Below are 115,343 nucleotides of genomic sequence, written 5' to 3' on the forward strand. Positions count from 1 at the left end.
CCCGAATTGCGCAGGGCGGTGGCCAGCCCGTTCATGGTGAGCAGGATTCCCCGCTTCACCAATTCCGAATCGTCGCCCGCGCGCAGCCGCCGCAGCAGTTCCACCTGCATCTGGTTCAGCGGTTCCAGGTAGGGGAAGCGATTGTGGATGGATTCGGACAGCGACGGGTTGTCGGCGAGCAGGCGGTCGTTGCCGGTGATGGCGGCGTGCATGCGGATGGTGCGGGCGTGCTCGTCGCGGATCATGCCGAAGATGGTGTCGCGCAGTGCCTTGTCCTCGACCAGGTCGGCGTAGCGGGCGGCGATGTCGAGATCGCTCTTGGCCATCACCTGCGCCAGATTCGACAGCACGGTGCGCAGGAAAGGCCATCGCTGGTACAGCCGCGACAGGGTGGCGAGCCGATCGGCGTCGCCGCCGACCCACTCCTCGAGCGCCGACCCGGTGCCGTACCAGCCGGGCAGCATGACCCTGGCCTGACTCCACGACATCACCCACGGAATCGCCCGCAGATCCGACACCGAGTTGGTGGGTTTGCGAGAGGCGGGCCTGCTGCCGATATTGAGATCGCCGACCTCGGCGACCGGGGTGGACTGCCGGAAGTACTCGACGAATCCCGGTGTCTCGTGCACGAGTTCGGCATAGGCCCGGCGGGCGCGCGCGGCGAGTTCGTCCATGAGTTCGTATGCCGGTTCGGCGTCGGCGCCGAGGCCTTCCACGTCAAGCAGCGTCGACTCCAGCGTGCCCGCAATGAGCGACTCCAGATTGCGGTGGGCCGCACCGGATTCGGCGTACTTCGCCGCGATTACCTCCCCCTGTTCGGTGAGGCGCAGCGAACCACGCACCGCCCCCGCGGGCTGGGCCAGGATGGCATCGTAGCTGCGCCCGCCACCGCGACCCACGGTGCCGCCGCGACCGTGGAACAGCCGCAACCTGATCCCGGTCTTGCGCACCACCTCGACCAGGTCGAGTTCGGCACGGTACAGCGCCCAATTCGCGGCCAGATATCCGCCGTCCTTGTTGGAATCGGAGTAGCCGAGCATCACTTCCTGGCGCATATCCTTGGCCGCCACAAGATCCCGGTACACCGCGACCTCGAGCGCCGCGGCCAGCGTCGCCGCGCCCGCGCCGAGATCCTCGATGGTCTCGAACAGCGGCACGATGCCCACCGAGCAGGCGGGCGGACCGTCGGGTTCACCCGGATCGAGCAGACCGCCCTCCTTGAGCAGCAGCGCGGCCTCGAGCATGTCGCTGACCGAGGTGCACATGCTGATGACGTAGTTGGGCACCGCTTCCGGGCCGAGCGTGTCCACGACATCGCGTGCGGCCCTGATGATCCCGAGTTCCTTGGCGGCCAGTTCGCCGAGGCGCGCGTGCGGCCCGAGCAGCGGTCGCCTGGTGCGCAATTCGGCCGCGAGCAACTCGACCCGCTCGTGTTCGGCCAACGCCGCGTAGTTCGGGTGCACCCCCGCCCAGGCGAGCAGTTCGGTCACGACCTGTTCGTGCACTTCCGAGTTCTGGCGCATGTCCAGACCCTGCAAGTGGAAGCCGAAGGTCTCCACAGCGTGCCGCAAAGCCGCGAGCCGGTCGTCGGCGAGCAGATCGTCACCGCTGGCGCGCATGGAGGCATCGATGGCATCGAGGTCGTCGAGTAGTTCCTGGGGGGTGGAATACGGTGTCGCCGAATCGGTTTCCGTTGGGGTGAGAGTCACCGCCGATGGTTCCGCGGACGCGGGCGCCGCACCGTCGATCGCGGTGAGCGCACGGGTCGCCGTGGCCGTCAGCCGGATCCGAATCGTGTGCAGCGCACGGCGATACGGTTCATCGGCATACACGGTCGGATCGGTGTAGCCCGCCGCGGCCAATTCCGCCACGCGCGGGGACACCTCCACCAGCCGGGCCGACTGCGCCAGCGATTTCGCCAATTCCTCGAGGTCGCGCAGATAGCGGCCGAAGGCCACCGTCGCGGCCTGTCCGGCCGCGTGCCGCACCACCTCGGCGGTCACATATGGATTGCCGTCGCGGTCACCGCCGATCCAGGACCCCGGGCGCAGGATCGGACGCGGCAACAATTCGACACCCGGCCAGCGCGAGCGCAGCGCGGCGCGCACCTCGGCATTGATCGCCGGGATCAGGTCGAACAGCGTCAGGTCGTAGTAGCGCAGCCCGACCGCGATTTCGTCCTGAATCCGCAACCGCTGCAAGCGGATCAGTGCCGTGCGCCACAGCGCGAGCACCTGCCCGCGGATCTTCAGGTCGATGCCGGCGCGCTCGCGTTCGGAGTCGGCGTAGCGCTGCCGCAGCCGCATGAGATCGGTGATCTTCGCCTGCACGTCGAAGACGGTGCGCCGCCGGGTCTCGGTGGGGTGCGCGGTGATCACCGGGGACACCAGCGCGTCGGCGAGCAGATCGGCGACCGCGCCGCCGTCGAGCGCCGCGGCGTCCAGTTTGCGGTAGGTGGCGGCCAGGGAGGAATCCTGCGGTGGTTCGCCCGCCGCCTCGTGCGCGGCGCGGCGGCGATCGCGCTGGATGTCCTCGGCGAGATTGGCCAGCAGCACGAAATAGCTGAAGGCCCGGATCAGCGGCAGCGCCACCGCGATATCGACGCCCTCGAGCATCTGCGCGACCGCGCTGCGGCCCACCTCCTCGCGCCGCACCCGGAATGCCTCGATGCGCACCCGCTCGATGAGGTCGAAGACCTCGGGGCCCTCGTGGTCGCGAATGGTGTCGCCGAGCACGCCCCCGAGAAACCGGATGTCGTCGCGCAGCGGCCGGATGGCGTCCTGTTCGGTCTCGATCCGCGGTTCGGTCATCCTCCGACAGTACTGCCGAGTAGCCCCGAGCGGGCGCTTGGTCGCGCGGGGTCCACCGGCCGCGTTCGTGCCGCCGCCCTCGCACGGCACGCCATCGGTTCTCCGGGTCAGAGGACCTGGGAGAAGCGCAGGTGGTTGCCCCACGGATCGCGGAAACCGCAGTCGCGCACACCGTAGGGCTGGCTGATCGGCTCCTGGGTGACCTCGACACCGGCATCGCGCAACCGCGCGAAGGTGGCCTCGACATCCTCGGTGGTGAAGATCAGCGTGCTCTGCGCGCCGGAGGCGAGCCGGGCGCGCGCCGCCTCGGCCATTTCCGGCACCGGCACCATCTCCGGGTACTCCAGGATGAATTCCAGTCCCGGCTGCGCGGCGGGCCCCACCGTGACCCAGCGGCCGCCCGCGAACGGCATGTCCTGGCGCACCTCGAGTCCGATGACGTCGCGGTAGAACTCCAGCGCCTTCTCCTGGTCGGCGACCAGCAGGGCGACGTGGGTCAGCGTGTAATCCTTGCCATTGCTCATGAGTTCCCTCTCTTACGGTTCGTGGAGCCGACACCGATATGACGGCGGTCGCGCGCGGAATTCATCGGTCCGCGCCGCGAACGATATCGCCACAGCTCACAGCGCGCGTGCGGCACGAACCGGATCGCCCGTGGCGAACGCCGGCGGGCAGATCGCCGACGACCGCGCGTCGACGGCGAGCGGGATGCTCATCCACGCGGCCGGACCGATCGCACCGGCGTTCAGCCGCGCGAGCCGACCGGCGGCGGGGTGATGCGGTGCATCAGCACTTGCTCGAGCAGGGCGACCAGCACGTCCCGCACCGAATCACGCCGCCGCGCATCGCATTCCAGGACAGGAATCCAATCGTCGAGCTCCAGCGCCTCGCGGACCTCGTCCAGTTCGAAGAGTTCGCCGTTCTCGAAGCGGTTCACCACCACCACGAACGGCGTGCCGTGCTGTTCGAAATAGTCGAGCACCGGATAGCAGTCCTCGACGCGGCCGGTGTCGACCACGATCACCGCGCCGAGCGCGCCATCCACCAGATCGTCCCAGAGGAAGACGAAACGATCCTGGCCAGGTGTGCCGAACAGGTACAGGATCAGCGAACTGTCGAGGGTGATGCGGCCGAAATCGAGGGCGACCGTCGTGGTGGACTTGTCGACCTGACGGCCCGGATCGTCCACCCCGACCGCCATCTCCGTCATCGCCGCCTCGGTCACCAGCGGTTCGATCTCGGAGATCGCGCCGATGAACGTGGTCTTCCCGACGCCGAAGCCGCCGCTGACCACGATCTTCACCGACGACGGCGCGGGCTGCGCCGTGGTGAGCGGTCCGAATTCAAAGTGCCCGGACAAGATCCCTGATCCTCTCGATGGCCGCGATGGACAAGTCGGGGGCGTCGCGGACCCGCACATACCCCTGGGTGGCGAGATCGCCCACGACAACCCGCGCGACGCCGATCGGCACCCGCAATGCCGTCGCGATCTCGGCGATCGAATACGCCACCTGGCACAGCGCGACCACCGTACGCTCCTCGAATCGCAGCGGCGCCGACAACGCCGCCGGACTCGCCTGAACCAGGGTCTCGATGCGCAGACCGTCCACCAGCGGCGCGGTACGGCCCGCCGTCACCACGAAGGGACGCACGAAGCTCTCCGCGGTCTCACCATCGGGGTAGACCGCCCGATCCGGCCGCGGCGCGACCGGATCGAACCATCCCGTCGATCGGGCGGCCGGGATCATGCGCGGGTCGGGCAGGCGCGGCCGATCGGGATCTCTCATCTGCGCAACGTCTCTCGCAATTGGGTGATCAACGCGGGATCGAGCAGTGCACCCGCCCGCTCGGCCAGCACCGCCATCTCGTACCCGACCAGACCGACATCGCAGTTGCCGTCGGCGATGACGCCGAGACAGCTGCCGTCACCGAGCGCCGAGATCAGCAGGAAACCGCGCTTCATCTCGATCATGATCAGTTTGAGACCGTCGAAATCGTAACTGCGCGAAGCACTCTTGGCGAGACTGGCGAGCCCGGACACCATCGCGGCGAGCCGATCGGCACCGGCGCGGTCGAGACCGTCGGACATGGCGATGAGTAGCCCGTCGGAGGACACGGCGACCGAATCGCGGACTCCATCGGTATTGCGGACGAAATTCGCCAGCAGCCAGTTGAAGGTCTGCGGATCCGGTGTGGCACCGACCGAAGTGGTCACGGCATGTGTAGTCACGAACTCCCCTTGTCGTACTCAATCATCGAGCGCTTCCGCGCCGGATCACCGGCGCGCGTGTCGGATTCGTTTCCGACGACGTCTCGTCCCGTCGGCGGGACCTGCGCGGACGGCGCCGCCGCCCGAGAGCGGAGCAGCTCATCCGCGGAAAGCAGTTTGCGATGCGGACGGGTCTCGTCCCTCCCCGTCGCCGCTCGTGGCACACCGGATCGCGGGGGTTGGGGCCCGGCGGACCGCAGCGAAGCGGTCGACTGCGGCGAAGCGGTCGACTGCGGCGAAGCGGTCGACTGCGGCGAAGCGGTGGGTCGCCGGATGCCCGACAGCACAGCAGGATAAGGCGGTGCGGCGGGTCGCGGCGGGTCCTGCGGCGGCGATGCGGAGGCTCGCTCGAGCGCGGAGAGATCCGACGGCAAGCCAGGTCGCGGCGCGGCGGACGGTTGCGGGCCGGCGAACCGCGGCGACGCAATCGACGGCGGGGACAGCGAAGTGACCTGTGTGGAACCGGTCGACGGCGCGGACGGCAGTGGCGCGCCGCGCTGGACTCCGGTGCGGAAGGCGGACAGCATGCCGCGCACCTCCTCGGGCGTTCGTTCCGGGACGGGTGTGCGGGGAGGGCGCGGCGGCATCGGACGTGCGGCCGGACCGTCGGGCCGTTGGCGCTTATTGCGCTTCACCAGGCCGTTGCGGGTGCGCTGGACCGGCACCGGCCCGGATTCGACCGGGGCAGAATCGGATTCGGATACTTGCCACCAGTGTTGGTTCGACTCCGAGCCGGTGACCGAGTCCGCGGCCGTGGCGCCATCCGCGGTGTGCGGCGCTCCGGCCGCGGACACCGCGGTCGGGGCGGCCTTCTCGGCGGCGAGAACCTCTGCGGCATCAGCGGCGGAGCCGGTCGCCGAAGCAGAGGTGACACCGGGGCCGAATCCGGCGCCGGGCGCAGCCGCGCCGACGCCGGCACTCGCGGCGGGCGTGACCGTCGGCGCGGTCTTGTCGCGGCGGTCGCGTGAGGCGGGACTTCCCGTGTCGGCCACTCGACGGTGACCACGTTCGCGGCCGGCCGCGTGCGCGGGTCCCGGACCGTTCCAGCTCTCCAGGGCCGCGGCCGCGGTAAGTCCGGCATCGGCGGAATGTGCGGGGCGACGTTCCCGCGCGGCGGTTTCGGCGTTCGGAGGCGCGCCGCGGCTTTCCGCGGACGCGGCCGCGAGTTCGGTCGGATCAGCGACGCTCGCCGAGGCGAGCAAACCGCCGTCGGGTTCGGTGAACGCGAACAGCGAATTCTCCCGGACGCTCGGGTCATCGACGACATCGGCGGCGATCGGATCATCGGGCGCGGAGAGCGGTTCGACGTGTCCCCCGTCGAGGATTTCGGGGGGAAGCAGGAGGCGGGCGACTATGCCGCTGACGGGCGAGGTGTTGAGCTCGACATCGACCTTCAGGCGGCGGGCGAGGCGGCCGACGACGTAGTGGCCCAGGTAACGGGTGGAGGCGACGAGGAAGTCGCGTTCGCCGCGCAGGCGGGCATTGGCCTCGGCGAGGGCGGCGGCGGGCATGCCGACGCCGTGGTCGACCACGGCCAGCAGATAGCCCGACCCGCGTTTGCGGCCGTAGACCTCTACCTCCAGATCCGGTGGGGAGAAGGCCAATCCGTTCTCGATGAGCTCGGCGAGCATATGCGCCAGTTCGCTGACCACCGCGCCAACGACCGCGACCTCGTCGATGCGCCGCAGCACGACCCGCCGGTAGTCGTCGACCTCGGACAGACTGGCGCGAATCACGTCGGTGAGCGGGATCGGCGCGGTCCAGCGACGCGGACTGCCCTCGCCGACCAGTACCAGCAGACTCTCGGCATTGCGGCGCATACGGGTGGCGAGGTGATCGAGTTCGAACAGATTCGACAGTGCCTCGGGGTCGAGTTCCCCGCGCTCGAATTCGCTGATCAGACCGAGTTGGCGGCGCAGCAGATTCTGGTTGCGCCGCGCCAGATTCGACATGGACTCGGTACTGTTGCGCCGCATCACCGCCTGTTCGGAGGCGAGGTCGACCGCCGTCGTCTGCACCCGGTCCAATGCGCCCGCCACGGCCGCGATCTCCAGGCACGCCCCGGCGGGCGCGCGCACCGGGGCGGGTGGGTCGGGCGCGTCGTCGGAGGCTTCGTGCCAGGCGGCGATCACCTCCGGCAGACGCCGACTCGCCACCTCGTCGGCTTCGGCCGCGAGCGCGGCGAGCGGCCGGACGATGGCGCGCAGACTGGCGATGACAAGCCCGATCTGGGCCGCGATCGCCAGCAGCGCCGCACCGACGAACAGGCCGAGCCGCAGTGCGGCGTCGCGGCGCAGCCGTTCGGCTCGATCCGCGACCGCCGCACCGACCGACCGCTGCACCGCCCGCTGATCATCGATGACGGCGGTCATCTGCGACCACCACGCGATCGCGTCCACCGACGAGACCAGCGGTCCCGCCGTCGAGGCGATCGCGACATTCTCCGATGCGGCGGCGCGCAGGGCGTCCTCGCTCGCCAGCGCCGCGTCGAGCATGGCCTGCTGGGCGGGGGTGGCATCGCGCGCGAAGGCAGCCAATCCCGCGACCTTGGCAGCCCGAATGTCCAGGAACTGCACGTATTCCCCGGGGCCGAATCCCTCGGCGGAGAAGACGCCGTTGAGGAATCCGCGTTCCCGCGCGGTCTGCTCCTTGGCCTCGCCGAGCGCGTATAGGGTCTGCAATCCGTGCCTGACCTGCGAGTCGCCGGCCTGGTCCAGACCCAGCCGCAGAGTGTTGAGTGCGTTGATGCCGTCGGTGTAGTACTGGAAGGCGGCAGCGCGCGGTATCCGGCCCGCGTCGATCTGGGTTCGGGTCGCCGCCAGCGTGGCGAAATGGCCGAGGGCCGAACGGACCTGGTCCGTGCCGGGCGCCCGCTCGGCCAGCGCGGCGTCCAGCGCCTGGAACGCGCGGTCGGTATTGCCGCGCTGATCCACCACCGGTTCGCGCAGTCGTCCGTCGCCGCCGAGCCTGCCATTGGTGAGACCGCGTTCGCGCTGGACCTCGTGCAGCACGTCCTGGACCGCGAGTCCGAGCGCCACGGCGTCGGCGGTGTCGCCGCTGTGCCGGAATGCGTCGAGCTCGCGGGCGACGGTGACGCCGAGCAGCGCCGACACCAGCAGCAGCGACACCAGCAGGATTCGGGTCAGCTGCCCGCGAATAGTGCGTGGCCGTACCAGATCCAGTGCCGCCGCGCCTCGTCGGCCCTCGTTCGCGCGAGGCGCGACATCGGTTGTCCCACCGGGCTTCTCCGGTCCAGACCGTAAACGCACCACCTGCTCCTCCGAACGCGAGCCGTGACAGCTCCACGACGAGCGCACGGAAAGTCAGGAGCACGCTCCCACAGGGGGTTTCGGCCGTCAATGCAAGAAGCGGACAAATCGGACATACTATCGGTTTGTATACATGCTGGTAATCAACATGTTCCGGTGTGTCCATCCGCTCACACGGACACCGGCGCGACGGTGGGTCAGCCGGCGAGGATCGCCAGTACCGCGTCGGAGGTGTAGAAGGGTTCGAGCCGTTCCCGAATCAGGCCGGCCAGTACGCCATTGCGCTTGGCGCCCTCGATGATCGCCGGTCCGTAGCGCAGGATCTCGGCGGCGATATCGTCACCGGTGAGGCCGAGTTCGGGCAGCATGGCCGCCAGGGTGTAGTCGCCGTATTTCTGGAAGAAGACGTCGACGCATTCATCGAGCAGCAGCCCGAAGTATTCCTTTTCCCGTGTCGTGACCATGATTTCGTAGCAGAGCAGGACCAGTTCGTTGAGATCCTTCCGCGTCAGGTACTCGTGCAGTCCGCTGACCGGTTCTCCCGCGTGCAGATCCCAGAACTCCATCGCCGCCGAATGCACGGGGGCCTCGCGCAGCATTTCCCGAATGGCGTTGTTGGTGCGTTTGAGCGCGAACAGCGCGCCCTTGCCCGCGAGGTCACCGACGAAGGAGTTGTCGGCCACCTTCTTGGCCCGATTCGCCGCCGACTGCCCGATCGACATCAACGAGGACATGCCGGGAATCTTCTCCGCGCGTTCCCGGTTGGCGGCCATGAAATCGTTGATGAGTTTGTCCACGAACTTCGCGGCGACGGTGGCCACCAGCGGACTCTCGGTGAGCCGGTCGAGTATGCGTTCCTGGGCCTGGTGCATCCCGAAGATCTTCTCCAGCAGCGCCTCGACCGGTTCCCGGTCCACCACGTCGCCGAGGGTGTACTCGTCGTTCTCGGCGATGTTGTCGTAGATCGAGTCCGCGAACACCCCCGCCATATCGGCGAAGACCGGGCTGCCGCCGACCAGTTCGACCACGGTGCGCACCGTCCGCTTGGCCTGCTCGGCCTCGATGACCTCGCGCACGACGAGGGTGTCGGCGATCTCGACGACCGCGGCGACGTCGCGGCCGATCACCTCCGTGAACCGGTCACCGCTCACCTCGGCGAGCAGGAATTCCACCTGGGCATCGAGCAGTCGTTCGGCGATCTCGCGAGGCTCGCTCATCGGAATCCATCCCTCTCCTGCGGCGCGCCCCGATCGGTCTATCGATCGCGACGTTCGGCATCCTCGCCGCGCAACGACTCGCGTATGCGGTTCAGACGTTCGCGCGCCGCCTTCTCGCGCGCCTGAAATTGTTCCTCCACACCGCGGCCCGCCGGGGTCTGCCGGTCGAGTTCACCCATCCCCTGCGCGGTGCCGAAGCGCTGCTCGACCTTATCGCGAACAGAGTCGAAACTCGGCACACCGGAGTCGGAATAGCCGCCGGTCGACGACGTGCCCAACGGGCCGGTCGACGGAATCGGTACCGCAGGTACCGGAAAAACGCCTCCGACCTGCTGCCCCGATACGGCGTCACCGGAGGTCGGGCCCGAGCCCGCCGCGGCCGAAGTGGCGGGATTCACATTCTCGACCGTCTCGGCATGATGGACGCCCGACAGTTCGTCGAGCGCGGCGCGCAGTGCCCACAGCCCCGATCGACCCGCAACCACCGGACGCAGAACCGCGATGAGTTCGGCATCCGACAGCGCCGCCAAGCGCGCCGCGATATCGCTGTCATCAGTCATAGAGCCAGGCTACGCAGCAGCGGCGGCCCGCGAATCGATCACCGACCGAGCACATCGTCGGCGAACTCGCGCACGGTACGCACCCACCGGCCGCCGTCGAGCGCGATGAGATCGTTGTGTCCGGCCCCGGGGAAGATCTCCAGCCGTTTGGGTTCCGGTGCGGCCTCGTACAGCCGCCGCGCGTGCCGCAACGGCAGCAGTTCGTCCCGGTCGCCGTGCATGATCAGCAGCGGCGCGCGCAGGGAGCGGATGCGGCGCAGACTCGGATAGGCGTCGGGCACGAGCGGACTCGGCAGGAACGGATACACCGACCGGGCGGCGTCGCGGATACCGGTGAAGGTCGACATGAGCATCACACCGATCGGCGGGAACTCCGATGCGAGTTCGACCATCACGCCGCCGCCGAGGGACTTCCCCAGGTACAGCACCCGTGCTGGGTCGACACCCTCCTGCTCGAGCAATGTCCGCCGGGCCGCCCGCGCGTCGAGATAGGTGCCCGCCTCGCTCGGGCGACCGGTACTGCGGCCGTAACCGCGGTAGTCGAAGGCCAGTACGTCGAATCCCAGTTCGGTGAGCATGGCGAAGATCGGCACCCGGTCGCCGATCGTGCCGCCGTTGCCGTGCGCGAACAGGACGTGCCCGCGCGACCCGCGCGCGGGCATCCACCATCCGTGCAGCGTCTGCCCGTCCGAGGTGCGCATGGACAGATCGGCGAAGGCCAGATCGAGCGCCGCCGGGGTCAGCGGGATCTCACGATCCGGCTGGAAGGTCAGCGCATTGAGGATCGGGGCCGCCGGATGCGGTACGGCCGGTCTCATGCGCGGACTCAGTTCTCCACGACGTGCACGCCGCGCCAGAAGGCCACCCGGTCGCGGATGTTCTCCGCCTCCGCCTTCGGATCGGGATAGAACCACGCGGCGTCGACATTCGACCGGCCGTCCACGGTCACGGTGTAGTAGGAGGCAGTGCCCTTCCACGGACACACCGTATGGGTGTCACCGGCCGCGAAGTACTCGCGGACCAACGAATCCGCCGGGAAGTAGTGATTGCCCTCCACGATCACGGTGTCGTCGCTGTCGGCCAGCACGACACCGTTCCATATCGCTTGTACGCTCATCGGACCTCCCATGTAGTCGCCATCGGGTCGGTTGCCACGCTACCCGCGGCACCCGGCGACGTCCCGGTTCTCCTCAGCCGCGCAGCACCGCGCCGACCGCGTCAGCCGCCGCGGCGACCGCGGCGTCGCGCGCCGCGCTGGCCTCGTCCTCGGTCAAGGTGCGATCCGGGGCGCGGAAACGCAGCGCGTAGGTGAGCGATTTGCGTCCCTCCCCCGCTTGCGCGCCCTCGTAGACGTCGAACAGCGCGATGTCCTCGAGCAGCGCACCGCCGCCGCCGCGCAGCGCGGACTCCACCGAGGCCGCGGGCACCGACTTCGCCACGCTCACCGACACGTCCTGCAAGACCGCGGGGAACGGCGACACCACCGGGACCGGCCGCGACGACACCAGCGGCAGCGCGTCGAGATCGAGTTCGAACGCGCAGGTGCGCGGCGGCAGACCGGCCCGTTCGAGCATCGCCGGATGCAGTTCGCCCGCGTGCCCGACGACCACGCCGTCCACGACCAGTTCGGCGCACCGGCCCGGATGCCACGGCAGATAGGCGGCCGGACGCCGCTCGATCCGCACACCGGCCGCCTCGGCGACCACATCGGCCAGCGCGAACGCGTCGGCGGCCTCGGACGTGCGGCCCGGTCCCCACGGTCCGCGCGGCTCGCGGCGACCGGTGAGTACCGCGCCGACGTGCACCGGCTGTGCGGGCAGCGAATCGAGCAGCGCCGCTACCTCGTCGTCGGAGGGGCGGCGATCCACCGCGAGCGCCTCGATCGGCCGGGTGTTCGGGCCGGGGGCGACGATCTGTGCGATGCCGTAGACGGTGAGGTCACGCGCGCCGCGGGAGATATTGCGGGCGGCGACCTCGAGCAGACCGGGCAGCAGCGTGCCTGCCAGTTCGGCGCGCTCCACGTCCAGCGGGTTCAGTACGCGGGTGGTGTTGCGACGCGGATCGTCGGCATCCAACCCCCACACGTCGAAGACGCCCGCCACCAGAAACGGCGGCACCGGCACCTCGACACCGCCCGCGAAGGCCAGCGCGCGGCTGACGGCGCGGCGGCGGCGCTGGGACTCGGTGAGCCCCCGACCCGCGGGCGCGGTCGGCAGCACCGAGGGAATCTGCTCGAGTCCTTCCAGCCGCAGCACCTCCTCCACGAGATCGGCGGGCTGGGCGAGATCGGGTCGCCAACTCGGCGGGGTGACCACGAGTTGCCCGTGACCGGTCTCCTCGTTCACCGCCACCTCGACGGTGCAGCCGATCTGGGCGAGCCGCCGGGCGGAGGTGCCGGTGGGGTAGGTGACACCCGCGACGCGATCGGCCAGATCGATGTCGATGCGGATCGGCGCGGGCTCGGGCAGCGGCACCCGGACATCGGTCAGCCCGGATTCGACCGTGCCACCGGCGATCTCGGCGAGCAGCGTGGCCGCGCGGTCCAGCGCGGCGACATTGATCTCGGGATCGACGACGCGTTCGTAGCGCTTACCGGCCTCCGACACCAGCTTGTGCCTGCGCGCGGTGCGATAGACCAGCAACGGATTCCAGGTCGCGGCCTCGAGCAGCACGTCGGTGGTGTTCGCGTTGACCTCGGTGCTCGCGCCGCCCATGATGCCCGCCAGTGAGATGACGCCGGAATCGTCGGCGATGACCACGTCCTCGGCGTCGAGCACGCGCTCGGACTCGTCGAGGGTCCGCAGCGTCTCGCCCTTGTGCGCGGCGCGCACGACCAAGGCGCCGCTCACCGCGGAGGCGTCGAAGGCGTGCAGCGGCTGACCGAGTTCGAGCATCACATAGTTGGTGACGTCGACAGCGGGCGAGATCGGCCGCACCCCCGACAGCAGCAGACGGCGCTGCAACCACCACGGGCTCACGACCTTCGGGTCGAGTCCGGTGACCCGGCGCACCGCGAAACGAGTGCAGCGCGAATCGGGTTCGAGGGTGACCGGCCACGCCTGCTCGTCGGCGTCGGGCAGGGTGCGCACCGCGGGATCGGCGTAGTCCAGGTCGAATCCGCAGGCGAGTTCGCGCGCCAGACCGCGTACCGAGAAGCAGTAGCCGCGATCGGGGGTGATGTTCAACTCGATGACCGTGTCGTCGAGACCCAGCAATTCGTTGGCGTCCGTGCCGGGCTCCGCGGTGCCGGGCTCGAGCACCAGGATGCCGCCGTGATCCTTACCGATGCCGAGTTCGGCGACCGAGCAGATCATGCCGTTGGACACATGGCCGTAGGTCTTGCGCGAGGAGATCGCGAATCCGCCGGGCAGCACACCGCCCGGCAACACCACGACGACCAGATCGCCGACCGCGAAATTGCTCGCGCCGCAGACGATCTCCTGCAATTCGGCATTGCCGACGTCGACCTTGCAGAAGCGGATGGGCTTCTTGAACTCGGTCAACTCGGTGATCTCGGCGACCCGACCGACCACGAGCGGCTTGTCGATGTCGCCCGCCACTCGCTCGAGTTCGTCGACTTCCTCGACCTCGAGGCCGACGCGGACGAATCCGGCGTCCAGTTCCTCCGGTGTCACCGACCATGCCGGATTGGTGCGCCGGATGATCTCGGTCAGCCAGGACTGCGCTACTCGCACTTGACGTTTCGCTCTCTCGATCGAAGGTGGGTCAGGACCGGATACCGAAGGGCAGGGTGAATCGCACGTCGCCCTCGACGATGTCGCGCATGTCGGCGATGCCGTTGCGGAACTGCAAGGTCCGCTCGAGGCCCATACCGAACGCGAACCCGCTGTACACCTCGGGATCGATCCCGCTGGCGATCAGCACCTTCGGGTTCACCATGCCGCAGCCGCCCCATTCGACCCAGCCCGCGCCGCCCTTCTTGTCCGGGAACCACACGTCGACCTCGGCGGAGGGCTCGGTGAAGGGGAAGTAGTTGGGACGCATACGGGTACGCGTGTCGGGGCCGAACAGCGCGCGGGCGAAGGCGTCCAGCGTGCCGCGCAGATGCGCCATCGTCAGGCCCTTGTCCACGGCCAGACCCTCGACCTGGGAGAAGACCGGGGTGTGGGTGGCGTCGAGTTCGTCGGTGCGGAAGGTTCGACCCGGGCACACGATGTAGATGGGCAACTCCCGCTCCAGCATCGAGCGCACCTGCACCGGCGAGGTGTGGGTGCGCAGCACCTGACGCGATCCCTCCGGGGCGATGTGGAAGGTGTCCTGCATGGTGCGCGCCGGATGGTCGGGCAGGAAGTTGAGCGCGTCGAAGTTGAAGTGTTCGGTCTCGACCTCGGGGCCCTCGGCGACCTCCCAGCCCATCGCTACGAAGACGTCGGCGACCTGCTCGGAGATCACGGTGATCGGATGCCGGGCGCCGACCTGTTCGCGGCGCGCGGGCAGGGTCACGTCGATCGCCTCGGCCACGAGCACCGCCGCGTCGCGTTCGGCGAGCAGCACCGCGCGCCGGGCCTCGAACGCCTCCGACACGCGCGCCCGCGCCACATTGACTCGCTTGCCCGCGTCGGCCTTATCCGATTTCGGCAGCGCGCCGAGTGCGCGCTGGGCCAGCGCCAGCGGCGCCTTGCCGCCCAGGTGCTCGGTCTTGGCGACCGCGAGCGCGTCCAGATCGGCGGCCGCGGCGAATGCCTTCTCGGCCGCCGCCGCGGCGGCGGCCAGCGACTCCTCGGTCAGCGCCACGGAGTGCGCGGCGTCGTCTTTCGTGTCGTCGGCCACGATCGTTCGTCTCTCCCCTTGGGATCGGTTCGCGCGGGTCCGGCGGGTGCCTGCCCACATTGCTGCTGGTGGAATCCTATGGGATGGCCCGGACCGGGTCGGCCCGGGCCGCGCCGCCGCACCGCTCAGAGCACGCCGCGCAGGACCCGACAGCCCGCCTCGACCACCCGGCGGGTCAGTTCGGGATCGAGCACGTCGAAACGTTCTCCCACGTGCACCCGGGGCAGCCACAGCAGCCGATCGGCCAGCGCCACGCCGAAGGGCGTCTCCACCGCGGTGTCGAAAGGCATTGCGCGGAAACGGGTTCCGGTCTCGATTTCGACCACGACCACGGTCGAGCCTTCGGCATTGTTGTATTCGTCACTGGAGACGACGAGATACAGCTCGCGCGCGCCGGTCAGCGCGGACGGCTCGGAGATGTAGACGTCGCCCTGTTTCACGCCGCCCCGCTGGAGCGGCCCTGCTTCCATCGGGACAGTCCGTCACGTACGGCCCGCGACTTCACGGCCAGACTTTCGGCGTCCTCGGCCTCGGCGACCATTCGCGCGTGTTCGGCGAACTCCCTGCGCAACAGGTCCGCCTCGATGGCCCTGGTGGCGAGTGCGGTGAGCGAGATGCCCTCGCGGGCCGCGACCCGACGCGCCGCCTCGACCAAGTCGCTCGGCAACCGCAGGTGCACCGGTTTCGTCACATCCATCACGGTACCCGGACGCGCGGCGCCGTGCCGACGACCCGCGCGCTACCGGGCCCGCGACCCCGCGTACAGGCAGATGGCGGCGGCGGCCGCGAGGTTGAGGCTCTCCGCGCGGCCGCGGATGGAGATGCGGACGCGGTGATCGGCGCGGGCGGCCACGGCCGAGTCGAGGCCGTGCGCCTCGTTGCCGAACAGCCAGGCCACCGGGCCGGCGAGGATCTCCCCCGCCTCGTCGAGATCGACCTCGCCGTAGGCCGCGGTGGCGAGCACGGTGATCCCGGCCGCGCCAAGCGCGTCGAGGGTCGCGTCGATATCGCGGCTGCGGACGATCGGCACGTGGAACAGACTGCCCGCGCAGGCGCGCACGCATTTGCCGTTGTGCGGGTCGACGGTGTCTCCCGCCAGCACCACGCCGTCCGCGCCGACCGCGTCGGCGACCCGGATCAGGGTGCCCGCATTGCCCGGATCGGCGATCCCGACCGGCACGGCCAGCAGCCGGGGGCGCTCGCGCAGCACATCCTCGAGCGGCACGTCGACCAGATCGCATACCGCGACCAGACCCGGCGGCGTCACGGTCTCACCGAGGTGCTGGGCCGCGCGCTCGCCGACCAGCGTGACCCGCACGCCGTCGGCCGCCGCGCCCGCCACGAGTTCGTGCTCGCGGGTCGCGGCCGCCGCGCTGTAGAACAGCTCGCGGACCCGCCCGGTCGCCAGTGCCGCGGCCACGGAATTCGGGCCCTCGGCCAGGAACTGCCCGGTCTTGCGTCGCTGCGCGGCGCGATGGAGCTTGACAGCGGAAACGACCCGCGGATTGTGCTCGGAGAGCGCGTCCGCGGGTCGTTCCGGTGTATGCGTCAAGCTCAGGCGGCCGGCGCGTTGACGTCGGCCGGGAGCGCGGCCTTCGCCACCGCGACCAGGCCCGCGAACGCCTCGGCGTCGGAGACGGCCAGCTCGGCGAGGATCTTGCGATCGACCTCGACGCCGGCGGCCTTCAGGCCCTGGATGAAGCGGTTGTAGGTGATGTCGTTGATCCGCGCCGCGGCGTTGATGCGGGCGATCCACAGCTTGCGGAAGTCACCCTTGCGCGCCCGGCGGTCGCGGTAGGCGTAGGCGAGCGAGTGCAGCTGCTGTTCCTTGGCCTTGCGGTACAGCCGCGAGCGCTGGCCACGGTAGCCCTTGGATGCCTCGAGGATGGAACGGCGCTTCTTCTGAGCGTTGACGGCCCTCTTGACGCGTGCCACTGGTCAGTCCTGTTCGAAGTTGGGGGCGCGTCGGTCGCGCCCGAAGATGGTCGGGATGGCGCCGGATGGTCTCCGGTCGCGGTGTGCCGCGGTGGCGGGTCAGATACCCAGCAGCTTCTTCACGCGACGGACGTCGGCAGCCGCGACGACCTCCGTGCCGTCCAGACGACGAGTCCGGCGGGAGGACTTGTGCTCGAACAGGTGGCGACGGTTCGCCTGCTGACGAAGCAGCTTCCCTTTACCGGACACCTTGAATCGCTTCGAGGCGCCACTGTGACTCTTCATCTTCGGCATGGATTCCTCAATCTGTCTCGTGCCGGTGGTTCTCGGGGAACCACCGGTTCTGATCGGTGTTACCGCTGGTCGGCCTACGAGGGCTGATCGGCGGCGGGCGCGGCCGGTGCGGCGGCGGTCTGCGCGGGCGCGGACTGCTGCGGACGCGGAGCCGACGACTCCTGTTGGGCCTTCACGCGTGTCTTCGCACCCTTGTGGGGCGCGAGGACCATGGTCATATTGCGACCGTCCTGCTTGGCGGAGGTCTCGACGAAACCGAGTTCGGCGACGTCGGAGGCGAGGCGCTGCAACAACCGGAAACCCAGTTCCGGCCGCGACTGCTCGCGACCACGGAACATGATCGTCACCTTGACCTTGGACCCGGCCTCGAGGAAGCGAACGACGTTGCGCTTCTTGGTCTCGTAGTCGTGGTCGTCGATCTTGGGGCGGAGCTTCTGCTCCTTGATGACGGTCTGTACTTGGTTCTTCCGAGACTCGCGCGCCTTCTGCGCGGTCTCGTACTTGAACTTGCCGTAGTCCATGATCTTGCAGACCGGCGGACGGGCATCCGGGGCCACCTCGACGAGGTCGAGGTCGGCTTCGAGGGCGACGCGTAACGCATCTTCAACACGCACGATCCCAACCTGCTCGCCGCCAGGTCCGATGAGACGGACTTCGGGAACACGGATGCGATCGTTGATGCGGGTCTCAGTGCTGATGGGGCCTCCTAGGTCAAGCGGTGTCGTCGGACGACCGCACGCAATAACTGCAACCCCTTGTTCAACACAAAAGCCCCGTGGCGGTATTTCTCCACCACGGGGCCCGAGTCGACCGATCATCGGCGCGCGTGCACGCGTCGACCCTCGCACCGGATGCTCTCCGTACGAGGAACCCACCCGAAAGGGCGGCTGACCGGACCGTTCGACCGGTACGATTACTCGTCGGCAACGGTGGGAGTCGGGCTCCACTTATCGGCCCCAGGCAAGCCCGAGGCGGTCGTCGCCGAAAAGTCTAACATTCCCAAACGCTATCGCCGAATCACCACCCGCCGCACGCCGCGACCAGCGCCGTGACCAGCACGAACGCGGCCTGCCGGTAAGTCGCGCGGAGGCGGGCGCCGCGGGTCCGCGCGCGCCACATAGCCTTGCCCCATGACTGAACAGCCGGACGCGGCCGTGCGTGAACTCGCCGACATTCCCGCGGTGGAGGTGATCAGCCGCGCCGCGGTGATGCTCATGAGCTCGGCCGCCGAGAAGTTGGGCCTGGCCGACGAGGATCCGGCGAACAGTTCGCGCCTGGATCTGGACGAGGCACGGCGGGTCATCACCGCGCTCGCGGGTCTGGTCACCGCGTCGGTGGAATATCTCGGACCGCACGCGGGTCCGATCCGCGACGGCCTGCAATCGCTGCAACGGGCCTTCCGCGAGGCGTCGGCGCATCCCGACGAGCCGGGCAGGGGTCCGGGCGAGAAGTACACCGGCCCGGTCCGCTGACGGTTCGCGCCGGATCGGGGTACGCATGTCGGTGGCCTACGGCATGGTGTCGGTATGGCGAAGACACCGATTCTGTTGATACCCGGGTTCTGGCTCGGGGCGTGGGCCTGGGACGAGGTGGCCGACGAACTTCGTGAACGCGGTCACGAGGTGCGCGCGCTGACGCTGCCCGGGCTCGACCCGGCCGATCCGTACCGGCTTGACGCCACCCTGGAGGACCAGGCCCGCGCCATCGTCGAGGCGATCGGCCCCGAGGGCGACGCGGTGCTGGTCGCGCACTCCGGCGGTGCGGTGCCCGCGTACCGGGCCACCGATCTGGCGCCCGAGCGCATACGGCACGCGATCTATATCGACAGCGCGCCCATTCCCGACGGATTCGTACTGCGCGAGGATCTCGGCTCGGCCCGCGCGTTCGAGCTGCCGTCGTGGGCGGAATTGGAGGCCGAGGGCAATAGTCTCACCGGACTCGACGAGGCCGCCTTGGCGCGCTTCCGGGAGCGAGCGGTGTCACAGCCCGCGAGTGTCGCGGGGGCGCGGCTGGAATTGAGCGATTCGACCGCGCGGCTGGAGGTGCCGACGACGGTGGTGTGCACGAGCATCACCGCCGAGTTGGTCGGCCAGTTGGGAACGAGCGGGGAGGCGCCGATCTTCAGCGAGGTGCCGCGGGTTGGTGCCACGCTGATCGATCTGCCGACGGGGCACTGGCCGATGTGGTCGGAGCCGAAACGGCTGGCCGAGCTCGTGGACCGGGTGGTCGGCGGGGCATGAGAGGGACGGGGACGGCCGCGCACCGGCCCCGTCCGGTCTTCACGCTCCCGGTGTCACCGAGATGGATGAGCCGGAGCTGATCATGTTGGCCAGAGCCGTGAAGAGGGCGCTGAAGCCCGCACTTCCGGTGTCCATGTGATGTGTTTCCTTTCGAGAGCGCTCAGGCGCCCGGGGTGTAGTTGATGGACGAGCCGGTGCCGAGGAATTGCAGGACCAAGGCGACCAGGGCGGCGATATCGACGCCTTCCATACGACTTCCTTTCTCGCACCGGGGTTTCGAGCGCCGACGGCACACCGACACCCCGGCTGACATATCGCTACCGTCCGGGTCACTTCCGAACAGTCGAGCCGATCTTACACATGAATATTTCACTTTTGTCATGGTTTTCGGCCTACCCGATCGATGCCGTCGATCACCCCCGGGTCGACCAGGCTTCACGCGCCTTCGCACCGCGCGGAACCGCCCGGGGAGTGTTCTCCGGGCGGGTTCTCGATATGTCCGCGGTCAGCGCAGTGCCGCGGCCTTACGCGCGAGACGTTTGGCCGCGGCAGGCTCGGCCTGCGTCTTGTTCGCGACGGTCTTCTTCGCGGCGACCTTCTTCGCGGATGCCTTGTCGGCGGGCGCCTTGGCCGCCTTCTTCACCGGCGCCTTGCGCGGGGCCGCGGGCGCGGCCAGCACATCCTTCAGGAACTGGCCCGTGTAGCTCTCGGCGACCTGCGCCACCTTTTCCGGGGTACCCTCGGCGACCACCGTGCCACCGCCCGAGCCGCCCTCGGGGCCCATGTCGATCACCCAGTCCGAGGTCTTGATGACGTCGAGGTTGTGTTCGATGACGATCACCGAATTACCCTTGTCGACAAGGCCGTTGATCACCCCGAGCAGTTTGCGGATGTCCTCGAAGTGCAGACCGGTGGTCGGCTCGTCCAGGATGTAGATCGTGCGGCCGGTGGAACGCTTCTGGAGTTCGGCGGCCAATTTCACGCGCTGCGCCTCACCGCCGGACAGGGTGGGCGCGGACTGGCCGAGGCGCACGTAGCCGAGGCCGACGTCCACCAGCGTCTTGAGGTAGCGGTGGATCGAGGTGACCGGTTCGAAGAAGTCCGCGGCCTCGTCGATGGGCATATCCAGCACCTCGGCGATGGTCTTGCCCTTGTAGTGCACCTCAAGGGTCTCCCGGTTGTAGCGCGCGCCGTGGCAGACCTCGCACGGGACATACACATCGGGCAGGAAGTTCATCTCGATCTTGAGAGTGCCGTCGCCCGAACAGGCTTCGCAGCGCCCGCCTTTGACATTGAAGGAGAACCTGCCCGGCTGATAGCCGCGCACCTTGGCCTCCGTGGTGGCCGCGAACAGGGTGCGGATCTTGTCGAAGACGCCGGTGTAGGTGGCCGGATTGGACCGCGGGGTGCGGCCGATCGGCGACTGGTCGACCTGCACCAGTTTGTCCAGGTGATCGAGTCCGTTGACCCTGGTGTGCCTGCCCGGCACCTGCCGCGCGCCGTTGAGCTTGTTCGCCAGCACGGTCGCCAGGATGTCGTTGACCAACGTCGACTTACCCGAACCCGAGACGCCGGTGACCGAGGTGAGCACCCCGAGCGGGAAGGCCACGTCGATGCCGCGCAGATTGTGCTCGGTGGCGCCGACGACGGTGAGCCGCCGCTTCCTGTCGACCGGGCGCCGCACCATCGGCACCTCGATGCGTTCGCGGCCCGAAAGGTAGGCGCCGGTCAGCGAATTCGGATCCGCGAGCAGTTCCCGATACGGTCCGCTGTGCACGACCCGGCCGCCGTGTTCGCCCGCGAGCGGGCCGATGTCGACCACCCAGTCCGACGCCTTGATGGTGTCCTCGTCGTGTTCGACCACGATCAGGGTGTTGCCGAGATTGCGCAGCCGGGTGAGGGTTTCGATCAGTCGGCGATTGTCGCGCTGGTGCAGACCGATGGACGGCTCGTCAAGCACGTAGAGCACGCCGACCAGGCCCGAGCCGATCTGAGTGGCCAGCCGGATGCGCTGTGCCTCACCGCCGGACAGGGTCGCCGCCGCGCGCGAGAGCGACAGATATTGCAGTCCGACGTCGAGCAGGAAGCCGAGTCGGGCCTGCACCTCCTTGAGCACCTGCCCCGCGATGGCGGCCTCGCGCTCCCCCAGGGTGAGCGCGTTCAGAAAGGCGGAGCATTCGGCGATGGACAGTTCGCTGACCTCGGCGATGGATTTGCGGTCCCCGCCCGCGTCGATGGTGACCGCGAGGATCTCCGGGCGCAGTCGGGCGCCGTCGCAGACCGGGCACGGGACATCGCGCATGTACCCGTCGTAGTGCTCCTTCATCTGCTCGGACTCGGTGTTGTCCATGCGCCGCTGGAGGAACGGCATCACGCCCTCGAAGTCGGCGTAATAGGACCGCTTGCGCCCGTAGCGGTTGGTGTAGGAGACGTGCACCTGATCGGCGCTGCCCTCGAGCACGGCCTTGCGCGCCTTGAGCGGCAATTCCCGCCACGGGGTGTCCATGGAGAAGCCGATGGCTTCCGCGAGTCCCGACAGCAGCCGGGTGAAGTACTCGGCCGTCTGCCCGCGCGACCAGGGCGCGATGGCCCCATCGGCGAGACTCAGTTCGGGATCGGGCACCACGAGATCCGGGTCGACCTCCTTGCGGATGCCGAGGCCGGTGCAGTCCGGACAGGCGCCGTAGGGCGAGTTGAAGGAGAACGAGCGCGGCTCGAGATCCTCGATATCGAGCGGATGCCCGTTCGGGCAGGCCAGACGTTCGGAGAAGCGGCGCTCGCGATCGTGGGCGTGCTCGTCGCGGTCGACGAAATCCAGGACGACGATGCCGTCGGCGAGGCGCAGCGCGGTCTCGATGGAGTCGGTGAGCCGCTGTTTGGAGTTCGGCTTGACCGCGAGCCGGTCCACGACCACCTCGACGTCGTGTTTCTCCTGCTTCTTCAGCTTCGGCGGATCGGTCAGCGGATAGACCACGCCGTCCACCCGCACGCGCGAATAACCCTGGGTGTTCAACTGGTCGAACAGGTCGACGAACTCGCCCTTGCGGGTACGCACGACCGGCGCGAGCACCTGGAACCGGATGCCCTCGTCCATGGCGAGCACCTGATCCACGATCTGCTGCGGGGTCTGCTTGGCGATCAGTTCACCGCAGACCGGGCAGTGCGGTGTACCCGCGCGGGCGTAGAGCAGACGCAGGTAGTCGTAGACCTCGGTGATGGTGCCGACCGTCGAGCGGGGGTTGCGGTTGGTGGATTTCTGGTCGATGGAGACCGCGGGGGACAGACCCTCGATGAAGTCCACATCCGGTTTGTCCATCTGCCCGAGGAACTGCCTCGCGTAGGCCGACAGCGATTCCACGTACCGGCGCTGGCCCTCGGCGAAGATGGTGTCGAAGGCGAGACTGGACTTGCCGGAGCCGGACAGACCGGTGAACACGATGAGACTGTCGCGGGGCAGATCCAGGTCGACCCCCTTCAGATTGTGCTCCCGAGCTCCGCGCACGGTGAGGCGTTCGGCCACCAGGTGAGTCCCTTCTCGATCGTGTCGGTGTTCGTATCAATCGCACGGTGTCCTGACGGTCCACCGACCCGCGTGGCCGGGCCCGGAGCACCCCGCCGACATGCTAGGCGCGACCACCGACAAGTTTCGCGGCCTCGCGGTCCGTCGCCGCGCACCCGGTGCGAAGAGCGCGGACCGGCCCGTGCATTCCGCGCGCCCGTGCCGGTCGGGCGCGCCCACATCCACACTATCCCCCTGCTCGCGACCGGTATGGCAGCGATCTCCGGGGCAGGCACACCGACGTCGGTCGCGGTGATCGATGCCACACCGGCGGAGGCGAACGCATACCGCTCGGCGACGAGCGCGACCATGCCGCGCGACTCGTCCGAGAACCGCCCGGTCCGCGATGTCCGACTCCGTCGCCACATTCCGCAGATCCGTGTCACAGACCGCCGACCGCCCCGACCGATCACGCGAAACCTCTTGCGCGTACCGCGATCTCGCCTCGATGCCGATTTCGCGGCACGCACTACCGCGTGCGGCTACGGTGGTTCCGGGGCGAGGCGTCGGATCCGACCACGACGAAGACATTCGAAACGCCGGGAGGCGAGCGTGATCAAGGTGTTCCTGGTCGATGACCACGAGATCGTGCGGCGAGGGCTGATCGACCTGCTGAACAACGACCCGGAACTGCGCGTGGTCGGGGAGGCGGTCGACGTGGCCGAGGCCATGACGGGCATCCCGCGGGCACGACCGGACGTGGCCGTGCTCGACGTGCGCCTGCCCGACGGCAACGGCATCGAACTGTGCCGCGATCTGCTCGCGGGTATGGAAGGACTGCGCTGTCTGATCCTCACCTCCTACACCGACGAGCACGCCATGCTCGACGCGATCCTCGCGGGCGCGAGCGGCTACGTGGTGAAGGACGTCAAGGGCATGGAACTGGCCGAAGCCATCAAGGCGATCGGCTCGGGACGGTCGCTGCTCGACACACGCGCCGCCGCGACACTGCGGGCGCGCCTGCGCGTCGGCGGTGACACCGACGGCGCCCTGGCCGGACTCACCGATCAGGAGCGCAAACTGCTGGCACTGCTCGGCGAGGGGCTCACCAACCGTCAGATCGCGGCGCGAATGTTCCTGGCGGAGAAGACCGTCAAGAACTACGTCTCGCGGCTGCTGGCCAAACTCGGTATGCAGCGCCGCACCCAGGCCGCGGTGCTGGCCTCGCGAATGCGCGAGTCCTGACGCCTCAGAACGGTACGACGACGGCGAGATCCCCGTCGTAGCGCCGGTAGAGCAATCTCCCGCGAGCGGTGTGCTCGTCGGTGAAGAACAGGAACGGCAGACCGGCGCGGCACAGCCAGGTCGCCGCCTCGTCCTCGGTCAGTGTCGGTGTCGGATCCGGTTGCACCGCAACGGGTAGCGCGCCCGCGGTCTGCGGCTGGTCGGCCGGTGCGGCGGGCGCGAACACCGCGCGCCGGCGCGCCAGGGTGACGCCGACCGGATCGCTCCAGTACACGATGGCGTCCTCGTCGGATTCGGCGTCGGTGAACAGGTAGGCGTCGTAGTCCATGGCGTCCATGACAGCTGCGGCCTCGGTGGGCGAACCGGTCAGCAGGGCGCATTCCTTGCGGCGCACGATCGGACGGCGCTCGGTGACGCGGCATAGTGGCGGGCGCGCGGGATCGGGCCACGAGCGTGATTGGTTGGCGGCCAGCCGGGTGATCTGGCGGTCGAGACGCTCGACCGCGAAGGTGACGGCGAAACCGCGCGGTCCGGTCACCTGCACGCGAATCGGTTTGTCGTGCATACGGATATTGGCCTGCACCACGGTGGGCTGGTCGAGATCCTCCGGCGCGGTGACCCGTACCCGCGCGGGCACGTCGAGATGGTGGCGACGCAGTACCCGGCCGATGGCACGCACCGCCCTGGTGACATCGGCGGGCGGAACCGCACCGCGGGTGGTGACCGCGAGGTCGGGGTCCGCCGCGGTGGTCCACTGCTCCGAGAGATATAACGGCTGCGACGAATTCATAGGACACCTCTGCTCTCTAATCCTCCGATCCGATCATCCCATCGGTGGCCCGCGTCGGCGAACAGGGTCGAAAGTCCCCGATCCGCGATCCGTACCAATCGCGGCGCAGCCGAAAACGCTTCTCCGTGGCCGGGATCCGAGACGGCCGACGGCGGCGGGGTGTGCCGAGTCATGTGATGCGCGCGGTACGGGCCGAACGCTAGTCCGCCGGGCCGAGCACGACCATCGAATTGTGCCCGCCCATGCCGAGGGACAGTTTCGCGGTGAGCCCGCCCTGGAAGGGCGTCGTCCCGTCCATGAGCCGCTCGTAGGCGGGCGCGACGATCGGCGCGGCGGGTACCAGGCCGCGCTCGTATCCCAGTGCGGCGGCGGCGATCTCGACCGCGGCCGCGGCGCCCTGGCAGTGACCGACCAGCGGTTTGACCGAATACACCGACGGCCGGTCCGCGAAGACGCGGGCGAGCAGATCCCGCTCGGCCACGTCGCATTGTTCGGTGCCGGTGCCGTGGGCGTTGAAGTAGGCGATGTCGGCGGCGGTCACGCCCGCGTCCCCGAGTGCGAGCCGGGCGCAGTCCAGGATCCGCTCGTGACTCGGTTCGACCGACACCACGTGGTGCGCGTCGTTGTTCATGGCCCCGCCGAGCACCGCGGCGTAGGGACGCGGCGCCGAACGGCTCAGCACGAAGGCCACCGACGCCTCCCCCATGCTGAATCCGCGACTGCCCTGCTGGAACGGTCGCGAGCCCTCCAGTGGCTCCACATCGGCGACCGCCGCGCCGAGGTGGACGAAATGGTGCACCAACTCCGGTGTCGCCGAAAGATCGCTCGCGACACAGATCACATCGTCGGCGAGGCGGGCATCGAGCCACAGCCGCGCTGTGATAAGCGCCACATTGGCCGAACTGCACGCGGCCGACACGTTCATGGCCGGGCCGTGAAAGCCGTATTCCTGCATGAGGACCGAGACGGGCGTCGAAGGCAATAGTCGTAGGAAGTCGCGGGATCTGCGCACGCCGCGGTCGACCAGATAGAAGTCCTGCCAGTCGACCACGTCGCCCAGGACTATGGCCTGCACCAGCCCAACGGTGCGGCCCGGTCGCCAGCCGCGGGCGCACGCGTCGCGAATGGCCTCGCGCGCCGACTCGTGCACCGCGCGGCCATAGCGACTGGTGCTCACCCCCTGGTCACCGCCCTCGGGCACGGTCGCGACCCATGCGTACTCGTCACGGGACGGTCCGTATCCGGGGGTCCGAGTGGCCGCGGATTTTCCGCTGGTCAAACCCTGCCAGAGCAGCTCACGCCCCCAGCCGTAGCCGGAGACGGCGCCGATTCCGGCGATCGTCATATGATCTCGTCGGTACTCGAAAGGGTGGGACGTGGTGCCCGGCATGATCTCTCCTCCGCCGGTTCTCCGTGGCCGCCGATATCGGCCCGACAAAGCAGAAAGAACCGGTTTTCTCTGTCATGATCAACCAGGTGGGACACGACAGGGCGTCCGTGCCGTGAGCCGAACAACACAGATGGTGTGATCTCGTGCACCTCGAAACCAGACCAATCCCGTGTTCCAATGGCCATGATTCGGTCGACGATCGGGGGTTTCCGAGTGGGTGAGGACAGGGCGGCGAACAGCTCGGCGGATGCCGAGCAGCTGGCCCAGCGGTACCGGTCGCTCGTGGAGCACACCCCCGACGGGATCTGTGTGCACGAGGGCGGCCGGATCCTCTATGTCAATCCCGCCACCGTCGGTCTGCTCGCCGCCGAGGACGCCGACGAACTCGTCGGCGAGCCGCTGACCCGTTTCGTGCATCCCCGCTCGGTGCCCGCCATGCTCGATCGCATCGGCCGCCTCGACACCGAGGGCGCAGCCTCCGAGCCGACCGAGATGACCCTGCTGCGGCTGGACGGGGGAATCGTCCAGGTCGAAACCGTCTCGGTACGCACGCCGTGGCTGGACCGCCTCGCCTACCAGGTCGTCATCCACGATCTGACCGCACAGCGCACCGCCGAGGCCGCCCAGCGCCTGGCCGAACAGCACTTCACGACCGTGGTCTCCCAACTCGAGGAGGGCGTGGTCGTCATCGATCGCAACGGCCGCATCGAATCGGCCAATCCGGCGGCCGCGCGCATCTTCGTCGCCGACAGCCGCGCCGACCTCACCGGCAGCGCCATCGATGAACTGTCGATGGCGCTGCTCGACGCGAATGCCCAGCCGCTGCCGCCGTCGCGCCACCCGATCGCGCGCACCCTCGCCACCGGCGAGACGATCACCGGCTACGTCTTCGGCGTCGACCGCGTCGACGGGCAGCGCCGCTGGCTGTCGGGCAGCAGCAGGCTGCTCAATCCCGACGACCCGTACTCCGCGGCGGTGTCCTCTTTCGCCGACATCACCGAATTCCGTGCCAGCCGAAGGCAACTGGAGTACCAGGCCACCCACGACTCGCTGACCGGACTGGCCAACAGGTCGCTGATCCTGTCCCAGCTCGCGAGCGCGCTGGCCACCAGCGAGGATCTGCCGGTGTCCACGGTGCTGTTCATCGACCTCGACGGATTCAAGGCCATCAACGACACCCTCGGCCACGCCATCGGCGACACCGTGCTCCAGATCGTGGCCCAGCGCCTGCAACGGGCGCTGCGCGCCGACGACCTGGTCGGGCGGCTCGGCGGCGACGAATTCCTGGTGCTGCTGTCCGGCGGCTCGCGCAGGATCGACGTGGACTCCCTGGTCGATCGGCTGCGCTCGACCATGTCCGAACCGATCATCGCGCGCGGGCACCGCATCCAGGTCAACGCCTCCATCGGCGTCACCGCGCTGGCCTCCGACGACCACCGCACCCCAGAGGCGGTCCTGCACGACGCCGACCTGGCCATGTACCGGGCCAAGACCACCGGACCTCGCGACGCCCCACTCGGCCCGGGTCTGCGGTCCGACAGCACGCACGCCTCCTGACGGAGATCCGGTTTGATCATCGAACACGCCCTGCTTCCCGTGGCGACCGAACGCGCCGCCGAATTCGAGGCCGCCTTCGCCGGTGCCCGGCCCCTCATCGCCGCAACACCGGGCTTCCGCACCCTCACGTTGTCGCGCTGTGTGGAATCGCCCGGCACCTATTTGCTGGTGGTCGAGTGGGACGACCTCGCCGACCACGTCGAGGGATTCCGCGGCTCGGATCGGTACGCGCGCTGGTCGGAATTGCTGCACCATTTCTACGACCCTTTCCCCGCCGTGCTGCACTTCGCCCCGGTGTTGTGCTCGGGGCCCTCACCTGCGGTTGCGGCGAGCACACCGGATCCGCAGTAAGCTCGACAACTCTGTTTTCACTCGCGCGTGAACCCACCGGTCGCGCGTGGGTCCCCGGCTCATCGCGGTGACAAGGAGTTCAGTTTGCCCGACCGCCTCACCCAGGACCGTGCCGAGCGCGACGGCGCGCCGGAGCGGAACCGCGACCTCGAGATCGAGCAGGAGCAGAGTTACCTCTCGGTTCTCTACGACCGGCTCGACGGCATGCGCGACTACGCCGAGAAGCGGCTGGCAACCGTGCTGCTCGAATCCGGCGGCACCCCGCAGGCCCGCTCCGAACGCGAGTCGTTCACCCAGCTCTACACCGAGGAACTCGCCAAATACGACGCCGCCGAACACGGACTCTGTTTCGGCCGCATCGACCTGGACCCGAACGCCGAGGGCGAGGACTCCTACCGCTACATCGGACGCCTCGGCATCCTGGACGAGAAGGACGATTTCGAACCGCTGCTGCTCGACTGGCGCGCACCGCTGGCCCGGCCGTTCTACCTGGCCACCACCGCCGCCCCGGACGGCGTGACGCGGCGCAGGCACATCCGCTCGCGCAACCGCAAGGTCACCGCCGTCAACGACGAATACCTCGATCTCGACGCCGCCCGGCGGGCAGGCATGGTCGAGGACGACGGCGGCGTCGGCAGTGAGAGCGCCCTGCTCACCGCGCTCAACGCGGCGCGCACCGGTCACATGAACGACATCGTGGAGACCATCCAGTGCGAACAGGACGCCATCATCCGCTCCGAGCACAAGAGCGTGCTCGTGGTCCAGGGCGGGCCGGGCACCGGCAAGACCGCCGTGGCGCTGCACCGGGCGGCCTTCCTGCTTTACACCTACCGACGGCAGTTGGCCAAGAGCGGCGTGCTCATCATCGGCCCCAATGCCACCTTCCTGGACTACATCGGTCAGGTGCTGCCCTCCCTCGGCGAGACGGGTGTGCTGCTGTCGACCATCGGCGACCTGTATCCGGGGGTCAAGGCGACACGTGCGGACACCCTGCGGGCGGGCGCGGTCAAGGGCTCGTCGGTCATGGTGGAGGTGCTCAAACAGGCGGTACGCGACCGTCAGGAGGTGCCGTCGCAGCCGATCGGTCTCACCTTCGACGGCTATCCGGTGCGCTTGGACCGCAAGATCGCCACCCGCGCGCGCGGCCGGGCCCGCTCCTCGCGCCGCCCGCACAATCTGGCCCGCCCGATCTTCGCGACCTCGATCATCGACGCGCTCACCGATCAGCTCGCCCAGACCATGGGCGCGGATCTGTCCGGTGGTCCGAGTCTGCTCAGCCGCACCGATCTCGCGGAGATCCGCGACGAGATGAACAGCGACCCCGAGGTGCAGGCCGCCATCGGGCGGCTGTGGCCGATCCTGTCCCCGCAGGAGGTGCTCGCCGACCTGTTCGCCGATCCGAAGCGGCTCGACCGGGCCGCGGCCGCCCTCGATCCGGCCGACCGCGCCGAGCTCGTCCGCGACGACGACGGTGAATTCAGCGCCGCCGACGCGCCGCTGCTCGACGAGCTCGCCGAACTGCTCGGCGTGGACGACACCGAGGAACGCGAGCGCTCCCGCCGCCGCTGGCGCGCCCAGATCGCCGAGGCGCAGGACGCCCTCGACATCCTGACCGGTTCCGCGCCACAGGATCTCGAGGACGAACTCGATCCCGAGATCCTCATGGCCTACGACCTCATCGACGCGAGCAAACTCGCCGAACGTCACGACGCGCGGGCGCGCCAGACCACGGCCGAACGCGCCGCGGGCGACCGCACCTGGACCTACGGTCACGTCATCGTGGACGAGGCGCAGGAGTTGTCGGAGATGGCGTGGCGAATGGTCATGCGGCGCATCCCGAATCGCTGGATCACCGTGGTCGGCGACGTGGCACAGACCGGCGACCCGGCCGGCGCCTCCTCCTGGCAGTCGATGTTGGAACCCTATGTGGCCCAACGCTGGAAGCTCACCGAGCTGACCGTGAACTACCGCACCCCCGCGGAGATCATGGCGGTGGCCGCCGACGTGCTGGCCGATATCGCCCCCGGGGCGAGGGCGCCGCGGTCGGTGCGCGAGACCGGCAATCCGCCGCGCGCGCGGCGGGTCGAGGCGGCCGAACTCCCCGCGGCGCTGGCGGCCTCGATCGCCGCCGAACGCGGCCCCGGCACAACGGCCGTGATCGCGCCGGTCGATCTCGTGGACGAATTGTCGGATCTGGCCGGAGAATCCGTGCGGGTGCTGACCGTGCGGGAGGCCAAGGGCCTGGAATTCGACACCGTGTATCTGGTGGAGCCGCGGCGCATCATCGACGAGTCGCCGCGCGGCGGCAACGACCTGTACGTCGCGCTCACCCGGGCCACCCAGCGGCTGAGCGTGCTGCACAGCGAGGATCTGCCGCCGGTGCTCGGCGCACTGGGCTGAACCCGGATGCGCGTACGCCCCGTCGCACCGGGTGGGGCGACGGGGCGTACGCGGGATCGGGCTAGCGGACGGTGTGCACGATCAGCACGTCCGAACTCGACTTACGGGCCACGTCCGAGGGCACCGAGCCGAGCAGCCGCCCGGTCAGGGTGTTGAGGCCGCGGTTACCGACGACGAGCAGATCGGCCTGCAAGTCCTTGACCAGGCCGAGCAGCGAGTCGACGGGTTCGCCGACCACGGCGCGCTCGACGATCTCCGTGGCGCCCGCCGCGATCGCGCGGTCACGGGCGATCCGCAGGATCTCGTTGGTGGGAGCGGAACCGCGGACCTGATACGCCTCGTCCTTCAGCACGTCCGCGGCGGCGGCCACGTCGCGGTCGTCGGTCGGGTAGTAGGCACAGGCCAGGACGAGGGTCGCGCCCGCGGCGCCTGCCAGCGCCGCGGCCTTGTCGACGGCGACGTATGACGAGTCCGAGCCATCGGTACCGACGACAATGGTCCGGTAGGCGGTCATGTGATCCTCCAACTATGCGGGTCGGGTGCCTTGGCGCCAGTGGGCCCGACGTCGGGGCACCGGTGCGGCGACTGCGCTCGACCATAGCGGCAAATGGTCCGAATATTTCAGAAATCGCAACACACATCACACCGCTGGTGTCGCGGGGTTTCGGCCGCCGCCGGTTAGCGCGGAATCCTCGACCCGACAGCGACCAGGGACGACCCGAATCGCCTACCCCCGTTTATGTGATCCGTCACAACCGACGCGAACCCGATTGCGCGCCTGGGAGATTCATCACAGATCCGTCCGATTGGCACTATCGGCCCGCGGGAAAGGCTTTCGAGGTGACCTCGTCGCGCGATCGTATCGAATTCTTGGCGTATTCCAACGGCGCCATTCCGACCTCGGCGGTGAACTCGCGGGAGAAATGCGCCTGATCGAAGTAGCCGAGATCGGCGGCGAGCGCGGCCAGATCCTCGGTGCGTCCGCGCGCGAGCAGATCCGCGCCGTCCTGCAACCGGTAGCGCCGCAGCACCCACTTCGGACTCGCGCCGACATAGCGCCGGAACATCCGTTGCAGCGTGCGCGCGGTGACATCGAAACGCTCGGTGACCTGATCGACCCGGGTCAACTCCGTATCCCGCTCCATCGCCGAAACGATCCGCAATACCAGCGGATACGTCGGGTCCGCCTGCGGCGGGCGACTGCCGAAGAATTCCTCGGCAATCGCGCGGCGTTCGGCATCCGACGATGCCTCCAGCACTCGCTCGGTGAGCCCCGCGGCTTCCGGGAGCACCTCGGTCAAGGCGATCGCGGTATCGCGGAAGGCGCCGACGTCCAATCCGGTATAGGCGCCGAAGCCGCCCGCGCGGAATCGAATACCGAATGTCTCCCCGATCCCGGAGAGTTCGCGAACGTATTTCGTCGTCGGGACGCCGTTCACGAATCCGCCGGATCTGGTGCCGGTGCGTTCGAAAGTGATGTTCACGCACGGAAAGGACAGCACCTCGGCGAAATAGGGCCCCCGGTCGCGCAGATCCCAGCGCACCGACCAATACCATTCGACGAATCGCGCCACCGACGGCCCGGCGGGCATGCGGGTCAGCGACCGGTGCTTGGCCTGCTCGTCCGGGTGCAGAATGCCCTTCACATCGCCCGGGCCGGGAACCTCAGCCACGGTGTCGCATTCTTACAAGACCGGGCCTGCGCCGTCGACGAGGCTTGTTGCCATGAGCGAGACAACCACTTCCACCGTGCGACCCATCCCCGACGGCTACCACTCGATCACCTGCTTTCTCGCCGTGCCCGACGGGAACAAGGCGATCGACTTCTACGGCGCGGTCTTCGGCGCCGAGGTCGTCAGCCGCAACGATCTGCCCGACGGGCAGCCCGCGCACGCCGAACTCCGCATCGGCGATTCCACCCTGCAACTGGGTATGCCGATTCCCGACAACGGTGTACTCGCGCCAACCGGCGAGTGGGTGCACACCTCGATCGTGCACTACTGCCCCGATGTGGATGCCGTCGTGCGCCGCGCGGTCGAACACGGCGCGCGCAGCGCCGAGGAGCCGCAGACCTTCGTCACCGGCGACCGCTACGGCGTGGTCATCGATCCCTTCGGCCACCGTTGGGCGGTGTTGACCCGGGTCGAGGACGTCTCCCACGAGGAGGCACAGCGCCGAGTCGACCAGTGGATGGCGACGCGGGGCTGATCGACCCGAGGCCGATCGACCCCCGGCGATGATGGACCGGCCGTCGCTCAACTGAGCCCGGCCGCGTCCATACCGCGCAATTCCTTCTTCAGATCCGCGATCTCGTCGCGTAGACGGCCCGCCAGCTCGAACTGCAACTCCCGGGCGGCGTTCATCATCTGCGCGGTGAGTTCGGCGACCAGGTCGGCGAGTTCGGCGCGCGGCATCGACTTGATGTCGCGGCCCTCGATGACACCCGCGCTCACCGCGCGCCCCGGCTCGCCCTGTGCCCGCCTGCCACGGCTGGCATTGCGCCCCGACCCGCCGACGGCGACCTCGTCGTCGGCCTCCTGATAGACCTGATCGAGAATGTCGGCGATCTTCTTGCGCAGCGGTTGCGGGTCGATGCCCATCTCGGTGTTGTAGGCGATCTGCTTGGCCCGGCGACGTTCGGTCTCGTCGATGGCGTGGCGCATGGAATCGGTGATCTTGTCGGCGTACATGTGCACTTCACCGGAGACATTGCGCGCCGCGCGGCCGATGGTCTGGATGAGGCTGGTGCCGCTGCGCAGGAAGCCTTCCTTGTCGGCGTCGAGAATCGCGACCAACGACACCTCGGGCAGATCCAGACCCTCACGCAGCAGGTTGATGCCGACGAGCACGTCGTATTCGCCGAGCCGCAGTTGGCGTAGCAGTTCGACGCGGCGCAGGGTGTCGATCTCCGAATGCAGATAGCGCACCCGCACGCCGAGACCGAGCAGGTAGTCGGTGAGATCCTCGGCCATCTTCTTGGTCAGCGTCGTGACGAGCACGCGTTCGTCGCGTTCGGTGCGGACCTTGATCTCGTGGACCAGATCATCGATCTGCCCCTTGGTCGGCTTCACCACGACCTGCGGGTCGACAAGACCGGTCGGGCGGATGACCTGTTCGACAACCTCGCCGCCGGTCCGGCCGAGTTCGTAGGAGCCCGGAGTGGCCGACAGATACACCGTCTGCCCGATCCGGTCGGCGAACTCCTCCCAGGTCAGCGGACGGTTGTCGACCGCGGAAGGCAGCCGGAAACCGTATTCGACGAGGTTGCGCTTGCGCGACATGTCGCCTTCGTACATGCCGCCGATCTGCGGCACCGTGACATGGGATTCGTCGATGACGAGGAGGAAATCGTCCGGGAAGTAGTCAAGCAGGGTGGCCGGGGCCGAACCCGCCGGACGGCCGTCGATATGGCGCGAATAATTCTCGATGCCCGAGCAGAAGCCGACCTGGCGGATCATCTCGAGATCGTATTGGGTGCGCATGCGCAGCCGCTGCGCCTCGAGCAGTTTGCCCTGCCGCTCCAGTTCGGCCAGGCGTTGGTCGAGTTCGGACTCGATATCGCGCACCGCGCGTTCCATCCGGTCGGGACCCGCCACATAGTGGGTGGCCGGGAAGATCCGCAGCATGTCGACCTGTCGCACGACATCGCCGGTCAACGGGTGGAGGTAGTACAGCGCCTCGATCTCGTCGCCGAAGAATTCGATGCGCACCGCGAGCTCCTCGTAGGAGGGAATGATCTCGACGGTGTCGCCGCGCACCCGGAAGGAGCCGCGCACGAAGGACATGTCGTTGCGCGTGTACTGCACGTCGACCAGCAGTCGCAGCAGCGCGTCGCGGTCGATCTCGGCGCCGACCTCGAGTTGCACGGACCGGTCGAGATACGACTGCGGCGTGCCGAGACCGTAGATGCACGACACCGACGCGACCACGACCACGTCGCGCCGCGACAGCAGACTCGAGGTGGCCGAATGGCGCAGGCGCTCGACGTCGTCGTTGATCGAGCTGTCCTTCTCGATATAGGTATCGGTCTGCGCGATGTACGCCTCGGGTTGGTAGTAGTCGTAGTAGGAGACGAAGTACTCGACGGCGTTGTTCGGCAACATCTCCCGCAATTCGTTGGCCAACTGCGCGGCCAGTGTCTTGTTCGGGGCCATCACCAGGGCGGGCCGCTGCAACCGCTCGATCAGCCACGCTGTCGTGGCCGATTTTCCGGTGCCGGTGGCGCCGAGCAGCACCACGTCGCGCTCGCCCGCGGTGACCCTGCGTTCCAGTTCGGCGATGGCCGCGGGCTGATCGCCCGCGGGGCGGTGTTCGCTGACCACCCTGAACTGCCCGTCGGCGCGTTCGATCGCGCCGACCGGCCGGAACTCCGAATGTGCGAGCGGCGTCTCGCCGTGGGCCCGGCCCTCGTAACCCTCGGCCGGAATCTCGGTTGCGAATGCCATGGACCCCAGCGTAGGCCCGACCACCGACAGATTTCCGCGCGAGCGATACGCCCGCCGCGAACCCGGAAACGACGAGGTCGCCTACCACGGTCGGTCCCGAGGCGGCACTCGGGTAGGGTCCGCCAGGGTTGTGATATTCGTAACGCTCGAAGACATTCGCCATAGGTTCGCCATGCCCGAAGAGAACGTGTTGGTTCGACGACGGAGGGGCTCGATGAAACCGCAGTACGTGTACCGGTGGGTCAACAACCACGGGGTGATCCGCCTGTTCACGAAGGTGCTGGTGCGCCGGGGCGATCTGTTCGCCCGACTGAACGGCAGCGCGGAGGGCATCGAGAATCCCTACGCCCTCATCGAGGAGATGCGCGGACAGGGCGGGCTGCACCGGACGCTGCCGGTGTGGACCACCTTCGATCACGAGATGGTCCGGGATATACTGCGCGACAACCGTTTCGGGGTCGGGGTGCCGACCGTGCTCGGTAAGCCGCGGCCGCTGCGGCGCGTTCTCGATCGCAGGCCGATTCCGCCGAACCCGGTGGATCCGCCCTCCATGCTGGTGATCGACCAGCCCGAGCACACCCGGTTGCGCAAACCGGTCACCGCGGCCTTCACCCCCCGCGCCATCGCGCGGCTGAGCGAGAGGATCGAGACGGTCACCGAGGAATTGCTCACGGCGCTGCCCGAAGACGGCCCCACCGATCTGGTCGCGCGGTACGCGGCCCAGGTGCCCATCGCCATCATCTCCGAGATGCTCGGGTTCCCGGACGCCGACCGTGAGATGTTCCTGCGCTGGGGCGACGACATCAGTCCATTGCTCGACCTCGGCATTCCCTGGCGGACTCACCAGCGGGCGATGGAATCCTCCGAGCGGGTGCACCGCTATCTCGCCGAGCACGTCGAGCGCCTGCGCGCCGAACCCGGCGACGACATACTCAGCAGCCTGGTCACCGCAGGCGAGTTGTCCTCCGACGAACTGTGCGCCTCGGCGACGCTGCTGATGGCCGCGGGCTTCGAGACCACGGTCAACCTCATCGGCAAGGGCATCGCCTGGTTGCTGCGCCACCCCGACCAGTTGGACCGACTGCGCGCCGAACCGGACCTGTGGCCCAACGCGGTGGAGGAGATCCTGCGCATCGATCCGCCGGTCCAGAGCACCGTGCGGACCACCCGCACGGCACTCGAGGTGGGCGGCGTCCGGTTGCGCAAGGGATCGACCGTGGTGCTGTCGCTGGCGGGCGCCAACCGCGATCCCGCCGTGTTCGCCGATCCGGCCCGTTTCGACATCACCCGGGACAACGCCAAGAACCACCTCTCCTTCAGCAGCGGTATCCACGTGTGCCTCGGCGGTGGCCTGGCCCGCACGGAAGCGGCGCATGCCCTGCGGGCGCTGTTCGAGGCGTTCCCGGATCTGCGGCTGACCGAGCCGCCCGTCCGGCGTCCGCTCTACACCCTGCACGGTTACGAGCGACTCCCCGCGCACACCGGTCCGCGCGTACGCGGTCACCAGCCCATCGGCTGAACTCCCCGGGGCCGCGCGCCCGCGACCCCGCCGACCGCGGCCGTCCGTGCGCTCGATCGGACGAATCGACTTCGAGCACGGTCGATTCGCGGTGGCGATCCGTGCCCGCCCGATACGGCGGTGCGAGTAGTCGGCTACTCGGTACGTACTCCACGACTCCGATGCCCGCGGGTGATCGGTGGGCGTACGCGGCGGCGGGATCGTTGCCGCGCGCGGCGGGCCACGCCGTGGCCGTGGCCACGGCCGTGGTTCCCGCTCGGGCGCGCCGATCCCCGCGGCGGCGGAGTAGTTCGCTACTCGTGTGCCCGACCGCTCCGCTGTTCGATAATCGCCCCATGCGAACAGTCGGTATCGGGTCCGGTGCGTCGTGATCGATGACACGGTGTGGACCGATCGGGTGGTCTGCGTCCTGGGGGAACTGTCCTCGCTGTACGTCAAGATCACCGAACAGGCCGTACTCAGGGTGGTCGCCGCGCGCTACGCCGCGCGCTTCGAGCCGGACGCGCGGCTCTACTACGCGGACGAACCGCGCTGGCACCATCGGGTCCGCGAAGCGCTCGACGCGCTCACCGCCGCGGGACTCGTCGACGGCATGCGCCTGACCGAGGAGGGGCGGCGGCGCAGCGCGGCCGCCTGCGAACGGTCCCGTCGGGCGCCCGAGCGCGCGGCAGCGGGGCCGCCCGCGGCGGGCCCCGGCGCCGACCTGCTCGTCGCAGGCGTGCTTACCCCGCCGCTGCGGGACAGATTCGCCCGCAGCGACAGCGAAACCCGTGCGCGACAGCAGATCCCGATCATGATCGAATTGAACCTGCGCTTCCGCACCGGACCGCGCGGTGCGATGGCGCGGGTCGCCGAACTGTGGCGCTTCCTCGACGCGGACAGCCCACCGCGGCCGCTGTCGGACGAATACGCGGTCGGCGATCTGACCGCGAACCAGATCGAGGGACTGATCTCCGCCGATTCCGTCAGCAGCGACTGGAACGACCGCGCCGTCTACCGCATCTGGCCCGACTTCGAGGTCAAGCCGCAGATCGACAGTTCCTCGGCCACCATCAAGGCCACCGCCGCGCGACGCTCGTTCAACAGCTTCGGCGACGGAATCGTCTGGGCCGTAATCGATTCCGGCATACAGGGCGCCCACCCGCATTTCGCGGGCCATCACACGCTCGACGATCCGAGCGTGGCCGACCTGCACCGCGATTTCACCGGCCACGGCAACCCACTCGTGGACGAGAGCGGCCACGGCACCCACGTCGCGGGCATCATCGCGGGCGGCCTCGACCTCTGGGGCGGACCGGCGGATCGGGTGCTGGTCACCGAACAGCGATTCAATGTCGGCGAACCCGGCATGCCGATCGTCAAACCCCGACCGGTGCACGATCCCGCCGAACTCGCGGGCGTCGCACCGCACGCCAAACTCGTCAGCCTCAAGGTCCTCGGCGGCGGCGGCGATCTCGTCGCCCGGACCACCCGGGTCATCGAAGCGATGGCCTACGTGCGCCAACTCAATACGGCGACCAGCAAATTGGCGCGTGTCCACGGGGTCAATCTGAGTCTCGGCTACGAATTCGATCCCGAATGGTTCGCCTGCGGACACAGCCCGCTGTGCCTCGAGGTGGACAAACTCGTCCGTTCCGGTGTCGTTGTGGTGGTCGCCTCCGGCAATTCCGCGTATGTGACCCTCGATACGGTCATGTCGGAGGTCAAGAAGTCCAGCACCGCCATGACCATCAACGATCCCGGCAATGCCGAACGCGCGATCACCGTGGGGTCGACGCACAAGGACGCGCCGCACACCTACGGCATCTCCTATTTCTCCTCGCGCGGTCCTACCGCGGACGGGCGCGCCAAACCGGATCTGGTCGCCCCCGGCGAGCGGATCGCCTCGGCCGCGGCGGGCGCCATGCTACTGCCGGTGACCCGCACCCTGGAACGCGACGGCCGCAGCGCCGAGGGGATGGCGGTCTATGTCGAGGACAGCGGCACCAGCATGGCCGCGCCGCACGTCTCCGGCGCGGTCGCCGCCTTCCTGTCGGTGCAGCGCGAATTCATCGGCGAGCCCGAGGCCGTCAAACGCATCTTCATCGATTCGGCCACCTCGCTCGGACGCGACCGCGCCTTCCAGGGCGGCGGGTTGCTCGACCTGATGCGTGCCCTGCAATCGGTGTGAAGGACCGAAATCCCCGAAGGACAACGGATATGACCGAAACAATCGCCAACCGACCGTTCTGGCAGCTCGTCTTCGACGCCGACGGCGACATCGACCGGTCCCTGGCCGCGGCACTCGACACCGAGATCGGCGCGACCGGCACCACCGACCTCGTCATGTTCTCGCACGGCTGGAACAACGGGCAGGACACCGCCATTCGGCTCTACCGTCACTGGTTCGAACTGCTCGCCGCCCACCTCGATCCGAACCGCGAGGTCGGCTTCGCGGGCATTCTGTGGCCCTCGCAGCTGTGGCGCGACGAGCCGATTCCCGACTTTCCGGCGACGGTGTCGCCGCGCGACGGCGCGGCCGCGTCGGCCGTCGTCGGCGCGGTCGCGCGGACCCATCCGGTATCACCGACGCTGGAACCGGAGATTCTGGCCGATCTCGCCACCCTGTTCCCGGCGGGCGCGCGGCAGCTGGAGGAGTTCGCCCGATTGCTCGCGCCCTCCGACACCCCGCCCGACGCCGCGGAGCTGGTCGCCGCGTTGCGGGCGTGGCACGACGCGCTGACGGCCGGATCCGACGACGGCGAACTCGTCCGTCCGGGCGTGCCGGGCATGCTCGATCCTGGTCACGATCCGCGGGCGCTGCTCGAGGAATTCGCCGAGGCGCTGTCGGACACCGGCGTGCGACTCGACTCCGGCGAGGGCGGCGGCGAAGCCGGTGTCGGCGAGATGTTCTCGCGGATTCGGCAGGGCGCCAAGGAGGCGCTGCGCCAACTGTCGTACTGGCAGATGAAGGCTCGCGCGGGTGTGGTCGGCCGCGGCGGGGTCGGGCCGCTGGTGACGAGACTGGCGGCGAGCCATCCGCATCTGCGCGTGCACTTGGTCGGCCACAGCTTCGGCGGGCGCGTGGTGGCCTTCGCCCTCGACGGACTCGACACCTCCGCGCGCACGCCCGTCAAATCGATCACCGTGCTCCAAGGGGCGTTCTCCCGGTTCGCCTTCACCGACTCGCTGCCCTTCCGCGCCGGGTCGGGCGCGCTCGCCGGCCGGCTGCCGCGGCTCGACGGACCGTTCACGGTCTGCTACTCGAGTCATGATTCCGCGCTCGGCACCCTGTACCCGTTGGCTTCCCTCGCCGCGGGCGAGGACGCGGCGGGCGCCGCGGACCTGCTGTTCCGCTATCGCGCGATGGGATCGCACGGCGCGTTCGAACCCGACCACCGACAGCCGCTCGGCGGCGTGGGCACGGTCTATCCGTTTCGGCCGCATCGCATCCTCGATCTGGACGCCTCCGATGTCGTCAACCAAGGCGAGCCCCCGGGCGGCGCGCACGGCGACATCTTCAAGACCGAACTCGCCTGGGTGGTCGCGGCGGCGGGCGATCTGATACGGATATAGCGACCATTCGGTGTCGAAGCGCGCCCAGCGGACATCCGCGCGGGCGCGAAACATTCCGGGCGGCAATCCGATTGGCGCGCGAGCGCGCGATTCGCGACCGCCCCCGTGCGGGCTCTGCGGGTGTAGCCTGGTCTGGTTGCCGGACCTGCCGAAGGAGTCGCCATGAGCGCTCTGGTACCCCTGCTCGTCGCCGCCCCGACCATGACGGGAATCGCGGGCTACATGGCTCGCGACATCCGGTGGAGCAACGGCAGTCAACCGCCGGGGCGGCATCCGTCGCCGCCGGATATCGCCGTGCGCAGGCCCGCCGTCGAATACTTCGACCTCGGCGATCTCACCGCTGTGGACAGTCGCGGGTTCGTCCGGCCGCTCGAACGCTGCCGTCGCGCGCCGTGGGGCCTGTACGTCACCCGCGCCGCCGACCAGCCGCGGCGCCGTCACACCGAGACCTGGCTGCTGCCCGACCTCGGTATCCGCGTCACGCGCGAACATCAGCGGCCCGCCCGCTTCGGCCGCCACGACCACCTGCTCGAAATCGGTGAATTCGCGGAGATCTCCCCGAAGCGATGGAAGGCGGTCGACCTCTATCTCGATATCGTCGCCCGGCAGGGTCATCCGGCCGAACTGCGCGGTTCGGACCAACTGCTGGCCGCGCACGCCGCCGGTCTGGTCGACGCCGACCGGGCCCGCCACGCCCTCGACCGCGCCACCGCCGTCATCGACGCGTGCGCCTCGCACGAGCACGACGTGGAGCAGTGGCTCGCCGCCGAGGGCATCGTGCTCACCTGGATGTAATCGCCTCCGCGGCCCCGTAGCGCTCGACGCCGGGGCCACGGCGGTAGATTCTGGGTGCATGACACAGGCACCAATAGCCCACGTGCACCGGCCCAAGGTCGAGTACTTCGATATCGCGAGCCTGACCAATACCGATCCCAAGGGATTCGTCCGGCCGGTCGAGCGCTACCACGTGGAACCGTGGGGCTTGTATATGGCGCGGGTCTCCGATCACCGGGAATTCGACTACATCGAATCCTGGCTGCTGCCCGAGTTGTCGCTGCGCGCGACGATCTTCCACTACACCCCCGAGCACCGGCGGGATCAGAACTACTATCTCGATCTCGGCGAATTCACCCGGGTCGGCCCGCAGCAGTGGACATCGGTCGATCACTATCTGGACATCGTCGTGCGCACCGGCCGCGGGACCGAACTGCTCGACGTGGACGAACTCCTCGCGGCGCACGCCCAAGGGCTGCTCGGTGCGGCCGAGTCGCAGGCGGCGATCGAACGGGCGACCGCCGCCATCGACGGTATCGCTGCTAACGGCTACTCCCTGGAGCGGTGGCTGGAAAGCCTCGGTATCACCCTCACCTGGAAGTAGCGGCGCGCCGTCGCCCCCCGACCGGACGACGGCGCCGCGCTCAGCTCGAGAGTCCGGGGATGATGCCGCCGAGTCCGGCGCCGCAGCCGCCGATCGCGCTGCCCGTGCCCCCGCTGTTCTCCGCGACCACGACCGTGATCGAATCGGTGATCAGCAGCTGACGCGCCTCGATCTTGTGGTTGCCGGAGGTGGCGGGAGTCCATTGGAGACTCACCTTGTCCGAGGTCAGCGAGGGTTTGACCGGGCTGCCGGGAATGGCTACGCCGTTATCGGTGAACTTCACCTCGGTGAGACGGTCGATCTCCACCCTGGCGGTGACCGTGTAGCTGCATCCGACCTTGTGGCCGGTGCCGCTGACGGTGACGTCCCCGACCCAAGCGGCGGCTTGGGGCGCGGTGAGGACCGCGACCGCGGCGACGGCGCCCAAGGCGGTGAGGCCCGTGCCCGCGCGACGCAGATGGCGGCGATGCTGTGCTGTCATGGCTGAACAACTTCCTGTGATGCGTCCCACTCCGAGGGTGGGCAGGCGCAACCATATCCGCCGGAAAGCTGCCGCATGAGCATTTCTGAAACATTAGTGTTCCAGATAGGTCGGATCAGCGGTACAGGCTACCCCTCGGCGCGAACGCGGTGATAGGCCCACTCGAACCACGGCCGAAGCGTCGCCGCGCCGCCACCGCCCGCCGCGCCGCCACCGCCCGCCGCGGCGTCGGCCGCCCGCCGGACGGCGAGATACTCCGTCCGCGCGGTGGCGTCCGAGCGCAGCAGATCGGCGAGCTCGAGGGCGAAGGTCTGCCCGGGCGCACCCTCGAGGCGCAGCGATACGACGGCGGGGCGTCCCGGATCGGCGTTTCCGTGTGTCGCCGCCGCCCACAGCGCGGCGTCCACATCGTCGGCCCCGGACTCCGGCGACTCCCCCTCGCGACGGGGGAATCCCACCGCGCCGAGCGCGTCACGCAACTGCTCCACCGCCGCCGCGTCGGTCACGGTGATCTGGATGTCGAGCAGGTCCTGCGCGGGAAGTTCCGGCACGGCGGTCGCACCGACGTGATCGATGCGCTTGGCGTTCGCGCCGCAGGCCAACCACAAGCGGGCGATCAGGCGTCGCGCCTGGGCGGCCCAGTTCGGATCGGCGGGCACCGAGCGCGGGTCGGCCGACGCGGCGGTGGCGGTGCGCAAATTACGCTCGAACGGCACCAGACGCCGCTCCCACAGTTCGTGCACCACCGGCTCGAGCGCACCCTCGGGACCGCTGTTGTCCAGCAGCACATCGGCGACCGCGCGACGCTGTTCATCGGTGGCCTGCGCCGAAATACGCGCCCGCGCGTCTTTTTCGGAGACGCCGCGGAATTCGACGAGTCGCCGAATTCGGGTTTCGGCGTCGACATCGACCACGAGCACCAGATTCATCAGCGGCGCCATACCGCTTTCCACCAGCAGCGGAATATCCTGCACGACAATCGCGTCCGACGGCGCGGCGTCGATCAATTCCGCCGTTCGTTTTCCGACCAGCGGGTGGGTAATGGAATTCAGGGTGGCGCGGGATTCGTCGTCGGCGAAGGCGCGGGCCGCCAGCGCGGGCCGGTCCAGGCCGCCGTCCTCGGTCAGGATCTCCACGCCGAACGCCTCGACGAGCGCGGCCAGACCCTCCGTACCCGGCGCGACCACCTCCCGGGCTATCGCGTCGGCGTCGACGATCACCGCGCCCCGGCGCGCCAAAATCCGCGCCACCGTCGACTTGCCCGCTCCCATGCCTCCGGTGAGGCCGATCCGCAACATGGCCACAGTCTCGCATTGCCCCGGGCCCCCGACGGACGCACCCGGACCGCGCAACCGACCCGGACGACGGTCCAAGTCGCGTGATTACCCATCCGGGCGACGGAATTCACCACCGCGCACGGCATTTGCCCGATCCGTGATGACGCCGAGACCGATTCGCAACATTTACGACGAGATGCCGTCCGCCGGCGGCAACTTTCCGACACGCCGAGACAATCACCGGCGCAAAATACTCTGCCCTCCGCTTTTCTTCGACTAATCTTCGCCGTGGCGATCCAGGCCGAAACCAGCTAGCAAAGGAACATCATTGGGCACCAGAATCAACCAGTCGGGTCGCCACCGCCTGGGTATGGCGGGAGGCGTGCACTGCATCCGTATCCCCGCTGTCGCGGCCGCGCTCGCCGAGCATCGCCGCTCTTGGTTCACCGCTTTGATCAGCCCCGCACGGCACAGTCTCGCGGCCGTGCGCAAACGCCCCGCCGTCGCCGCCGTGCGCTGGGTGCCGGCGACCGCGGGCTGACCCCACGCTCGACGTGGCCCGACTCGATCCGAGTCGGGCCACTGTTCTGCGCCCGGAACGTTCGGGCCGGGCGGGCGGGCATCCGGCAGCCCAGTCCTATGGGCCCCGATACCCGTGGACGAAGACACCCCCGGTCCAGCGGCACCGTCAGGAATGCGCCCCACGTGTCCGGCGAAGTGAGGTGATCGAAGAATCCGCCGTTCTCGTCGTCGCCGATGATCGGCGCGGCCTTCTCCCACACCGCCGGATTCGAGGTGCGGATGCCGAGCCGCACGATGCCCGCCGCGCCGCCCACACCGGTAGCGGATTCGAATCGGATGTCCGGCAACGGCTTCGGTTCAGTCCTCGGGCGGTACCGGGTGCGCGCCGGTCCACGCCTGCAAGGCGCCGCTCAACTGGGTCAACAGGGCGGTCAAGCCGGAGAGGTCGCCGCCGAGCTGATAGGTCTTGAGCTCCGCGGGCGCGGGCAGATTGGACACGATCTGCGGCAGCGAGTCGACCAGTCTGGCCTGGATATTCGCGGCATTCTGGGCGTTGGCCGCGCCGACGCGCAATCTCTCGCGCTCGAGTCCGAGCAGTTCGCCTTCGTGTTCGGCCCGCCGCTTCGCCTCCGCGAGGGTGAGTTCGCCATCCAGTTCCTGACGGCGCAGTTCCTGGCGCCTGCGCAGGTTCTCGGCCTGTTCGGCGTGCTGTTCCCGTTCCAGGCGCAACTGGTGCAGCGCGGTCTGCTGGGCCAGATCGGCGACGGTGCGCTGATCGTCGTGTTCGCGATTGGTGCGGCGCAACTGTTCGACGGCCTCACGGTCGAAACGCGCGGATTCGTTGCGGGCGCGCAATTCGGCGAGTTCGCGCTCGTTCTCGATGCGCCGCTCCTCCGCGGCCCGGTGGGCCGCGGTCTCCCGGGCCGAGACGACCTCCTGCGCGGACAGTTCCGCCAGCCGCGCGATCTGGTTCTGTTCGCTGCGATAGGGCTTCTGGAGGTTCTCCCAGAGGGTGGATGAGCTGACCACCGCCTCCTTGATCTGCACGGTGACGATGCGCAGCCCGAGTCCGCGGTCGCCGCCCGTACCGTCCTGTGCGCCGGCACCCTCGGCGACCGCGCGCAGGCGAGCGGTCAATTCCTCGATGATTGGCTGTTTGTCGCTGAGGACATCGCGCATTCCCATCGTGGACACCTTGTCCTTGATGGCGGCTTCGGCCTGTTCGCGCAGCTGGATATTGACCAGGCGCATGGGGTCCTCGGCATCGGAGAAATCGAGTTTGCGGTACGCGGTGGCGAAATCCTCGATGATCCATTGCACATAGCCTTGGACCAGTACACCCTGGAGTTCGCTGCATATGCAATGGGCGTTGATGAGAATGGTTTGCATGGCGCCGGGGACGACGAGAAAGGAATCGGTCGTCGGATCGAATCGAAACGACACCCCGAGTCCCATGTGCACGGGTTCGGTCCGTCCGCGTCGGGTGTGCACGACGAAGGCGTTGGGCGGCACGAGAACCGTTCGCCTGCGCCAGAATCCGGTGATCCTGACCTCCACCGGCCCCGGCCCCGCACCGGAGCCGGGCACGGGGACGACCCGATCGGCCCGCTTGGCCGCCGCGCCGCGCGGGGCGGGCGCGCCCGGTGGCGGCGGTGCGGCCGCGAACGCCGCGGCGGGCTTGCGTGTGCGCAAGTCGTCCTCCAGCGCGGCCTGCTGCGCCACGACTTGGTCGAGATAGGTGTTCTTACCCGGATCGGTCCCCATGTACCGCGACACTACCGGCGAATCCCCTCTGCCCGAAAGGATTCGGCGAGCGTCCGGCAAACCTCCGCGGCACGTGTCCGCCGCCGCGCGCCGGGCACGCTCTTGCGCCGGTCTCCGGCCTGTCCCTAGACTGAGCGCATATCTGACAGTGACTTTCAGATATCACCGCTTCGGATAGATCTCGGGAGGGACGATGTCACCGCACGCCACCGCTCTGCGGCCGGAAACCGCTGTCCGGCACGGGCGACTCGGGCGTTGGGGTCGGCTCATGGCCCGGCACCGCCGGATCGTCCTGATGATCTGGGCGCTGCTCGTCCTCGGCTGCGCCGCCGCCTACCCGGCGCTGCACGATCGCCTCGGCGCACCCGACTACACGGTGCCCGCCTCCGACTCGGCCCGCGTCGAACAGCTCGCGGCCGAACATTTCGCGCGATTCGGGGCCGAACAGGATCTGGTCGTCTTCCATTCCGACCGCTACCGCGCCGACACCCCCGAATTCCGCGCGGCCGTCGACGCCACCCTGGCCGCGATGCGCGGCGCCGACGGCGTGGCGGGGGTGATCGGGCCGTTCGACGGCGTGCCCGCCATCCAGATCTCCGCCGACGGGCACACCGCCTTCGGCATCGTCGGCATCGACGGGTCCATGTCCGAACGGGTCGAAGTCGCCACCCGACTGCAATCGCAGCTCACGCGACCGACCGACACCGGCGTGGCGACCGGGATGACCGGCTATTCGGCGATCCAGGCCGACCTCATGGCCATCGAGACCGCCGATCTCCAGCGCGCCGAGACCATCGGCCTGCCGGTCGCCGCCGCCGTGCTGGTCCTCGCACTGGGCGCGATGGCGGCGGCGACCCTGCCGATCGCCGTCACCGGCGCGGGGATCGCGGCCGGGATCGGCGTCCTCTTCGGGCTCACCACCTATCTCAGTTTCGATTCGCTGGTGCTCTCGGTCGCGACCATGATCGGCACCGGTACCGCCATCGATTACGCCATGTTCGTCGTCAGCCGATTCGCCGAGGAACTGACCGGACGCGGCGTGCGGGACCGGCGCGACCGGCCGGGTATCGAGACCGCGATCGCCACCGCTCTCGACACCGCGGGCCGCACCGTACTCGCCTCAGGACTCATCGTCATGATCTCGCTGTGCTCATTGGCCGCGGTGGGCCTGCCGATGCTCACCGGTATCGCCATCGGCGTGGTCACCGCGGTCGTCGCGACGCTCACGGCGGCCTTCACACTGCTGCCCGCCCTGCTCGCGACCCTGGGTCCGGCGGTGCACAGAGGCGCGCTGCCCGCGCGGCTGCGCCCGGCCGAGACGAGGTCGGATACGTCGCGGAGCGCCTGGGCGCGCTGGGCGCGCCTGGTCATGGGCAGACCGGTGCTGTTCGGCGTGCTCGGCGTGGCGGCGCTGGCGGCGGCCGCATTGCCGATCACCGATATCGACTACGGCGTCGACATGGGTCTGCGCGCCCTCGGCGACCGGCCGAGCGGACAGGCGAGCGCACTCGTCGAACAGAATTTCGGACCCGGCCTGCTCTCGCCGATCACGGTGCTGGCCACCGGACCCGACGACCCCGCGCTGGACGAGCCCGCGCGCCAACAGGTTTCCGCCTTCGTCAATGGACTCGGCTCGGACCACCGGGTCGTGCGGGTGCTGCCCCAGCAGTCCGACGGGCGGGTGCTTTCCACCGTCGTACCGCGTGAAGCCTTCGATTCGACCGCCGTCGCCGAACTCACCGCCGACATCAGGACCGAGGCCGCGCGCATCCGGGACGCCGACATCCTCGTCGGCGGCACCTCGGCCACCTTCGCCGACGTCTCGGTGCGCATCATCGATCGGCTGCCGCTGGTCATCGGACTGGTGCTGACGATATCGCTGGCATTCTTGATCTACGCCTTCCGCAGTATCGTGCTCGCGGTCAAGGCGATCCTGTTGAATCTGCTCGCCACGGGCGCCGCACTGGGTATCACGGTCGCGGTCTTCCAGTACGGCATCGGCGAGTCGGTGCTCGGCTTCCACAGCACCGGCTTCCTCCAGATCTATCTGCCCATGCTGGTTTTCGCGGTCCTGTTCGGGCTGTCGATGGATTACGAGGTCTTCCTCATCCGCCGCATGCGGGAGGCTTGGGACGCGGATCAGGACAATACCGCGGCGGTCGCCGAAGGGTTGCGGCACACCGCGCGGCCGATCACCGCCGCCGCGGCCATCATGATCGCGGTCTTCGCGAGCTTCGTCACCGCGGATGTGCTGGAACTCCAGCAGATCGGCTTCGCACTCGCGGTGGCCATCGCCATCGACGCGCTGATCGTCCGACTGCTGCTGGTACCCGCGTTCATGCGGCTGTTCGGCCGCTGGAACTGGTGGCTACCGCGGTGGCGACCAGTTCGGCTCAGCCGATGACCCGTTCGATCGCGTCGATCACGGCGCCCACCGCCTCGGTGTAGACCTCCCCCAGCGGCCGCTCGAAATCCCCTGCCGCCCAATGGTCCAGGGCCGCGACCGTACCCCAGACGCCGATGGCCGCGGCGATCCGCAAGCGCAGATCGTTGCGATCGATGCCGGTCCGTTCGGCGAACAGCGCGAGAACCTGATCGGCGGTGTCGCGCATCTGCCTGCTCTGTGCGTCGGCGATCTCGGTAATGGTCGTCACGTAGCGCATCCGGCGCCGCAGGCGCAGTTCGGACTCCGGGGTCAGCAGCGCCTCGACCAGCAGCGGGGCCAGGGCGCGGGCAGCGGCGATGAGATCACCGGGCGACACCACCGCACCGCCGCCCGCGCGGCGAATCTCCTCGAGCAGGCGCAGGTCGTATTCGTCGTAGAGGACCAGCATCTCCTTGGTACCGAAATAGCGGTACACCGAGCTGGCCGACACCCCCGCCTCCGCCGCGATCCGTTCGACGGTCACCCCCCGGTAACCGTTCTCCTCGAACAGATCCAGCGCCACCCGCTGGATTCGGCTCATCGCCTCGAGCTTCCGGCGCTCCCACACACCCGTCGAGGACTCCACGCTGACTTCGAACATCGTCAGCTCAGGGTACGCGCCGGGGCGTGAACGCCGAAGGCCCCGGTCCGTGCGGACCGGGGCCTTCACGCTGTAGCCACCCGAATCAGGCGTTGCCGGAGAGCTTCTCCCGCAGCGCCGCGAGCTGGGCATCGCTGGCCAGGGAGCCGCCGGCGGGCTCGGCCTGGGCCGTGGACGCCTGCGCGCCGCTCTCGGAGGAGTAGTTCGAGGCGCCGCCACCGTTCGCGGCCTCGGCCGCGGCGTCGGCCGCCATCTTCTCCATCTGCGCGGTGTGCATCTTGTGGCGACGCTCCGCCTCGGCGTAGCGGCCCTCCCACTCCTCGCGCTGCTTGTCGAAGCCCTCGAGCCACTCGTTGGTGTCGGGATCGAAGCCCTCGGGGAAGATGTAGTTGCCCTGCTCGTCATAGCTGTCGGCCATGCCGTACTTCGACGGGTCGAACTCGGCGTGGTAATCCTCGTTGGCCTGCTTCAGCGACAGCGAGATCCGGCGACGCTCCAGATCGATGTCGATGACCTTGACCATCGCGTCGTCGCCTACGGCCACGACCTGATCCGGCACCTCGACGTGGCGCTCGGCCAGCTCGGAGATGTGCACCAGACCCTCGATGCCCTCTTCGACACGGACGAACGCGCCGAAGGGAACCAGCTTGGTGACCTTGCCCGGCACGATCTGGCCGATCGCGTGGGTACGGGCGAACTGACGCCACGGATCTTCCTGGGTCGCCTTGAGCGACAGCGAGACCCGCTCGCGGTCCAGATCGACGTCGAGAACCTCGACGGTGACCTCGTTGCCGACCTCGACGACCTCGGACGGGTGGTCGATGTGCTTCCAGGACAGTTCCGAGACGTGCACCAGACCGTCGACACCGCCGAGATCGACGAACGCGCCGAAGTTGACGATCGAGGAGACCACACCCTTGCGGACCTGGCCCTTCTGCAACTGGTGCAGGAACTCCGAACGCACCTCGGACTGGGTCTGCTCCAGCCAGGCGCGCCGCGACAGGACCACGTTGTTGCGGTTCTTGTCCAGCTCGATGATCTTGGCCTCGATCTCCTTGCCGACATACGGCTGGAGGTCGCGGACCCGACGCATCTCGACGAGCGAGGCGGGAAGGAAGCCGCGCAGGCCGATATCGAGGATCAGGCCGCCCTTGACGACCTCGATCACGGTGCCCTTGACGGCCTCGTCCTTCTCCTTGAGCTCCTCGATGGTGCCCCACGCGCGCTCGTACTGCGCCCGCTTCTTCGACAGGATCAGGCGGCCTTCCTTGTCCTCCTTGGTGAGAACGAGGGCCTCGACCTCATCGCCCACGGAAACGACCTCGTTCGGGTCGACATCGTGCTTGATGGAGAGTTCCCGGGACGGGATGACGCCTTCGGTCTTGTAACCGATGTCGAGCAGAACCTCGTCACGGTCGACCTTGACGATGGTTCCTTCGACGATGTCGCCGTCGTTGAAGTACTTGATCGTGGCGTCGATGGCGGCGAGGAAGTCCTCGGCGGAGCCGATGTCGTTGACGGCTACCTGCGGCGAGGTGACGGTGGTGGGCATGTGTCGGTGTGCTCCGGACGGATTGTGGTCGGTTGCGGACATTGGAACTTTCGGTACGCTGCGAGATCACCGCGACGATGCGACGACGGACACACAGGAACGTACCGCACACACCACATGTGAAACCCAGCGCGGGCGCTCTGTTCCTGAGTACGCTGTAACCATCGGACGATCGTTATGGCGAAAACGCCAGTATGGCGGAAAACGCCGCCGGATCGCTGCCGATCACATCGGTACGCCAGTACAGAAGGCACTCGCTGAATCAGCGTACGCGACCTTGGTCCGGGCGGGCAAACCGGTGTCCGCGCCACGCCGAGATAAGGTTTGCGCGTGTCGGACGAACCCCACCCCTCGGCAAACTCCCTGCTCCCCGCGCAGAAGCCCACGCGCACCCGGCTCGACTCCGATGCCAGCAGGCGGGCCAGCCGTAGCTGGTGGGATGCCGATGCGGCCAACTATCACAACGAGCACGGCGAGTTCCTCGGCGTCGACAGCCCCGGAGGCGAGTTCGTCTGGTGTCCCGAGGGCCTGCACGAGGGCGACATGCATTTGCTGGGCGAGGTGGCCGGACGCCGAATCCTCGAGATCGGCTGCGGTTCGGCGCCCTGTTCGCGCTGGCTGGCCGGGCAGGGCGCGCTGCCGGTCGGACTCGACCTCTCGCGCGGAATGCTCGAGCGCGGACTGGCCGCGATGCGGCGCGGCGGCCCGCGCGTGCCGCTGGTGCAGGCGGGCGCGGAGGATCTGCCGTTCGCCGACGAGAGTTTCGACCTGGCCTGCTCGGCCTTCGGCGCCATCCCGTTCGTGGCCGATTCCGCCCGTGTCATGCGCGAGGTCGCTCGGGTGCTGCGGCCGGGCGGCCGGTGGGTGTTCTCGGTGAACCACCCGATGCGCTGGATCTTCCTGGACGATCCGGGCGAGCGCGGCTTGATCGCGGCCATCCCGTATTTCGACCGCACCCCCTACGTCGAGGTCGGCGCCGACGGCGAACCGACCTACGTCGAGCACCACCGCACCATCGGCGACCGGGTGCGCGAGATCGTGGCGGCCGGGCTGACCGTCGAGGACATCATCGAGCCCGAATGGCCGGAATGGCTGGACCGCGAGTGGGGACAATGGAGTCCGCTGCGCGGGGAACTGTTCCCCGGCACGGCCATCTTCGTCACGACGAAACCGATCCGCGCCGCCTGAGCGGGGGCGGATCGGTTCATGCCTGCTCGTCGCCGTGTCGGGCCGGCCTGCGACCCGCCTGTTCCAGCGCGAGCCGCAGGGCGAACTCGATCTGTGCGTTGATACTGCGCAGGTCGTCGGCCGCCCACTTGGCCAGTGCCTCGTGGACGGCCGGGTCGAGGCGCAGCAGCAGCTTCTTGCGTTCGACCATGTGTCCCCGGCTCAGTTGTAGAGTGTGCCCGCGTTGACGATCGGTTGGGCCGCGCGGTCGCCGCAGAGCACCACGAGCAGATTGGAAACCATTGCGGCCCTTCGTTCCTCATCGAGCTCCACGACTCCCTGGGCGGTGAGCCGGTCCAGCGCGAGTCCGACCATACCGACCGCGCCCTCCACGATGTGCGTGCGCGCCGCGACCACCTGTGCCGCCTGCTGGCGAACCAGCATGGCCTGGGCGATCTCCGGCGCGTAGGCGAGGTGGGTGATACGCGCCTCCAGCACCTCGATACCCGCCATCTCGGTGCGCTCGCGCAGTTCGACGGTGAGTTCCTCGGCCACCTCCGCGCCGTCGCGCAGGCTGGTGCGGTCGGCGTCGTGCGCGTCGTAGGGGTGGGTGGTGGCCAGATGCCGGACCGCGGCCTCGGACTGGGTCTCGACGTATTCCTCGTAGTCGTCGACGGCGAATGCCGCTTTGAAGCTGTCCACCACGCGGTAGACCACCACCGCGGCGATCTCGACGGGGTTGCCGTCGGCGTCGTTGACCTTCAGTTTCTGGGTTTCGAAGTTGCGCACCCGCAGCGAGATGCTGCGGCGATCGGTCAGCGGGACCACCGAGAAGAAGCCGGGTTCGCTCACCGATCCGATGTAGCGGCCGAAGAACTGCACCACCTTCGCCTCGTTCGGGTCGATCACGGTCAACCCCGTCATCGACAGCAGTAGCGCCACCACGACGACCGTCGCGACGATGGCGGCGACCAGCGCTGGCGTATTTCCCCCGCCCGCGGCGGCCACGTAGCCGAAGACGGCCGCGCCGCCGAAGAAGAGGGTGAGAACCAACCACGCCAACAGCACCAGAAAGCCGTTGACGTGGAAGGCGGACCTGAGCTTCATGACATCCTCCCGGTATCAGAGTGATATCACTACGATAGCGCGCGGCGGCGCGGGCGCAAGAGGCGGCGGGTCACGAATCGTCGTACATCCGCCGCGCGCCCCGAGTACCCGCGACTCGAACCCGGCGGCCGCCGGGCGCACACCGACGCGGGCACAGGTGGATTCGAGTCCTACGGCGGAAACGTCACAGCAGGCGCGACAGGAATGCCTTCGTGCGTTCGTGTTTCGGGTTCGCCAATATCTCGCGCGGTTTGCCCGATTCGACCACGACACCGCCGTCCATGAAAACCAATCGATCGGCGACCTCACGGGCGAAACCCATTTCGTGGGTGACCACGATCATCGTCATCCCGTCGCGAGCGAGTTCGCGCATGACCTCGAGTACCTCGCCGACCAATTCCGGATCCAGTGCCGAGGTCGGCTCGTCGAACAGCATCAGTTTCGGGTCCATCGCCAATGCCCGCGCGATGGCGACCCGCTGCTGCTGACCTCCCGACAGTTGCGCCGGATAGGCCGACGCCTTGTCGGCCATGCCGACTCGGTCGAGCAGTTCGTGCGCCCGCGCGACGGCGTCGGCACGGCGGACCTTCTTCACCTGGGTCGGCGCCTCGATGATGTTCTCCAGCACGGTCCGGTGCGGGAACAGATTGAAATGCTGGAACACCATGCCGATATCGCGGCGCTGGCGGGCCGCCTCGCGCGGATGCAATTCGTAGAGTCTGTCACCCTTCTGGCGGTATCCGACGAGTTCCCCGTCGACATAGAGCCGACCCGCGTCGACTCGTTCCAAATGGTTGATACAGCGCAGGAAGGTCGACTTACCGGAGCCGGAGGGGCCGATAAGGCACAGCACCGTGCCCCGCGGCACCTCGAGGGAAATGCCCTCCAGTACGCGCAGCGCGCTGAAACTCTTGCACACCTGGTCCGCGAAGACCATGGGCGGCGCGGCGGGCCTGCCGTTCTCGGTGGGATCGGCGGTCATTTCGCCGCCGTCCGCGCGTCGGCGAGTTCGCGCAATTGTTTGGCGGTCAACTGCCGCGACACCCCGCGCGAGTAGTATCTCTCCAGATAGTACTGACCCACCATCAGCACGCTGGTGATCGCCAGATACCAGGTCGCGGTGACCATCAGCAGCGGAATCGGCTGGAAGTTCACCCCGTAGATATCGCGGGCGCGGCCGAACAGATCGGTCGACAACGGGATCGCGGTGACCAGTGAGGTGGTTTTCAGCATGCCGATCAATTCGTTCCCGGTCGGCGGAATGATCACCCGCATGGCCTGGGGCAGTACGGTTCTGCGCATGGTCTGCCCCCAGGACATGCCGAGTGCGATGGACGCCTCGCGCTGCCCCTCACCCACGGAATTGATACCCGCGCGGACGATTTCGGCCATGTAGGCGGCCTCGTTCAGGCCGAGTCCGATCGCCGCGAACGCGAAGGCGGCTTGCAGATTCTGCACGTCGAGATGGAAGAACTGCGGCCCGAACGGCACCCCGAGCACGATCTGCTTGTACAGCGAGGGGAACAGACCCCAGAACACCAGCTGCACGTACACCGGTGTGCCGCGGAAGATCCACAGATACACCCAGGCCGTGGACCGCAGTACCGGATTCGGCGACAGTCGCATGACCGCGAGCACCGTGCCGAGCACGATGGCGATGGCCATGGCGATGACGGTCAGTTCCAGAGTGACCACCGCGCCGGACAGAATCCGGGTGTCGAACAGGTACCGGCCGTAGGTGCCCCACCGATAGGCATCGTTGGTGGCCGCGCCGTAGAGGAACAGCGCGAGCAGCGCGAGGATGACGCCCGCGGCGATCCACCGCCCGGGACGGCGCAACGGGATGGCGCGAATCGGTTCGGGTTCCGCCTCCGTGGGCTGCGTCATCCTCAGCGCTCGGCGCCGTTGATGACCGATGCGGTGACGGCGCCGTCCTGTACACCCCAATTCTCGGTGATGGTCCGGTACTGGCCGTTTCCGATGAGATGGTTCAACGCGGCCTGGAGGACCGCGGCCAGCGGCGAATTCTTCGGCACCGCCCAGCCGTAGGGCGCGGAATCGAACAGCGGCCCCGCCGATTCGATCTTGCCGTCGCTCTGTTTGATCGCGTACGCGGTCACCGGGGAATCGGCGGACATCGCGTCGACCTGACCGAGGACCAGCGCATTGGTCGCCGCGCTCTGCTCGTCGAAGGGTTTGATATCGATCGGGGCCTTGCCCGCGGCGACGCATTTCTCGCTCTTGGCGGGCACTTCGTCGGTGTGCTCGACGGTCGTGGCCTGCACCGAGACCTTCTTACCGCAGGCATTGTCAGGATCGACCGGCTTGCCCGACTGCTGCACCCATTGGATGCCCGCCTTGAAATAGTCGGTGAAATCGACCTGGGCCTGGCGCTCCTTGGAATCGGTGATCGAGGACATGCCGACGTCGTAGGTGCCCGCCTGAATCGCCGGAATGATCTTCTCGAAGGCGGATTCGACGTATTCGACCTTCACTCCGAGCACCGAACCCACCGCGTCCATGAGATCGACGTCGAATCCGACGATCCTGCCGCTCGCGTCCTTGTATTCGTTGGGCTGATATGGCACGTTCACCCCGACCAGTAGCCGCCCGGACTGTTTGATCTTGTCCGGCAGGGTCGCCGCGATGGCGTCGACCTTGTCCACCGTCACCTTCGGCACGGCGGGGCCGGATTCCTCGGTGTTGTTCGTACAGCCCGCCAGCACCAGGACACCGCCGACGATCACGCACACCGCCCGCAGGGCACGCCCGCCAAGAACCGTTCGACCAGACACAGCAGCCCTCCACATTTCGGTTCGGTGAAACCCGGGCGTCACCGCCTGTTCGGAAATCTAAGCGAACCGGAGCCATCGCGCTGCCCGGCGAGAACTAAGACACGAAGTCGTAACCGCGCGGGCGCGCGAAATCAGAGGCGGTCGTCGGATCTGAGCGCGGTGATCGACGGGTCGCGGTGCGAAATGCCCGCCGCGCTCTCGTGCACCGGACGCACCGCCTCGAGAATGCCGACGCAAATCAGATGGTCGGCGGGTCCCACAACCACCTCCTTGCGTTCGCGACATGTGTAACACAACCGCCGATGTTATGCATCATTTCTGTCGAATCTCAGACAGATGCGCGGTCGTGCTCGCGACTGCCGGTACAGCACTGGGATTTTGACGTCTATCAGATGTGTCGTCCTTGGAAAGCTAGCGGCGGTTCGCACCCTGCGGCCCGATTCTCGCCGCTCCCGGCGCGGCACCGCGTGCCGGCGGGGAAACGCCGGAAACGTCGAGTTCGACACCAATCGGCGACTTCCGGGCAACAATGCATGGCGATGGTCACACGGCCGGGCACAGATTCGACCCAGCAGGTGGACTGCCTGGTGGAACTGATCTGGCCCGCCGGCTGCCACCTGTGGTGGCGGGCGCGCCATTGCGGGTCCGGCCCCCAGGTCGCCGCCGCACTGGACGAGTTGGCGCTGCGCGTCGACATAGACCCGCTCACCCACACCCTGCTGCTCCGCGATCGCGTCCGCATCGGCTACAGCCTCGCCGTCTGGGTGCAGGACGACGTGATCGAGCACCGCGCCGACACCGTCGACCTGGCCCGGCTGCCCGAGGTCCTGCGCGCCCACGCCACCGCCGTTCGAGCCCATCCGCTCTGACGCTCGCCCGCACGCGCGGCCGCCGGCCTTTTCGCACTTCAGGCCACCGGCAACGCGCACGATCTTGGTCGCGTTTCCACGCAGTGCATCGAATCTGCATCGAGTATCGGATACCGTGGAAGAGCACCGCGCCGGGATACGCCGACGCGGCGTACCGACATCCAGCGGATCGAATCCCGTGGTCGCCGCCGACGGTCCGTATCGGCCGCTCGCGCATCGCGCGGTCGCGGGTAGGAGCCAGCCATGATCAAGTCCCCCACTTCGCGCGGCATCGCCGCGCTGATCGCGGTCGTCCCCACGGCCGTCGGCCTGTATGTCCTCTCCGCACCGAGCGCGGCCGCCGCGAATACCGCCTGCCCGGTCCCCGGCGCGGGCGCCGTCCAGGCGACCGAGGCGGACGCGCAATGCGCGGCCACCAGCGCCGAAGGAGCGGCCGCCGCCGCGTACGGGCTCGGCGGCGACGCCTATGCCCACGCGGGACCGACCAGCCTCGCCCTCGCGATCGCGCAGAACGGCGGCATCGCCACGTCCAACTCGACGTCACTGTCCGGCCCCGCGGCCATCGCGCTCGGACCGGGCGCCACGGTCACCGCCGATGGCGTCCGGCCGGGTCTGTCGATCGGCATCGCGGGGCCCGGCGCGACCGTGACCGTGTCCGGTGTCGACGCACCCACCTGCGTGGGCGGCATGGGCTTCGCGGGCGACTTCCAGACCTTGCGGGGGTGCCTGTCCACCGGATGATCCGCGATGTCGAGTGACGCCGACGCGCAACACGCCGGCGTCACCATCGGGCGCGCCGTCGGGCGGCCGGTCGGGCCTTCGTGGCCACCGGACGCCGACGGCGCGGCACCGACGGTCGGAAAGGCGATCGCTGCTCAGGCCGCGAGCATCGGCGAATTGTCGTTGTAGCCGACGACCGCACCCACCACCGCGCCGACCGCGGCACCCACCAACGCCGCGGGCGCGGCGATGACGCCGTACCCGATCGCCGCGCCGAGGACCGGCACAACCACCCATCCGGCGGGCGCGAAGGGCGTACCGGCGACGAATCCGGAGGCCGCGCCGACGATCGCGCTCGTACTCGCGAGCGGACTCGCCAGCGTGGAGCCGACCGAGGCGCCGATGGCCGCGTCACCGACGACCTGAGAGGCGATGCGATCCGAGCGGGCCGGATCGAAGCCCGCCGAGTCGAGCACCTGCGCCAGTGACGCCTCGGCCCCGGCCGCGTTGTCGTTGACCTGGGCGGTGATATCGGCAGGCAGCCAGGTCGGCGCGTCGACCTGCACGCTGCCGACTCGGATCTTGCCCTCCGGTGCCTGGATCGGCGCGACCGCGGGCGCCGAGAAGTCCGGCAGATGCAGCGTCCCCGGATCGACACCGGTCAGCGGCGCGCCGGACGTGGTCGCCGACCGCTTGCGCGACAGGTCGTTTCGGTCGGACACGGCCGGTCCGAGCGGCGGCGCGTCGAGGTCGGCGACCGGGACGACGAGCGCGGTGTCGAGCACGCCGCTCGGCGATCCCAGCGGCGCGGCGTTGGCCGCGGTCTGGACGAGGACCGGAGCCACGCCCGCGACCGCGACGATCGCCGCGCGCGTGGCGAGTGTCCGGCCGGTCGCCGGTTCACGATGTCTGTGCATGCATTCAACCTCTCTCGATATTCGGCGCGATGGTCTGCCCGACCACCCTGACAACCCACACCGATCCGAAACGCGGCAAACGGACGCGCCGTTCGACGCGCCCGTTACCGGGTGGAGATCGGAAAAGCTCTAATTCGCGGGCCGCCGTTCGGAGATATTCGCCCATTTACTCGTGCCATCCGGCGCGGCGAGCGTCTCGACCAATTCGACCGCCGAGAGCACCAGCACCGGCCCCGGCCCGCCGACGACAATTGTCCCGAGAATACTTCCCAACCCGGCGCCCGCCACCGCGGCCGGAACACATCCGATTCCGAACAGCGGCAGTCCGAGAATACATCCGGCAACCGCGCCGACCACGAGACCCGCCGTTGTCCCGAGGAAAGTGCCCATCGCCGCGATGCGCGTGGTCAAGATCACGAATCATCCTTTTCGGTTCCAGGGCAGGCGGAAGCGCGGGGACGGCTGTGGTCCGCTACCGGCGGCCCGCCGTCTCGCGGCAACAGACAACCACGGGTCCTCCGACCCGGCGCCCGGTTCTCGTGATAAATAGGTGATCTGCGCTGGCAAATGTATGGAAAATCCCCAGCAGACCGACCGCGTGACTTTTTCGACCATTCTTCGTCGCGCGCCGAGACGTGGTGCTATCGCGCGCGGAACAATGGCGTCCAGGTCGGTACGGTCTTCGATCGAACTATGACGTATCGGTCAATCGCGCGGTATAGCGCAGACCGGGCAGTTCGGCATCGCCCGGCCGGATGCGCTCGGCGAGTTCGGCGAGCATCGACAGCGACGGTGTCGACAGTCCGGTGGCCGCGAGCAGCAGCCGCCGCAGCGGATAGTGCGAGACCGTGGCGATCACGCTGATATCGGCCCGCCGCTCCCCGCGGGGGGTGCCGGTTCTGAGCCAGTAGGCGTCGGCACCGAAGAAGTCGGCCAGCGCCTCGATCAATTCCGGGCGTGGCCTGCGCCGGTGGCCGCGGCGGAGCATGGACAGGTAGGAGGCCGAGGCCGACTGTCCCCCGCGGGCGAGCGCGTCGACCAGGTGCCGGTATTGCAGCGGCCTGCCGTGTCCGGTCTCCCACTGGGCGATGAGTCCGTTCAGGCGGGCGGCGAATTCCACGTCACCGCACCGGCCTCGCGGCGCCTCACCTGTCATCGTGCACCTCCGAGAAGTAGCAGGGAACGCATCCGCGATCCAGGCGAGCGGGATAGTGATCACCGACGCGAACCGGTATCCGACCTCTTTCGTATGCGTCGTCCACCCGGGTGGACGGCAGCGGCGCCGCGCCGATGGCGGTGAACTCCCACCGGGTGCCGCTGTCGTCGGCGCGCCAGCCTTCGGGGTCGATGGCGTAGACCCGCCGGACGGTGCGATCCACCACGACGATGGCGTGCTCGGCACTGCGGCGCGAGGCGCTGCCGACCGGCCACCAGCGCCGATCGTGTTCGTAACCGGCCGCCCCCGCCGGTCCGACGATGCCGCCGTCGGGCCAGGGCTGGGAGATCACCAGCGCGATCCGATTGCCGACCTCGGCGAGCGAACCCCAGCGCCGAGAGGCGGCGGCCCGGTCCAGACCGGTCACCGAAGCCAGGTCGCCGAGTCCGGCGGTGTTCTCCAGCGCCGCGGCGGCGGACTCCGACATCGCGGCGTCGATCTCCTTGGCGAGCACGCTGTGCACGCGCAGTAAGGCGAGGTGGAATTCGCGCGCCTGCCCGAACTCCAATTCCCCCCGCTCGTAGCGGGTCCATGCTTCGGGTCCGAGGCCGCTCAGCCGGCCCGCGAGACCGACGACAAGGGTCCGTACGGAGCGGGACAGCCATAGCCGCTCGGTTGCCCACAGATCGCGAGCATAGGCATATCCGCGGCCATTCACCTCTGCTCCGGTCATGGGCTAGGACTTTAGCGCCGATATCTGGCCTGTTCACGGATTTACCGGATCGAAGCCACCAAAATTTTCATGCATATATGCAGGCGTAACTATCCTTTTGCTGAATGCCGATCGGTTGGTTTCTATTGATGGTTTCGCCCGGTCGTCGAAGGCGGATGCACGGACAGACTTTCCGGTTCGCGACAACCCGAACTCACCAACCGGAAGTTCGGATTCCACCACGGACCCGAGGAGAAGGTCGGCCGCACTCCCCCATTCGTCCGGGGCGCGTAACACCGACTCGCGTCGGATTCGACGTTCCGGGCGAGGACCGCGCGAGGATCGATCCGCGACGGTCCGCTACGCGAATTCCCACACGGTCGACGCGCAGATATCCCGAACATGTCGAGAACACACGTCAGGAGAATCAATGCAGGGCACGGTGAAATGGTTCGACGAAGTCAAGGAATTCGGATTCATCGCCGCCGCCGACGGCGGCGCCGACCTGCTGCTCGAGGGTTGCGATATCCCCGACGAGAGCCGCCCGCTGATCAAGGAGGGCTGCCATGTCGACTTCCGGGTCGTGGTGACCACCAAGGGTCCGCAGGCGCGTCGGGTGCAGCCGGTCGACGCGCCCGTCCCGGCCGATCGGCCCGCGCCCGCGCAGCCCGCCGCCGAACCGCGGGCACGGTGCGCGTAGATTCCCTCGGAGTGACCAGTCTCACGCTTCACGACGACGCTTCCGGGCCGGTCGATCGGCGGCTGGATCTCATCGGCCGCAGACTCGCCGAACACTGGGAGATCGCGCGTTTCCCGCGCCTGGCCGAGACTCCCGCCGAGGACGGGCCCGCCGAACCCGCTGTCGAGAACCCCTATTGGCGATTCCTGCGGCTGATGCCGCGCGGTGGCGTCGACCCGGGCAGGCAGTGGTCGGTGGAATTCAGCGAGCCGCTACGCGATCTGCTGGTACGGACCTATTCGCCCGCGATTCCCTCGCCCGCCGACATGGCCTGGCTACGAACCACATTGGCCGGACGCGGCGTCATCGAGGTCGGCGCGGGCGCCGGTTACTGGGCCTGGCAGTTGCGCCAGATCGGCGTCGACGTTGTCGCCGTGGACGACAAGTCGCGGCGGTGCGAGTACCAGTGGACCGAGGTGCGCTTCGGCAACGGCGCCGATGCCTGCGAGCACGCCGATCGCGCCCTCGTGCTCATCGGCCCGCCGCGGGGTTCACACACGGCCCAGACCGCCCTCGACTTCTACGACGGCGATCTGCTGATCTTCGCGGGCGACGAGTCGACGGCGGCCGGGCGCATCTTCCACGAATCGCTGGCGACGGGGTGGCGCGAGATCGGCGCCGCCCCGCACCATCCGAATTTCGCGGGCATTCCCTGTCGGCTGCGCGCCTTCGGCAGGCGCGCAGCCGAGCCCGCGTAGCGCCGGCTCGCCGTATCATCCCGTGGCGGTACCGGATTCGTCGATCATGGCGTGCAGTTCGGGCAGACTCCACGGCGCGGAGTCGATGTGGGCGCGGTAACCGAGCACCGCGGTCTTCGGCCGGTCGAACCGGCCGACGAATCCGCCCGCGCCGATGAGGATCTGGCCGGTGACCTCGGCCGCGCGGTCACTGGCGAGATAGAGGTAGAGCTGGGCGACGTATTCGGCGGGCGGGGCGTCGAGCGCGCCGTTCATCATGACCTTGTCGAGGATGCCGCGGCGGTACAGGTCGAGCAGGCGCGCCTCGAAGTCCAGTCCCGAGGACAGCCGGGTCTTCGCGCCGGGGCACACGACATTGGCACGCACGCCGTGCTCGCGCAGTTCGGCGGCCATGGCCAGGGTCAGACTGGTCACCGCGCCCTTGCCCGCGGCATATCCGGTGCCGCCGTAGTCACCGAGGTAGGCGAAGGAACTGGTGTTCACGATGGTGCCGCCGCCGCGTTCGACCATCAGTGGCGCCGCAAGTCGGCAGGTGTTGAACACAGTGGTCAGGTGCGAGTCGAGCAACGCGCGCCATTCCCACGGCTTGACGGTGAGGATCGAGGAGCCCGCCGGTTCCGCGGCGCCCGCGCAGTTGATCAGGATGTCGATCGCGCCGTAGGTGCTGACGCAGGTCTTGATCAGTTTGTCGGCCACCGATTCCTCCGCCGCCGACCCGGCGAGTCCGAGCACCCGGTGCCCGGACATCCGCAGCGCGTCGGCCGCGCGTTCGACCGCGGCCTCGTTGCGCCCGTTGAGCACCACGGCGGCGCCCTGCCGAGCCAGCGCGGCCGCGACGGCGAATCCGATGCCGCTGCTGCCGCCGACCACGACGGCCCCGCGCCCCGTCAGAATTCCTCGATCACTCATTGATCCGTTCCGTTTCACGATTCGTAGCGGACTTGCCACTCCTTGATGCCGTTGATCCAGCCGGACTTCAGCCGCACCGGTTCGGCGATCTGGGTCAGATTCGGCATGGCGTCGGCGATGGCGTTGAACATCAGATCGATCTCCAACCGCGCCAGGTTCGCGCCGACGCAGTAGTGCGTGCCGGTGCCGCCGAATCCGACGTGCGGATTCGGATCGCGCATGATGTCGAAGGCGAACGGATTCTCGAAGCCGTCCTCGTCGAAGTTGGCCGAGCCGTAGAACAGGCCGAGCCGCTGACCCTCCTTGATCTCCTGACCGCCGAGGACCAGATCCTCGGTGGCCGTGCGCTGGAACACCGTCACCGGCGTGGCCCACCGCACGATCTCGTCGGGCGCGGTGCGCGGGCGCTGCTCCTTGTAGAGCTCCCACTGCTCGGGATTGTCGACGAACGCCTTCATCCCGTGGGTGATGGCGTTGCGGGTGGTCTCGTTGCCCGCCACCGCGAGCAGGATGACGAAGAACCCGAACTCGTCCGAGGCCAGGCCCTCGCCGTCGATGTCGGCCTGCACCAGTTCCGAGACGATGTCATCGACCGGATTCGCGCGCCGCTGCTCGGCCATGTTCCAGGCGTAGCCGAGGATCTCGGCCGAGGCGAGGGTCGGATCGCCGTATTCGGGATCGTCGTAGTTGAGCATGGCGTTGGACCAGTCGAAGACCTTGCGCCGATCCTCCTGCGGCACGCCGAGCAGTTCGGCGATGGCCTGCAACGGCAACTCCACCGCGACCTGTTCGACGAAATCGCCGCCACCGCCGCGCTTGGCCTCGTGCACGATCTTCTCGGCGCGGTCGGACAGCGCGGCGCGCAGCCCCTCGACCGCGCGCGGAGTGAAACCCTTGGAGATGATCCGGCGCACCTTGGAGTGTTTGGGCGGGTCCATGTTCACCAGCAGCGCGCCGGTGGAGTTCATCTGCTCGGGGGTGATGTCACCGGGCAGCCGGATGACGGCGCCCTTGCGCCCGGAGGAGTACAACTCCGGTTTGCGCGAGATCTCCTTGATATCGGCGAGTTTGCTGACCACCCAGTACCCGCCGTCGTGGAAGCCGCCCGAGGTCTCGTCGGACTGCGCGTTCCACCACACCGGCGCGCTCTGGCGCAGCCGCGCGAATTCCTCGACGGGCCTGCGGTTTCCCCATAGTTGCGGATCGGTGAAGTCGAAACCCGCCGGCAACAACGGTGCTGTCATGGCTACCTCCTGAAATGAATTGCGTGCGGGCCTCGTTGGTCATGTCCGGTCTCTGGCGCCGCCCGCGGCGACCGGTCCCGTGCTCAACCGCCGGTAGCGGTGCAGCGACCCCGCCGCACGCCCGGCGACCGGCGGCAGATCCATATAGGTGCGCACGCCCGGTGGGGCGGCGACGACATAGGGAATCGCGTTGACGCAGTGCATGGCTGTCGCCACGATTCCGGGATTGCGCGACGCGGCCTGCGCGCCGCTGTGCGCGTGCATTCCGGTGAACGTGGTCACCGATCCCGGGTCACCGGTGATCTCGATCTCGTAGCGCTGTCCGGCGGGTCCGAACCCCCACGGCGGATCGAGATGCTCCTCACCCATGAACCAGTTCACCGCCGCGGTCACGACCGGTTGCCCGTCGACCGTGCCCTGCCACCGATACCGCTGGGCCGCGACGTGTCCGGGGGCGATGACGCCGATCGGCGAATCGATCGGGGCGGTGGCGACCGCGACGTCGTGGGTGACCTTCAGGTCGGGATCGAGGTCGAAGCCGAGCACATCGGCCACCATCCACACCGACTGGCCGTAACCGCCCGCCAGCATCCGCACCATCGGGCTGCCCGCGGCCTGTTCGGGGGTCGCCCCGAACAGCATCCAGTCCCGCACCACCTCGGGGGCGGCGTAGGTCCTGATGTCGGAGAACTCCTCGGCGCGCACCGAGGTCACCGACCCCGACAGCGCCGAGATCACCAGCGGCAGCCGCTCGGTGACACCGCCCGGGTGAATTCCGGTGCCGTGCAGGGTGACTCCCGCGGCACGACAGATCTCGTCGTAGCGTTCCCGCTCGGCGTAGCGCGGATAGAACCAGCCGAGCGGGGTCACCACGTTCTTGCCCGAGGACAGGATCGCGCGCAGCACCTCGGTATCGGCCATGAGCGGGCTGTAGAGCACACAGTCGGCGTCGGTGGCGAGCAGCGCGTCGGCGTCCGCGCTCGCGTACACCCCGATCGGGTCGCGCCCGATCAACTCGCCGAGGTCGACGCCGTCCTTGTCGGCGCTGTGCACCCACGCGCCGACCAGCTCCAGGTCGGGGTGGTCGAGGACGGCGCCGATGGCCGCCTTGCCCAGTCCGCCCGTCGCCCATTGGATCACTCGTGACATGGCATCACCCTCCGTCCGTCACACCACGGTCAGCGGCAGCGGTATGCCGCGATCGCCGAAGACGAAATCCGCCCCGGTGCTGAACCGGGTGATCGCGACCTCCGACGCCTCCCGGAAGGGTTCGGCGCCGAGGGTGATCTCGATGGTGTATCCGTCCTCGTCGCGGGTGCGCACCATCGGGACGAAGCGGGGGTTGACCCCGCGCGCCATCGCCTCGACGGGGGCGAGATGATCCGTGGCCACCATCGACGGCCAGGCGCGGTCACGCACGGCGGCGCTGTCGGCGGGCAGCCGCAACAGCACCGTGTCCTCGGCGCGGGTGATCTCGGCGTCGGTGTAGGGCAACGGGTTCAGCGCCGGATGCACCCGGAGCACCGTGGCCAGTGCGTCCAGGTCGTCGCCGAGGCCGAGGCAGTCGCGCAGCCGCTCGGAGGTGAGTCCGGCGATGCCCGTGAACTGTTTGCGACCGATGGCAAGCGCGGTGTCCGCGGCGGCGCGCCCGCGTACCGCGACCATGAACGCGAGGGTGAGCAGATGCTGTTGCAGACACACCTCCTCGGCCATGCGCAGCAGCGCCGAGCGGGAGAAGTCGCGGAAGCGCAGATCGCTGAGCAGCGGACCCGCGTAGTCGCCCATGCCCTCCTCGTACGGATCGACCTCGGGCAACTCGACGTGGGCCGCGGCCGAATCGGCGACCAGCCCCGCGTTCTTCGGCACCGGCGGCGGCTCGTGCGATGGATGGATCTTCACCGTCCACGCGCACACCGGCACCCGGTCGGCCGGTGCGCGCGGCGGCCGGTGGATCGGCCGGACCTGGGCGTGCGGGTTGGTGGCCAGCGCGGTGGCGTCGAAGGTGGGGTCTTCGATGTCGTGACACATCGACACCACGTAGTCCTCGCCCATCGGCTCGACATCGGCGAGCGCGCCGCAGTGGTCGAGCCAGAACTCCCCGTTGTCGCGATCATCGACGCGGAACCGGAAGTCCATGAACTGCGGCGGTGCGCCGATGTCGAGTTGCAGTCCCTTGAAGATGGTTTCGACGCTGTCGCCGGTGAAGCCGAGCGCCCGCTGCATCCGGCGGGTGTACACCGGACTGGCCAGCTGCCATTCCTCGATCGCGACCTCGGCCATGCCGTCGCGGCCGAAGGCGGCGATGGAATGCGCCATGCCGGACCGGTCGATCAGATGGCCGCACAGCAGGAGTTCGGGGACGAGTACCGCGAGCTCCTCGCGGCTGAACTCCTGGAATCTACTCGGCTGCGACGACATCGGGGTCACCACAGGACGACGGGCGCTTCGCCGATTTTGTACCAACCCGGCAGCGGTCCCCCGCCCGAGCGCTCGATGCGCTTCATCATGCCGGGGGTCAGCGCATCGGCGGTGATCATCTCCATGAACAGCGCCGAGACATTGCCGAAGTCGAAGAAGTCGCGCTGCCAGGACCACTGGTAGTTGCCGCCGTAGCGGAACCAGCTGCCGCCGATACCGTCGACCTGGTAGTTGCGCCCGTCGGGGCGCTTGGCGTCGGCGACCTGTTTCCACAGGCCGATGACGTTGCCGCTGCGCTCGTCGACGACGAACTCCTGGTAGGGGTAGGTCCAGCCCTCCAGGCCCGCCATCTCCTGGCCGAGGGCGATGTCGCGGATCTCGTCACGGCCGACGGCCATGAACTCCTGGGTGGGACCGTAGTTCCATCCGTAGGTCGCGTCCTCGGTGTACAGCTCGGCGAGTGGCTTCCAGTCGCCCTTCTCCTCGCAGCGCTGATTCTCCAGCACCCAGCGCCGAACCATCTCGTCGAGTTCGGCGCGATCGAAATCGGGCATCAGTCTGTACCTTTCGGGGTGGTGTCCTCGTCGTCCTCGACGAGTGACAGAGCTTGGGTCGGGCAGTAGCGCACCGCGTTCGCGACGGCTTCGCGCCGATCGGCGCCGGGAGCGGCGTCGAGGATTTCGACGTGGCCGCGTTTGGGCACCCGGAAGACGTCCGGGGCCTCGGCCTGGCAGACCGCGTGTCCCTGACACAGGTCGGCGTCGAGAACGATCCTCATGACGGTGCTCCCGCCTCCGCGGGTTCGGTACCGGCGGACGGTTCGGGCCGCGGCCGTAGCGGGGCCTCGGGCTGCACCTCGACCAGCGCCATGTGCACCCCGCGCGGCGCGGTCACCACGGCGACCACCGCGGCGGCCATGTCGCGGGCCCGCAGCAGGTACGGATGCCGGGCGAATCCCCAGCGGACCCAGTCGTCGAGCAGCGGGCCGACGACGTCGGCGTGCGCGGTGCTGCCCATGGCGGTCTGGGTGGGACCGGGCCGGACCAGCGAGGCGCGGATGCCGCTGCCCTCGAGTTCCATGCGCAGTTGCCGTCCGAAGGCTTCGACGCCCGCCTTGGCCGCGCTGTAGGCGCCGGTGCGCGGGCGCGGGGTCGGCGCACAGTCGGAGCTGATGAGCACGATGTCGCCGCGTCGGCGCTCGAGCATGCCCGCGAGCACCCGGTGGGTCATCCGGTGCTGGCCGACCAGGTGGACTTGCACTTGGTGCAGGAAATGCTCGGGGTCCATCTCATCGATGAGCGCGAATTCGATATCGCCCGCGCCGGAGACCAGGATCTCGGTCGGGCCGTTCGCCTCCTCGGCCGCGTGCACGAATTCGTGCACCGATTCGGTGCTGGTGACGTCGAGCCGGTGGACGAAGGCCGAACCGCCGGCGGCGCGGATGCGCTCCGCGATCTCCTCGCACTTCTCGACCCGACGCGCACCGAGGGACACGGGATGGCCGAGGGCGGCCAGCGCCTCGGCACTGGCCTCACCGATACCCGAGGACGCGCCGGCGACGATGACCGGGCGGCGCTGCGGATTGGGTTCGAAACGGGGCATCAGCGGACCTCCACCGTGATCGGAAGTGCGGCGAAACCGCGGACGTTGCTGGAGTGCACCCGCTCCATACCGGACTCGTCCACGGTGTAGGAGCCGACGCGCGCGGCGAATTCCTGGAGCGCGACGGTCGCCTCGAGTCGCGCCAGATGCGCGCCGAGGCAGAAGTGCACGCCCGCGCCGAAGCTGGCGAGCGTGCTGGAATCATTGCGTTCGATTCGGTAACTGTCGCCGTCCTCGAATGCTTCGGGGTCGCGATTGGCCGAGCCGATCAGCAGCAGCACCTTGGAGCCGGCGGGGATCACACTGCCGTGGTAGGCGATGTCCACGGTGGCCGTGCGCGCGACCATCTGACTCGAGGTGTCGTAGCGCAGCGTCTCCTCGACCCAGTCGGGCACCAATTCGGTGTCGGCGACGACTTTGGCGTACTCGTCGGGATACTTCCCGGCCCAGTACAGGGCGTTGCCGAGAAGTTTGGTGGTGGTCTCGTTCCCGGCGACGACCATCAGGAACATGAACCCGATGATCTCTTCCTCGGAGAGCTTGTCGCCGTCGATCTCGGCGTCGAGCAGGGCCGAGGTGAGGTCCTCGGTCCGGTTCTCGCGCCGCTGGGCGACCATGTCGGCGTAGTAGCCGATCAGTTCGAGCGAGGCGTGCACGGCCGCGTCCGGCACGTCGAGGACGCCGTCCTCGCGGTGCACGACGAGATCGGCCAGGCGGCGGATCCTGGCCCGGTCGATGACCGGCACGCCCATCAACTCGGAGATGACGTCCATGGGCAGTTTGCCCGCGAACTCCTCGATCCAGTCGAAGGTGCCGCGCGCGAGGGCGGGTTCCAGATATTCGAAGGTCAGCTCGCGGATGCGGTCTTCCATCTCGGCGACCCGCCGCGGCGTGAAGCCCTTGAAGACCAGTTTGCGCATGCGCATGTGGCGGGGGTCGTCCATCGCGAGGAACGACATGGTCTTGTGCGCGTGCGGACCCCACGCCGCGGGATCGAGGGAGACACCGTTCGCGTTCGACAACCGTGCGCTGTCGCGGAACGCGGCGAGTACGTCCGCGTGCCGCGAGAGCGCCCAGAAACCGAGAGTCGGATTGTGGTACAACGGCGCCTCGGTGCGCAGCCGCTGATAGGTCGGGTACGGATCCTCGTGGAAGAGGTAGTCGTACGGGTCGAACGTCAACGGCTCCAGAGAAGCGGCTGTCATCGCGCACACCCCGATTTCGATAACACGTTCTCTCCCGGGAACGTCCCGGGGGCACGTTCGAGAGACACGTAGCTGGACATGTGTCTGGACGGTACCACCGACAATGGATCAGTACAACGGGCGAACCCGAACGAATAGAACACGTTCTTGCACACGATCAATCTTCCAGACTATATTCCGTACACCTGTCCAGACACTATGGGAGTAGTCCATGAGTCTTCTTGATGCCGATGGCGCGCCCCTGCTGATCGGCGGCGAACTGCGCCGGGCGAGCGGAGGCACCTTCGCCACGGTGAATCCGGCCACCGAGGAGACGCTCGGTCAGGCCGCCGACGCCGACGCCGCCGACCTCGACGCCGCCATCGGCGCCGCCCGCACCGCCTTCGACGACACCGACTGGTCCCGTGACCACGCCCTGCGCGCGCACTGCCTGCGCCAGTTGCGCACCGCGCTCACCGAACACGCCGACGAACTGCGCGACATCACCGTCTCCGAGGTCGGCGCGCCGGTCATGCTCACCCACGGCCCGCAGCTCCAGGGTCCGGTCGACGACCTCGAGTTCTCCGCCGGACTGGCCGAGAACTATTCCTGGGAAACCGATCTCGGCACCGCCTCGCCCATGGGCATCCCCAGCACCCGCACACTGCGCCGCGAACCGATCGGCGTGGTCGGGGCCATCACGCCATGGAACTTCCCGCACCAGATCAACTTCGCCAAACTCGGCCCGGCGCTGGCCGCGGGCAATACCGTGATCCTCAAGCCCGCGCCCGACACCCCGTGGTGCGCCGCCGCGGTCGGCGCGGTCATCGCCGCGCACACCGACTTCCCGCCCGGCGTGGTCAATATCGTGACCTCATCCGATCACGCGCTGGGCACCCAGCTGACCACCGACCCGCGCGTGGACATGATCAGCTTCACCGGTTCAACCGCGACCGGGCGCGCCGTCATGGCCAGTGCCGCGGCCACCCTGAAGAAGACCTTCCTCGAACTCGGCGGCAAGTCCGCGTTCATCATCCTCGACGACGCCGACATCGTCGCCGCGGCCAACTACGCCGCCTTCTCGGTCTGTGTGCACGCGGGTCAGGGCTGCGCGCTGACCACCCGCCTGCTCGTGCCGCGCGCGCACTATGACGAGGCCGTCAACGCCGCCGCCAAGACCATGGGCTCCATCCGCCCCGGTGACCCCACCAAGTCGGGCACGATCTGCGGCCCGGTGATCTCCCAGCGCCAGCGCGCCCGCGTCGAGCACTACCTGAACCTGGCGCGCGGCGAGGGCGGGCGCATAGTCACCGGCGGCGGCAGGCCCGCCGGACTCGACCGCGGCTACTTCATCGAGCCGACCCTCGTCGCCGATCTCGGCAACGACGCCACCGTGGCGCGCGAGGAGATATTCGGCCCGGTGCTCGTTGTCATCCCGCACGACGGCGACGACGACGCCATCCGTTTGGCCAACGACTCCCCCTACGGCCTGTCCGGCGCGGTCTGGGGTACCGACCCGGCCCGTATCGACCGGGTCACCGCGGGCGTGCGCACCGGAACCATGAGCGTCAACGGCGGCATCTGGTACGCGGCCGACGCGCCCTTCGGCGGCTACAAGCAATCCGGCATCGGACGCGAGATGGGTGTGGCCGGATTCGAGGAGTACCTGGAGTCCAAGCTCATCGCCGCCGCCGCGCGCTGAGCGCGCAGAAATAGACAGCGCGCTGAGCGCGCAGAAATCGCACAGCGCGCTGAGCGCGAACCCACCCCCGACCACACAGCGGGCCGAGCCCGCGCAACCACCAGCAGGAGCTGTCCCGTGTCTCGTTTCATCGGAAAGTCCGTCATCGTCACCGGCGCGGCCCAAGGCATCGGCGCGGCCTACGCACGAGCCCTGGCCGCCGAAGGCGCGAAGGTCGTCGTGGCCGACCTCAACACCGAACGCGGCAAAACCACCGCCGACACCATCACCGCCGACGGCGGCACCGCCATCTTCGCACCCGTCGACGTCGCCGACCCCGAATCCGCCACCACCCTCGCCGAACTCACCGTCACCGAATTCGGCGGCATCGACCACCTGGTCAACAACGCCGCCATCTACGGCAACATGAAACTCGACCTACTCCTCACCGTGCCATGGGACTACTACAAGAAATTCATGAGCGTCAACATGGACGGCGCCCTCAACATGACCCGCGCGGTATGGCCACACATGCGCACCAAAGGCGGATCCATCCTCAACCAATCCTCCACCGCCGCATGGACCTACTCGAGCTTCTACGGACTCGCCAAAGTCGGCCTCAACGGCCTCACCCAACAACTGGCCACCGAACTCGGCGGCAACAACATCCGCGTCAACGCCATCGCACCCGGCCCCATCGACACCGACGCCACCAAAACCGTCACCCCCGACACCATCGTCGCCGACATGGTGCAACGACTGCCCCTCAAACGCATGGGCACCCCCCAAGACCTCGTCGGCGCCTGCCTCTACCTACTCTCCGACGACGCCTCCTGGGTCACCGGCCAGATCTTCAACATCGACGGCGGACAGGTATTCCGGTCATGAGCGATCGCGTGGGATTCATCGGCCTCGGCAACATGGGCGCGCCGATGGCGAGGAAGCTGCTCGACCGATCGGGCGGGCTCACCGTCTGCGATATGCGTCCCGAGGCCGTGTCCAGCTACATCGACAAGGGCGCCGCGGCGGCGAGTTCCCCCGCCGAGGTGGCCGAAGGCTGCGGGATCGTATGCGTCGCGGTGGTCGACGACGCGCAGGTGCGCGCCGTGGTCGACGGACCCGACGGCATTCTGCGCACCGCGAAGGCCGGGACCGTGATCGCGGTGCACTCCACTATTTCCGACACCACCGCCGAGGAATTGGCGCGATTGTGCGCCGAACATTCGGTGGAGTTCGTCGACGCGCCGGTCAGCGGCGGGGCGCAGGCCGCCAAGACCGGAAAACTGGCCGTCATGGTCGGCGGCACCGAGTCCGCCTTCGCGCGCATCGAGGAACCCTTCGGCGCGTTCGCCGATCTGATCGTGCACGCCGGACCCGTCGGCTCGGGCACTCGGATGAAGCTGGCGCGCAATCTGTTGCATTTCGTCGCCTTCACCGCGGCCACCGAGTCACAGCGCCTGGCCGAGGCCGCCGGCCTCGACATCACCGCGCTCGGCAAGGTGGTGCGCCATTCCGACGCCATCACCGGCGGCGCGGGCGCGATCATGTTGCGCGAGACCGCCGCCCCGATCCCCGAGGGCGATTTCTGGCTGCCCGTTCTCAGCCACGTCCGCGATCTCGGCGAGAAGGATCTGTCGCTGGCCCTCGGACTCGGCGAACGTCTCGGCGTCGCACTGCCATTGGCCGATCTGGCCCTCGGCGGCCTCGGCGCGGGACTCGGCGTGGGCGCGGGGCCCGTCGCCGACAAGCACACCGCCGGTTAGCCCGCTCCATCCCGTACAACCCCAGAAAGTCAGGATTGCCACGATGACCGACACCTCCCTCCGTCCGCTGCCCGCCGCCGAGGTCACCGATTGGACCCACAGCGCCGATGTCGTGATCGCCGGCTACGGCATCGCGGGGGTGTGCGCGGCCGTCGAAGCGGCGCGCGCGGGCGCCGACGTGCTGATCCTGGAACGCACCGGCGGCTGGGGCGGCGCGGCGGCCATGGCGGGCGGATTCATCTATCTCGGCGGAGGCACGCCGCTGCAACGGGCGCTCGGCTTCGAGGACACCCCGGAGAACATGGAGAAGTTCCTGCTGGCCGCGATCGGGGCGGGCGCGGACACCGAGAAGATCGCCGACTACTGTCGCGGCAGCGTCGACCACTACAACTGGCTGGTCGCCAATGGCGTGCCCTTCCGCGAGGCGTTCTGGGGCGAGCCGGGCTGGGAGCCCCCGCACGACGAGGGCCTGATGTACTCCGGCGGCGAGAACGCCGCGCCGTTCAACACCATCGCGACCCCCGCGCCGCGTGGACACGTGCCGCAGATGGCCGACAAACGAATCGGACAGCGCAGCGGCGGCTACATGCTGATGAAGCCGCTGGCCGAAACCGCCGAATCGCTGGGTGTGCGAGCCGAATACGACACCCGCCTGCGCCGTCTGGTCGTCGACGAGTCCGGCCGGGTGGTGGGTGTGCGGGCCACCCGGTTCGGCGAGGAGATCACCGTGCGGGCGCACCGCGGCGTGGTGCTGGCCACCGGCAGCTTCGCCTATCAGGACAAGATGATCGAGGGTTACGCCCCGCGGTTGATCGGGCGCCCGGCCGCGGCCATCGAGGAACACGACGGCATCGGCATCCGCCTGGCCCAGGCGCTCGGCGCGGATCTGGCCCACATGGACGCCACCGAGGTCGCCTTCTTCGTCGACCCGCAACTGGTCGCGCGCGGCATCCTGGTCAACGGCCGCGGCCAGCGCTACGCGCCCGAGGACACCTACGGGGGACGACTCGGTCAGCTCACCCTCATGCAGCAGGACAATCAGGCGTATCTGATCATGGACGAGACCTCCTACGAGGAGGGGATGGCCACCGAATCCGCCACCCCGTTCTTCCGACAGCCGCCCAAGTGGGCCGCGGAGACCGTGGCGGAGCTGGAATCCGATATGGGCCTGCCGACCGGTGCACTGCGATCCACCGTGGAGACCTACAATCTGCACGCCGCCGAGGGCTCGGATCCGTTGCTGGGCAAGAAGTCCCAGTGGGTGCGGCCGCTGAGCGGACCGCTGGCCGCCTTCGATCTGCGCGGGCTCACCGCCGGATTCACCCTGGGTGGGCTGCGCACCGATCCGGAAGGCCGGGTGCTGCACGTGGCGGGCGATCCGATCGACGGACTGTTCGCGGCCGGGCGCTGCACCTCGGGAATCGCCACCGGCGGCTATGTCAGCGGCGCGTCACTCGGCGACGGCAGCTTCTACGGAAGGCGTGCGGGCCGCGCCGCGGCCCGGGGCTGACCGCGTAGGATCCAGACACATGTCCGAAGCCGAATCCATCAGTCTCGAGGCCACCCGCCGCCGACTCAGCGGCAAGCAGGCCGACACCGTCGACAGACTCACCAGATCCGCGGTGGAGGTGCTCGCGCGCGAGGGGTTCGCGGGAATGACGATTCGGTTGGTCGCGGCCGCCGCGGGAGTGGGTACCGCGACGGCCTACACCTACTTCTCGTCCAAGGAACACCTTGTGGCCGAGATCTTCTGGCGGCGGCTCATGGCCGCCCCCTCCCCCGCCAGCGACGATGCGGACCCGGTCGTGCGGGTCGTGGCCGAACTGCGCGCGATCGCCCTGCTGGTCGCCGACGAACAGGAATTGTCCGGCGCGGTGACCTCCGCGCTGCTCGGCCGCGACGCCGACGTCGAACATCTGCGCCTGCGCATCGGCGCCGAGATCCGCAAACGCATCATCGGGGCACTGGGTCCCGACGCCGACGTCGACATCGTCGAATCGCTGGAACTGCTCTACGCCGGCGCGCTGGTGCGCGCGGGTATGGGCTATGGATCGTATTCCGAGATCGCCGACCGGATCGAGAAGTCGGCGCTGCTGATCCTGCGCTGACGCCCGCGCGGTCAGGCGAAGCGGACAGCCGCGCGCTGGAGATCGCCGTACTGCCGGGGGCGTGACGGGTCAGAGCGCGGGCACCCGGGCGAAGCCCAGCGGCGGGGTGGGATCGGAGCCGGTCCGCGGTACCGGTCCGAAATCGGGTAGGACCGCGAGCACGTCGACATTGCGGGCGGCGTAGCAGCGCACGCTCGGCAGCGCCCGCGCCACCTCGGCACGTTCCACGGGTTCGGCGTCGACGAACGCGATGGAGTCCAGGGGCAGGCCGAGGGTGCGGGCGATGCGCAGGATCGAGGCCGATTTGCGGCCCCAGCCGATCTCGACGGCCGAGAACATCTCGTAGACGCCGTGCCGGTAGAGCCGGTCCATCGTCTTGTCGCGGTCGCTGCGGCTGGCGACCGCGTGCCAGATGCCGCGCTCACTCAACGTGCGCAACGCGCGTAAGGCATCCGGTCTGGGGGCGGTACTGGTCGCGTCGCAGACGACGCCATCCCAAAGGGTGTTGTCCAGTTCCCAGACAAGACATCTCAGAGCCGGTCGCATCGCCTGCCCCTATCGTTTCGCCATCGCTACCTCTCCGGCCGCGCCGCGCACGCCGGAGACGGACACTTCTCGCCAACCTTCCGGGACGCGGCACGGGCCGGGCAAGCCCCTGGTTTCCGGGGCCGTTCCGGCCGCAGCGATACTACCGGTACCGAAGAGTTACCCTCGCGTCGAATTCGCTAACCGCCTCCGACCAGCCATTTCTCGGAGTGTCGAGCGCGGACGCGACGCGACGCCGCGCGGCGCGGGCGCGCGACCAGCCGCGGAAGCCGGTGCCCCGCAAACGATCCCGCAACATTCGACCGAACGGTCGGATATGAGCGTACGCGGCGATTCGACTCCGCGCGCCGGTCCTGTGCTCGATCACAAGGGGGTGCCCCGGCCGCCGACCGATCTCACAGAAACGAGTGAATCGTGCCACGACCAACGAGAGCTGGTTAGTGTAAATGCGCCGCACAGTAATCTCTGGGGGCGGAAGGAGTCGCCAATGACCGTCGACAATTCGGCCAGACCCGGCCTCACCCTATCGGGCAGGCCGATGTCGTCGCAGTTGCAGGACATTCGGGCGCTCTCGCGTCAGATGGTCGGCCACTTCGTGGAGAACGTGGCCCCCTGCGGATCCCTACCCGGCGACGCCATCACCGGCGATGTGACGACGATCACGCGAATCTGTCTGGAATTCGCGGTGACCATGCTGGACGGCCGCGACATCCCGGCCAAGCTCCAGCGCCTCCAGGAAGCGGCGGCCGGCTGGGCCCGCGAGGGCGTGCCCATCGACACCATCCACCATTCCATCCACGAGGGATTCAAGATCGGACTCGACCTGGTCGTGTCCGGCGCCTCGATCAAGGACTACAGCAACCTCGTCGACGGCGCCAAGGCCGTGGTCGAGATGCTCGACCAGATCACCTCGACCATCTCGGTCGCCTATGTGCGTGAGTTGCGCGCGGTGGTCAGCGAACACCACACCGCGGTGCATACCCTCACCTCGGCCCTGCTCGGCGGGCACAGCACCTCGACGATGGCGCGCGAATGCGGTATCGCCATCGCCGACTCCTACGCGGTTGTGGCGCTGGCGATTCCCGCGCACCGCGAGGAACACAATCCCGCGGTCGACAGTCAGGTGGTCGCTCGGCGCAAACTGCGCCGAGTGCAGGCCGAACTCGCCACCCGCTGCGGCAACAAGGTGCTGTCGCTGCTCAGCGTGGACGGGGGGACGCTGCTCATTCCCTCGACCCTGTTCGACCACGACGGATTCGACGCGCTGGTCACCCAGCTCTCCCAGGCCGCGCAGGTCGGCATCACCGCGGCGATGATGGACGCGACGCCGCAGCAGATCCCCGACGCAGCCGACCAGGCGCACGAACTACTCGACATGGTCCAGCGCCTGCAAGCGGTGCCGGGGCTGTACCGGTTCGACGAACTGGCACTGGAGTACCAGCTCACCCGCCCCGGGCCCGGCCGCGAATACCTCGGATCGCTGCTCGCCCCGCTGGACCAGCATCCCGAACTGCTGGAGACGCTGCGACGCCACATCGGCAACAATCTCAACCGCCAGCGCACCGCCCGGGTGCTGCACGTGCACACCAATACCGTCGACTACCGACTCAAGCGCATCGGTCAGCTCACCGGATTCGACCCGACCCAGCCCTCAGGACTGTGGTATCTGCGCTCGGCCCTGGTCGCCCGCACCTATCGCGCATAGGCGCGGGCGACCACGGCGAACCTACTCCCGCCCCGCCGTCGTCATCGGCCGCGGCTCGGCGCCGACCATGTGGCGCTCGAGAATCGGTCCGATGACGGCGAGCGCGGCCGGGTGGGTCAGCTCCAGGTGCCTGGCGTCGACGACCGTGTTGTGCAGGCGGCCCGTGACATAGGGGCGCCAGGTCTGCGCGATCGCGTCGTGGTCGGCGCGATCGCGTCCGGCGGTGAAGAACACCAGGTCACCGTCGAAGACCTCCGGCCGGTAGTCGTGCGCGATGGCGGCGGCGGTGTGGAAGCTGTCCATCACGCGATCGACCTGTTCGGCACCGAATATGCCGGTGCCGACGACCTGTGCGCGAATGACCTCCCACGCCTGCTCGTGGGTCCGCGCGGTCACCGCGTCGCCGAGATCGAACAATTCCCGCCAGCCACCGAGCAGATCGGCCATCAACTCGCCGGGAGCCGCGTCGGTCCCGACCTCGGCCTGCGGCGCGCCGACCATGCTGTCGAGCAGGGCCAGCATGCCGACCGTCGATCCCTCGCGCTGCAAACGAACCGCCATGGCATGGGCTATCTCGCCGCCGAGCGACCAGCCGAGCAGGTGATACGGCCCCTCCGGCTGCACCTTCCGTATCTCGGCAACATACCGTTCGGCCAGTTCCTCCACCGACCGCGCACTTGGTTCGCCCGCGACCACGTGCGGATCCTGCAACCCGTACACCGGCCGGTCGCCGTCGAGGTGTTCGACGAGCCCGCCGTAGAACCAGGCCAATCCGCCCGCCGGGTGCACGCCGAAGACCGCCGTCTTGGCGCCGCCCGCGCGCAGCGGCAGCAGCACCTGCAGTCCGGAATCGCCCTCGGCCTCGTCGGCGCGGCGCGCCAACGCGGCCGGTGTGGCGTCGTCGAACAGCCACGGCAGCGAGAGCGTCACCCCACGGACGCGGGCCTCGCTGACCACGGTCGCGGCCAGCAGCGAATTGCCGCCGAGATCGAAGAACCCGTCCCGCACGCCGACCCGCTCGACACCGAGCACCTGCGCGTAGACCGCACAGACGACCTTCTCCGAATGCGTGCGCGGGGCGACGAATTCGATGCGGGCATCACCGAAATCGGGTGCGGGAAGCGCCTTTCGATCCAGTTTGCCGTTGACTGTCAGCGGCAGACCGGCCAGCACGAGCACCGCCGAGGGCACCATGTAGTTGGTGAGCACCCGAGCGGCGACGGCGCGGACCCGGTCGGGATCGACCTGACAGCCCTCGCGACCGACGACGTAGCCGACCAGCTGGTCCACGCCGCTTTCGTGGCGGTGCACCGCCGCCGCGGCCTGGACCACATCGGGATGCCGCAGCAGCGCCGACTCCACCTCGCCGAGTTCGATGCGGAATCCGCGCACCTGCACCTGCGCGTCCGCCCGGCCGACGTAGGTCAGGTCGAGTCCGCGGGCGGTGCGCCGCCAGCGGCCCACATCGCCCGACCGATACAGCCGGGATCCGGCCGGACCGAACGGATTCGCCACGAAACGGATCGCGCTCAGGCCCGGTGCTCGCAGGTAGCCGCGCGAGAGCTGATCGCCCGCGAGATAGATCTCCCCGGCGACGCCGATCGGGACGGCCCGCATCCGGTCGTCGAGGACATAGGCCCGCAGACCCGGCAGCGGCCTGCCGATACCGCACGCGGACTCGGCGAGTTCGGCCGCGACGATCTCGGAGTGGGTCACGTGCACGGTGGTCTCGGTGATGCCGTACATGTTGACCAGAGTCGGACCGTCGCCGTTGGCGTCGAACCAGTCCGCCAGGCGCGCGGTGTCGAGCGCCTCGCCGCCGAAGACGACATAGCGCAGCGCGAGATCGCCGTGCACGCTGCCCGATTCGCGGTACCGGCGCGCGGCGTCGGCGAATCCGTAGAAGGCCGAAGGGGTCTGGCTCAGCACGGTCACGCCTTCGCGGGCCGCGAGTTCCACCATGGCCTCCGGCGAACGGGAGGTGTCATAGTCCACGACCCGCACGCGGCCGCCGGTCAGCAGCGCGCCCCACATCTCCCACACCGCGAAATCGAAGGCGTAGGAATGGAACAGCGTCCACACGTCCCTCGGCCCGACCTCGAATCGTTCGGCGGCATTGGCGAAGAGGGTGACCACCTGCCGGTGGGTCACCGTCACGCCCTTGGGCCGGCCGGTCGAGCCGGAGGTGTAGATGACGTAGGCGACGGCGCGCGGGTCGATGCGCACCGCGGGCGCCGGGGCGTCGCCGTCGGTGGCCTCGGCGAGCAACAGGGTCGGCGCTTCGACGTCGGGCACCCGGGCCACGGTGTCGGCGCAGGCCAGCACCACCGCGGGTCGGGCGTCGTCGAGGACGAAGCGCAACCGTTCCGTCGGGTAGGCGACATCGAGCGGCAGATAGCCCGCCCCGGCGCGGATCACGCCGAGCAGCCCCACCACCAGATCGACCGAGCGCGTCAGTGCCACCGCCACCAGCGATTCCGGGCCGGCGCCCGCGGCGGCCAGTCGCGCGGCCACCGCGGCCGAGCGGCGCTCCAGTTCGCCGTAGGTAAGCCGTGAGTCGCCGTCGGAGACGGCGATCGCATCCGGGCGCGCCGTGGCGACCTCGCAGAACCATTCCGCCAGTGACACATTCGGCACGTCCACGCTCGGCTCGCCTGCGGCGGCGAGCAATTCGTGCCGCTGCGCCGGATCGATGATGTCGATGGCGTCGACCGGGATTCGCGGGTCCGCGGTCACCGCCTCGAGAATCCGTACGAACGCGGCGGCGACGTGATGCATCGTCTCCGCGGTGAACAGGTCCGCGGCATAGGTGAGCCGTCCCGTCATGCCGGCCGGGCCCTCGACGAGTTTGACGTTGAGATCGGCCTGCGCCTGATCGAAACCCTCCTCGAGCGGTTCGATCACCAGATCCGGCAGGGTCAGCGCGGCGGCACTGAGATTCTGCACGTCCAGGGTCACCTGGTACACCGGCAGGTGCGCGGTCGAGCGCGGCGGATTGAGCATGTCGACGACCTGTTCGAAGGCCACGTCGGAATGTCCGAAGGCGGCGACGTCGGCGTCGCGGACCTCGGCGAGCAGTTCGGCGAAACTCTGCCGTGGCCGCACGCGGGTGCGCAGGACCACGGTATTGACGAACATGCCGACCAGATCGTCGAGTTCGCGCGCGCCGCGGCCGGCCACCGGGGTGCCGACCGCGATGTCGTCCACACCGGCCAGCCGCGACAACAGCACCGTCAGCGCGGCGTGCAACACCATGAAGGTGGTCACGTTCGACCCGCGGGTCATCGCCGCGATCCGGGCCCGCAGGGCCGGTGAGACCGCGAAGTCGACGCCCGCGCCGCGCATGGTGGCCACCGGCGGACGCGGTGCGTCGGTCGGCAGCTCGAGCAGTTCCGGCAGACCGGTGAGGGTCTCGCGCCAGAAGCGCAGCTGTTCGGAGACCAGCGATTCGGGATCGGCGACGTCCCCGAGCATGTCGCGCCGCCACAGCGAGTAATCCGCGTAGCCGAGCGCGAGTTCGGGCCACGCCGGGTCGTGACCGCGGCGGCTCGCCTCGTAGGCGAGCGCGACATCGCGGGCAAGCGGGACCATCGACTGTCCGTCGGCGCAGATGTGGTGCACGGTGATGACAACGACGTGGTCGCGCGCGCCGAGACGGAACAGTTCGATGCGCACCGGCGGTGCCTGTGTCACATCGAAACTCGCCGACACCGCGGCCCACACCCGCTCCGGCAGTTCGGCCTCGCCGACCTCGATCGGCGTCAGTTCCGTAACGACCCGGTCGACGTCCATGATCCGCTGGTGCGGAACGCCGTTGGCCACCGGGAAGGCGGTGCGCAGGGATTCGTGACGCGCCACGACCAGGCGGCACGCCCGCTGGAGGGCGCCGATGTCCAGGTCACCGCGCAGACGGATGGCCAGCGGGATGTTGTAGGCGCCCACCGAGGTGTCGAACTGGTTGAAGAACCACATGCGCTGCTGCGCGGGTGAGAGCGGGATCAGATCCGGGCGGACCCGGCGGGTCAGCGGAATCCGGTGCGCGGCCGGTGCCTGCGCCCCGGCGGCCACGCGTTCGGCCAGTCGTTCGGCCAGGTCCGCCACCGTCGGCGCCTCGAACAGGTCGCGCACGCCGACGCCCACCTCGAGCGCCGCCTGCAAGCGCGCGGCCACCCGGGTCGCCGACAGCGAATTGCCACCGAGGTCGAAGAAGCTGTCCAGCGCGCCGACCGCGTCGACGCCGAGCACGTCGGCGACGACCGCGGCGACGGCCCGCTCGGTCTCGGTGCGCGGCGCCACCCATTCGCGGCGGTCGGTGAATTCCGGTGCGGGCAGGGCCGCGCGATCGAGTTTGCCGGTCGAGGTGAACGGCAGTTGCTCGAGCACCGTGACCGCGTCGGGCACCATGTGCGCGGGCAGGGTGCGCCGCGCATCGGCCCGCACCCGCGCGGGATCGAGGTCCGCCGCGCCCACCAGATAGGCGGCCAGTCGCCGCACGCCGTTGTCGTCGGCGCGCAGCACCACCGCGGCTCGGGATACGCGCGGGTCGGCGGCGAGTACGGCTTCGATCTCGCCGAGTTCGACGCGCTGACCGCGGACCTTCACCTGGAAGTCCGCGCGTCCCAGGTACTCGAGCGTGCGATCGGAGTTCCAGCGGACCAGATCGCCCGTGCGGTAGAGCCGGGATCCGGCCGCCCCGAACGGATTCGCCACGAAGGCGGCCGCGGTGTCGGCGGGCCGGTACAGGTAGCCGCGCGCCAATTGGATTCCGCCGACGTACAGTTCGCCGGGCACGCCGACCGGCACCGGACGCAGCCGGGCGTCGAGCACCACCGCATGCACACCGCGCAGCGGGCCGCCGATGGTGACCCCGTCGGTCTCGCCCAGCGCGTCGCTGATCATCACCATGATGGTGGTCTCGGTGGGACCGTAGCCGTCGTGCAGCGAGCGACCGGGCGCCCAGCGCGCCACCGTCTCCGGCGATACCGCCTCACCGCCGACGACGAGCACCCGCAGCGAGTCGAGTCCCTCCGGCGACATGGTCGCGAGCACGCTCGGGGTGATGAAGGCGTGCGAAACCCGATGCGCGCGAATCAGGTTCTCCAGTTCCGCGCCCGCGAACACCGACGGCGGGGCGACCACGAGCGCGGCGCCGTTGGCGTGGGCCATCAGCAGTTCCAGCATCATCGCGTCGAAGCCGGGCGCGGAGACCTGGAGCACTCGCGCGCCGTCGTCGACCCGGTAGCGGTCGCGTTGTTCGGCGGCGAAATTCGCCAGGCCCGCGTGCGTCACCGCCACACCCTTCGGCCTTCCGGTCGACCCGGAGGTGTAGACCACATAGGCCACGTCCTCGACCCGGGACGGGCGGACGCGATCGACGTCGGTCACCGGGTACGGCGGCCATCCGGCGATGGAGACCTCGACATCGGGATCGTCGAGTTCCAGCAGCGGCAGCCCTTCGGGCACGATGTGCCGCGACACCGCGACCGTGATCGCGCAGCGCACGCCCGAGTCGGCGACGATGCCCGCGACCCGCTCGGCAGGATGGCGAGGATCGATCGGGACAAGGCCCGCACCGGATTTGGCGACCGCCCACACGCCGACCACGAACTCCACCGACCGGCCCATGGCGAGGCCGACCAGGTCGCCGGGGCCGACTCCCCAGGCGATCAGCTCTCGTGCGACGCGGGTGGACCAGGCGTCCAATTCCCCGTAGGACACCACGCGCTCGTCGGTGATCACCGCGGGCGCGAAGTCCTCGCGCACGGTGAGCAGATCCGCGAGCGGCCAAGCGGTTTCGGCCGCACCGCCCGTGGCGGGCACCAGTGCCGCGCGCTCGTCCGGCGTGAGCAGGTCGATCGCCCCCACCGGTACGCCCGGGTCGGCCGCGATGGCGCGCAGCGCGGTCTCCAGGCGCGCGGCCAGTCGGGACGCGGTCGCCTCGGTGACGTGTCCGCGCTGGTAACGCACCCGAATGTGCAGGCATTCGAGCAGGTGGGCCTGCACGGTGATCGGATAGTGCGCGGCGTCCGAACCGGAGGCCGCGACCACGCGCACGCCGTCGATGTCGAGCTCGCCGAGACCGCTGCCGTCGACCGGATAGGACTCGAGCACGACCAAGGTGTCGAACAGCGCGGCGGCGCCGACCGCCGACAGGATGCGGGAAAGTTCGACGTGGTGGTGATCGAGCATGCGGGTGCTCTCGGCCTGTACCTCGCGCAGCGCCTGCGCGACGGTCAGCTCCGCCCGCAGCGGGATCGATACCGGGATCGTATTGATGAACAGGCCGATCATCGATTCCACACCGGGCAGGTCGGCGGGACGGCCGGACACCGTGCCGCCGAACACCACCTGGTCGGTGCCGAGCAGATTCCCCAGCACCAGCGCCCAGGCGAATTGCAGGACCGTCGCCATCGTGACGTCGTTGGCCCGCGCCGAATCCGACAGCGCGGCGGTGACGGCCGGGTCGAGATCGACGGGCAGGTCGACGGGGATGTCGAGGCCGCCCGCGCCGCGCACGTCGGCGACCAGCGACGGCTCGGTGACCTCGCCCAGTGCCGTCCGCCATGCCTCGACGCCGTCGCCGCGGGCCGCCAGCCACCGCAGATAGTCGCGGTAGTCCGGCGCGTCGGGCAACAACTCACCGCGCGCGCCCGCCGCGTACAGCGCGATGAGTTCGCGCCACAGCAGCGGCAGCGACCATCCGTCCAGCAGCAGGTGGTGCGCGGTCAGCACCAGGCGGAAGTCCCGGGGGCCGACGGTGACGGTGAGCAGGCGCAGCAGCGGCGGCCGCGCGGGATCGAAGGGCGCGGACCGTTCGGCGGCGATCAGGTCGGGCAGCGCCGCCGGATCGTCGGTGAGATCGGCGCGCGACCAGCATGCGGCGATCTCGGCGGGCACGACCTGCGCGGTGCGCCCGTCGACGGTGCGGGTGAAGCCGGCACGCAGATTCGGGTGCCGGGTCAGCAGCGCGTGCATGGACCGTTCCAGTCGGTCCTGATCCAGCGGACCTTCGATATCGAGGGTCGACTGCGCGGTGTAGACGTCGACCTCGCCCGCGGCCAGTTCGGCGTGGAACAGCAGACCGACCTGCAACGGCGCGGGAGGCCAGACATCGGCCAGCCGTCCGTAGCGGTCGGCGAAACCGTCCAGATCCGGCTGCCCGACATCGATGAGGGTCAGGTCACCGCGGGACAGGCCCCAATCCGGCTGCGCCCACGCCGCCTCGGCGATGGCGGTGAGCGCGTCCACCCACTCCTCGGCCAGGTCGGTCACCGCGTCGCCGTCGATCAGACTCGACGCGTAGCCGATGTGCGCGGCCAGTCGCGGACCGTCCGCGGTGTCCTCGATATTGACGTCGATGGTGATGGTCGCGGCGACGGGCATATCGGGATCGAAGAAGGCCGACCGGTCGAAGCGCTCGTCGGTCGGAATCCAGGCGATCTCCGACAGCGCCGCCATGTCGACGCCGACACGGCCGAGGTTGTTGAACGCGATCTGCGGAGCGGGCTGCTCCGAGAGCCGTTCGGCGGTACCGGGATTCAGGTAGCGCAGCAGTCCGTAGCCGATGCCCTTGTCGGGAATGGCCCGCAGTTGGTCCTTGATAGCCTTGACCGCCCGTCGCGGATCGCCGTCGCGGGCGTCGCCGAGGTCGAGGGCGACCGGATAGGCGCTGGTGAACCACCCGACCGTCCGGGACAGATCCGCGCCGTCGACCAGCCGCTCTTCGCGGCCGTGGCCCTCGAGCAGCACCTTCACCCCACTGTGGTCGACACCGCGACTTGCGCGCCAGCGCGTGGTCGCCATGGCGAGGCCGGCGAGCAGGACGTCGTCGACGCCGGCGCGCGCGGCCTCGGGCACGGCCCGCACCAGCGCCGAGGTGACCTCGACGGGCACGGTGATCTCGACTCGCCGCACGGTGGACTGGGTGTCGCGGCGCGGATCCGGGTAGGCGCTGCCGAGCGGAGGATCGATGGCCGCGGCCATGCGGTGCCACAGCTCGAATTCGCCCTCGCGCCGCGCCGCCGCCTCCGACAGCGCGTGCGCCCAGCGGCGCATGGAGGTGCCCGGCGCGGGCAGCGACACCGGCTGTCCCCGGTCGAGCTGTTCCCACGCGGTCGCGAAGTCCGGCACCAGAATTCGCCAGGATACCGCGTCCACCACCAGGTGGTGGATGACGATCAACCCGCGAGCCTCGGCGTCGACGCCCGGCTCCGGCAGCAGGCACACGACCTGCACCATGCCTCCGGCCGCGGGGTCGAGACGGTCGGCGGCGATCCGCGCCGCCGTTTCCGCCGCCGCGGCGAAACCATCCGTGCCCGGGGCGGTTTCGGCGTCGATCCGGTGCACCGTCACCGCCGCGGCCGCGTCGACCGCGCCCGCAGGCGCGACCTCGAGACCTCCGTCGCGCAGGCGCGCCCGCAGCATGTCGTGCCGGTCGAGCACGGCGCGCACGGTCGCGGTGACCTGTTCGGCGGTCGCGGTGCGGGGCAGCCGGACCAGCATGGACTGTGCGAACCGGTCGGTGTGGCCGGACAGGCCGAGCAACCACGCCACGATCGGCGTCGCCGGGATCTCGCCCACGCCGCCGCCCGGCAGTTCGGGCAGCGTGGCGCGCCGCGTCTGTTCGGCGACGCGCGCGAGCTCCCGAACGGTCTTGCGCTCGAAGATGTCCCGCGCGGTCACCAGCACACCGGCCGACTTCAGTCGCGAGGCCAGCTGGATCACCATGATGGAGTCGCCGCCGTGGGCGAAGAACGAGGTCGTCGCGCCGACGGAGGCGATGCCGAGCACGTCGGCGAAGGCGGCGGCGATGGTCCGCTCGACCTCGCCGGACACCGCGACCTCCGCGGTGACCTCGACCTCGAAATCGGGTTCCGGCAGCGCCTTCCGATCGACCTTGCCGGTCGAGGCGAGTGGCATGCGGTCCAGGACCGTGACGACGGCGGGCACCATGTGCGCGGGCAGCGTCGCCGCGACGTGGGCGCGCACGCCGGCCGGATCGATGTCCGCACCGGATTCGGCCACGACGTAGGAGACCAGTGCGGGCTGACCGCCCGGTCCGCCGCGGCTCACGGTCACCGCGGTCGCCACCAGCGGATGGGCGGTGAGCGCAGCGTCGATCTCGCCGAGTTCGATGCGCTGGCCGCGGATCTTGACCTGGAAGTCGATACGGCCCACGTATTCCAGAGCGCCGTCGGCGGTCCAGCGGACCATGTCGCCGGTCCGGTACATCCGCGCGCCCGGCTCACCGAAGGGACCGGCCACGAACGCCGACGCGGTCGCGCCGGGGCGGTTCAGATAGCCGCGCGCCAATTGGATTCCCGACAGGTACAGCTCGCCGGCGACCCCGATGGGCGCGGGCCGCAGCCGCTCGTCCAGCACCACCGCGCCGACGCCGCGGATCGGGCCGCCGATGGTGATCGGATCGCCCGGACGCACCGGTTCGCTGATGGTGGTGACGATGGTGGTCTCGGTCGGGCCGTAGATATTGTGCAGCCGCCGCCCCGGTGACCAGGCGGCGACGACGTCCGCGCCGACCATCTCGCCGCCCACCGCGAGCGTGCGCACCGACTCCAGTTCGCCCGCCGGGATCGTGGCAAGCACGCTGGGCGTCAGGAAGGCGTGTGTCACGCCGTTGGTTCGGATGAGCGCCGCCAGATCCGCCCCGCCGAAGACGTCGGGCGGCGAGACGACCAGCGCCGCGCGCGCGGCGATCGCCATCAGCGCCTCCAGCAGCACCGCGTCGAAGGCCGGCGCCGCGACCTGGAGCACCCGGGAGTCGGTGTCGACCAGGTAGCGCTCGCGCTCGACTTCGGCGAACCCGACCAGACCCGCATGGGTGACCACCACGCCCTTGGGTGTTCCGGTTGAGCCGGAAGTGTAGACCAGGTAGGCCGCGTCGCCGAGCCGCAGCGGGCGCGGGCGATCGGCGTCGGTGATGGGCCGGTCGGACCGCGCGGCTATCTCGGCGGCGGTGTCCGGGTCGTCGAGCGCGGGCCAGTCCAGGCCCTCGGGCAGCGCCGCACGCGCCGCACGAGTCGTGAGGCCGAGGACGACGCCGGAGTCGGTGACCATGTGCTCGATGCGGCGCGCCGGATAGCGCAGATCCACCGGCACGAAGGTCGCGCCGGTCTTGGCGATGGCCCACATGGCGATGTGGTAGTCCACCGATCGCGGCACCGCGAGCGCCACCGCGGCGCCGGTCCCGACACCACGTGCGAGCAGGTACGCGGCGAGCCGGTTGGACCGCCGGTCGAATTCGGCGTAGGTGAGCGTGCCGTCGACCCCGATCAGCGCGGTCGCCTCGGGAGCCGCGGTGGCCGCCGCGCTCAGCAGGTCCGGGAACAGTCCGGGCGCGACCGTGTCACCGCCCCAGGCGGGTACGAACCGGGCACACTCCCCCGCGTCGAGCAGCGACACCGAGCCCACCGAGCCGGCGGGATCGGCGGTGACCGCCTCCAGGACCCGAAGCAGGCGCGCGGCCAGCGATTCGGCCGTGGCGGCGGTGAAAAGGTCGGTGGCATAGATGATCTCGCCGTCGATACCGGTATTGCGGTCACCTTCGGCGCGTTCGGTCAGCAGGACGGTGAGATCGGTCTTGGCCTGCGCGAGGCCGGGATCGAGGGGCTCGACGCTGATGTCGGGCAGTTCGAGACGCACTCCGCCCGCGGGCTGGACCCCGAGCATGACCTGGAACAGCGGCGAATAGGCGGCCGAACGCGGCCGGTCGATGATCTCGACCAGACGTTCGTAGGGCAGGTCGGCGTTGGCCAGCGCCCGCAGGTCGGTCTCGCGCACCCGGGCCAGGAATTCACCGAAGCTGCACTCGTCCTCGACCACGGTGCGCAGTACCACCGTATTGACGAACATGCCGACCAGATCGTCGAGTTCGCGCCTGCCGCGCCCGGCCACCGGAGTGCCTATGCAGATATCAGGCTCGTGTGCGGTCCGGGCCAGCACGATGGCCAGCGCCGCGTGCAGCACCACGAACATCGTGACGCCCTCGCGCCGGGCCAACCGCACCACGGCATCGTGCAGGTCGGCGGGCACCACGAAGCGCGTACTCGCGCCGACCATCGACATGGCGGCCGGACGCGGCCGGTCGGTGGGCAGGTCGAGCAATTCCGGCGATCCGTCCAGCGCGGTGGTCCAGTAGGCGATCTGGCGGCCGATCACCGACTCGGGATCGGTTTCCGATCCGAGCGAATCACGTTGCCACAGCGCGTAATCGGCGTACTGCACGGCCAGTGGAGCCCAGTCCGGGCGCCGGCCGAGCGTGCGGGCACGGTAGGCGGTGAACACATCGCGGGCCAGCGGCGGCATGGATGCGCCGTCCGCCGCGATGTGATGCACGACGACCACGAGGACATGGGTGTCGGAGGCGACCCGCAACAGCCGGACGCGCAGCGGGACACCATGTGCGACATCGAATCCCGCGGACACCGTCGCGCCGATGCGCGCGGTGAGATCGGTCTCGTCGACTACCGGCTCGGGCTCGAAGGCCAGATCCTTCACCACCGAGGAGGTCTCGCGCACGAGCTGACAGGGTTCGCCGTCCACGGCCGGGTACACCGTCCGCAGCGGTTCGTGGCGCTCGAGCACGTCGCGCAAGGCCGCGCCGAGCGATTCGACGTCCAACGCGCCGGTCAGACGGACCGCCAGACAGATGTTGTAGGCCGCCGAGGCGGTGTCGAGCTGGTTGAGCAGCCACATCCGGCGCTGGGCGGTGGCAAGTGGGACGACGGCCGGGCGGGGACGCGCCGTCAGCGGCAGTGCCCGCGAGCTCCCGCGACCCGCGAGGAGTTCGGCGAGCGCGGCCACCGTTGGCGCCTCGAAGATGTCCCGGATGCCGACCGTGACACCGAGGGCGGCTTCCGCGCGCGCCGCGATACGGGCGGCCGAGAGCGAGGTGACCCCGATATCGAACAGATTCGCGGTCACGCCGACCCGGTCGACACCGGTCAGTTCGGCGACGATGCCCGCGAGCGCGGTCTCCCGTTCGCCGCGTGGAGCGAGGTATTCCTCCCCGGCCTCGAACACCGGTTCCGGCAGAGCGGCCCGGTCGAGCTTGCCGTTGGCGGTCAGCGGCATCTCGGGAAGCACCTGCACGTGCGAGGGCACCAGATACGCCGGCAGCGCGCGGGCCAGTGCCGCCCGGATCGCGCGGCCGTCCATATCCGCGCCGGGCACGAGCGTGACGTAGGCGACGACGCGCTGCGGCGTCACCGTCACCGCGGCCCGCGCGACCTGCGCGATGTCGTAGAGCGCGGATTCGATGTCACCGGGCTCGACGCGCTGACCGCGGACCTTGACCTGGAAGTCGCGGCGGCCGATGTACTCGAGCTGCCCGGAGGGCCGCATACGCACCAGGTCGCCGGTGCGGTAGAGCCGCTCGCCCGATCCGAACGGGTCGGCCACGAAGGCCGCGCAGGTGAGATCCGGTCGCGCGTGATAGCCGCGCGCGAGCTGGACGCCGCAGACGTACAACTCGCCGACCACACCGACGGGCACCGGACGCAGCCGCGAGTCAAGGACGTGCACCCGCATGCCCGCGACCGGTGCGCCGATCGGCATCATGCCCGCCGCGCCGGCGGATTCGGGGACCGCCCAGGTCACGACCTCGGCCTCGGCCGGGCCGTACCAGTTGACCGCCGCCGCGTACGGGAACACGCCCGCGGCGGCGTCCACGGTGCGCAGCGCCAGCGCCTCACCGGCGATGAAGACCCGGCGCACCGAGGTCAGAGCGTTGTCCCCGGCCGACTCGAGCAGCACGTCGAGCATGGACGGCACGAAGTGGATCGTCGAGATTCCGAATCGGGCGACCACGTCGCGCAGATACGCCGGATCGCGATGTCCGTCCGGTTCGGCGACCACGATGTGCGCGCCGGTCTGCAACGGCCAGAACAGCTCCCAGACGGCGATATCGAAGGTGATCGGCGTCTTGAACAGCACCGCGTCGGTGGCGTCGTGCGGCCACCCGCGTTGCGCCCACGCCAGCTGACTCACCGTCGCGGCGTGGGTGAGGGCGACGCCCTTCGGCGTTCCGGTGGACCCGGAGGTGAACAGCACGTAGGCCAAGGCGTCGGGCCGCAGCGGGGCCGAGCGCTCCGCGTCGGTCACCGTCGCGGACGACAGCGCGGCCGAGTGCGCCTCGTCGATAACCTCGCGCGGGTAGTCGCGCGGCAGGTTGTCGCCGTCGGCCGCTGTGGTCAGTACAAGCAGGGGGTTGGCCACCTCGAATACGCGCTCGATACGCGCGGGCGGATAGGCGGGATCGATCGGCAGGAAGGCGGCGCCTGCCTTGACCACGGCATACAGTGCCGTCACCAGCTCGGCGCTGCGGCCGATGGCGACCGCGACCACGGTTTCCGCGCCCGCGCCGAGCGCGATCAACCTGCGCGCGAGCCGATTCACGCGTTCATCGAACTCACGGTAGGTCCAGGTGTCGCCGCCCGGCACCCTGATGGCGGGACGATGCGGGGTACGGGCGACCTGGGCGTCGAACGCGTCGACGAGCGTGCCGACGGCGGCCGCGGGGCCGGTGTCGTTGCAGCGCCGCAGCAGGGCCCGCTCGTCGTCGTCGAGCAGGTCGATATCGCCGAGGACGGTCTGCGCTTCGTCGCTCACCGCGTCGAGCACGCGCGCGAGGCGGTCGACGCAACGGCGCGTCGTCTCCTCGTCGAACAGGTCGGTGGCGTAGGTCAGGCGCACCGCGATGCCAGCGGGTTCGTGGTGCGGCCCGAATTCCTCCGACACCATGAACAGCATGTCGTAGATCGCGGCGCTGTCACCCGGATCGACGTTCTCGACGGTCAGGTCGGGCAGTTCCAGACGGCCGCGCGCCATGTTCTGGTAGGCCAGCATGACCTGGAACAGCGGCGTGTGCGAGGTCGAGCGGGCGGGCGCGAGCGCCTCAACCAACTGTTCGAACGGCACCGTGGCGTGGTCGAAGGCGTCGAGGTCGGTGCGGCGCACCCGCTCGAGCAGTGACAGGAACGACTCGCCGGATTCGACGCGGGTCCGCATCACCAGGGTGTTGACGAACATGCCGACCAGATCGTCGAGCGCGCGGTCACCGCGGCCCGCGTGCGGCACGCCGATCGCGATATCGTCACCGCCCGAAAGTCGAGCCAGCACCGCCGCCAGCGCGGCGTGCATCACCATGAACGGCGTACTGCCGGTGCGGCGCGCCAATTCCCGCATCCGCGAATGCACCTCGGCCGGAATCGTCGCGCGCAGCACCGCGCCGCGCTGACTCTGCACGGCGGGACGCGGACGGTCGGTCGGCAGGTCGAGCCGATCGGGAATGCCGTCCAATCGCGCACGCCAGTAGGCGATATCCCGCGCGATCGGCGACCGCGGGTCGTCCGCCGCGCCCAACACCTCGAGCTGCCAGAGCGTGAAATCGGCGTACTGCACCGCGAGCGGCGACCACTGCGGCGAATTACCGGCCGCCCGCGCGCGATAGGCCGTCATGACATCGGCGACCAGCGGCGCGACGGAGAACCCGTCGCAGCTGATGTGGTGCACCGCCACCGCGACGACCCATTCCCGCTCCCCGAGTCGCAAGAGCGCAACGCGCAACGGAACACCCTGCGTCACTTGGAATCCGGTGCCGACGAAGGCGGCAAGCCGGGCGGGGAGATCCGCGGGCGCGATCGACTCGGGGGTGAGGTCGTGGACGGCCGCGACCTCCTCGGTGTCGAGCACGACCTGCGCGGGCACGCCGTCGATCGCCGGATAGGTGGTGCGCAGGGTCTCGTGCCGGTCCACCACGTCGGCGAAGGCCGCGCGCAGGGCGGCCACGTCGAGCGGGCCGGTGAGCCGGATCGCCATCGGCACCACGTAGCCGGCCGATTCGGGTTCGAACTGGTTCAGCAGCCACATGCGGGTCTGCGCGTGTGACAGCGGCACCCGCGCGGGACGGGTGCGGCGCGACGGTGCGGGCAGACTCGGGGCGGCCCGCAGATGAGCGATCCGATCGGCCAGTGCCGCCACGGTGGGCGCCTCGAAGATGGCGCGCACCGGAATCGAGACGCCGACCACGGACCCGATGCGGCTCAACGCGCGAGTCGCCACGAGCGAGTTGCCGCCGAGTTCGAAGAAGTTGTCGTCCGCGCCGACCTCGGCGATGCCGAACAGGTCGCCGAACACGCCCGCCACGGCCTGTTCCAGCAGACCGCGCGGTGCGCGGTATTCGGTGACGAAATGGCTCTGATCCGGGGTCGGCAGAGCACGGTAGTCGATCTTGCCGTTGGCGGTCAGCGGCACCGCGTCGATGGCGATGACCGCCGACGGCACCATGTAGGCGGGCAGCCGCGACAGCAGGAATCCGCGAATCTCCTTGGCGTCGAAACCTTGCCCCGCCACGGCGTAGGCGATCAGCCGCTGTTCGCCCGCGGCGACGCGCACCTGCGCGACGGCCGCGCTCACCGACTCGTGCGCGCGCAGCGCGGCCTCCACGTCGCCGAGTTCCACCCGCAGGCCGCGCAGTTTCACCTGCGTGTCGGCGCGGCCGACGTAGCGCAGATCCGCGCCGTCCCAGCGCACCAGGTCACCGGTGCGGTATATGCGCTGTCCGGGAGCGAAGGGGTCGGCGACGAAGGCCGCCGACGTCTGCGCGCGCCGGCCGTGATAGCCGCGTGCCAACTGCACACCGCCCAGATACAGCTCACCGGTCACCCCGGGCGGCACCGGGCGCAGACGCGTATCGAGCACGCGCAGCACCACATTCGTCTCCGGTGCGCCGATCGGCACCGCGCCGTCGCCGACCGGGCCGACACGGTGGGCGGTGACGCTGACGGCGGCCTCGGTCGGACCGTAGAGATTGTCGATGCGCGCGTCGGTGCATTCGCGGAAGCGCCGCACCGTCTCGGCGGGCAACGCCTCGCCGATGCACAACACCCGGCAGTGCTCCGGGATACAGCCCGCGCCATTGGCCTCCAGATAGGCCGACAACAGCGACGGCACGAAATCGACCGTGGTTACTCCGTATTCGGCGATCAACCGGGCCAGGGCGACCGGATCGGTGTGCGCGCCCGGCTCGGCCACGACCAGGGCCGCACCACTCACCGCGGCGCAGAACAATTCCCACACCGACAGGTCGAAGGTCACCGGGGTGCGCCACAGCAGGACATCGGATTCGCCGAGCCGGTAGTGATCACGCATCCACCGCAGCTGATTGGCGACCGCGGCGTGCGGCACCGCGACGCCCTTGGGCACACCCGTCGACCCGGAGGTGTAGATGACGTAGGCCAGGTCGGCCGGATGCAGCGGCCGGATCCGATCGGCGTCGGTGATCGCGGGGACCGCGCGCTCGAGGTCGAATTCCTCATAGCGCCAGACTGTTACGTCCGCGGGCAGTGGCGCGTCATCGAGTGCGCGGGTGAGTACCGCGAGCGGGCGGGCGGCGGCCACGACGGCGCGGGTGCGCTCGGCCGGGTGCTCGGGATCGAGCGGCAGATAGGCGCCGCCCGCGGCGTGGATGGCGTACAGGGAGGTCAGCAGGTCGACACCGCGCCGCATGGCGACGCCGACGAGGGTGCCGGGACCGACACCGCGGCCGATGAGGGCGTGCGCCATCGCGTTCACCCGCGCGGCGAAGGCGCGGTAGTCAAGGCGCGCACCGGATTCGGCGTCGATCACCGCGGTGGCCGACGGCGTCGCCGCGACCTGGGCGGCGACCATCTCCGCGACCGTGGTCTCGGGCTCGTCGCCGACCGGCCCCAGCGACAGCGCGGTCAGCGCCCGGGTCTCGGCGGCGGTCAGCAGGTCGACATCGCCGACCCGCCGGGACGGATCGGCCAGCACCGCGCGCAGCAGCCGCAGGTAGCGGTCGAAGTAGAGCGCGACCGTCGACTCGTCGAACAGATCTGTGGCGTAGCCGAATTCGACCGCCATGTCACCGGGTTCGCCGTCAGGACCGACGGTGTCGACCAGGTTCAGGTGCAGATCGTATTTCGCCACGCCCGGATCGATCATGCGGGCCGAGACCTCGAGGCCGTCGAATCGCACGGTCGGGATCTCGATGTTCTGGAAGGAGAAGCCGACCTGCGTCAGCGGCGCGTGCGCGGCGGAACGCGGCGGGTTGAGCACCTCGACGAGACGTTCGAAGGGGATATCGGCGTTCTCGAAGGCCGCGAGGTCGGTGGCGCGCGCGGATTCCAGCACGCCGAAGAAGGACATGTCCGGCTCGACGCGTGTCCTGAGCACCAGCGTGTTCACGAACATCCCGACCAGGCCGTCGAGTCCCGGCTCGCCTCGACCCGCGATGGGGGTGCCCACGGCGATATCGCCGGTGCCCGCCAGCCGCGCGAGCAGGGCCGCGAAGGCCGCGTGCATGACCATGAACACCGTGACGTCGTTGGCCCGCGCGAACGCGACGATATCGGCGTGCGTCGCGGCGGGCACGGTGGTCGACACGGTCGCGCCGCGGAAGGTCTGCCGCGGCGGGCGCGGGCGGTCGGTCGGCAGGTCGAGCACTTCGGGCAGATCCGCCAGCGCCGTGCGCCAATAGGTGGTCTGCGCCACGGTCGGGCTGTGCGGATCGTCCTCGGCGCCGAGCAGATCCCGCTGCCACAGGGCGTAATCGGCATACTGCACGGGCAGCGGGGCCCAGTCGGGACGGCGACCAGCGCGGCGGGCGCGATAGGCGGTCATGAGGTCGGCGGCCAGCGGCGCGAGCGAGGAGCCGTCGATGCCGATGTGGTGCACGACCAGGATCAGCGTGTGCCGGTCGGCGGCGGTGCGCAGCAGGGTGATCCGGCACGGCGGGGCGGCGGTGACGTCGAATCCCGCAGCGCTCTCGGCCGCGATGCGCGCCTCGAGTTCCGCGGCGGGCACCTCGACCGGCTCCAGGTTCGGTGCGGCTTCGGCGGCCGGGACGACCACCTGGTGCGGTCCGGTGTCGCTGTCCGGGTAGAAGGTGCGCAGCGTTTCGTGCCGTTCCGTCAGGTCGACCAGTGTCGCCCGGATGGCCGCCACGTCGAGTTCACCGGTCAGATGCACCACGATCGGCACGTTGTATACGGCAGCGGCGGGATCGAAGCGGTTCAGGAACCACATGCGCGCCTGGGCGGGTGAGAGCGGGACGCGCTCCGGCCGCTCCCGCGCCACCAGCGGTGCGCGGGTCGAGGTCTGCGCGCTGCGCAGTCGCCCGGCCAGTGCCGCGACCGTCGGCGCCTCGAAAATGGCGCGCAGCGGCACCTCGACACCGAACGCGCCCGCCAAGCGGGCCGCGACCCGGGTGGCCGACAGCGAATTGCCGCCGAGGTCGAAGAAGTTGTCCAGTGCGCCGACCCGTGCGCCGAGCACCTCGGCGAAGATCTCCGCCACCGTGGTCTCGTCGGCGTCGCGAGGCGCGACATATTCGGCGGCCGCGGCGAATTCGGGTGCGGGCAGCGCCGAGCGATCGATCTTGCCGACCGCGGACAGCGGCAAGGCGTCGAGCACGGTCAGACCGTCGGGCACCATATGTGACGGCAGCAGCCCTCCGGCATGGCGCAGCAGGGCGGCGGTGTCGATCACCGCGCCGTCGGCGGGCACGACGTAGGCGGCAAGGCGCACACCCGCCTCCGCCGCGACGCCGACGGCCACGGCGGTGGCCACGCTCGGGTGCGCCGCCAGCACGGCCTCGATCTCGCCGAGTTCGATGCGCTGGCCGCGGATCTTGACCTGGAAATCCTCGCGCCCCAGATATTCCAGCGTGCGATCGACGCGCCAGCGGACCAGGTCACCGGTGCGGTACATGCGAGCGCCCCGCGCGCCGTGCGGATTCGCCACGAAGCTCGCCGCGGTGGCGACCGGGCGGCCCGAGTAGCCGCGCGCCAATTGCACACCGGAGACGTACAACTCGCCCGCCACACCGACCGGCACCGGGCGCAACGCGGTATCGAGGACGAGCGCGTCCATACCGCGGATGGGACCGCCCATGGTGACCGGCTCGCCGACCGCGAGCGGCTCGCTGATGGCGACCATGATGGTCGTCTCGGTGGGACCGTAGCCGTTGTACAGTTCCCGGCCGGGCGCCCACACCGCCACCGTCTCCGCGGAGACGGCCTCGCCACCCGCGACCAGCACGCGCAGCGTTTCGGTGCCATCGGGCGTCATGGTGGCCAGCACGCTCGGGGTGAGGAAGGCGTGCGTGACCCGGTGCGCGCGAATCGCATCCACCAGTTCCGCGCCCGCGAAGACCTCCGGCGGCGACACCACGAGCACCGCGCCGTTGGCGTGGGCCATGAGCAGTTCCAGCATGACCGCGTCGAATCCCGGTGCGGCGACCTGCAATACCCGTGACATGGTGTCCACCCGGTACCGATCGCGTTGTTCCGCGGCGAAATTCGCCAGCCCTTCATGGGTCACCGCGACGCCCTTGGGCGTACCCGTCGACCCGGAGGTGTAGAGCACATACGCCACGTCCATCGGGCGGCTCGGCCGCACCCGATCGGCGTCGGTGAGCGCCAGCGGCGAATGCGCCGACAGGTCGGTGCGCGCGCCGTCGAGTACCAGCGTCTCGACGTGCGCGGGCACGAGGTCGCGGTGCGCCGAAACGGTCAGCGCCAGCCGGATCTCGGAGTCGGCCACCATGTGCGCGATGCGGTCGGCGGGATAGCGGGGATCGAGGGGCACGAACGCCGCGCCGGTCTTTGCCACCGCCCATACCCCCGCGACGAATTCGACGGAGCGGCCCATCGCCAGACCGATCTGCGCACCCGGGCCGACCCCCGCGGCGATCAGCCGCCGCGCGAGACGATTGGACCAGGCGTCGAGTTCGCCGTAGGTCACCGTGCGCTCGCCCGCGATCACCGCCTCGGCGTCCGCGTCACGCACGGCGAACACCTCCGCGAGCACGCGCGGGGTCTCGGCCGCCCGGCCGCGGGCGGGCACGAACGACTCGATCTCGTTCGGCGACAGCAGTTCCACCGCGCCGACCGGCAGGTCGGGATCGGCGACGAAGGCCGCGAGGACCCGTTCGAGTCTGCAGGTGAACTCCTCCACGGTGGCGCGGTCGAACAGATCGGTCGCGTAGTTGACCCGGACCGCGACATCACCGCTGTCGGCGGCGTTCTCGGCCACCGTGACGATGAGGTCCACCTTCGCGGGCTCGGCGCCCGGATCCAGGACGTCGACGGTCAGATCGGCCAGTTCCGCGTGCGCCCGCTGCAAATTGTCGAAGACCAGATACACCTGGCACAGCGGAGCGTAGGCGGCCGAACGCTTGGGGTAGAGCTCGTCCACTATGCGTTCGTAGGGCAGATCGCTGTGGGCGAAGGCGTCGACATCGACCTCCTTGACCCGACCAAGGAACGCGCGGAACGATTCCGCCGCGCGCACCTCGGTGCGCAGCGGCACGGTGTTGACGAACATGCCGACGAGCGGTTCCAGCGCCCGCTCGCCGCGCCCGGCCACCGGCGCGCCCACGGCGATGTCGCCGGTTCCCGAGAGCCGTGCGAGCAGCGCCGCGAGCGCCGCGTGCACGACGACGAAGGTGGTGACGCCCGTGGCCTGCGCCAATCGTTCGACGCCGGTGAAGGTATCGGCCGCGATCGCCGCGTGCGCGACATCGCCGCGCAGGGAGGCACGCGCCGGGCGCGGACGGTCGGCGGGCAGTTCGAGCACCGGCGCGAGACCGGCCAAACGCTCACGCCAGTAGCGCAATTGACGCGCCGACAGCGATTCGGGGTCGGCCTCGTCGCCGAGCAAGCGGTGGTGCCAGATGCTGTAATCGGCGTACTGCACCGACAGCGGCTGCCATTCGGGCGCCTTGCCGTCCACGCGCGCCTTGTAGGCCATCGCCACGTCGACCGCCAGCGGCCGCAGCGACCAACCGTCACAGCAGATGTGGTGCAGGACGACGACCAGGACGTGACTGCCGCGTTCGGGGGTGCGCAGCAGGGCGGCTCGCAGGGGCGGGCGTTCGCGCAGATCCGCGCCCGTCGACACCAGTTCGCGGATACGCTCGGCGAGTTCCTCGGGCCCCGTGACCGTTTCGGGCCGCAGGTCGGGCGCGATGCGCGACGGCGGCCACACGACCTGGCTGCCCTGTCCGTTCACGTCGGGATAGCGGGTGCGCAGGGATTCGTGGCGATCGATCACGTCGGTCAAGGCGATGCGCAGCGCCTCGATGTCGAGCCGTCCGGTCAGGCGCAGCACCAGCGGGATGTTGTAGGCCGCCGATCCGGGATCGGCCTGATTGAGGACCCAGATCCGGTTCTGCGCGGGTGCGAGCGGAATCGGCGCCATGCGCGCCACGGCGGTCAGCGCGGTGCGCGAGGGGCGGTCGGCGCGGGTCAGCAGTTCGGCGAGTCCGGCGACGGTCGGGCTGCCGAACAGGTCGCGCACGGACAGGTCGCAGCGGGTGACCTCGGCGATCCGCACGGCGGCGCCGGTGGCGGTGATGGAGTTGCCGCCGAGGTCGAAGAAGCTGTCGAGTACGCCGATGCGTTCCACGCCGAGCACCTCGGCGAAGACGTCGGCGATCAGCGCCTCGACATCGGTGCGGGGCGCGACATACGGTGCGGCGGAGTCGAAGACCGGCTCCGGCAGCGCCCGCAGATCCACCTTGCCGTTGACCGTCAGCGGCAGCGCCGCGAGTGTCGCCACCGTGGCGGGCACCATGTATTCGGGCAGTTGCGCGGCCACGTGCGCGCGCAGGGCCTCGGTATCGCACACCGAGTCGCCCGCGGGCACGACATAGCCGATCAAGGTGGCGGCCTCGGTATCGGGCAGGTGCACGACCGCCACCGCCGCCGCCACCGTGGGATGGCTCGACAGGGCGGCGCGGATCTCGTCGAGTTCGATGCGGAACCCGCGCAACTGCACCTGCTGATCGGCGCGGCCGCGATATTCGAGTTCGCCCCGATGGTTCCAGCGCGCCACGTCACCGCTGCGGTACAGGCGGGCGCCGGGCGGTCCGAACGGGTCGGCCACGAAACGGGCCGCGCTCAACGACGGCCTATTGCGATAGCCGCGAGCGAGTTGATCGCCCGCGACATAGATTTCGCCCCACGCCCCCGTCGGCACCGGCCGCAGCCGGTCGTCCAGGACGTAGGTCCGCAGGCCGGGCAGCGCGCGGCCGATGACGCCGAGGGCGCCCGGCACCGCGTCGGCGCGCGAAAGTGCCTGGTAGGTCACGAACACCGTGGTCTCGGTGATGCCGTAGCTGTTGACCAGCAGCGGCACCTCGGGATTGCGCTCGTACCATTCGGTCAGCCAGCCCGGATTCAGGCCCTCACCGGAGAGCACGACCTGACGCAGCGACAGCTCCCCCGCCGGTTCCCCGGCATCGGCATAGCGGCCTCGCGCGGCGGCGAACTGGTAGAACGCCGACGGGGTCTGGCTGAAGATCGTGATCCGCTCGCGCGCCACGAGCGCGACCATCTCGTCGGGCGCGCGGCTGGTCGCGGTGTCCACCACGACGACCCGACCGCCGCTGACCAGCGGTCCGAAGATCTCCCAGATGGAGTAGTCGAAGGCGTAGGAGTGGAAGAAGGTCCACACGTCGGCGGGCTCGACGCCGAACTTCGCGCACGAGTTGACCAGATAGGTGGCCGCGGCACGATGCGGGATCGCCACGCCCTTGGGCTTACCGGTCGAGCCGGAGGTGTAGATGACATAGGCCACCTGCTCGGGGCGCAACGGTGCGCGCCGGTCGGCGTCGGTGAGCGGGGCGCAGGAGGTCTCGCCGGTTTCGTCCTTGGTGTCGAACAGCACGACGCGGTCGGCCACGCCGGGGACGCGGTCGCGCAATTCGCCGGTGGTGAGCACGGCGATCGGATCGGCGTCCGCCAGGACGTAGGCGAGGCGGTCGACCGGATGGGCCAGATCCAGCGGCAGATAGCCCGCACCGGACTTGAGCACGGCCAGGGTGGCGACGACGAGATCGGCCGTGCGCGGCATGGCGATGGCGACCAGGGTCTCCGGCTCGGCGCCGCGCGCGACGAGACGGCGGGCGAGGCGGTTGGAGCGCTCGTCGAGTTCGCGGTAGGTGAGGGCGGCGTCACCCGCGGTGACCGCCACGGCGTCCGGTGTCCGCGCCGCCTGCCGCGTCAGCAGATCGACCAGTGTGCCCGCGGCGGGCGAACCGTCCTCGCCGGCGAGTTCGTCGACGATATGCCCGTATTCGGCGGTGTCGAGCAGAGCGATGTCGCTCACCGGGGTGTCACGCGGGACGGCGGTGACCCGGCCGAGGAATTCGATGAAACGCGCAGTGTGCGAATCGAGTTCTTCCTGGCCGTATAGATTCGCGTTGCCGTGCAGTTCGATCAGCAGCGGGGCGTCGTCGCCGGAGCGGTACATATTGAGCTGGAGGTCGTCGAGCTGACCCGAGGTCAGCGCGCGGTAGCGGCCCACCGCCTCGCCGAGCCGGACCTCGGTGTCGAAGAACAGGATGTTGACGACCGGGCCGAAGGAGTTGGCCGTGGCGTCGAGTGCGTCGGATTCGCGGCGCAGATCCTCGAAGCGGTAGAGCTGATGGCGCATGGCCGCGACCAGCTCGGAGACCGAGGCGGCCACGACGTCGCCCACCGTGGTCGTGGCGTCGAACCGGAACCGGATCGGCACCATGTTGGCGAGCATGGCGGCGGCGTTGCGCAGGCGTTTGGTGACCCGCGCGCTGACCGGCAAGGAAAGCACGACGTCGTCGGTGCCGGTCATTCGGGCCAGGAACGCGGCGAAGGCGGCGATGATCACCTGGGCGGCCGAGGCGCCGGAATCCGCGGCGAAGCGGTCGAGCGCGCCCGCAAGTTCCGGCGAGAGCTCGTGTCCCGCATAGCGGTCCACCTTGTGCCAGCGCGCGGACCGGCCCGCCAGGCTGACCGGGGTTGGCAGGCCCTCGACCTTGTCCAGCCAGTAGGCCCGGTCGGCGCGGAAGCGGGCGCTGTTGCGGTACGCCTCTTCGGTTTCGGCGACCTCGCGCAGGTCCGCCGCCACGAGACGGCTGGGCTCGCGGCCCTCGAGCAGGGCGTTGTAGTGTTCGGTCACGCGGATGAGCAGGTTGAACGCGCCGTAGCCGTCGATGATCAGGTGGTGGGCGCGCGCGTACCACAGGTAGCGCTCGGCGCCGAGGCGGATCACCCGGCTGGCGGCGAGCCGGTCGAGGGCCAGATCGACGGCCTTGGTGTTGTAGTCGCGCCGCATCCACTCCATCGCGGCGGCGAAGGGATCCTCCTCGTCACTGAGATCGAGGATGGATTCACGGTATTCGAGGCTGTCGTCGACGTACTGGTAGGGACGGCCGTCGACTTCGATGACACGTACGCCGAGCGTTTCGTTCTCGCGGCCCGCGGCGTTCACCGCCCGCACGAAGGCATCGGAGTCGATCGGGCCCTCGATCTCGACATACTGGGCGATATTGACCGGTGGACCGCCGGGCAGGTTGTCGGCAAGCCACATGCCGTACTGCGCCCTGGAGAGCGGAATCAGATCGCGCTCACCATCGCCGGAACCGACGGACTTCAGACTCATTCGTGTGACCCCTAACTCCAACTCGAAAGCACGGACGCATGACAAGGGCCACGTTCCGTATCCGAATTACCCCGATTACCCGAATTACCTGTGAGAAGAGCGGCGCCACCCCGACTGATGAACGCGCCCGCCCTCTATCGCGTGCGACTGCGCCACCGTGCCCGACATCGAACAGACACCGGCGCGGCCAACTTCCAGCGAGAACCCACCTCCATAACCACGTCTTCCACCATCTCTATGAGAAACGAGGACTAGTTCGTGCGTTTGAAGCGATGAAGCTCATGCGCGCCCAGCTAGCTGGCAGCATTCACTGATCAGTGTAGACCGAACGACCATACTCGGAGCCATGTCGAATGCCGGGCACAATGTTCACCGTTTCGACGCGGGAGAACGTTACCCCGTTGCCGCCAACAGGTCTCGGTCGGGTCTCTATCCTCGCGCCATACCATCTGACTAGTGGGTTTACCCGCACTCGCCTTCCAGCGTCGCGTGCGAAGGGATGCGTTCCCGACACGCCGACGCCGCAGATCTCCGCCTGCCGAATTCGATACCGCCCACCGGGTAGCCTCAGCTCCGACGTCTATTCACCGGCATTTGCCGCACCTATAGGTCCGTCAGCGGCTACCTTTGCGCCAACCACAGCGAACCCGTCCGCCGACGGCGTCGGACAACGATTCGGCATCGAAGCGCGGACCGTCTCGCCCAGGTCGAACAGTGCCGCCGCGGTGAAACCGTGGCAAATAGTCGGATTTTATTCCGGAACGACGTCTGTGAATTCTTCGATTTTCAGACTCGCCGAACATGGGGGAATTCCAGCGCCCGCACCGGCGCGACTCCCCCGGTCACGCACGTGACGGCCAGATTCGGACGAATCGAAATGCGAGCGGAATGACCGGCGTCGCACCCTGATCGGATCGGTCCGCGGCATCGGATCGACCACCGTGCGGCGAACCCGGTGGGTGGCGCCGCCGGCGAGGCCGACGCGACCGGTCTACGCTATCCACGCCCCGTCCGCCGACCGCGGGCGCGCCTTGCTCTCGCGCGGGCCGCGGACTCGCGTCCACGCGAGAACGCATTCCAGTGCCGATCACAATCGCGGGCGCGCCGTGCATGTCGCCGTCACAAGGTCGATACGGACGAATACCAAAAGCCGTACTCCGCCGCGGTGATCTGTCAACAGGTTCCGAAAATCATTGCCGCCGCTGTCGATACCGGACCCACTATGGACCGACGAGCCCACAGGAGCCCACCGACGGCCCATCGACGGAGTTGCCATGCCATATCAGCCCCGGGGCGCTCGCCCTGTCCGCACCGTCATCCGAGCCGCGCTCGGCGCGGTCACCGTCGCGGCCGCGCTGTTGCCGATGTCCACCGGCCTCGCGGGCGGCGCCGCCCCGGCGGGTGCGACCCCGGTACAGCATGCCGCACTCGGATTCCGCGGCCCCGGCACGGCGATCGTCGTCCTCGGCTACGGTCTGCTGCCCGACGGGTCCATGCGACCCGAACTGATCGCCCGGCTGCACGCCGGCTTCGCCCAAGCGCTGCTCGCCCCGGCCTCGCCGGTCATCGTCACCGGCGGCAATCCGCAAAACGGCGTGACCGAGGCGCGGGCGATGGCGAATTGGCTCATCGGACACGGCATCCCCGCCGAGCGCGTGCACGTGGAGGGCGACGCGGTCGATACTCTCGGCAATGCCGCCGAATCCGCCCGGGTCATGCGGGAGATCGGAGCGCGCGACGCGGTCGTGGTCACCTCCGCGGACCACCTCGACCGCGCGGTCGGCGACTTCATCGACGCCGGGGTCACCGTGATCGGCGCGGTCACACCGGATCAGGTGCCGTTGCTCGCCGTACCGTTCGGCCCCCTCTCCTGATCGGCGCGACCGGCCCCGCCCGAAATCCGTTCCCCAGCACCGAGAGGCGAACTATGCGCGAATCCGGCGCCGTATTCGACGCCCCGTCGACGGAGTACCGCCGTTCGACGGGACCGTATCGCGTCCGCGCCGAGACCATCGGCGAATTCGCCCGCGCGGTCCGGGATTCACCGCGCCGCGTCGGGGCGGCCGGGCTCGCGGCGCCCGCCTCGTTCGCCGCCACCATCCTCACCGGAGTCATCGGCGACGTGCTCACCGAACTGATCCCCGATGCGGCCGCCGACCGTATCCTGCACGTCGACCAGGTGCTCGACCTGCGCAGACCGCTGCGCGACGGCGACCGCCTGACCTGTCGCACCGCGGTGGACTCCTTCCGGCACTTCGCCGACTACCACGTCCTGGCGATCAGGACCGCCTTGGTCGATCACCGCGGCGTGATCGCGCAGTCCGGCACGACCTCCCTGCTCACCCGTGTCGGCGGCGACAGCGTGCCGTCGCCGCCGCGCGCGGATCGCCGTCCGCGCCGCCCGGCACCGGTTCGGGACGAGATCGACTCGGCCGCGGTCGACTTCGAGGACCTGTCGATCGGATACGAGACCGCGCCGTGGTCGGTGCTGCTGACCCGCGCCGAACTCGACCGCTACGCGCGGCTGACGGGGGCGACGGGCATCGCCCCGAGCACAGTCGAACTCGCCTTCGCCACAACCTATCTCGCACGCCGACTCGGACCCGAGGCGATCGTGCGGCGGCTGCGCGCCCAGAGCTCACGCCACCTCCACCATCTGAGCACGCCCGCATCGGAGACCGTCCGCGTCGAATTCCGCGGCCGCGTCACCGGTCTGGACATCGGGCGCAGGCGGGCCACACTCGCCCTCACCGCCCACAGCGGCAACCGCGCCCTGTTCGGTCACGCCGCGGTCGACGTGTACCTGCCGAACCGCCGTCACGGCGGGACCTGATCCGGTCAGGGGGTACCGGCGACGCCGAGCGCGACCGCGAGCACCCGCCACGCGCGCGGCAGCTGGGCCTCGAAATCGACCCATGTGTGCATGCCCGCGTCGGAGTATTCGACCGTCGCGGGAATCCGCAGTTCGGCCAGCCTGCCCGCGAGACGTTCGGTGCATGCCCGCGCGCCCGCCTCCAGAGCCGCGCCGCCGCCTGCCGTCCCGAGGGCGGCGGCGATATCGGTCGCCCGCGCCACCTCGGTCAGATCGGCGTGGGTGGGCGCGCCGGAGGCCGCGGACAGGTAGACCGCCGTCCCGCGCAGTCGGTCCGCGCCGAGCACCGTGTCGTGTTCGGCCCATTCCGGCGAGGTCGGCGGGCCCCAGAGATTGTCCACATTGCCGCCGCGCGAGGCCACGGTGATGGTGGTGATGGCGTGCCCGAGCGGGTCGGCGGTGGAATAGCAGCCGCTCATTCCCGCCACCGCGCGGTACATGCCCGGATGGCGCTGCGCCAGCATCATGGCGGCCTGCGCCCCCATCGACACCCCAGCGATGGCCCGCTTGCCGTTGGACCGCAGCAGTGATTCGACGATGGGCGGCAATTCGACGGTGAGAAAGGTCTCCCACCGGTTGAGTCCGAGTGCGGCGTCGTGGCGGTCCCAATCGCTGTACATGCTGCCCGTGCCGCCGCTGGTCAGCACCACATCGACCGGTTTGTCGGCGAAGTACTTCGCGGCGCCGCCCTTGCTCAGCCAGCCCGAGGTCGCCTCGCCGTCCACACCGTCGAGCAGATACAGCGTCGGACGCGGTCCGACGCCCGCGCCGCGCAGCACGTCGACGGCGACCACACGGCGCATGGCCGCGGAGGCTATGGAGAGCCGCTCCCGATCCGGCGCGATCGTCTCACTGCCCAACAGGCCCGTGCGGGTCATCTTCGGGTCGACGGCGGGTGCGGTACTCGTCGGCGGCGCGGGATTCGACGGGTCGGCCACGGCGGGTCCGCCGACGCAGCCCGCCGCCACGAGGGCCGCCATGGCGGCGGTGATCGGTACTCGTCTGTTCATTCGTTCGGGGGCTCCTCGGTACCCGCTGGGCGGGCGGTTCGCGGCGGGAGCGCGAACTCCCACCGCAACCGCGATTACCCAGTTGCCGAGCGAATCACGGTGGGGCCGGCGCCGATGCGAACGAATCGTACCGGCGCAGTCGGATTTCGCTTGGCACAGTGGCGATTTCGAAAACGGCCGATCCGCAACTGTGAGCTATTCCACAGATTCGGGGACCGGATACAGACCGGGTCGGCGGCCGGACGCGCGCAGGTCGTGCAGCAGTTCGTGCGCGCGGGCGGCGAGTTCGGGAATGCGCCGGGTCCGGCCGGTCACCACGGTCGCCGTCAACGGCACCTCGGCCGCCGCGGTCATCAGCTCCAACACCTCCTCGGTCATCGCGAGCGGGGTCAGCGCGCCTGCCGCCTCGTCGACGGGCACCAGCACGGTCCCGCCCCCGCTGGACAGCAGCGACAGCGCACGCGATCCGAGGGGGTAGGCCAGCGCCGCCTGGACGCGGCGCAGCTTGTGCCTGGCCGCGGCCAGGCCGGCGCCGGGCACCGCCTCGTCGCGGTGCGGCGGGATGTGCAGGGCCACGACCTGGTAGGTCGGGGCGATGGAGATGCCGGTCTGCCGGGCCATCCGCCCGACCCCGTGCCCGGCCAGCAGCGCCGAGACCAGGGTCTGGGCCGCGGTCTGGTGCTCCTTCGCCACGACGCGGTGTTCCTCCACGTATGCGGTCGAGGCCGCCGTGGTGACCATCTCGAGGGCACGCACGATCAACCGCGCCCCCGCGACGACCTGCTCGGGATCGTCGCGCTCGGCCCCGTCGGCCAGTAATTCCAGTACGGAGCGGATGCCGTCGTGGTAGGCCCCGAGCACGGTCTCGAGCGCCACGCCCTCACGGGCCCAGCGCGCCGCCGACCCGGCGATCTCGTCGGGCTGCCCGCCCGGCGGCGCGGGCCGTCCGAGCGTGCGGACCGCGGCGGCCAGGCAGTGCCGGGTGACGGTCGTGAGATCGCCCGGCGCGGTGCCGCGCGGACGATAGGACAGATGCTCGACGAGTCTGCTCGCCAGGGTCCCGGTATCGGACCCGGTTCTCATACCCACCATGACTATCGAAGGCTAGCCACGACCGTCGATCCATTACAGACTCGCCGATCCGAACTTGGTATTTCCCCAGCCTTCCCGGCCCATCTTGGGTGAAATCACAAGCCGATCACGGCCGTTGGGCGCTATCGTCCCGAAGGGCCGCCCACTGCCCGCTCCGACAAAGGATTTCGCCTCCGGCGGTTGGCAACTACTCAGCCACCTGGATTTCGTTTCGGGGCGAAATGCGCACCGAACGCGAGCGCGCAGCGCCGGCCGCGCAATTCCGGCGCTGCGCGCGTCACCGACGGTAGATGCCGTGACGGTTCCGATCGGAAAGTCTGTCATTGTCACCACCGTGGAGCCCCGCGACCGGGACCGCGCACAACGCCGGAGCGGCGCGGCGGCGGGCGACGCTCTGCCGAGAGCTTCCGCGGTATCGCTGTGAGCTGTCCCATCAGATCGGCGGATCCCCTGTGCCGCGCGTCTCAGCAGGGATAACATCGAGCGCCGCGCCTGAAGTACGGTTATCCCGGCGGACGGGCAGCAACATCGAGTTCGAAGGACAGCACCACCATATGAGCGGTACACGCGAGAAGCTGGAGGAACTCCGGGACATCCTGGAGCTCGCCGAGGAACCCGCCGGCGAAACCGGCATCGCGAAACGCAAGAGCAAAGGCATACCCAGCGCCCGCGAGCGTGTCCGCATGTTGCTCGACCCGGGTTCCTTCGTCGAAATGGGCGCGCTCATGCGCCAGCCCGGGGCCGAGAACGCCATGTACGGCGATGGCGTGGTAACCGGCCGGGGATATATCGACGGCAGGCCGGTCGTGGTGATCGCCCACGATCAGACCGTGCACGGCGGCTCGGTCGGCGAGATGTTCGGGCGCAAGGTCGCCGCGGCGATGGAATTCGCCCAGGAGAACGCCTGCCCGGTGGTGGCGATCAACGATTCCGGCGGCGCCCGCATCCAGGACGCGGTGACCTCGCTGGCCTGGTACGCGCTCATGTGCCGCCGCCAGGAGGATCTGTCGGGATTCGTCCCGATGGTGGCCGTCATGCTCGGCAAATGCGCCGCGGGCTCGGTGTACGGCCCGGTGAACATGGACGTTCTCGTCGCCACCGAGAAGTCCTACATGTTCGTCACCGGCCCCGAGGTGATCAAGGCGGTGACCGGCCACAGCGTGACCGCGGAGGAACTCGGCGGCGCGGCCGTGCAGGCCGAGATCGGCACCATCCACCACGTCGCGCCGGACGAGCAGGCCGCCTTCGACTGGGTCCGCTCCTACCTCAGCTACCTGCCCTCGAGCTGCCTGGAACAGCCGCCGGTCGTGAATCCGGGGCTCGAACCCGAGCTCACCGCGCACGATCGCGAACTCGACGCCCTCATCCCGGACTCGGACAAGGTCGGCTACGACATGCACGAGATCCTGCTGCGGATCTTCGACGACGGCGCATTCCACGAGATCGGCGCGGCCACCGCGCAGAACCTGATCACCGGGTTCGCCCGGGTCGACGGCCGCAGCATCGGGGTGGTCGCCAATCAGCCGCAGGTGCTCGGCGGGGCACTCGACGCCAAGTGCTCGGACAAGGCGACGCATTTCATCCGGCTCTGCGACGCCTTCGGACTTCCGCTGGTGTTCGTGGTGGACACCCCGGGCGTGCTGCCGGGCGTCGAGGAGGAGCGCGCGGGCGTCATCAAGCGCGGCGGACGCTTCTTCCGCGCCGTCATCGAGGCGACGGTGCCGGTGGTGACCGTGGTGACCCGCAAGGCATACGGCGGCGGCTACGCGGTGATGGGCTGCAAACAGCTCGGCTCGGATATCAGCCTGGCCTGGCCGACCGCCCGTATCGCGGTCATGGGCGCGGAGAGCATGGTCGGCATCGTCGGCCGCAGGCAGCTCGAGGCGGTGCAGGCCCAGGATCGCCCCGCCGTGCGACAGCAGATGATCGACTTCTACAACGCCACCCTCGCCACCCCGTGGATCGCGGCCGAACGCGGTTACATCGACGCGGTCATCGAGCCGTCGCAGACCCGCCTCGAGATCCGCAAGGCGCTGCGCCTTTTGCGCGACAAGGGCGCCGTCCGCAAGCCGAATCCGCGCAAACACAGCCTGCTGCCGGTCTAGTCGCCGACCCCCGGTTGTGTTGTCGTAGTTCACAACACAGCCGGGCGATCGTATGATGAACATCCGGACTCGTTCGCGTTCGGTGATCGCGGGCGAATTCGGCACCCTACGCTTCGGTGCGTGCCTGGCCCTCGTTCGCCGCGCGTGGCCTCGCACGCGGTGTGCCCGCCGCGCCCGCCCCTACCCGGCCCGGCGGGCATGCCGCACTTCGATTGCGGCCCAATTCAGTTCGCCGACCCGCCCCAGGTCAGGCCCACCTTCGCCCATTCGGTTTCCCACAGTCGCGCCCGGCGGCGGTCCAAACCGCCGCGCAACGCGAGATAGCTTCCGACGCAGGCGATGAGCACCGCGCCGTGGACGGCAAGACAGGTCAGCACCGCGCGGCTCAGTGCCCGGTCCGACGCGGGCGGTTCGACCACCCGGTCCGCGGAATCCAGCCAGATCGGCAGCGTCGCACCGACTTTCACCACGATATCGGAGTGGTAATCGCCGGTGTGGACAGTGCCGTCGGCATCGCGCCAGGTGAGCTTCACCGGGATGATCGGCGCGTACAGCGGCGCCTGGCCGACCTCGGTGACCGTCGCGTCGACCTTGTGCAGCCGCGCCGTCTGCGTCTGCACCGCCCTGGTCTCGGCGGCGTGCACGGGCAGTCCGACGAAAAGGATCACCAACGGCACGGCCGCCAGCACCACCACCGCGAGCAGGACGGCGATTCCGGTCTGCCAGCGATCCTCGCCGCGGCGCATGGGATTGCGGTCAAGGCCGACGCGGCGGCAGGTACGACGGACGATATCGATCGACCCGGTGGTCATGGCGCCGACTCCTCGTACCGCCGCACGGCGACCAGTTCGTCCAGCGCGGCGAAGAAGGACTCGACGAGCCGGGGCAGATCCGCGGGATCGTCCCCCTCCGCCCACGCCTGCGACGCGGCCAGCAGCATTGCGGAACCCGCCGCCACGGCCGCGGCCGGCCGCGGATCGAAGCCCGGATCGACGCCGAGTCTGGTCGCCATGATGCGCACCGATTCGCGCTGGCCCGCCGCCCGAATCCGCTGATACCCGGCGAAGAGGGCGGGTTCGCGCTCGATGCGCCGGAACAGCTCCCAGCGCGGCGGGAGCAGAACCGCGCGCTCGCCGCCGTAGGCGTCCTCGAGCCAGTCGTGCACGGCGGCGTGGAAGGCGATCAGCGGCGCCTCGGCGAGCGGGCGCCGCAGCAGCGCGTCGTTGAACAGGTGCACGTCCTGGTCGACGGCGCCGAGGACGGCCTCCTCGATGGAGCCGAAGTGTCTGCTGAAGGTGCGGCGTGTGACCCCGGCCCGTTCGGTGATGTCCTCCACGCTGATCGCGTCGAGTCCTCGCTCGGCCAGCAGATCGAACGCGGCTCGCGACATCGCCGCGCGACTGCGCCGGGTGCGTAGCCTGCGGCCGTCGACGTCGACATCCGCGGTACCCATGACACGATTCTACGACTATTGTCCCGATGAGACATTATTTCGGCGAAGTTTCCGATCGCCCCGGCCGATCTTCCGGCCCCCGGCCGGACGACGCGCCGAAGCGCTGCGCGCCAACGACACTCACACCCAGTGGAAATAGCCGAAACCTATCACGATGAAACGCACGGAATTTCACGGATCGGATTATGAATCGTCACAGAAAGTCTCGAGGTTTTCGGGCCGTACGATGGCGGGAATACCCGGACCATCCGGCCTGCGATTATCCCAAAAAGGTTGAATCGCAGGTCGATTCGATCTTCGAACCGCCGATATCCGGCTCCGACCAGCGCGGATATCCATGCTTGACCCAAAGTGAATCCGGGGTTACAAATGAAATCTCCGCCGACCCGAGCTGTTCGAACTGGCCGACGAGAATTGCACGCCAATGGTTGCCGATGTCATCGACGTGGTCGCGGAGTTCGCGATCCCGCGCTCCGCGGTATGGGACCTGCTGCTGGAGCCCCAGACCTATCCCCGCGTCTTCCCCGGTATCGGGGCCTGCGAACCGTTGGAGAGTGTCGACGGGAACGCGATGATGCGCGTCCGGGTCGGCACCGCCCGGCGCGGCATCCGAACCCACTCCGTGCGCATCGTCGTCGGGCGTATCCGCGACGGCTTCGAACTCCAGTGCCCCGCCATCGGCAGCTTCGCCTCGGTCCGGCTCACCGGGGACGAGGAGCGCACGAAGATCGTCGTGACCTACTTCGCCGCCAACCGCGTCCATCCGACCGTCGCCGAAGCGTCCAACGCCGCCGTCACCGAGTGGACCCGCGCCGGACTCGGGCGCGTCAAGGACCTCATCCGCGGGGCGCGCACCTCCGTGGTGGTCAACGGGGAGAATTCGCCGCTGCGCCGACACACCGAGGTCACCAAGCAGATCGTCACGGCGGGTGTCGCGGTCACCTACCGACTCGACCGCGGCATCCGGCAGCTGCGCCGCCTCGCCGAATGGGGCTTCAACCTGGAAGGCGGCTACGCGGCCGCGGCCGCCTTCTGCCCCGAGCGCATCGCCGTGGTCGACGCCGAAGGCGTGCGGACCTTCGGCGAGATGCACGCGCGCACCCACGCGCTCGCCGCGGCCATGAGCGCGACCGGACTCGGCCCGGGTGACGCCATCGGGCTGCTCGCCCGCAACCACCGCGGCATGGTGGAACTGATGGTCGCGGCGGGCAAACTCGGCGTGGACGTCGCCCTGCTCAACACCGGACTGCCGACGCGGCGCATCGAGGAGGTCGTCCAGCGCGACAAGCTCACGGCGCTGTTCGTCGATGCCGAATTCGACCACCTCGTGCGGTACCTGCACTCCGACATCGCCCGCTACGCCGTGGACATCCGCCCGCCCGGCACCGGGCCGACCAGCATCGAGGAGCTGATCGCCCAGGGGCACGAACGCTTCCCCAAGCCGACCCATTCGGGCAAGCTCATCGTGCTCACCTCCGGCACCTCGGGCACGCCCAAGGGCGCGCGCCGACCGCACCCCAAGGGTTTCGGGACCGTGGCGGCACTGCTGTCGCGTATCCCGCTGCGCGCCAACGACACCATGCTCATCCCGGCGCCGCTGTTCCATACCTGGGGGCTGGCCGCGCTCCAGATGAGCACCGCGCTGCGCGCGACGGTGGTGCTGCCGTCGCAGTTCGACGCCGAGGACTGTCTGCGCCTGATCGCCGAGCATCGGGTCACCACGTTCATCGCGGTGCCGATCATGGTGCACCGCATCCTCGAACTGCCGGCGCACATCCGCGAGCGCTACGACACGTCCAGTCTGCGAGTGGTGGCGAGCTGTGGCGCGCCGTTGACAGCCAATACCGTGCTGCGGTTCATGGACGAGTACGGCGACATCCTCTACAACGTCTACGGCTCCACCGAGGTGTCCTGGGCCACCGTCGCCGATCCGGCGGACCTGCGCACCTCGCCGACCACCGCGGGCCGTCCGCCGCTCGGTACCCGGGTCGCGGTGCTCGGACCGGACCACCAGCCGCTGCCGGTCGGCGCGACCGGGCACATCTTCGTCGGCAACCACATGCTCTTCGACGGCTATGTCAACTCCGCGCCGCCCGATGAGGCCGACGGCATGCTCGACACCGGCGACCTCGGGTATCTGGACGCGACCGGAAAACTGTTCATCGACGGCCGCGACGACGAGATGATCATCTCCGGCGGCGAGAACGTCTTCCCGCGCCCGGTGGAGGAGGCGCTCGCGTATCTGCCCCAGGTCAGCGAGGTCGCCGTGGTGGGCGTGCCCGATCAGGAGTTCGGTCAGCGGCTCGCGGCCTTCGTGGTCAAACGCGAAGGGTCGGGCCTGGATTCGGATATGGTGCGCAACTACATCAAGCACCGGCTCAGCCGTTTCTCGGTGCCGCGCGACGTCACCTTCCTCAGCGCGCTGCCGCGCGGTGAGACCGGCAAGATCCTCAAGCGGCTGCTCATCGGGCCGTCCGCGGGCGATCCGTCCGCAATCGGGTCGGCCCTGCCGGGTCCGTCGTAGCGGTCGCGATGTCGCGGCGGGGGCGGGTCGGGCGCGGTACTGGACATCTCACCACTCGGTTCCCGGTATCCCTGTGAGTCCCATGAGGTATCTGCGTATCGCGCCCGCGGACGGCCGGCGAATCTACTGTTCGGGTATGTCTCCGATCGAGTTGCCCGCACCATGAGCGCGCACAGCCGTCCGGCCGTCGTCGTCCGTACCCGTGAAATACTGAATTATTTCGGCAAATGCCCGGTATGCGGCTATCCGGCCAATGCCACCGAGGTCCGCGGGGTCACCTCCCGCGGCGAACAGCAGATCACTGTCACGGCCACCTGCGGCCTACCCTGCGGATGGTCGGGCCCGGCGCCGCTGACCATCATGACCTGACACCACGCGAGATCGCGCCGCATCCTCGGCCGCATTCGTATTCTCAGCCGCATTCGTTCGGCGCGGGAATCCCACGCAGCCGGTCGTCCATCCAGCTCATGGCCTCGGGATAGCCGAGGCCCGCGGCGATGACATGTTCGCCGGGCACGCTGCGGTAGACGGCGGGCACGCCGAGCGCGCACTGCTCCCGGTACAGGTTGCGAGCCCCTTCGGCGGGGATCCACCACTCCTGTTCGCCGTTGTAGATGTAGAGCGGCACCGGCGACTTCTGCCCTTCCATGCGCAGTTCGCGGTAGATCCGCTCGGCGAGGTCCGATCGCAGCGGATCGGGGAAGTTCGCGGCCACGTCGATAGGCAGCATCAGCAGTCCTGTCGCGCCGAATTCGCTCGCGCACAGATCCTTCACCGGCGAGGTCGTGATCCACCCGGCCAGATGGTTCATCCGCGCCAGCATCTCGGGATGTTCGCGGGCGATGCCGAACACCGCGGCCATGAACACGCCGGAGGCGAGATTCGCGTTCATACTGCGCGACAGGATCTCCGCGTCGGCGGGCACACCGCCGAGCGCCGCGCCGGTGACGACCTCGGCGAGTTCCGGCGCGTAGGTGCCCATCTGCTTCACCGCGCCGTGCGTGGCGATCGCGCCGCCGGAATAGCCGACGATCCCGAACGGGCTCGTGCCGAACTCCTGGGGCCGCAGCCCGCGCACGGCACGGATGGAGTCGAGCACCGCGCGACCGGCCACCACGGGTTCGGCGTAGGCCATCCACGGCCCCTCGTGATCGGGCAGCAGCACCGCGTAACCGCGCAGCAGTCCGAGTTGCAGGGTCGGCGGGAGGTAATTGGTGATGCTGAAATCGCCCGCCAACCCGTGCGCGAGGCTGTAGCCGATGGTGCATTCGCGGCCGAGTCCGTCGATGGGCAGATTGTCCACCACCACCGGCCGCGAGCCCGGCCCCGGCCATGCGCCCAGCGGCAGTACCAGGGTGGCGGTGGCGAAGGAGGGGCGCCCGCGCGCGTCGGTGGTGCGGAACTTCAACTGCAACGCCTGCTGGAACGGCATCAGCACCACGATGGGAGCGGTGACGCCGACATCGCGGACCTCGAGCAGCGTGCCCGGTTCGAGCTCGGCGAGTCCCTCGGGCCAGGCGTCGAAGAACGGATCGCCCACGGCCGAGGGCAGTACCGCCGACCGCAGCGCGGCCAGGTCCGGGTCCTCGCCGGTCGCCTCCGACTCCGGTGAATTCGGTTGCGGCACTGCCTCGATGGGCGGCGGCGGAATGACCGCGTCGATCCACTGCTGGAGACCGGGGAGCAGTGATCCGCGGTCGTCGGGCAGCGGCGGCAGCCCCGACGGGTCGGGTGGCGGCGCAATCGTCGGCAGGGTCGGTAGCGCGGGCAGAGCCGGAGGCTGCGCGCTCGCTCGGCCCGCGAACGGCGCGACGACCAATACCACCACGATCAACGCGATGCGGACACATCTCATGGCACACGTCCCTGGGTGCGATGTCAGGTTGCGCTGCGCCCGATGTGTGCGGATTCCGACTTCGAAATGCCCCCTGTCGTGCGGACGCAGGACATTCAGGCTAACCGGTGCGCGACGGCGTGACCCCGGGCGTTCCCCAGTTGTGCGCGTCGCTTCTCCGAATCGCAACACGTAACCGAAATTCCGGCGCCCACCGGGGCGAATGCACCGGTGGACCGACCGCGGAACCGCACGGCGGGCACCGCCCTCGCCGAGTGCGAGCGCGTGTCCACGGCGGTTCCGATCATGGTTCGCGCGAACCGGTTACGGCATTCACCGCGAAGTGCTCGGATTCCGTTGCCGTGGAACGGTCCCGGGCCACCGCACGCCGGGTATCCGCGAGATGTGCTGCGGCACATTCGAATACGGCAGGTAGCGGAACCGGCGAAGGGCTCCGCTCGCCGGATGCCGCACGAGTCGATCGTCGGTTCCCGAGACGGGCACCGGGCCGAGCCGTTATCATCGGCGGCGTCACGTCACGACCGCACCGGGCCACGGTGCGGCCCGCCCACCGATCGGTGCGCCGCACCCGCGGAACCGTTCGTCGAGCGGGAACGGCCGTGACCACGGCATCGACGCCGCACCGGTCACCGCCGCGTACGCCGGTCGGAGTTCCACGAATCCCGACCCCGGAACGTGACCGTCGGCAGGCGTGCGTCGTGACAGTTCCCAGGACGAGATCGACGACCGCTGTTAAATATCAAACGCGTCGACCGAGGGGTGGTCCCGGCGGCCCGCCCGTCCTACCGTCGAATTGATCGGGCGGTATCGCCCGGTCGAAGGGAGACGGTGGCATGGACGGCACTGTGACAACCACGGCGACGATCGCGAAGGCGTACCGGTACGCGGAGGAGATCCCGACGCGCAAGGTCACCGTCTACTTCGACGGGCCGAATCCCGAGGACCCGCTGGTCCTCGAATACGCCGCGACCGAACTCGAGGCCGTGGAATTCACCCACGCCGCCACCCAGGCCGGACTGACGGTCACCGTGGACGAGCGGATCCGACCGGGACTGCGTCGCCTGCCCTGCTACACCCTCTGGCACTGACCGCGCCCCGCCGGGACGGCTCGACACCCGATGTGGGAAGCGAGCGGGTCCGGCGAGCCTCGCGCGGCCCTGAGATGGTCGCCCCGGACAGACACCCTCCGCATCGCCCCCGCCGAGCGCGAGATCGGTGACCGACCTCCCCGCTCGCCTACGGAGCCGCCCGTCTACCCGCACTGCCCGCCGGTGTGTGCGGTCGCCGGAATCGGCGGCGGCCGATATCGAGTTCCGAGGCAGCGGCCGAGGCAGCGGACACGTGGTCCGCCGACCCGAGCACCGATGCGACAGACCGTACCGGCGGTGGCCGCCCGCGGCGCGCCGAGTGCCAGCGGCGCATGACTACCCTCGATACGGGCGGCGACCGGCCGTCATGACCACGGGGAGGCTATTCGGTGCGCGTGCGCGGACAGGGATCGGCACGATATGGGGGCGCCCTAGCGGCGCTTGTGCTCTGCGCCGCACTCGGCGGGCTGGTCGCGGCCTGCGGCGGCCGGGACGACGCGAGCGCGTCCGCGACCTCCGCGCCGTCGAGCACGATATCGATCACGACCGCCCCGCCGAGAACGGCCGCCGCCCCGCCGGCCACCCCGATCGCGAGTTCGCCCACCGCCGACCCCTACGAGGGGCAGCCGCTCATCGACCACGTCACCTGGACCGAGAGCGTGGACGGTCCGCGCCTGATGGTCTTCCCGACCGTCGCGGGCCGTCG

Annotated in this window: 86 protein-coding genes and 1 pseudogene (1 of these 87 running past the window's edge); 32 read left to right on the plus strand and 55 right to left on the minus strand. The window is 69.2% G+C overall.

Annotation, left to right across the window (positions count from 1 at the left end; translation table 11 throughout):
* The 18 genes from ppc to infC all read right to left on the minus strand — a co-directional run.
* A partial coding sequence (gene ppc / locus APZ21_RS08850) for a phosphoenolpyruvate carboxylase (protein WP_054812766.1) occupies window positions 1-2,810 on the minus strand: 2,810 nt, incomplete at its 3' end.
* Between the two features lie 107 nt (window positions 2,811-2,917).
* Window positions 2,918-3,334, minus strand: coding sequence for a VOC family protein (locus tag APZ21_RS08855; protein WP_054812767.1), 417 nt, complete (start codon window positions 3,332-3,334; stop codon window positions 2,918-2,920).
* Window positions 3,335-3,555: 221 nt separating this feature from the next.
* A complete protein-coding gene (locus APZ21_RS08860; RefSeq protein ID WP_239476556.1) occupies window positions 3,556-4,173 on the minus strand; it encodes a GTP-binding protein in 618 nt (205 codons plus the stop codon).
* The gene (locus APZ21_RS08865; RefSeq protein ID WP_054812769.1) at window positions 4,154-4,597 is read right to left on the minus strand and encodes a DUF742 domain-containing protein; all 444 of its coding nucleotides are present in this window, start codon (window positions 4,595-4,597) and stop codon (window positions 4,154-4,156) included. Before APZ21_RS08865 ends, APZ21_RS08860 begins: the two co-directional genes overlap by 20 nt.
* A complete protein-coding gene (locus APZ21_RS08870; RefSeq protein ID WP_239476550.1) occupies window positions 4,594-5,040 on the minus strand; it encodes a roadblock/LC7 domain-containing protein in 447 nt (148 codons plus the stop codon). The genes APZ21_RS08865 and APZ21_RS08870 overlap by 4 nt, the downstream gene beginning before the upstream one ends.
* Window positions 5,037-8,348: a sensor histidine kinase gene (locus tag APZ21_RS08875; protein WP_239476551.1), complete on the minus strand. Its 3,312-nt coding sequence runs from the start codon at window positions 8,346-8,348 to the stop codon at window positions 5,037-5,039. The genes APZ21_RS08870 and APZ21_RS08875 overlap by 4 nt, the downstream gene beginning before the upstream one ends.
* A 197-nt stretch (window positions 8,349-8,545) precedes the next feature.
* Entirely contained in the window at window positions 8,546-9,565 is a 1,020-nt protein-coding gene (locus APZ21_RS08880) for a hypothetical protein (protein WP_054812772.1), read from the minus strand.
* Between the two features lie 38 nt (window positions 9,566-9,603).
* A complete protein-coding gene (locus APZ21_RS08885) occupies window positions 9,604-10,125 on the minus strand; it encodes a PspA/IM30 family protein (protein ID WP_054812773.1) in 522 nt (173 codons plus the stop codon).
* Between the two features lie 38 nt (window positions 10,126-10,163).
* Entirely contained in the window at window positions 10,164-10,943 is a 780-nt protein-coding gene (locus APZ21_RS08890; protein WP_054812774.1) for an alpha/beta hydrolase, read from the minus strand.
* Between the two features lie 8 nt (window positions 10,944-10,951).
* Window positions 10,952-11,242, minus strand: a complete 291-nt coding sequence (locus tag APZ21_RS08895; RefSeq protein ID WP_054812775.1) for a DUF427 domain-containing protein — start codon at window positions 11,240-11,242, stop codon at window positions 10,952-10,954.
* Between the two features lie 73 nt (window positions 11,243-11,315).
* Window positions 11,316-13,820 carry a phenylalanine--tRNA ligase subunit beta gene (pheT, locus tag APZ21_RS08900; protein WP_054812776.1) on the minus strand — a complete coding sequence of 835 codons (2,505 nt, stop codon included), beginning with the start codon at window positions 13,818-13,820 and terminating at the stop codon, window positions 11,316-11,318.
* A 31-nt stretch (window positions 13,821-13,851) separates the two neighbouring features.
* Window positions 13,852-14,916 (minus strand): phenylalanine--tRNA ligase subunit alpha, encoded by a 1,065-nt coding sequence (pheS, locus tag APZ21_RS08905; protein WP_054812777.1) that lies wholly within the window; start codon window positions 14,914-14,916, stop codon window positions 13,852-13,854.
* A 125-nt stretch (window positions 14,917-15,041) separates the two neighbouring features.
* The gene (locus APZ21_RS08910) at window positions 15,042-15,386 is read right to left on the minus strand and encodes a type II toxin-antitoxin system PemK/MazF family toxin (protein ID WP_156370895.1); all 345 of its coding nucleotides are present in this window, start codon (window positions 15,384-15,386) and stop codon (window positions 15,042-15,044) included.
* Window positions 15,353-15,607, minus strand: a complete 255-nt coding sequence (locus APZ21_RS08915; protein WP_156370897.1) for a ribbon-helix-helix domain-containing protein — start codon at window positions 15,605-15,607, stop codon at window positions 15,353-15,355. The genes APZ21_RS08910 and APZ21_RS08915 overlap by 34 nt, the downstream gene beginning before the upstream one ends.
* Before the next feature lie 48 nt (window positions 15,608-15,655).
* Window positions 15,656-16,468: a TrmH family RNA methyltransferase gene (locus APZ21_RS08920; protein WP_054812780.1), complete on the minus strand. Its 813-nt coding sequence runs from the start codon at window positions 16,466-16,468 to the stop codon at window positions 15,656-15,658.
* Between the two features lie 2 nt (window positions 16,469-16,470).
* Window positions 16,471-16,851 carry a 50S ribosomal protein L20 gene (gene rplT, locus APZ21_RS08925; RefSeq protein WP_054812781.1) on the minus strand — a complete coding sequence of 127 codons (381 nt, stop codon included), beginning with the start codon at window positions 16,849-16,851 and terminating at the stop codon, window positions 16,471-16,473.
* Window positions 16,852-16,950: 99 nt separating this feature from the next.
* Window positions 16,951-17,145, minus strand: coding sequence for a 50S ribosomal protein L35 (gene rpmI / locus APZ21_RS08930; protein WP_054812782.1), 195 nt, complete (start codon window positions 17,143-17,145; stop codon window positions 16,951-16,953).
* Between the two features lie 74 nt (window positions 17,146-17,219).
* Window positions 17,220-17,888: a translation initiation factor IF-3 gene (infC, locus tag APZ21_RS08935; protein WP_156370923.1), complete on the minus strand. Its 669-nt coding sequence runs from the start codon at window positions 17,886-17,888 to the stop codon at window positions 17,220-17,222.
* A 387-nt stretch (window positions 17,889-18,275) separates the two neighbouring features.
* Here infC and APZ21_RS08940 point away from each other — a divergent pair, with 387 nt between their 5' ends.
* Window positions 18,276-18,617, plus strand: a complete 342-nt coding sequence (locus APZ21_RS08940; protein WP_054812784.1) for a DUF1844 domain-containing protein — start codon at window positions 18,276-18,278, stop codon at window positions 18,615-18,617.
* A 54-nt stretch (window positions 18,618-18,671) separates the two neighbouring features.
* A complete protein-coding gene (locus tag APZ21_RS08945) occupies window positions 18,672-19,385 on the plus strand; it encodes an alpha/beta fold hydrolase (protein WP_054812785.1) in 714 nt (237 codons plus the stop codon).
* A 505-nt stretch (window positions 19,386-19,890) separates the two neighbouring features.
* On the opposite strand, the gene uvrA is transcribed toward APZ21_RS08945, so the two are convergent.
* A complete protein-coding gene (uvrA, locus tag APZ21_RS08950) occupies window positions 19,891-22,905 on the minus strand; it encodes an excinuclease ABC subunit UvrA (protein WP_054812786.1) in 3,015 nt (1,004 codons plus the stop codon).
* 591 nt (window positions 22,906-23,496) lie between these two features.
* Between uvrA and APZ21_RS08955 the strand changes: the two genes are divergently transcribed.
* Window positions 23,497-24,129: a response regulator gene (locus tag APZ21_RS08955; RefSeq protein ID WP_054812876.1), complete on the plus strand. Its 633-nt coding sequence runs from the start codon at window positions 23,497-23,499 to the stop codon at window positions 24,127-24,129.
* 4 nt (window positions 24,130-24,133) lie between these two features.
* Here the strand turns inward: APZ21_RS08955 and APZ21_RS08960 are convergent, their stop codons facing one another.
* A complete protein-coding gene (locus APZ21_RS08960; protein WP_054812787.1) occupies window positions 24,134-24,919 on the minus strand; it encodes a sigma 54 modulation/S30EA ribosomal C-terminal domain-containing protein in 786 nt (261 codons plus the stop codon).
* Window positions 24,920-25,118: 199 nt separating this feature from the next.
* Entirely contained in the window at window positions 25,119-26,264 is a 1,146-nt protein-coding gene (locus APZ21_RS08965) for a beta-ketoacyl synthase N-terminal-like domain-containing protein (protein WP_054812788.1), read from the minus strand.
* A gap of 258 nt (window positions 26,265-26,522) precedes the next feature.
* Between APZ21_RS08965 and APZ21_RS08970 the strand changes: the two genes are divergently transcribed.
* From APZ21_RS08970 to APZ21_RS08980, 3 genes are all read left to right on the plus strand, one after another.
* Window positions 26,523-27,866: a sensor domain-containing diguanylate cyclase gene (locus APZ21_RS08970; protein ID WP_054812877.1), complete on the plus strand. Its 1,344-nt coding sequence runs from the start codon at window positions 26,523-26,525 to the stop codon at window positions 27,864-27,866.
* Between the two features lie 12 nt (window positions 27,867-27,878).
* Entirely contained in the window at window positions 27,879-28,217 is a 339-nt protein-coding gene (locus tag APZ21_RS08975; protein ID WP_054812789.1) for an antibiotic biosynthesis monooxygenase family protein, read from the plus strand.
* An 84-nt stretch (window positions 28,218-28,301) separates the two neighbouring features.
* Window positions 28,302-30,617, plus strand: coding sequence for a HelD family protein (locus APZ21_RS08980; RefSeq protein ID WP_054812878.1), 2,316 nt, complete (start codon window positions 28,302-28,304; stop codon window positions 30,615-30,617).
* A 61-nt stretch (window positions 30,618-30,678) separates the two neighbouring features.
* Here the strand turns inward: APZ21_RS08980 and APZ21_RS08985 are convergent, their stop codons facing one another.
* Window positions 30,679-31,131: a universal stress protein gene (locus APZ21_RS08985; RefSeq protein ID WP_054812790.1), complete on the minus strand. Its 453-nt coding sequence runs from the start codon at window positions 31,129-31,131 to the stop codon at window positions 30,679-30,681.
* A gap of 298 nt (window positions 31,132-31,429) precedes the next feature.
* The gene (locus APZ21_RS08990; protein WP_054812791.1) at window positions 31,430-32,290 is read right to left on the minus strand and encodes an AraC family transcriptional regulator; all 861 of its coding nucleotides are present in this window, start codon (window positions 32,288-32,290) and stop codon (window positions 31,430-31,432) included.
* 52 nt (window positions 32,291-32,342) lie between these two features.
* Between APZ21_RS08990 and APZ21_RS08995 the strand changes: the two genes are divergently transcribed.
* Window positions 32,343-32,825: a VOC family protein gene (locus APZ21_RS08995; RefSeq protein WP_054812792.1), complete on the plus strand. Its 483-nt coding sequence runs from the start codon at window positions 32,343-32,345 to the stop codon at window positions 32,823-32,825.
* Between the two features lie 47 nt (window positions 32,826-32,872).
* On the opposite strand, the gene uvrB is transcribed toward APZ21_RS08995, so the two are convergent.
* Entirely contained in the window at window positions 32,873-35,062 is a 2,190-nt protein-coding gene (gene uvrB, locus APZ21_RS09000; RefSeq protein WP_054812793.1) for an excinuclease ABC subunit UvrB, read from the minus strand.
* A gap of 214 nt (window positions 35,063-35,276) precedes the next feature.
* Here uvrB and APZ21_RS09005 point away from each other — a divergent pair, with 214 nt between their 5' ends.
* The 5 genes from APZ21_RS09005 (at window position 35,277) to APZ21_RS09025 (ending at window position 41,514) form a co-directional block, all read left to right on the plus strand.
* The gene (locus tag APZ21_RS09005) at window positions 35,277-36,581 is read left to right on the plus strand and encodes a cytochrome P450 (RefSeq protein ID WP_054812794.1); all 1,305 of its coding nucleotides are present in this window, start codon (window positions 35,277-35,279) and stop codon (window positions 36,579-36,581) included.
* A gap of 367 nt (window positions 36,582-36,948) precedes the next feature.
* Window positions 36,949-38,751, plus strand: coding sequence for a S8 family peptidase (locus tag APZ21_RS09010; protein WP_054812795.1), 1,803 nt, complete (start codon window positions 36,949-36,951; stop codon window positions 38,749-38,751).
* Window positions 38,752-38,780: 29 nt separating this feature from the next.
* Complete coding sequence (locus APZ21_RS09015) at window positions 38,781-40,136, plus strand: alpha/beta hydrolase (protein ID WP_054812796.1); 1,356 nt, start codon at window positions 38,781-38,783, stop codon at window positions 40,134-40,136.
* Window positions 40,137-40,298: 162 nt separating this feature from the next.
* On the plus strand, window positions 40,299-40,931 hold the full coding sequence (locus APZ21_RS09020; RefSeq protein WP_054812797.1) for a ribonuclease FAU-1 family protein: 633 nt from the start codon (window positions 40,299-40,301) through the stop codon (window positions 40,929-40,931).
* A 58-nt stretch (window positions 40,932-40,989) separates the two neighbouring features.
* Entirely contained in the window at window positions 40,990-41,514 is a 525-nt protein-coding gene (locus tag APZ21_RS09025; RefSeq protein WP_054812798.1) for a ribonuclease FAU-1 family protein, read from the plus strand.
* Window positions 41,515-41,554: 40 nt separating this feature from the next.
* On the opposite strand, the gene APZ21_RS09030 is transcribed toward APZ21_RS09025, so the two are convergent.
* Window positions 41,555-41,995, minus strand: coding sequence for a hypothetical protein (locus tag APZ21_RS09030; protein ID WP_054812799.1), 441 nt, complete (start codon window positions 41,993-41,995; stop codon window positions 41,555-41,557).
* Window positions 41,996-42,123: 128 nt separating this feature from the next.
* The gene (gene coaE / locus APZ21_RS09035; RefSeq protein ID WP_054812800.1) at window positions 42,124-43,293 is read right to left on the minus strand and encodes a dephospho-CoA kinase; all 1,170 of its coding nucleotides are present in this window, start codon (window positions 43,291-43,293) and stop codon (window positions 42,124-42,126) included.
* A 307-nt stretch (window positions 43,294-43,600) separates the two neighbouring features.
* Between coaE and APZ21_RS33875 the strand changes: the two genes are divergently transcribed.
* Window positions 43,601-43,813, plus strand: a complete 213-nt coding sequence (locus APZ21_RS33875) for a hypothetical protein (RefSeq protein ID WP_156370899.1) — start codon at window positions 43,601-43,603, stop codon at window positions 43,811-43,813.
* Between the two features lie 76 nt (window positions 43,814-43,889).
* On the opposite strand, the pseudogene APZ21_RS36295 reads toward APZ21_RS33875, so the two are convergent.
* Window positions 43,890-44,102: pseudogene (locus APZ21_RS36295) on the minus strand (alkaline phosphatase family protein); the annotation flags it as partial.
* 49 nt (window positions 44,103-44,151) lie between these two features.
* Window positions 44,152-45,558 carry an SPFH domain-containing protein gene (locus tag APZ21_RS09040; RefSeq protein WP_054812801.1) on the minus strand — a complete coding sequence of 469 codons (1,407 nt, stop codon included), beginning with the start codon at window positions 45,556-45,558 and terminating at the stop codon, window positions 44,152-44,154.
* 193 nt (window positions 45,559-45,751) lie between these two features.
* Here APZ21_RS09040 and APZ21_RS09045 point away from each other — a divergent pair, with 193 nt between their 5' ends.
* Window positions 45,752-47,962 carry an MMPL family transporter gene (locus APZ21_RS09045; RefSeq protein WP_239476552.1) on the plus strand — a complete coding sequence of 737 codons (2,211 nt, stop codon included), beginning with the start codon at window positions 45,752-45,754 and terminating at the stop codon, window positions 47,960-47,962.
* Here APZ21_RS09045 and APZ21_RS09050 read toward each other — a convergent pair.
* Window positions 47,952-48,584, minus strand: coding sequence for a TetR/AcrR family transcriptional regulator (locus APZ21_RS09050; protein WP_054812803.1), 633 nt, complete (start codon window positions 48,582-48,584; stop codon window positions 47,952-47,954). The two genes, APZ21_RS09045 and APZ21_RS09050, sit on opposite strands and share 11 nt — an antisense overlap.
* Before the next feature lie 85 nt (window positions 48,585-48,669).
* Window positions 48,670-50,136: a 30S ribosomal protein S1 gene (gene rpsA, locus APZ21_RS09055; protein ID WP_054812879.1), complete on the minus strand. Its 1,467-nt coding sequence runs from the start codon at window positions 50,134-50,136 to the stop codon at window positions 48,670-48,672.
* 330 nt (window positions 50,137-50,466) lie between these two features.
* Here rpsA and APZ21_RS09060 point away from each other — a divergent pair, with 330 nt between their 5' ends.
* Complete coding sequence (locus tag APZ21_RS09060) at window positions 50,467-51,324, plus strand: class I SAM-dependent methyltransferase (RefSeq protein WP_054812804.1); 858 nt, start codon at window positions 50,467-50,469, stop codon at window positions 51,322-51,324.
* A 16-nt stretch (window positions 51,325-51,340) separates the two neighbouring features.
* On the opposite strand, the gene APZ21_RS35045 is transcribed toward APZ21_RS09060, so the two are convergent.
* From APZ21_RS35045 to APZ21_RS35980, 6 genes are all read right to left on the minus strand, one after another.
* On the minus strand, window positions 51,341-51,514 hold the full coding sequence (locus tag APZ21_RS35045) for a type II toxin-antitoxin system antitoxin (RefSeq protein WP_169812112.1): 174 nt from the start codon (window positions 51,512-51,514) through the stop codon (window positions 51,341-51,343).
* 11 nt (window positions 51,515-51,525) lie between these two features.
* Window positions 51,526-52,410 (minus strand): SPFH domain-containing protein, encoded by an 885-nt coding sequence (locus APZ21_RS09065; RefSeq protein ID WP_054812805.1) that lies wholly within the window; start codon window positions 52,408-52,410, stop codon window positions 51,526-51,528.
* A gap of 184 nt (window positions 52,411-52,594) precedes the next feature.
* On the minus strand, window positions 52,595-53,347 hold the full coding sequence (locus tag APZ21_RS09070) for an amino acid ABC transporter ATP-binding protein (protein ID WP_156370927.1): 753 nt from the start codon (window positions 53,345-53,347) through the stop codon (window positions 52,595-52,597).
* A 41-nt stretch (window positions 53,348-53,388) separates the two neighbouring features.
* Window positions 53,389-54,297, minus strand: a complete 909-nt coding sequence (locus APZ21_RS09075) for an amino acid ABC transporter permease (protein WP_054812807.1) — start codon at window positions 54,295-54,297, stop codon at window positions 53,389-53,391.
* 2 nt (window positions 54,298-54,299) lie between these two features.
* Window positions 54,300-55,220, minus strand: a complete 921-nt coding sequence (locus APZ21_RS09080) for an ABC transporter substrate-binding protein (RefSeq protein WP_054812808.1) — start codon at window positions 55,218-55,220, stop codon at window positions 54,300-54,302.
* A gap of 116 nt (window positions 55,221-55,336) precedes the next feature.
* The gene (locus APZ21_RS35980; protein WP_275426192.1) at window positions 55,337-55,465 is read right to left on the minus strand and encodes a hypothetical protein; all 129 of its coding nucleotides are present in this window, start codon (window positions 55,463-55,465) and stop codon (window positions 55,337-55,339) included.
* A 279-nt stretch (window positions 55,466-55,744) separates the two neighbouring features.
* On the opposite strand from APZ21_RS35980, the gene APZ21_RS09085 reads away from it, so the two are divergent.
* Both APZ21_RS09085 and APZ21_RS09090 read left to right on the plus strand, forming a co-directional pair.
* Window positions 55,745-56,074, plus strand: a complete 330-nt coding sequence (locus APZ21_RS09085) for a hypothetical protein (protein ID WP_156370903.1) — start codon at window positions 55,745-55,747, stop codon at window positions 56,072-56,074.
* A gap of 243 nt (window positions 56,075-56,317) precedes the next feature.
* Entirely contained in the window at window positions 56,318-56,815 is a 498-nt protein-coding gene (locus APZ21_RS09090; RefSeq protein ID WP_156370905.1) for a DUF6764 family protein, read from the plus strand.
* 134 nt (window positions 56,816-56,949) lie between these two features.
* Here the strand turns inward: APZ21_RS09090 and APZ21_RS09095 are convergent, their stop codons facing one another.
* The 4 genes from APZ21_RS09095 to APZ21_RS09110 all read right to left on the minus strand — a co-directional run bounded on the left by APZ21_RS09095 (window position 56,950) and on the right by APZ21_RS09110 (window position 59,600).
* Entirely contained in the window at window positions 56,950-57,711 is a 762-nt protein-coding gene (locus APZ21_RS09095) for a hypothetical protein (protein WP_054812810.1), read from the minus strand.
* A 129-nt stretch (window positions 57,712-57,840) separates the two neighbouring features.
* Window positions 57,841-58,128: a hypothetical protein gene (locus APZ21_RS09100; protein ID WP_054812811.1), complete on the minus strand. Its 288-nt coding sequence runs from the start codon at window positions 58,126-58,128 to the stop codon at window positions 57,841-57,843.
* Between the two features lie 274 nt (window positions 58,129-58,402).
* Window positions 58,403-58,867 carry a hypothetical protein gene (locus APZ21_RS09105; RefSeq protein WP_156370907.1) on the minus strand — a complete coding sequence of 155 codons (465 nt, stop codon included), beginning with the start codon at window positions 58,865-58,867 and terminating at the stop codon, window positions 58,403-58,405.
* On the minus strand, window positions 58,857-59,600 hold the full coding sequence (locus APZ21_RS09110) for a hypothetical protein (protein ID WP_054812813.1): 744 nt from the start codon (window positions 59,598-59,600) through the stop codon (window positions 58,857-58,859). Before APZ21_RS09110 ends, APZ21_RS09105 begins: the two co-directional genes overlap by 11 nt.
* Window positions 59,601-60,009: 409 nt before the next feature.
* Here APZ21_RS09110 and APZ21_RS09115 point away from each other — a divergent pair, with 409 nt between their 5' ends.
* The gene (locus tag APZ21_RS09115; RefSeq protein ID WP_054812814.1) at window positions 60,010-60,279 is read left to right on the plus strand and encodes a cold-shock protein; all 270 of its coding nucleotides are present in this window, start codon (window positions 60,010-60,012) and stop codon (window positions 60,277-60,279) included.
* 11 nt (window positions 60,280-60,290) lie between these two features.
* On the plus strand, window positions 60,291-61,016 hold the full coding sequence (locus APZ21_RS09120) for a class I SAM-dependent methyltransferase (RefSeq protein WP_054812815.1): 726 nt from the start codon (window positions 60,291-60,293) through the stop codon (window positions 61,014-61,016).
* A gap of 15 nt (window positions 61,017-61,031) precedes the next feature.
* Here the strand turns inward: APZ21_RS09120 and APZ21_RS09125 are convergent, their stop codons facing one another.
* The 8 genes from APZ21_RS09125 to APZ21_RS09160 are packed head-to-tail and all read right to left on the minus strand — an operon-like array spanning window position 61,032 to window position 68,394.
* Window positions 61,032-61,925: an SDR family NAD(P)-dependent oxidoreductase gene (locus APZ21_RS09125; protein ID WP_054812816.1), complete on the minus strand. Its 894-nt coding sequence runs from the start codon at window positions 61,923-61,925 to the stop codon at window positions 61,032-61,034.
* 14 nt (window positions 61,926-61,939) lie between these two features.
* Window positions 61,940-63,169 carry a cytochrome P450 gene (locus APZ21_RS09130; protein ID WP_054812817.1) on the minus strand — a complete coding sequence of 410 codons (1,230 nt, stop codon included), beginning with the start codon at window positions 63,167-63,169 and terminating at the stop codon, window positions 61,940-61,942.
* A gap of 39 nt (window positions 63,170-63,208) precedes the next feature.
* A complete protein-coding gene (locus APZ21_RS09135) occupies window positions 63,209-64,318 on the minus strand; it encodes an NAD(P)H-dependent amine dehydrogenase family protein (protein ID WP_054812818.1) in 1,110 nt (369 codons plus the stop codon).
* Between the two features lie 18 nt (window positions 64,319-64,336).
* On the minus strand, window positions 64,337-65,587 hold the full coding sequence (locus APZ21_RS09140) for a hypothetical protein (protein ID WP_054812881.1): 1,251 nt from the start codon (window positions 65,585-65,587) through the stop codon (window positions 64,337-64,339).
* A gap of 5 nt (window positions 65,588-65,592) precedes the next feature.
* Window positions 65,593-66,141, minus strand: a complete 549-nt coding sequence (locus APZ21_RS09145; RefSeq protein ID WP_054812819.1) for a nuclear transport factor 2 family protein — start codon at window positions 66,139-66,141, stop codon at window positions 65,593-65,595.
* Window positions 66,141-66,365, minus strand: a complete 225-nt coding sequence (locus APZ21_RS09150) for a ferredoxin (RefSeq protein ID WP_054812820.1) — start codon at window positions 66,363-66,365, stop codon at window positions 66,141-66,143. The genes APZ21_RS09145 and APZ21_RS09150 overlap by 1 nt, the downstream gene beginning before the upstream one ends.
* Entirely contained in the window at window positions 66,362-67,189 is an 828-nt protein-coding gene (locus APZ21_RS09155) for an SDR family oxidoreductase (protein ID WP_054812821.1), read from the minus strand. The genes APZ21_RS09150 and APZ21_RS09155 overlap by 4 nt, the downstream gene beginning before the upstream one ends.
* Entirely contained in the window at window positions 67,189-68,394 is a 1,206-nt protein-coding gene (locus tag APZ21_RS09160; RefSeq protein ID WP_054812822.1) for a cytochrome P450, read from the minus strand. Before APZ21_RS09160 ends, APZ21_RS09155 begins: the two co-directional genes overlap by 1 nt.
* A 211-nt stretch (window positions 68,395-68,605) precedes the next feature.
* On the opposite strand from APZ21_RS09160, the gene APZ21_RS09165 reads away from it, so the two are divergent.
* The 5 genes from APZ21_RS09165 to APZ21_RS09185 all read left to right on the plus strand — a co-directional run bounded on the left by APZ21_RS09165 (window position 68,606) and on the right by APZ21_RS09185 (window position 73,925).
* Window positions 68,606-70,075, plus strand: a complete 1,470-nt coding sequence (locus APZ21_RS09165; RefSeq protein WP_054812823.1) for an aldehyde dehydrogenase — start codon at window positions 68,606-68,608, stop codon at window positions 70,073-70,075.
* A gap of 117 nt (window positions 70,076-70,192) precedes the next feature.
* Entirely contained in the window at window positions 70,193-70,942 is a 750-nt protein-coding gene (locus APZ21_RS09170; RefSeq protein ID WP_054812824.1) for an SDR family oxidoreductase, read from the plus strand.
* Complete coding sequence (locus APZ21_RS09175) at window positions 70,939-71,817, plus strand: NAD(P)-dependent oxidoreductase (RefSeq protein ID WP_054812825.1); 879 nt, start codon at window positions 70,939-70,941, stop codon at window positions 71,815-71,817. Before APZ21_RS09170 ends, APZ21_RS09175 begins: the two co-directional genes overlap by 4 nt.
* Window positions 71,818-71,860: 43 nt before the next feature.
* Complete coding sequence (locus APZ21_RS09180; protein WP_054812826.1) at window positions 71,861-73,327, plus strand: FAD-dependent oxidoreductase; 1,467 nt, start codon at window positions 71,861-71,863, stop codon at window positions 73,325-73,327.
* A gap of 19 nt (window positions 73,328-73,346) precedes the next feature.
* A complete protein-coding gene (locus tag APZ21_RS09185; RefSeq protein ID WP_054812827.1) occupies window positions 73,347-73,925 on the plus strand; it encodes a TetR/AcrR family transcriptional regulator in 579 nt (192 codons plus the stop codon).
* A 69-nt stretch (window positions 73,926-73,994) separates the two neighbouring features.
* Here the strand turns inward: APZ21_RS09185 and APZ21_RS09190 are convergent, their stop codons facing one another.
* On the minus strand, window positions 73,995-74,471 hold the full coding sequence (locus APZ21_RS09190) for an HAD-IIIC family phosphatase (protein WP_054812828.1): 477 nt from the start codon (window positions 74,469-74,471) through the stop codon (window positions 73,995-73,997).
* A gap of 487 nt (window positions 74,472-74,958) precedes the next feature.
* Here APZ21_RS09190 and APZ21_RS09195 point away from each other — a divergent pair, with 487 nt between their 5' ends.
* Window positions 74,959-76,176 (plus strand): PucR family transcriptional regulator, encoded by a 1,218-nt coding sequence (locus APZ21_RS09195; RefSeq protein ID WP_054812829.1) that lies wholly within the window; start codon window positions 74,959-74,961, stop codon window positions 76,174-76,176.
* Window positions 76,177-76,197: 21 nt separating this feature from the next.
* Here APZ21_RS09195 and APZ21_RS09200 read toward each other — a convergent pair whose 3' ends face one another.
* The gene (locus APZ21_RS09200) at window positions 76,198-100,638 is read right to left on the minus strand and encodes a non-ribosomal peptide synthetase (RefSeq protein ID WP_054812830.1); all 24,441 of its coding nucleotides are present in this window, start codon (window positions 100,636-100,638) and stop codon (window positions 76,198-76,200) included.
* Window positions 100,639-101,912: 1,274 nt separating this feature from the next.
* Here APZ21_RS09200 and APZ21_RS09205 point away from each other — a divergent pair.
* Both APZ21_RS09205 and APZ21_RS09210 read left to right on the plus strand, forming a co-directional pair.
* Window positions 101,913-102,512, plus strand: a complete 600-nt coding sequence (locus APZ21_RS09205) for a YdcF family protein (protein ID WP_054812831.1) — start codon at window positions 101,913-101,915, stop codon at window positions 102,510-102,512.
* Between the two features lie 53 nt (window positions 102,513-102,565).
* A complete protein-coding gene (locus APZ21_RS09210) occupies window positions 102,566-103,471 on the plus strand; it encodes an FAS1-like dehydratase domain-containing protein (RefSeq protein WP_054812832.1) in 906 nt (301 codons plus the stop codon).
* Window positions 103,472-103,476: 5 nt separating this feature from the next.
* Here the strand turns inward: APZ21_RS09210 and APZ21_RS09215 are convergent, their stop codons facing one another.
* Both APZ21_RS09215 and APZ21_RS09220 read right to left on the minus strand, forming a co-directional pair.
* Window positions 103,477-104,520, minus strand: coding sequence for an alpha/beta hydrolase (locus APZ21_RS09215; RefSeq protein ID WP_054812833.1), 1,044 nt, complete (start codon window positions 104,518-104,520; stop codon window positions 103,477-103,479).
* Between the two features lie 195 nt (window positions 104,521-104,715).
* Entirely contained in the window at window positions 104,716-105,603 is an 888-nt protein-coding gene (locus APZ21_RS09220) for an RsbRD N-terminal domain-containing protein (protein WP_156370909.1), read from the minus strand.
* Window positions 105,604-106,166: 563 nt separating this feature from the next.
* On the opposite strand from APZ21_RS09220, the gene APZ21_RS09225 reads away from it, so the two are divergent.
* Window positions 106,167-107,717, plus strand: coding sequence for an acyl-CoA carboxylase subunit beta (locus tag APZ21_RS09225; protein WP_054812835.1), 1,551 nt, complete (start codon window positions 106,167-106,169; stop codon window positions 107,715-107,717).
* Window positions 107,718-107,941: 224 nt separating this feature from the next.
* On the opposite strand, the gene APZ21_RS09230 is transcribed toward APZ21_RS09225, so the two are convergent.
* Together APZ21_RS09230 and APZ21_RS09235 are read right to left on the minus strand one after the other, a co-directional pair.
* Window positions 107,942-108,529 carry an Rv1733c family protein gene (locus tag APZ21_RS09230; protein WP_054812836.1) on the minus strand — a complete coding sequence of 196 codons (588 nt, stop codon included), beginning with the start codon at window positions 108,527-108,529 and terminating at the stop codon, window positions 107,942-107,944.
* A complete protein-coding gene (locus APZ21_RS09235; protein WP_054812837.1) occupies window positions 108,526-109,170 on the minus strand; it encodes a TetR/AcrR family transcriptional regulator in 645 nt (214 codons plus the stop codon). The genes APZ21_RS09230 and APZ21_RS09235 overlap by 4 nt, the downstream gene beginning before the upstream one ends.
* A 424-nt stretch (window positions 109,171-109,594) precedes the next feature.
* On the opposite strand from APZ21_RS09235, the gene APZ21_RS09240 reads away from it, so the two are divergent.
* Window positions 109,595-111,694: an AMP-binding protein gene (locus APZ21_RS09240; protein WP_054812838.1), complete on the plus strand. Its 2,100-nt coding sequence runs from the start codon at window positions 109,595-109,597 to the stop codon at window positions 111,692-111,694.
* A 162-nt stretch (window positions 111,695-111,856) separates the two neighbouring features.
* Window positions 111,857-112,063, plus strand: coding sequence for a hypothetical protein (locus APZ21_RS09245; protein WP_054812839.1), 207 nt, complete (start codon window positions 111,857-111,859; stop codon window positions 112,061-112,063).
* Window positions 112,064-112,106: 43 nt separating this feature from the next.
* On the opposite strand, the gene APZ21_RS09250 is transcribed toward APZ21_RS09245, so the two are convergent.
* Window positions 112,107-113,549: a lipase family protein gene (locus APZ21_RS09250; protein ID WP_054812840.1), complete on the minus strand. Its 1,443-nt coding sequence runs from the start codon at window positions 113,547-113,549 to the stop codon at window positions 112,107-112,109.
* 833 nt (window positions 113,550-114,382) lie between these two features.
* Between APZ21_RS09250 and APZ21_RS09255 the strand changes: the two genes are divergently transcribed.
* Window positions 114,383-114,637: a hypothetical protein gene (locus APZ21_RS09255; RefSeq protein WP_054812841.1), complete on the plus strand. Its 255-nt coding sequence runs from the start codon at window positions 114,383-114,385 to the stop codon at window positions 114,635-114,637.
* 389 nt (window positions 114,638-115,026) lie between these two features.
* Window positions 115,027-115,343 carry the 5' portion of a DUF2599 domain-containing protein gene (locus APZ21_RS09260; protein ID WP_239476553.1) on the plus strand. The gene runs 223 nt beyond the window's last position, so the window shows 317 of its 540 coding nt (coding positions 1-317); the start codon lies at window positions 115,027-115,029; the stop codon falls past the right edge of the window.

It is taken from the genome of Nocardia arizonensis, from assembly GCF_001310275.1.
Taxonomy (GTDB): Bacteria; Actinomycetota; Actinomycetes; order Mycobacteriales; family Mycobacteriaceae; genus Nocardia; species Nocardia arizonensis.

Excerpts from the sequence above, each read along its gene's own strand:
- APZ21_RS08940 (WP_054812784.1), top strand. The coding sequence starts at position 18,276 with ATGACTGAACAGCCGGACGCGGCCGTGCGTGAACTCGCCGACATTCCC.
- APZ21_RS09090 (WP_156370905.1), top strand. The coding sequence starts at position 56,318 with ATGATCAAGTCCCCCACTTCGCGCGGCATCGCCGCGCTGATCGCGGTC.
- APZ21_RS09095 (WP_054812810.1), bottom strand. The coding sequence starts at position 57,711 with ATGCACAGACATCGTGAACCGGCGACCGGCCGGACACTCGCCACGCGC.
- APZ21_RS09175 (WP_054812825.1), top strand. The coding sequence starts at position 70,939 with ATGAGCGATCGCGTGGGATTCATCGGCCTCGGCAACATGGGCGCGCCG.
- APZ21_RS09225 (WP_054812835.1), top strand. The coding sequence starts at position 106,167 with ATGAGCGGTACACGCGAGAAGCTGGAGGAACTCCGGGACATCCTGGAG.
- APZ21_RS08865 (WP_054812769.1), bottom strand. The coding sequence starts at position 4,597 with ATGAGAGATCCCGATCGGCCGCGCCTGCCCGACCCGCGCATGATCCCG.
- APZ21_RS09165 (WP_054812823.1), top strand. The coding sequence starts at position 68,606 with ATGAGTCTTCTTGATGCCGATGGCGCGCCCCTGCTGATCGGCGGCGAA.
- APZ21_RS08965 (WP_054812788.1), bottom strand. The coding sequence starts at position 26,264 with ATGACGATCGCCGGAATCGGCGCCGTCTCCGGCTACGGCTGGGGGCGT.
- APZ21_RS09145 (WP_054812819.1), bottom strand. The coding sequence starts at position 66,141 with ATGCCCGATTTCGATCGCGCCGAACTCGACGAGATGGTTCGGCGCTGG.
- APZ21_RS09130 (WP_054812817.1), bottom strand. The coding sequence starts at position 63,169 with ATGACAGCACCGTTGTTGCCGGCGGGTTTCGACTTCACCGATCCGCAA.
- APZ21_RS09255 (WP_054812841.1), top strand. The coding sequence starts at position 114,383 with ATGGACGGCACTGTGACAACCACGGCGACGATCGCGAAGGCGTACCGG.
- APZ21_RS09180 (WP_054812826.1), top strand. The coding sequence starts at position 71,861 with ATGACCGACACCTCCCTCCGTCCGCTGCCCGCCGCCGAGGTCACCGAT.
- APZ21_RS09085 (WP_156370903.1), top strand. The coding sequence starts at position 55,745 with ATGGTCACACGGCCGGGCACAGATTCGACCCAGCAGGTGGACTGCCTG.
- APZ21_RS08995 (WP_054812792.1), top strand. The coding sequence starts at position 32,343 with ATGAGCGAGACAACCACTTCCACCGTGCGACCCATCCCCGACGGCTAC.
- APZ21_RS09220 (WP_156370909.1), bottom strand. The coding sequence starts at position 105,603 with ATGAGAACCGGGTCCGATACCGGGACCCTGGCGAGCAGACTCGTCGAG.
- APZ21_RS09015 (WP_054812796.1), top strand. The coding sequence starts at position 38,781 with ATGACCGAAACAATCGCCAACCGACCGTTCTGGCAGCTCGTCTTCGAC.
- APZ21_RS09245 (WP_054812839.1), top strand. The coding sequence starts at position 111,857 with ATGAGCGCGCACAGCCGTCCGGCCGTCGTCGTCCGTACCCGTGAAATA.
- APZ21_RS08960 (WP_054812787.1), bottom strand. The coding sequence starts at position 24,919 with ATGAATTCGTCGCAGCCGTTATATCTCTCGGAGCAGTGGACCACCGCG.
- APZ21_RS09025 (WP_054812798.1), top strand. The coding sequence starts at position 40,990 with ATGACACAGGCACCAATAGCCCACGTGCACCGGCCCAAGGTCGAGTAC.
- APZ21_RS09230 (WP_054812836.1), bottom strand. The coding sequence starts at position 108,529 with ATGACCACCGGGTCGATCGATATCGTCCGTCGTACCTGCCGCCGCGTC.
- APZ21_RS08985 (WP_054812790.1), bottom strand. The coding sequence starts at position 31,131 with ATGACCGCCTACCGGACCATTGTCGTCGGTACCGATGGCTCGGACTCG.
- APZ21_RS09125 (WP_054812816.1), bottom strand. The coding sequence starts at position 61,925 with ATGAGTGATCGAGGAATTCTGACGGGGCGCGGGGCCGTCGTGGTCGGC.
- APZ21_RS08910 (WP_156370895.1), bottom strand. The coding sequence starts at position 15,386 with ATGGAAGCAGGGCCGCTCCAGCGGGGCGGCGTGAAACAGGGCGACGTC.
- APZ21_RS09205 (WP_054812831.1), top strand. The coding sequence starts at position 101,913 with ATGCCATATCAGCCCCGGGGCGCTCGCCCTGTCCGCACCGTCATCCGA.
- APZ21_RS09115 (WP_054812814.1), top strand. The coding sequence starts at position 60,010 with ATGCAGGGCACGGTGAAATGGTTCGACGAAGTCAAGGAATTCGGATTC.
- APZ21_RS09200 (WP_054812830.1), bottom strand. The coding sequence starts at position 100,638 with ATGAGTCTGAAGTCCGTCGGTTCCGGCGATGGTGAGCGCGATCTGATT.
- APZ21_RS09020 (WP_054812797.1), top strand. The coding sequence starts at position 40,299 with ATGAGCGCTCTGGTACCCCTGCTCGTCGCCGCCCCGACCATGACGGGA.
- APZ21_RS09215 (WP_054812833.1), bottom strand. The coding sequence starts at position 104,520 with ATGAACAGACGAGTACCGATCACCGCCGCCATGGCGGCCCTCGTGGCG.
- APZ21_RS09040 (WP_054812801.1), bottom strand. The coding sequence starts at position 45,558 with ATGGGGACCGATCCGGGTAAGAACACCTATCTCGACCAAGTCGTGGCG.
- APZ21_RS08945 (WP_054812785.1), top strand. The coding sequence starts at position 18,672 with ATGGCGAAGACACCGATTCTGTTGATACCCGGGTTCTGGCTCGGGGCG.
- APZ21_RS09195 (WP_054812829.1), top strand. The coding sequence starts at position 74,959 with ATGACCGTCGACAATTCGGCCAGACCCGGCCTCACCCTATCGGGCAGG.
- uvrB (WP_054812793.1), bottom strand. The coding sequence starts at position 35,062 with ATGGCATTCGCAACCGAGATTCCGGCCGAGGGTTACGAGGGCCGGGCC.
- coaE (WP_054812800.1), bottom strand. The coding sequence starts at position 43,293 with ATGTTGCGGATCGGCCTCACCGGAGGCATGGGAGCGGGCAAGTCGACG.
- rpmI (WP_054812782.1), bottom strand. The coding sequence starts at position 17,145 with ATGCCGAAGATGAAGAGTCACAGTGGCGCCTCGAAGCGATTCAAGGTG.
- rpsA (WP_054812879.1), bottom strand. The coding sequence starts at position 50,136 with ATGCCCACCACCGTCACCTCGCCGCAGGTAGCCGTCAACGACATCGGC.
- APZ21_RS35045 (WP_169812112.1), bottom strand. The coding sequence starts at position 51,514 with ATGGTCGAACGCAAGAAGCTGCTGCTGCGCCTCGACCCGGCCGTCCAC.
- APZ21_RS09235 (WP_054812837.1), bottom strand. The coding sequence starts at position 109,170 with ATGGGTACCGCGGATGTCGACGTCGACGGCCGCAGGCTACGCACCCGG.
- APZ21_RS08885 (WP_054812773.1), bottom strand. The coding sequence starts at position 10,125 with ATGACTGATGACAGCGATATCGCGGCGCGCTTGGCGGCGCTGTCGGAT.
- APZ21_RS09155 (WP_054812821.1), bottom strand. The coding sequence starts at position 67,189 with ATGCCCCGTTTCGAACCCAATCCGCAGCGCCGCCCGGTCATCGTCGCC.
- APZ21_RS09135 (WP_054812818.1), bottom strand. The coding sequence starts at position 64,318 with ATGTCACGAGTGATCCAATGGGCGACGGGCGGACTGGGCAAGGCGGCC.
- APZ21_RS09190 (WP_054812828.1), bottom strand. The coding sequence starts at position 74,471 with ATGCGACCGGCTCTGAGATGTCTTGTCTGGGAACTGGACAACACCCTT.
- APZ21_RS09160 (WP_054812822.1), bottom strand. The coding sequence starts at position 68,394 with ATGACAGCCGCTTCTCTGGAGCCGTTGACGTTCGACCCGTACGACTAC.
- APZ21_RS09185 (WP_054812827.1), top strand. The coding sequence starts at position 73,347 with ATGTCCGAAGCCGAATCCATCAGTCTCGAGGCCACCCGCCGCCGACTC.
- APZ21_RS09250 (WP_054812840.1), bottom strand. The coding sequence starts at position 113,549 with ATGAGATGTGTCCGCATCGCGTTGATCGTGGTGGTATTGGTCGTCGCG.
- APZ21_RS08880 (WP_054812772.1), bottom strand. The coding sequence starts at position 9,565 with ATGAGCGAGCCTCGCGAGATCGCCGAACGACTGCTCGATGCCCAGGTG.
- APZ21_RS09050 (WP_054812803.1), bottom strand. The coding sequence starts at position 48,584 with ATGTTCGAAGTCAGCGTGGAGTCCTCGACGGGTGTGTGGGAGCGCCGG.
- APZ21_RS09140 (WP_054812881.1), bottom strand. The coding sequence starts at position 65,587 with ATGTCGTCGCAGCCGAGTAGATTCCAGGAGTTCAGCCGCGAGGAGCTC.
- APZ21_RS09045 (WP_239476552.1), top strand. The coding sequence starts at position 45,752 with ATGTCACCGCACGCCACCGCTCTGCGGCCGGAAACCGCTGTCCGGCAC.
- APZ21_RS08895 (WP_054812775.1), bottom strand. The coding sequence starts at position 11,242 with ATGAGCGTACAAGCGATATGGAACGGTGTCGTGCTGGCCGACAGCGAC.
- APZ21_RS09150 (WP_054812820.1), bottom strand. The coding sequence starts at position 66,365 with ATGAGGATCGTTCTCGACGCCGACCTGTGTCAGGGACACGCGGTCTGC.
- APZ21_RS09005 (WP_054812794.1), top strand. The coding sequence starts at position 35,277 with ATGAAACCGCAGTACGTGTACCGGTGGGTCAACAACCACGGGGTGATC.
- APZ21_RS09110 (WP_054812813.1), bottom strand. The coding sequence starts at position 59,600 with ATGACCGGAGCAGAGGTGAATGGCCGCGGATATGCCTATGCTCGCGAT.
- APZ21_RS09075 (WP_054812807.1), bottom strand. The coding sequence starts at position 54,297 with ATGACGCAGCCCACGGAGGCGGAACCCGAACCGATTCGCGCCATCCCG.
- APZ21_RS09070 (WP_156370927.1), bottom strand. The coding sequence starts at position 53,347 with ATGGTCTTCGCGGACCAGGTGTGCAAGAGTTTCAGCGCGCTGCGCGTA.
- APZ21_RS09105 (WP_156370907.1), bottom strand. The coding sequence starts at position 58,867 with ATGACAGGTGAGGCGCCGCGAGGCCGGTGCGGTGACGTGGAATTCGCC.
- APZ21_RS08890 (WP_054812774.1), bottom strand. The coding sequence starts at position 10,943 with ATGAGACCGGCCGTACCGCATCCGGCGGCCCCGATCCTCAATGCGCTG.
- APZ21_RS08855 (WP_054812767.1), bottom strand. The coding sequence starts at position 3,334 with ATGAGCAATGGCAAGGATTACACGCTGACCCACGTCGCCCTGCTGGTC.
- APZ21_RS09240 (WP_054812838.1), top strand. The coding sequence starts at position 109,595 with ATGGTTGCCGATGTCATCGACGTGGTCGCGGAGTTCGCGATCCCGCGC.
- APZ21_RS09030 (WP_054812799.1), bottom strand. The coding sequence starts at position 41,995 with ATGACAGCACAGCATCGCCGCCATCTGCGTCGCGCGGGCACGGGCCTC.
- APZ21_RS09080 (WP_054812808.1), bottom strand. The coding sequence starts at position 55,220 with ATGTGGAGGGCTGCTGTGTCTGGTCGAACGGTTCTTGGCGGGCGTGCC.
- APZ21_RS09210 (WP_054812832.1), top strand. The coding sequence starts at position 102,566 with ATGCGCGAATCCGGCGCCGTATTCGACGCCCCGTCGACGGAGTACCGC.
- APZ21_RS09065 (WP_054812805.1), bottom strand. The coding sequence starts at position 52,410 with ATGAAGCTCAGGTCCGCCTTCCACGTCAACGGCTTTCTGGTGCTGTTG.